We start from the raw sequence: 109,950 nt of genomic DNA, 5'->3' as shown, positions 1-109,950 counted from the left end.
AAGACCTGCCAGTCCCAGGACCAAAAGAATGTACGAGAGCGTAACGCCATCCACTTGCGTGACCACCTCAAGGAACGGCCGTACGTAGGTATACAGGGTGAACTGCCCCATAAAAAAAGCCGATGGCGAGCATGCCGACTAGCACTATTCGTCTGCGCAATTGCCTGAACACATTGAAGACACCGCCAATGCTTGAAGGCCGGGTTTCAACCGGCAAGGAGGGAAGGCTGACCCATTGCCAGACGAATGTAATCAATGCCACCGGAACGAGACAGAAAAAAGCCCCGCGCCAGCCCACAACGGTTCCCAGATAAGCGCCCAAGGGCGCGGCTACCACCAGTGCCAGCGCATTACCGCCATTAAAGATCGCCAGAGCCCGGGGGACTTGATACTTGGGCACCAATCGCATGGCAATCGCAGCGGACATGGACCAGAAACCACCCACGACCACCCCGATGAGAGCGCGTCCGACCATGTAGGTAAAGTAGTTCGGTGCCATGGCAATGATGGCGCCTGAGAGGCCCATCAGTGCCGTCAGGCCGAGTAACAACGACTTGCGATTCAGACGCCCGGCCAGCACAGAAATGAACAGACTGGTAAAAACGGCAAAGGCCCCTGATACGGCGATTCCCTGCCCGGCCATACCCTCAGTAATCTGCAAGGTTCCGGCTATGGGAGTCAGCAAACTGACAGGCATAAATTCCGAAGCGATCAGCGAGAAAACACACAAGGTCATGGCAAAGACACCGCTCCAGTAAGCGGGTTGCGTCATCGCTTCTTGCGTCTCGTACACCAAGTCAACGGGCTCGTCATTAACGGTAGAATTCATGGATCGTTCGTGGATACCAAAAAATGTGATTCAAGCGCTATTGCTGATTGCAAAGCACAAGAGAAAGCTGGCCGGGCCTATCTAGCGGATAGGTCCGGCGATGGTTCCCTGGAGGGAAATGAGTGCTAACTTCGTAAGTAAGCCTGCTTAAGCGAGGTTCTTATCAAAGAAAGACGTCAGCTTGTCGAACGGTATCTTGTCCATCTGGTCATACAGATCAACGTGATCCGCATTCGGCACGATGACCAATTCCTTGGGGTCCGGAGCCTGCTTGTAGACATCTTCGGAGTAATAGAGGGAGTGAGCATCTTCACCGGCCACCAGAAGTATCGGACGCGGCGCAATCATCTCGATGTTGGCGTACATCGGGAAGCTGAAGAACGACATTGGGGTCGTCGCTGTCCATGCTGTAGTCGAATTAATCCCCCTGGGATGGAAGCCTCTTGGCGTACGATAGTAATCAAAGAAGGCGGCCAGTACCGGATTCGGATCCTCGGGAAGCGTCTCAGGCAGAACGCGTTGTCCGGTTACGATATTACCGTTCTCGTCGAAGGGCACCTCGTGATAACCCACAGCATAGTCGCCGCTTTCGGCATCTTCCCAGCGTTGCTCGCTAAGGTAATCAATCACTTTCTGGCGCTGCTCCATGGTGTAACCGTCTTTGTAACCACGACTCATACTACGGGACATGTCATACATGGACGTTGTGGCCACGGCCTTAATGCGCGAGTCACTGGTCGCAGCCGTGAGCGCCATTCCACTGAATCCGCAAATTCCGATGACACCAATGCGGTTACGGTCAACGTTCGACTGTAGACCGAGAAAGTCCACGGCGGCGCTGAAGTCTTCGGTGTTGATGTCCGGAGAAGCAACATTGCGGGGCTCACCGCCGCTTTCGCCGGTGTAGGAAGGATCGAACGCTAATGTGACGAAACCACGCTCAGCCATCGTTTGCGCATAAAGGCCGGATGATTGTTCCTTAACAGCCCCAAATGGACCACTGACGGCGAGCGCAGCTTGTTTCCCGTTGATATTCTTAGGGACGTATAGGTCAGCCGCCAGGGTAATTCCATAGCGATTTCTGAAGCTGACCTTCCTATGGTCGACCCGATCACTCTTAGGGAAAGTCTTGTCCCACTTATTGGAGAGTGTCAGGCTCCCATTGTCCGACCCAGCCGCAAACGCTGGGCCTGATGACACTGACATGGCTGTGATTGCTGCCATGCAAGCGCCAGAGCCCTTGAGAAAATTTCGACGCGTCGTACTGGACTTGGATTGCTGTTGCCCAGCTTCAACGCTTAATTGGGATGGTACGCTCATTGTAATCACTCCTTTGTATAGGAATAGTCAGGCCAACGCCGATGGCTGAGGAATGATTCTATGTTGACACGGCCGCCAAAACTTGATTAGTGGGCACAATGTACATGCACTTGTGAGCCAGATTCAGCAATGAGCAATATGAAAATCGACGACCTGCAAGCCTTTATCGCCGTGGCACGAGACCAAAGCTTTACCAAGGCGGCTGCCAAAATCGGTATTACCCCCTCGGCCCTGAGTCACAAAATGAAGGCGTTGGAGGAACAGTTGGGACTGCGGCTGCTGGCCCGTACGACACGGAACGTCAGTCCAACAGAAGCAGGAGAGAGATTGATTCGTTCGCTGACCCCACTCTTCGAGCGGATTACAGAAGAGGTAGAGGCACTCGGAGAACTGCGTGACAAACCCGCTGGCACCATCCGCATCTCCTGTACGGACGATCAAATCGAACTGTGTCTTCGACCAAGATTGGCGAAGTTTCTGAGAGACTTTCCCGACGTCACGGTTGAGTTATATGTCGACTATGGGTTTACCAATGTCGTGAAAGATCGATTTGACGCAGGCATTCGATTGGGTGAAGCCATCAGCCAGGACATGATAGCCATACCGATTGGTCCAGACATGCGATTGGTCGTGGTGGGCTCACCGGATTACTTTGAACGACATTCCGAACCGAAAACGCCCTATGAACTGACGAATCACCCTTGTATCGACATCCGCCACAGGCCTGACGGGGGCATTTACGCTTGGGAATTCGAAAAAGATGGCAAGGAGTTTACTGTAAAAGGGAGGGGCCAGTTGGTATTCAACAGTATCGTGCATGTACTCAACGCAGCCGTAGATGGGATAGGTTTGGCTTACGTCCCGGAAGAATTGGCCGAGCCCTATTTTACCGATGGCCGATTGAAAAAAGTTCTGGAGGACTGGTGCCCGTATTTCCCCGGATTTCACCTGTACTATGCTAATCGTCGGCAGGCTTCACCCGCATTCTCTAAGTTCGTAGAGGCGTTTAGATACACAAAATAACGCCCTATTTTTGCACTGCAGTCCGGTGAGTGGCCGGCCACCATAGTGGCACAAGATCAGTTCGGTTTTGAAAGTCCAATCAAGAGTCGCAGAATCACGAGTCCCTTCTTGATTATTTGCCTGATTGAAAGCGACCAATCCCAACCCGGAATAGAGACTAAGATTCAGCTGATGCAGTAGCTGCGTGAATGTTCGCTTTTGTTTAGCGACGGGAGGAGCCTGATCGAAACCCGAGGGTGAGCATCGACCGGGGCTGGCAGCGTCTGCGGCATCCAAAGGGACCAAGGACACAAGTTACGCACCTAGATCTCAATACTCTCAGCTATCTCCAGAGCATCCTCGACCTCAACACCAAGGTACCGCACGGTGCTCGACATATTCGTGTGTCCCAACAGCAACTGGACGGCTCGAAGATTCTTGGTCTTCTTGTAGATCAATGTCGCTTTGCTGCGTCTCATTGAATGGGGAGTTATTGTCAAATCTGGTGTATGACCATCAGGCAGCGTTCCTGTCAGATTGATCTTCCACCTGTATTCCATCCTGAAACTGCACGTTGTCCACGACCAGCTTCAGTTGGTCGAACCCCTTGATCCGCTTCCAGCGCTTTTGGGCGGACTGTAGCAGTTTGAACACCATCGATAACGTGGTGTCGCGGTTGCCGCAAGAGCGGCTTCGCTTGGTTCTCAGTCGCACTGTGGCGAAAGTGGATTCAATCGGATTGGTCGTCCGTAAGTGAATCCAGTGAATCGCCGGAAAATCGTAGAAGGCCAGCAGCTCGTCACGATCCTTCTCCAGGTTTTCCATGGCCTTTGGGTACTTGTCCCGGAACCGCCTCAAGGTGCTATCGAACGCCTTGTGAGCGCTGTCTCGCGTCTCGGCCAGATAGATCTCGTGCAGTGCCGATTTCACCTTTGGCTGCACGGACTTGGGCAGTTTGTCCAGCACGTTAGCCGTCTTGTGGACCCAGCACCGCTGGTGCCGGGTGTCCGGAAACACCTTGCTCAGGGCCTTCCAGAAGCCCAGTGCGCCGTCGCCAACAGCTAGCTTGGGCGAAGGCTCCAGGCCTCTTTCCCGTATGTCCGTGAGCAGCTCTCGCCAGCTGGCTTCGGACTCCCGGTGGCCATCCTCGACCGCAACCAGCTCCTTGTGGCCGTGCTCGGTCACGCCGATGATCACCAGCAGGCAGAGCCGGTCATCCAGGCGGACGTTGCTGTACACGCCGTCCGCCCACCAGTAGACGTAACGCTTCTGGCTCAGGTCTCGTCGCTGCCAGTCCTTGTGCTCATCAAGCCACTTCGCCTTGAGCCGAGACACTGTGTTGGCCGACAGGCCATTGGCTTGTTCACCAACCAGCGCACTCAGGGCCTCCTGGAAATCACCAGAGGAAACACCTCGCAGGTAGAGCCAGGGAATCAGTTCCTCCAGGCTCCGGGCGCGCTTCAGGTACGGTGGCAGCAGGTGGCTGTTGAAGCGAATGCCAGAGCCACTGCGATCCCGGACCTTGGGAACCTGCACTTCCACGTCACCGACGCCTGTCTGGACGGTGCGCTTGGGAAGGTGCCCATTACGCACCACTGCCTTGCGACCATCAGGTGCCTTAATGTCCTCATATTGCCTCAACAGACTCTCCAGCTCTGTCTCGACAGCCTGTGCAATCAGGTCCCGGGCACCCTGCCGGATCAACTCGTGCAACGGATCGTTGCTGGCTACCTCTGGTTGTGAAAGAGCATGCAGGTTAGACTTGGGCATGGCGTATCATTCCTCTGTTGGTTGTGATCTTGGCGGTGATCAACCAACAGGATACGCCACCCCTTCAGCCTGCTTCCATACACCAGAAATCACCATAACTCTTGAATGGGTTGCGTAGACTGAAGGGTCAAGTCCAATGCTGGTAATCCACTTTTTGACAAGACGGGCGTATTGGTGAGTAGTGATATGGTCGAACTTTCGCATCCGGCTCGGCCACAAATAATCCATACCCGAGAGTCCGCGCAACTCGATCCATGCTTCGACCGACTCGCGCGTCTTTTTGGTTATCTCAAACTGAACAGGCTGACTGGTCTTCTGCTGGATGACTTGCGCCCGGTCCAGAACCTCACCGTTTCTGGAAATATCTCGAACCAAAAGCTTTACCAGATCGCAGGATCGGAGTTTGCAGTCAATTGCCATGTTGAACATCGCCAGCTCGCGGATGTTCTTCGCTATCTCTAACCGAATACGGATAGCCCATATTTGTTCGAGTTTGAGCGGTAGCTTCTGGCCGACGAGCTTCCCTTTGTTCCAGGGAGCTTTGCTGGTAGGAAATGTCATGACGTGGCCCTCTTTGGAGGGTAAGGGCCTTTAAGTATGGTTCAGGAGATTGTTCTCTGCTGGCCAACCTGGTCGCAAAGCGAACATTTGCATTGGGCGATTACGAGGAGCGTTGCGGCTATTTTGAAGCAGCGAACCGGAGGAAGGTGTATGGAGCATTGCAATGGTGAGCTTTCCGTTCACCATTGCCAACACAAAAGGCTTTGTCCCGTTTATCACCCTCACTTGGACTCGAATACCGATTGGCCCGCGATGTGAATGCCGCCGAAACTCAGAACAAGCGTTCTCCGTTATCCACCTTCGCATCGGGCCTTACCAGAGTAACTGCGCCATTCGCTGTCTGTACGCCAGTTATCAGGCACTCCGACAGAAAAGGGCCGATCTGTTTAGGCGGGAAATTGGTGACTGCAAGAACCTGTTTGCCGATGAGTTCCTCCTTGCTATAGAGGTCCATAACCTGCGCACTCGACTTACGAACACCGACCTCCACCCCGAAATCGACTCGTAATTTATATGCAGGCTTGCGCGCCTCGGGAAAATCGGTCACTTCAATGATAGTCCCGATCCGCAGTTCAACCTTCTCGAAATCGTCCCAAGTAATCATCTCACTGCTCCTTTGACGTAGTTAGTCTGTTAACATTTCTGGCTCCGCGACCGCCCGGCTTTTCGCTCGCCCAGCGATCAAAGAGCCAATGACGATCAGAAGGCTGGCACTCAACACGGCAAATGTTGCCTCGCCATATCCAGCAAAGATCAACAGGATCACTGAAATCAGCGGCGCACTGTATGCCAGAGTTCCCAGTAATTGGATGTTCCCGTGTTTTACGCCATAGTCCCAGGTGAAGAATGCGATGCCGACCGGTCCAAGCCCAAGCCCGACCACGCCAACCCATTGAATAACGTCCTCCGGCCATACCGTTTCCTCCCACAAAAGGTGGCAAATCAATGCAAGAATGGCCGTAACACCGCAGAACCAGCCCACGGCATCGGTCGGCACCGAGCGAACCAGTCTGCTAAGCACGGAGTAAGAGGACCAGATCAGCGCGCAAGACAGAGCCACTAAGTAACCCGGTAGGTTCTCCCAAGCAAACCCGTCTGCATTTCGGCTGATCAGCAGCCAGCAACCGGCCAGTGCGACCAGGGCCCCAACAATATACTGGGTTCGTAACCTTTCCCCCGGCAGAAATGCCGACAACAGGACGATGAGCAGTGGCCAAAGGTAGGCCAGAAGGCTGACTTCAACGGCCGGTGCCAATGTCATAGCCTTGAAATAGGCAAAGTGATACCCGAACAAGCCGACGATGCCGATGCACCACGCCAGCGGTGATTGCCTTAAGTACTGCACGCCGACATGCCCGGCCAGCACCCAACGGCCACACATCAACAGGAAAGCAATGCCGAAGGTCATAGCCATGAGTTGGAACTCCGGAATCTCGCCACCGGAAAGCTTGGTCAGTAGCGCCAGAGTGCCCCATAACAAAACAGAAATGGACCCGATCCAGGTAGCGGCGTTAACCGATGCCATGCAACCCTCCTCGAAAAATTAATGAATGATTCCGGGGAGGGTATCCGGGGTAGCGAGAAGGAGCTTTCGAATCCTGGCGGAACTATTTCGAAATACGGCGGAAGTGGCTGGGTGACTTGCCGAAATGGCCTCTGAACCGGTCGCTGAAGGCGGATAGCGACGAGTAACCGACGGCATCGGCAACACGCTGAACAGTCAGTCCCGACTGCTCTAAAAGCCGCCATGCCTCTTTCATTCGCAATTCTGTGAGGTATTGATGCGGGGTCATGCCTACCTGACGCCGGAACAGATCGTTCAACTGACGAACGCTCAGGTGCGCCACCGCAGCAGCGTCCGTCAAAGACAGCGGTTGGCTGAAGCGGTCATCGAGATACTGTTTCGCGATTTGAACTCTGCGGTCCAGCTTCAACCGGCTGCCATGGCGCTCCTGAAGTAACTGAATCAGCAAAAGTAGCATTTGATGCTGGGTAAAATCAGACCCTGTGCCATTTTGAAGCTGCGCGTGGAGGAATTGGACGTAATGGAGCAGCGCGGGGTCGAGGTCAACGAAACAGGGTAGCTTGTCCAGAGCGGGAGCCAACCCTTCAGGGACGTCTGCGACCAGAAACCGGTTGTCTTCGGTTGCAGCATACCCGTGCCCGCTTCCCGACGGGATGATTGCAGCCCGATGCTGACCAACCTCCCCTTCAGTAGCGTCTACGGATAACGACAAGGCTCCGGCCAAGGGTAGAACCAGTTGATGATGGTCGTGGGAGTGGCTTTTCCCTTCCTCATCATAGCTTCGTATGTGCAACCCAATCTCTGAATGCTTCATGGCACCAGTATAATCGGAAACAACTGAGAATCGTCAGAGAATCAAGCTGCAACGGTTCCTGTTTCAATTGCATCGCTGATTAGAGTTTTCCGTGTGTCAGAGTTTCGTTTGCCTATCTCATCGAGTCAGGCTTCCAGAAAATCTCGGACGCAAATGTTCGCTTTTGTTTAGGTGTCGCGTGGGATGCGGGACGGTCGCAAAGCGAACATTCAGGTTTGGGGATGACGTTTTCGTCTAGCGACGCCCTGGCAAGGGTGTCCAGCTGAGGGCGCAGGCCGGGAATGGCACTTAAGCGATTGGTTAGCGTAGTTCATGGCCGACGCAACCTACTTGCAAAATATGAATCGTTGCCGTGCAAGGTGACGCCCGTTTCACTTGGAGCTTCGGGAAATCGCTGTGGAGGAAGATCAGTTAAACGCAGCGGAATATCCACACGACTATTTCCCGCACCTATACAGTAATCATTGAGCCGATAAAGAGAAGTTCTAAAATCAGGCGATGGGTTCCATAGAACCATAAAACCCAAGGGAAAGAACTTTAATACGGAGCTTATTAAAGGCGGGGTACCGAAGCGCACCAAAAAACCGAAATTTCTGATCGAGACCTGATCCCAGAATGGATAAATCCAGTAGTAAACGTGTAGATTATCCGGAATTTCCTGATCTGGATTCAGAACTAATTCCGCCATAGCATCCCCCATATCTCCCCTGGGAATGCGCTCCACTCCAAGAGCGAGGATATGGCCAAAAACAGCACGAATGATTTTTCCGGGTGCAACCGGAAATCTAGTGATATCAGGGCGAGCCACCAAACTATGCAAATAATTTCCTACATTGTTGGCAAAATCCTTTAATTCGAGATCATAGAGACTACCTAGATAATCCCCATTACAGGTAGCACAAATACTTCTAAACTTAACTCCCTGTTGAAAATCTCTACCTCTTCGGTCCTTTTCTGCCTGCGCATTAAGCACCTCGCCGATCCCATAGAGGGTCATTCTGGGAAACTTGATGGTGTGTAGTGGTCAACTAATCCCGGACAGTATTTTAAGGTTTTCCTCAGCGGCAACGGGCGAAATGCCGTCGTTGAATGCGTGAGGTCGTTGCCGGTTGTAGTAGTCCATCAGATAGCCACCCACATCTTTTTTGGCCTCAGGCAGATTTCGGTAACCCAGGGCCGGTATCCATTCGGATTTTAGGCTCCGGAACAGCCTCTCCATCGGTGCGTTATCCCAACAGTTGCCTCGACGGCTCATGCTTTGAGTCATCCGATAGCGCCAGAGCCTCTGGCGGAACTTACGGCTGGCGTACTGGCTCCCCTGGTCCGAGTGGAACATGACCTTCTCTGGCTGACCACGCTGTTCCCAGGCGTGATCCAGAGCTTTTACAACCAGATCCGCATCCGGACTGGACGACATAGCCCAACCAACAACGCGGCGGGCGAACAGATCCAGCACGACAGCCAGATAGCTCCACCGCTGGCCGCTCCATACATAGGTAATGTCACCACACCACGCCTGATTGGGCTGGTCTACCGTAAACTCACGAGCCAGATGGTTCGGGATATCCGGTCGCTCAACGGTGGCCTGCTTGTAGGCGTGAGGGCCAGGTTGCTTGCAAATCAGCCCTAGCTCGCTCATCAGTCGTCGAACCTTGAAGCGACCAATGACAACGCCGTCGTCATTGAGCATACCCTTGATTGTTCTGCTGCCGGCAGAGCTGCGGCTTTTGGTAAACAGGCGATTAACCTGAGCCTTCAGGGCCAGACGCTCAACATCCACGTGCTTCCGCCGTTGGCGATACTCGTAATAGCTGGAACGGCTGATATCGAACGCATTGCAGACCATTTCAACAGGCATTTGCTCACTTAACTGGTCTATCAGCGCGTACGATTCAGGTCGTCCGACATCAAGAGAGCGGTAGCCTTTTTTAGTATGGTCTTCTCCATCTCAAGGCGTTTGCAGCGGGCTTCCAGCTCCTGAATCCGTCGCTGCTCCGGGGTCAAAGCTTTCCCCTTTGGGGTAATGCCTTCTCGCTCATCCGTCAGCTGTTGAACCCAGCGTCGCAAAGCACTTTCACCCACGCCCAAGGACGTACAGGCCTGGGCAATGGTGTAACCTTGATCCAGCACCAGGCTGGCTGCTTCCTGTTTGAACTCAGGAGTAAAGGAACGTCGTTTTCTGGTCATCAGACACCTCGCTTATGGTGGCGATCTTACCACCTACGTTGGTGTCCGGGATCATTGAACCACTACAGGTGGCCGTGCGGGGTTGTTCCGAATTCTTTCTCGAATGGGAGGCCGAGGTGCGTAAACCGCTGAAGGTTGCCACCCATTCCACGTGAAGCCTGCCACCCGGACCGGAGCAAGGCTGCCACCCATCGGAGCGTAGCGACGCGGGGTTTCTCTTGTTACTCCGAAGTCTCAGTGCCCGTCAACTTTGTCTGCTGTTTTCGCATGGATTCGCCCCGTAGATTGATCTTGTAGGCGTTGTGAACAAGCCGGTCCAGGATGGCATCTGCCAGAGTGGCGTCGCCGATTACACCATGCCATTCTTCGATGGGTAGTTGGCTGGTGGCAATGGTGGAGCGCCGGCCATGTCGGTCTTCCAGCACCTCCAGCAAGTCTCTTCGGTTCTCCGCGCTCAGCTTCATCAGCCCCCAGTCATCCAGGATCAGGACGTCTACTTTGGCGAGGTTGGTCAGGAGCTTGGCGTACTGACCATCCCCCTTGGCGATGGTCAGTTCCCGCAACAGTCGGGTCAGGCGCACGTACTGGGCGGTGTAGCCTTCGCGGCAGGCCTTGTGTGCCAGGGCGCAGGCCAGCCAGGTTTTGCCAACGCCGGTGGGACCGGTTATGAGTACGTTCAGATGCTCCTTCACCCATTGGCAGCTGGCCAATGACTGGATCAGTCCTTTATCCAGGCCCCGTGAGTTCCGGTAATCAATGTCTTCGAGGATGGCCGTGTGTCTCAGCTTAGCCCGGCGCAGCCGGCTGCTCATGCGCCGGTTGTCCCGCTCGGTCATTTCCCGGTCGACCAGCAGTCCAAGGCGCTCCTCGAAACTCAGGTCGGTAATGTCGGGGGTGGCCGATTGATCCGCCAGGGCGGCGGCCATGCCGGTCAGTTTGAGGGCGTGGAGCTTGTCCAGTGTGGGATGTTTCAACATGTCAGGTTCCTTCAGTGGTAGTAGGCGGGGCCGCGGATGTTGTCGTGTGTGTCGGGCAAGGCCAGCTCCTGTTGCTCTTCCAGTGGCTGCTGATCCAGGCGGTGTTTGAGGATGGATTCGATGCTCTTGTAGCGGCAACTGCCCAGCATCAGGGCGCGTTGGCAGGCACGCTCTAATCGTGCCTCGCCGTAGCTCTGGCCCAGCCGGAGAATGCCCAGACATGACCGGTAGGCCTGTTGCGGGTGCTTTCTCGCCCCCAGCGCGGTGCGGATGAGCTTTTCGGTTGCCGGCCCGATCTTGGCTGCCCACGCAATCAACCGTTCCGGTGACCACTCGCCGGCCTGGCGATGGGACTCCGGCATGTGCGCAGCGATGGTGCTGTGCCGACCCTTCTGATCTGAGCGCCGATGGCTGGCGATTCGGTTACCCCGGTAAAAACACTCGATGGTGTTGTGGGTGATCCGGACCTCCACCTCTTTCTTGATCAGGGTGTAAGGCACCGAGTAGTAATGCCCGTCGATGGCCACGTGGTAGTCGATGTGCACTCGGGCTTTCTTCCACTCGGCGTAGACATATGGCTCTGCCGGCAACGGCTGTAGAACCGGCTTGTCCAGCTGATGGAAGTGATCGAGCCGACAGCCGGGCAACTTGCGGAAGGGACGGTTGTTAAGCTTCTCCAACAGCTCGCGGATGGTGGCGTTGAGCTGTCCCAGGGAGAAGTGCTGACGGTGTCTCAGGGCCGCCAGGATCCAGCGCTCGACGATCAGCACACCGCCTTCCACCTTGGCCTTATCGCGGGGCTTGCGAACCCGTGTGGGGACAACGGCTATGCCATAATGACTGGCCATGTCCTGATAGGTCGGGTTCAGGTCTGGCTCGTAACGGTGGGCTCTGCTGACGCCGGAGCGGAGGTTGTCCGGAACCACCAGTTCCGGCACGCCACCCAGGAACTCGAAGGTCCGGATATGGGAGCCAATCCAGTCTGGTAGCGACTGGCTCCAGGTGGCCTCGGCATAGGTGTAGTTGGACGCACCCATCACCGCCACAAAGACCTGTGCCTCGTGGATCTCTCCGGTGGTACGGTCAATAACAGGCACGGTCTGCCCCGCATAGTCTACGAACAGCTTCTCCCCGGCCCGGTGATCCTGGCGCATCACCAGATCCAGCTTGCCCCGCCAGGTACGGTAGTGCTCGCAGAACCAGCTGTATTGGTAGCCATCGGGATTACCTTCCCGGTACTCCTGCCAGAGCAGGAACAGGGTGACGTTCTTGCCCCGGAGTTCATCGTGGATCCGCTGCCAGTCCGGTATGCCCCGGGCCTGTGCTGGCAGATCCGGTGGTGGCGGGAACAAACGCTGCTCCAGCTGTGCTTCACTCAGACCCTCTGGCAACGGCCAGCCAAGATCCGCTTCGACGGCACGCCGGAGATACTCGCTTACAGTAGGGCGGCTTATGCCGCAGGCTGCGGCAATCTGGCGGTTGCTCAGCCCTCGCTCCCACTTGAGGGTAAGCGTCCGGCCATCACACCTTGTCAGGTATAGCCGGCATCCAGTTGTGGGGTAATAGTTCGTCGATGGCGTTGTTCTTCTGCGTCGGCAGCCGGGTCAGCACATCCTTCAGGTAGGCATAGGGATCATGCCCGTTCAGCGTGGCTGACTGGATCAGAGTCATCACCGCAGCAGCACGCTGACCGCTCCGTAGTGAGCCCGCGAACAGCCAGTTGCTGCGCCCCAGCGCCCAGGGTCGGATCTGGTTTTCCACCCAGTTGTTGTCGATGGGCACAGCACCATCGTCCAGGTAGCGCCTCAGCGCTTCCCACCGTTTGAGGCTGTAATCCAGGGCTTTGGCCGTGCCGGACCCATCCGGCACTTTCTGGCGATGCGCCAGCATCCACTGATGCAGTGCATCGGCAATCGGTCGAGCCTTGGTTTCCCGGATCTCCTGTCGTTTATCCGGCGGCAGGTCTTTGGTGTCCCGTTCGATCTCGTAGAGTCCGCCGATGTATTCCAGAGCCTTGGCAGCCAGCTCGCTCTTGTTGGCTTCGTGCAGGTCGTAGAACTTGCGCCGGGCGTGAGCCATGCAGCCGATCTCGGTAATGCCATTGCCGAACCCGGCCTTGTAGCCAGCGTAATCGTCACAGACTAGCTTGCCCTGCCAGTCACCCAGGAAGGTGCGGGCGTGTTCGCCCGCCCGGCTGGGCGCGAAGTCATAAACGGTGGCTTTCAGGTCCGAGAACGGTGTGGTGCAGTAGGCCCAGACATAGGCCTTGTGGGTTTTCTTCTTGCCCGGGGCCAGCATGCTGACGGGGGTTTCATCGGCGTGCAGAACGCCGTGTTCCAGTAAGGCGCTTCTCAGCGCATCTGCCAGGGGTTGCAACTGCACACCGCAGGCACCCACCCATTCGGCGAGGGTGGAGCGCGGGATTTCGAGGCCGGCGCGACCGAAGATGCGTTCCTGGCGGTACAGCGGCAAGTGGTCGGCGTACTTGGCTACCAGCACCTGAGCCAGCAGGCCGACGGTAGGGATGCCCTTGTCGATCACCTGCGGTGGCACCGGTGCCTGGATCAAGGTCTCGCATTTGTCGCAGGCCCACTTGCCCCTGATGTGGCGCTCCACTGTGAACTCGCCCGGGACGTAGTCGAGCTTCTCACTGACGTCTTCGCCGATGCGCTTGAGCTGACATCCGCAACGGCAATGGGTGTTTTCGGGCTCATGATGGATCAGGGTGCGGGGCAGTTCCGGTGGCAGTGGGGTGCGCTTGGGTTGCTGCTTGGGCCGAGCGGCTTTCTGCTCCTCGGTCATCGCCTGGTCCAGCTCGGCTTCGATGGCGGCCAGGTCGCTGTCGATCAGTTCATCCAGCAGTTTCCCCTGAACCGCATCGAGTTGTTCACTGCGACGGGCGTACTTGTGACGCTTGAGGATGGCGACTTCGTGGGTCAGCTTCTCGATGATGGCGTTGCTGCGCACCAACTCTCGCTCCTTCCGGCCCAGGACTTGATCCTTGGCGTCCAGAGAGTCCATCAGTTCCGTCGCCAGGGCACGGAGCTGATCGGCAGAGAGTTGGTTGATGTCGGGGCGCTGAGTCATGCCGCCTAGTATGCCAAGTCCCTGTGCGGCAAGCGATTCGCGGTTCTGGCTATAGCGGCATCACGGCACTTGTGGTTACAGGATGGAGATGACGCCATCGGCCCCAAGGCGTTGCCAGGGCAGGCCCTGAACCAGGGCGGACAACTGTTCCTCGGTCAGGCGCAGTTGGTCACCGCGCCAGGTTTCGCCCCAGTGGAACTTGCCCCGGTTCAGCCGGCGGGCACACAGCCAGATACCCAGACCATCGTGGATCAGCACCTTCATCCGGTTGCCCCGTTTGTTGGCGAACAGGTAGGCGCAGTGGGGCCTGGCAGAACCGAAGACCTGAACCACCCGGGCCAGGGCCTTGTCGGGCCCCGCCCGCATATCCAGCGGTTCGGTGGCCAGCCAGATCTCGTCGATGCGTATCATCCCAACAGGTCCCGCAACAGGGCAGCACACTGGTGAGCCTGCTCCGCAGGCCACTCCACCACGACCGCGCCACCGGCGCGGGGAATCTCGATGCGGATGGTGCTACGCTTATCTGAGACCGATGGGTTGCCCGGTGCAGAGGTTGCCGCTGGCAGATTGACTGGCACAAATCCAGGTATTGTCGCTGGCGCTTTCGGCGCTCGTCGCGCCTCACTAATCCAGCGCCGGACCATGTTGGCGTTGAGACCGTTATCCAGCGAGATCCGGGAAACAGAGGCATCGGGTTCCAGGCATTTGGCGACAATCTCGGCTTTGAATTCGCGGGAAAAACGGCGACGGCGTTGGCAGGGCTTGGTTACGCTTAATTCGTTCATGCTAAGTGTCCACTAGAAAATAAGTGGACACTATCCTGACGGCGGTAGCGCCAGGCTCAAGATGGGATCACCGGACGGTTACACTTGAGGCGAAGGACTTCTTTGATTTTACGCATGGATAACCTCTTCGCTGGCATCGGGCCCTCTCCGGATGAAAAGGGTCAGAGTACCGTTAGTTATCTCGCGCCGAACGTTTTGATGGGGGGAATCAGGCAGCCTGCCGGGGTGGCAGCTTTGCCGTGGAATCAGTGGCAGCTTTCGCGTGGAATGGGTGGCAGGCTTCGTCTGGAATCAGTGGCAACCTTGGTCTGGAATACGCACGAGGCGCTCTATCGCCTTTTTTAGCGATTGGTTATAGCCTTTTATGGAGTGAGGTGCGCCAGTGCGGGTAGTAAACGCAAACGGATGTTTTCCGCCGTCCGAGTGTCGTTGGTGGATTAAATATAACCGCCACAAATCGTTAAACGTTTCTCCGGCCCATGCAGGAAACCAGTAAACCAAACAATAATGTAGCGGGGCCCCGACAGTTTCAAGCAAGCCTTTCCATCCCGCATGCAACGCCCGTGATGTCGGATATTCATTTCTCGGTTTCATGCCATAGCGCTTTTGTAATCTTTCGCGCCTAGTTGGCTGCCTCGCATCCGACCTGCCCTTAGCGGGGTGATAAACTCTAACGAGAGCAGTTCCATCCTCCCACGGAATAATGTCTTCCGTCCAAACGTGAAAACACTCGCTTACTCGAAGCCCCCCATAGTGCATTAGCAGCGTTATGAGCACATTTTTTAGGTCGAGCCGTTCGTAAATCTTATCGCTTTCCTCATAACCGTACCGGACAAACCCGTTCCACAGTAAATCGTTCATCCGGTCCTCTGGGAAAGTCTTCTTGGGTTCGGCCTTCATAGACTGTGAGGTTTCTCGGGGCATAACAGCGCGGTAGTTAGAGGAGTTTGGCTCATCTGCCCAAAGGTGAGATAAAAAAGCGCGTCGCTTTTTCTGGTAGTGGGCTGCCAAGGCCATCCACTGCTCATATCCAGTCGGCTTTACCGTTGGGTTTAGCTGGAGGCTCTTGTCTTCATTTTGTTTAGCTAACCAGTCGGTGTACTGCGTAATTAGACTGATAAGAAATGGTGCATCGCTTTCTGAGCGAGGTTTCCAGCGTAGCCAGCTGGGGTCTGATCCATCCTCTCCGATTGTCCCTGTATACAGACAATTCGAAAATTCTCTAAAAAGGTCGAAGTGATTATCGAAACAATGCTCATTTTGCTTTGTGTAGTCGAGCAAAAGCCGGACGGCGAAAGTGCTTCTTTCGATCCAGCTCTGAGACTTTCGGCGACGCACAACCAAATAATCGAGGTAACTCTTCAACAGACCTTCGGGCGTAATGATGACCGGAAGAGTTACACCAACCCCCGTGTTATCGACCTTGATATTCGCCTGTAAACAAATACTATGCAGCACGCTTTCTCTCGTATTTTTAGTATGCTTTTTATACCTCTATAATTTACAGGATAGTCAAAAAAAACACCAATGGGGATTTACGTGGTCTTTTTTAGTGTTTTTAGTATGTATTTTTTATTCCACTAATCGCAGAAGGTGCACTTGTTCCAGGAACAGCCATTCGTTACCGGCAGGATGAGGGAGTTCGCCTCGCTGGGTGGGCGGAACACAGGTTCGACGTAGTGAATAGGGAGTTCGTGCATGGTCAGAAAGCTCACGGAGAGTGTATCAGAACGGTCACACAGATTAGCGAATATGGGGCACACAGTGAATCGTCCCGCACAATGACCGGTTGGTAATCTGCGGCTGTTGAAATCCGGTACTGACTACCCAATAAAGCCTGTGCAGTCACTTATTGCGGGGTTTCTGCGGCCAGCCTGGCCTGGCAGGAACGAAAGTTTTATAGGTCTGGCCTATTGCTCATTTAAAGTTAATCAATTTGAGGAATTAGGCAGGACCAACTACATTGGGCGTCCCAACCAACTTGAAGGAGATTGAATCAATGACAACTCTGGTAAATACCGAGATCAAACCGTTCAACGCAACCGCATTCAAACAGGGCGAGTTCGTTGAAATTTCCGATGCCGACGTGAAAGGCAAGTGGGCCATCTTCTTCTTCTACCCGGCTGACTTCACCTTCGTTTGCCCGACCGAGCTGGGTGATGTGGCGGACAAGTACGAAGAGCTGCAGAAGCTGGGCGTAGAAGTGTTCTCCGTGTCCACCGACACCCACTTCACCCACAAGGCGTGGCACGACAGCTCCGAGACCATCGGCAAGATCCAGTACTACATGGTTGGCGACCAGACTGGCACCATCACCAACAACTTCGGTGTGATGCGTGAAGGCCAGGGCCTGGCAGACCGTGCTACCTTCCTGGTAGATCCGGATGGCGTTATCCAGGCAATGGAAATCACCGCCGAAGGCATCGGCCGTGACGCCGACGACCTGATGCGCAAGGTCAAGGCTGCCCAGTACGTTCGCAAGCATCCTGGCGAAGTCTGCCCGGCCAAGTGGAAGGAAGGTGACGAGACCCTGTCTCCGTCCCTGGACCTGGTAGGCAAGATCTAAGCTCCCTGCTGAAGGGAAGCTGACCTGAGCCAGGGCCTGCAGTGCAGGTACTGGTTCCCTGAAAACCCCGGCTTGTCCGGGGTTTTTTGCGTTTGGTGGTCCCGGTGGTCCGAAAACCTTCCGTTCATTCGCCAGTCCATTGGTGATCCCGGCGTTGAGCCTTGTCATGAGCAGCCTGGCTGAAATCGGCTAAGGTAGGTGCTGTATGCGTACCAGATTTGATGGTTGGTTTCCTACATCGGGCGGACAGGGACAAGGCTATGGGTATAGCGGCTATTCCAGTGGACCAGCGGGTGATCGATATCGACTCGCGGCGCTTTGCATCCATCGAAAAAGCGCTGGTGGAGCTCATCACGAACAGTGACGACAGTTACAACCGGCTTGAGCGCAAGGGTGTTGCTGTCGCCGCAACCATTCGTGTCGAATACGAGCGACACCAGCATGGTGCCAGGTTGGTAGTGGCGGACCAGGCTGAAGGCATGTCGTGGCAGCAGGCCCTGGCAAGCCTGACCTATGGTGGGGCACACAGTCCCCTCGCCCGGGGTGAGGGCACGGGCAGGGGCTATTTCGGGCGCGGCCTCAAGCAGGCCATTTACGGTCTCGGGTACGGCTGGCTGGAGACTATCCGGGATGGGCGCTATACCCGTGTAGACCTGTTCAGGGGTGAGAACGGAGAGTATCTCTACGACGACGGTTCTGGTGACCGGGAGGCAAGGGACACCGACTATGCGCGACTGGGCACGGATGCCAATGGAACCCGCGTAGCCATTATTATCGACAACCCGTTGGTACAGATCATCCAGTTTCGTTCGGTACTCCATTCCGTGTCCCATAATATCTATCTGCGGGAAATCCTTGGCCGGCGCACGATTGAGCTGGTACACCGTCAGGCGGGCAGGGAGGCAGAGCGAATCGCACCGGTTCATTACCTGGAGCCCGAAGCGAGGGTACTGACAGGGCCCCAGCAGCCTTTCAGCTTCGTTTACGAGCAGCAGTCCTGGCCGTTCACGTTGACCTTGAAACGGGCGCTGACCGCAGAGCTGACCTTGCGGGGAGACGAGCGTACCAACGGCTTACTGGTGCTTTCCGGCAATGCGGTGCTGGATTGCCAGATGTTCGAGTTCGAGAACCAGGTGGGGACCGAGTACCTGTTTGGCGAGGTAAACTGCCCCGGGCTCTCGGAAAAGCTGGGTCAGGGGCTGGCCGTGATCAGTGATGAACGTGAGGGCCTGAACCTGAAAGAGCCCTTTGTGGCAGCCTTCGCACGGGCAGTCAGTAAACTGATCAGGCCGGCTGTCGCACAAGAGCGTGAGAACCTGCGCTACCTCGAACATGCGACGGCGTCGGGCAGGACCGACCATATGATCGAGCACCTGCTAGGGCGAATGAACCGTGCGGCCATCGAGGACCTGCACATTGCCCTTCCGGCGCCCGTTGAAACGGCCTCGGTGCCGGAATCCGGGGAAGCCTCCCTGCGATTTACCACGCCATTCTATTACCGGGAGGCCGGTCGCCCTTTCCATATCACTTTGCTGGTGGACCCGGCCCGCTTTGAGCCAGATGATGTCCTGCATATCAGTTACCAGTTTCCAGATTCAGTGGAGCTGGATACCGCGATTACGGAAGTGCCGGTAACTGACCTTGCGGACAAGGGCCGGATCCAGTGGACGGTTTCCGGTGATACCACTGGTGACCGCGGCGAGATTACTGTTCGTTCCCGCCACTACCTCGCCTGGTGCGAGGTTGTCATTGCCGATCACGGGGCCCATCACCATCATCAGCGCCCCTCAACGCGCCGGGCTCATCACCGCCACAATGGACCGCCGCGGGACCACGGCGAGATGATGTTCACCGGTTATGAGTTCCGCAATCTGCATAACGAACTTGAGCGGGCCGTGTACAGCCACGATGAGCGCAAGATCCTGATCAATACCGCTGCGCCGACTGTCCAGCTTTATGTGGATGGCCGGGGCCGGTTCCGGGATTCGGCACGGTTGTTACTTGCGGAACTGTTTATGGACGTGATCTCGGATGAACTGGCCAGGTACCAGCTGGTACGGGATGGCGGCGAGGAAACGGTGGCGGCTTTCCACGCGGCCAAGATGGCCATCATTCGTCGTTATGGCAGCGACATTCATCGATCATTTTCCAGTTACTGACAGGGCCGGATGGGATACCTCGCGTATATAGCGCAGTTCTATCAAATGGTTTAGACCAATTAATTTGAGCTTGGTGATGAGGGTCCGTATCGTAACCCTAACTTCAATTAACCACTTTTTCTGATTCAGCCACCCGGCTTAAGACATCAAGGGGAATGCATACATGTTGGATGCCAATATCAAGCAACAGCTTCAGGCCTATATGGAAAAGCTTCAGCAGCCGATCGAGCTGGTGGCAGCCTACGACGACAGCAAGAAATCCCAGGAACTCAGGGAGCTGCTGGACGAGATCGAGCCGCTGTCCGACAAGATCGGCCTGCGTACGGAAACTGACGAGAACGTACGTCGTCCTTCCTTCACAATTAACCGCGTAGGTACTGACATCGGGGTGCGTTTTGCCGGCATTCCCATGGGCCACGAGTTCACCTCGCTGGTACTGGCCCTGTTGCAGGTGGGCGGTCACCCGTCCAAGGCCTCCCAGGAAGTGATTGAGCAGATCGGGTCACTGGATGGCGAGTACGAGTTCGAGACCTTCTTCTCCCTGTCCTGCCAGAACTGCCCGGACGTGGTTCAGGCCTTGAACCTGATGAGTATCATCAACCCAAAGATCCGCCACACCGCGATCGACGGCGCCCTTTTCCAGGACGAGGTCGAGAAAAAGGAAATCATGGCGGTACCGGCCGTGTTCATGAACGGCGAGCCCTGGGGCCAGGGCCGTATGACCCTGGAAGAGATCGTGGCGAAGCTGGATGAGAACGCCGGTGCGAAAGAAGCCGAGAAGCTCAGCCAGAAAGCCCCCTATGAAGTGCTGGTGATCGGCGGTGGCCCGGCGGGCGCCTCCGCAGCCATTTATGCCGCCCGTAAGGGAATCCGCACCGGTATTGCTGCCGAGCGCTTTGGTGGCCAGGTATCCGATACCATGGGTATCGAAAACCTGATCTCTGTGCCCTATACCGAAGGCCCCAAGCTGGTGGCGGCCATGGGGCAGCACGTCAAGGAATACGACGTGGACATCATGAATATGCAGCGCGCCGAGAAACTGATTCCGGCAGCCCGGACCGGTGGTTACCACGAGATCCAGCTGGCCAACGGCGCCTCACTGAAGGCTCGCAGCCTGGTGCTGTCCACGGGTGCCCGCTGGCGCCAGCTGGGTGTACCTGGTGAGGAAGAGTATCGCAACAAGGGCGTAGCCTACTGCCCGCACTGCGACGGCCCCCTGTTCAAGGGTAAGCGCGTTGCGGTTATCGGTGGCGGTAACTCCGGTGTCGAGGCAGCGATCGACCTGGCCGGTATCGTGGGCCACGTGACCCTGCTGGAATTCGCCGACGAAATGCGGGCGGATGAGGTGCTGCAGAAGAAACTGCGCAGCCTGAAGAACGTGGAGATCCTGACATCTGCCCAGACCACCGAGATCACCGGTGAAGGCGGTAAGGTGAACGGCCTGACCTATCGCGACCGTAACAGTGGTGACAACCACCACGTGGCGCTGGAAGGTGTGTTCGTCCAGATCGGCCTGGTGCCGAACACCGAGTGGCTGAAGGGTGACATCGAGCTGAGCCAGCATGGTGAAATCATGGTGAATGAGCGTGGCGAAACCTCCATTCCGGGTGTTTTCGCGGCTGGTGATGCGACGACGGTACCCTACAAGCAGATCGTGATTTCCATGGGAGAGGGCTCCAAGGCTGCACTGAGCGCCTTTGACTTCCTGATCCGTCACGAAGTGCCGGAAGAGGCGGAGGCCGAAGTAGCCTGATCCGCCAGGCCATAACGAAAAAGGCCCCGCAGCCGTCTGGTTGCGGGGCCTTTTTGCGTCTGGTGGGCAAATCAGCGTGAGCCGATATTACCGTCCCGGTCGGAGATGACGATTTCCACCCGTCGGTTTTCCTGGCGTCCGGCGGCAGTGGTATTGGTGGCCTTGGGGTATTCCTCTCCAAAGCCCTGTGTTTCAACCCGGTCCGGGTCTATGCCATCGGAGAGCAGTTTGTTTTCAACCGCCTGCGCACGGCTCAGGGACAGCTCCTGGTTATAGGCTGCTTCCCCCGTACTGTCGGTATAGCCTTCGACCCGTACCCGGTAGTTGGGATACTCCTGCATAAAGTCCGAGAGCTTGCGAACGGTGCGCTCACCAGCGGGCTTGAGTTCGGCCTCGTCAATGTCGAACAGTACGTCCCCCAGGGTCATCACCATGCCACGGTCGGTCTGTTCCGCCTGCAGCCGATCCATCTGTTCCCGCAGCATGCGGGCCTGGAGTTCTGCTTCCTGGGCGCGGCGCTCACCAATGCGAATGCGCAGGTCATCCCGCTGGCGCTCCGCTTCGCTCAGCTCCTCCTGAAGGCCGGCGCGCAGTGCTTTCTCCCGGGCCAGGTCCAGGTGTCGGTTGGCCAGGTAGAGCTGGTGCCCAAGGGCTTCTTCATCGCCGCCTTCCGCGTGGAGGGTTTCAGCCTGGCCCAGTGCCGTTTCCGCATCCCGCAGGTGTGACAGGCCGTTGCGTGCAATCTCGGAATTCTCCACGGCTTCTTCATAGGCCGCCTGTGTTTCACTCAGGGCGGGGTTTTCCGGTGGGGTACTGGCGCAGGCCGAAAGCAGTGCAGCGGCGGTGATCACCGGAACCGTGCCAAAGTAGTGCCGTTTCATATTGCCTCCTTGGGGGTCAGTTCTGGTTTTCCAGGTTTCGGCGCAGGGAATCGATGCTGGCCCTGACATCGCCCAGTTCGTCACGTACCTTCTGGGTCTCGGCCCTGGCCTCGGCCAGGCGGGCGTCCACCTCGGCCTGCTCCAGCAGTCGACGTGCCTCGCCATACTGCTCCTCGGTAATGAGGGATTCGGCCGTAGCGACTTTCTCACGGGCAGCTGCAACCATGCTGGGCTCTGTATCCTCGCCACCGGCATTGGCGGCAGATTGCAGGGCTGATTGCGCCGATGCCAGCTGGTCATCCGGCTTCGGGCCCGGATTGGTGGCACAGCCGGTGAGGAAGGCACCGGTTACCAGTATTGGCAGAACACGGGAAAACATGCGCGAGTCTCCTTGTGGCGGGTTTTCTCGTTCAGGTGGCATACCATAAGGTATGGCAGTTTCAGAAAGCGTAGCAGTAAACGACTTGCACCCTGTTGTTAGCCGCATGACAGTTGTGCAATAAACCATTGGTTTGTGGGGATCCATGCCTGACCTTGATAGCCTTACCCTCGCCAGTTTGGCCGGCCAGTTCTTCGGGCTGGTGGCGCTTGCCATCTGCCTGGTGGCCTTCGCGAGCAAGAACGATGACCGGCTGCTGGTGCTGCTGATTTCCGCCAACGTAGCGTTTGCGTTGCAGTTTGCGTTCTTTGGCAGCTGGACGGCGGCGGCCCTGACGGTGCTGGTGATCGCAAGGATCGTACTGGCACGCCGCTATGTGGGCAGGCAGTGGGTGATGTGGGTGGTACTGGTGGCGAACCTGGTGGCAGCGGCGCTGACCTGGCGGGACTGGGTGGATGTACTGCCGCTGACGGCGGCGACCCTGGGCACCATCGCCATGTTCCTGCTGCGGGGTATTCCCATGCGCATCATGCTGGGGCTGGCGGCCCTGGCCTGGATGCTGAACAACCTGGCGATCGGCTCCATTGGCGGAACCCTCGCCGAGGGCATGATCTTCGTTACCAACGTGATCACCATCATCCGGATGGCCCGGGCAAGGAAACGCTACCCGGGCGCATCGGTAGACAGCGCCGGCCCTAGTGACCAAGCACCTCGATAATCTTGCCGGAAAACGCTTCCAGGTCGTCCGGGTTACGGCTGGTGATCAGGGGCGCGTCGTAGCAGACCTTTTCGTCTACCCAGTGACCGCCGGCGTTCACGATATCGGTTTTGACGCTGGGGAAAGACGTCAGTGTGCGGCCCCGAACAACGTTGGCCTCTACCAGCAACCATGGCGCGTGGCAGATGGCGGCCACCGGCTTGCCGGCTTCCACGAAGCTGCGGGCAAACGCCACGGCGGCCCGATCTTGCCGCAACTCATCCGGATTTGCCACGCCGCCGGGTAACACCAGGGCGTCATAGTCATTGAAATCCACGTCTCCAACCAGCTTGTCCACCTTGAAGGTGTCGCCCTTGTCCAGGTGGTGGAAGCCGTCGATGCTGCCTTCTTTAATGGACACCAGTTCGGTTTCGGCACCAGCTTTTTCCAGGGCCTCCCTTGGATCCGTCAGTTCGACCTGCTCTACGCCATCGGTGGCGAGGAACGCGACCTTCTTCCCTTTCAGTGATGCACTCATGGTGAAGCCTCCCGGGTTTGTGGTTGATAAAAAGCATAGATCACTACCCCTCAGTTCTGAGGCCGGCAGAGCAGGAAAAAACCACATGCCGGGTTACGCGTTATTAATGGCAGGGGCATTGTCGGATGTAAGAAAGGTTGCAGAAGCGGGTTACGAGGGCCACATTGAACAGAAAGCCATGTCGATACCGGAACCAGGAGGCTCTCTATGTTGCTGGCGGAAAAATCCACCGGACACCTTGTCGAAATCAGTGATATCAAGGCCCTGTACGACCCGAACGAACAGGAGGTCACCGGCAGTGTCCACTACGGCGAAGAGGCCCAGGACCCTGAACCCATCGCCAAGTCAAAGCTGGCCTTCCCTTCCGGCGAGCCATTACCGGTTTGCTGGACGGACCCGGATTACCGGCAGAAGTGACAGGTGTCCCTTTTCAGGGACTGTGCCGGTTTGGGATGCTACTGTAGGCTTCTTCAGGGAAAAGCGCCTGGCTGAAATCGGGGCGCTCGCGCGATCAAAAGGAAGTAATAAACATGACCTATACTTCAGGGCGGTCCGGACAGTGGGCGTTCCTTCAACTGAGCCTGGTGGTGGCCCTGGTGTCACTCCTGACCGGTTGCGGTATCAACAATATTCCCACCTACGACGAGCAGGTGAAGGCAGCCTGGTCCCAGGTTGAAAACCAGTATCAGCGCCGGGCGGACCTGGTGCCGAACCTGGTGGAAACTGTGAAGGGTTTCGCTGCCCAGGAACAGGAGACCCTGACGGAGGTCGTCGAGGCCCGCTCCCGGGCGACGTCCATCCACGTGGACGAAAGTATTCTCAACGACCCTCAGAAGTTGCAGCAGTTCGAGCAGGCCCAGGGCCAGCTGACCAGCGCCCTGAGCCGTTTGATGGCGGTTTCAGAGCGCTATCCCGAACTGAGATCCAACCAGAATTTCCTTGCATTGCAATCCCAGCTTGAAGGCACCGAGAATCGGATCGCCGTTGCCCGGCGGGACTTTATCCAGGCGGTCGAACGCTACAACACGGAGCTCCGCACCTTCCCCGGTCGTATCTGGCACAGCCTCCTGTACGGCGATATGGAATTGCGGGAAAACTTCGAGGCTACCACCGAGAACGCAGATCAGGCGCCGCAGGTTGAGTTCTGATGGTTGTGCTTCGCGCCCTGATCCTGCTGATCACCCTGTGCCTGCTGCAAAGTCCGGCCTGGGGCCAGGCGACCCCGGAGTTTCCCGAGCTCACAGGCCGCGTGGTGGATGGCGCCGGAATGCTTTCACAGGATGAGGCGTCGGCACTCACCGAAATGCTGGCGGCCCATGAAGAAGCCACCACCAACCAGGTGGTCGTTGTCACCCTGCCTGATCTTCAGGGTTACCCGATTGAGGAATTCGGTTATCAGCTCGGGCGCCACTGGGGCATTGGTCAGAAAGGCGAAGATAACGGCGCACTGTTGATTGTCGCCGAGGAAGAACGGGCAATCCGTATCGAGGTGGGTTACGGGCTCGAGGGGCGGCTTACCGACGCCACGTCCTCCGCCATTATCAACCAGGTCATCACACCAGCCTTCCGCCAGGGCGAATTTGCCCGGGGCATAACCGACGGTACCGAAGCCATGATCCAGGCACTGGGCGGCGAGTCGGTGGCTGTGCCCGGGGGAGAGGCAGCACCCGGGGACAAACCCAACCTGCTTGCAGTGATCTTCTTTTTCATCATTATCGTGTCGTTTATTTCGCTGGTCGGGGGCGGCGGCCGTGGCGGTCGCGGCAGGGGTGCCCTGGCGGCGGGTGCCTTGCTGGGTGCCGGTATGGGCGGCCGTGGTGGTGGCTTTGGAGGCGGCGGCTTCAGTGGTGGGGGCGGCGGTTTCGGCGGCGGTGGCGCGTCCGGAGGATGGTAGCCGGATAAATGGACAATTTACCTGAGAGCAAGATCACTCCATGACGCTATTAACCTCGACTGAACAGGATCGGGTGGCTGCGGCCATCAATGCCGTTGAACGGGAAACGGATGCCGAGCTGGTTACCGTGCTGGCCCGCCAGGCAGACAGTTACGCCTATATTCCCCTGCTCTGGGCCGCCATCCTGGCTTTACTGCTGCCCGGTCTGGTTAACTATTTTACCGAGTGGTTTGACGCCGATTTACTGCTGTTGGTCCAGTGGGGCGTTTTCCTTGTACTCGGTGCCTTGTTCGGCATACCCAGGATCAATACCAGGCTGATTCCCCGCCATGTTCGATACTGGCGGGCCGGGAACCTTGCCCGACGGCAATTCCTGGAACAGAACCTGCACCATACGAAAGGCAGCACCGGTATGCTGATCTTCGTATCGGAAGCGGAGCGTTATGTCGAGATCCTGGTTGACCAGGGTATTTCCGCGCGGGTCGACAACGCGGTCTGGGAAGATATCGTCCAGGTCTTCACCCGCCAGGTGCGCCAGGGCGACACCTGTCAGGGTTTCCTCGATTGCATCCAGGCCTGCGGCGAGCATCTCAGGGAGCAGGTTCCGGCTACCCACGAGCGGAATGAACTTCCCAACCACCTGGTCATCCTGCCCTGAACATGGATCAGGGTATTTCCACCTCGCCTGCCATATAGAACGCAGCCTTCCCGGCAATGCCAACCCGGTCACCCCGGTGTTCGCAGCGTAACTCACCGCCGCGGGCGGAGAGCTGGCGGGCGAGCAGCGGATTCCTGTCCAGCCGCTCTGACCAGTAGGGTGTGAGGGCACTGTGAATGGAGCCGGTCACCGGGTCTTCATCGATGCCGATGCCCGGGGCGAAGTAGCGGCTGACAAAGTCGCAGTCATCACCCGGGGCGGTGATGATAACGCCCTGGTTGCCCAGCGCCCGCAACAGGCCCAGGTCCGGGCTGGCCTGGAGGACCGCTTCCGCGCTATCCAGAACCACCAGGTAGTTGGTGTCATGGGGCACTTCGAACACCAGGTCCCGGGTTTCCGGCAGGGCCTTGCGTAACAGCTCGGGTATCGCCACTGGTTCGATGGAGAGTGCGGGGAAGTCCAGCTCCAGTGATCCGTCCGATCGTCTGGTTACGCCCAGCTCGCCGCGAAGGGAACGGAACCGGATCCGGTCACCTTCCCAGCCCAGTCGGTTGAAGAGTACCCAGGCGCTGGCCAGGGTGGCGTGGCCGCATAGCGGCACCTCGGCACCCGGGGCAAACCAGCGAATATGGAAGTCGGCGGCTGAGTCCTCGCCTTCCGGTACAAGGAAGGCCGTCTCCGACAGGTTGTTCTCGGCCGCCAGCGCCTGCAGAACCCCATCCGGCAACCAGTTCTCCAGGGGCATGACCGCCGCCGGGTTGCCCCGGAAGACGTCACTGGCAAAGGCATCGACCTGGTAGATGGGTAGCGTTCGCATGGTGCAGGCTCCTGTCGGTGTGAGTGAGATACTGCGCAGCCCGGCCCGTGACGAACCGGCTGAGCTCGGCCTTGCTGTAGAAATGCAACTCCGGCAGCGGCTCCCCGGTGGTCAGAACCCAGTGGTGGAGGCGCCGTCGTTCCACCCGGTAACCCATGTTGCGCAAGGCAGTTTCCGGCTCGGAGGACGCGATTTCAGCATCACCTCCTACCCGCAGAAGGTCTTGGCGAGAGGCTGTCCCGTGCAGTTTGCAGGCGTTTCTCGTGAGTGTCATGGGGGCGCTCCTTTTCCGGTGGCTGAGGTTTCCAGTGTCTCCCTCCGGTGCGATCCATAACAGATTCAGCTATCCTGCTTTTGAACCGGTACAGCGTGTTAGGACGCCGGAACTGTACCGGTCGTTCTGGCACTCAACTGTGCTGTGTCGTTGGCCATGACCTGTGGAAGGATGGACGGTATGGAAACTCTCTATCACCATGTGGCGGACCAGGTGGAATCCCTGATTCGCGACGGCGTGTTCCGGGACGGCGAGCGCCTGCCAGGGGTGCGTGTGCTCAGCCGGCAGCTGGGGGTCAGTGTGGCCACTGTCCTGCAGGCTCACCAGACGCTGGAAGGGCGGGGTTTGCTGGAGCCCCGTGAGCGCAGTGGCTACTTCGTGCGGCGTCCTCCGGTCGATGCACCCGAGCCGGCCATGTCCGCCCAGGATGTCCGCCCCGTGCCGGTGACCCTGCGGGACATGGCCATGGACCTCTGCTCTGACGAAGAGAAGCGGATGGTCCCGCTGGCAACGGCGGTGCCCCATCCCGATTACCTGCCGATCCGACAGATTCAGCAAGCGTCAATCTGGGCCGCCCGTCGCGGCCTGGAATCCCTGGACTATGCCTTTCCAGGCAAGAGCGCCTTTCGCCGACAGATTGCCCAACGCATGGCCGCGCTGGGCGTTGCCGTTTCGCCGGATGAGATCCTGGCCACCAATGGGGCGCAGGAAGCCATCATCATGGCCCTGCGGGCGGTGACGAGTCCCGGCGACATTGTCGCCGTGGAATCGCCCTCGTTCCCCGGTATCCTGCAGGCGCTTGAGGTGGTGGGCCTGAAGGTGATCGAGATTCCGGCCCATCCCGCAGAAGGTCTCAGCCTGGAGGGATTGCAGCTGGCCATGGATCAGTGGCCCATCCGCGCCTGCGTGGCCGTCACCAATCACAGTAACCCCATGGGCATGCGGTTGTCGGACGAGCACAAGCAACGGCTGGTGTCGTTGCTGGAGGATGCAGGCGTCCCGCTGATCGAGGATGATATCTACGGCGATCTCGCCCACTCGGGTGAGCGTCCACGGCCGGCGAAGAGTTTTGACCGGTCCGGCAATGTGATCTATTGCAGTTCCTTCTCCAAGACGATCTCCCCGGGATTGCGACTGGGGTGGATCGCGCCGGGGCGCCACTTCCCGGCGGTACGCCAGCAGAAGTACTTCACGAACCTGGCCACGGCCACCCTGCCGCAGATTGCCGTCGCCCATTTCCTGGAGCAGGGCGGTTATGACCGCTACCTTCGTGGTGCCCGGCGCACCTACAGGGAGTCGGTGGAAAGACTGCGGTCCGCGGTCGCCCGGTACTTCCCTGCAGGTACGGCGGTCAGCCGACCAAGCGGCGGCTTCGTGCTGTGGGTGCAGTTGCCGGCAAATTGCTCCGGTACCCAGGTCTATCGGCTGGCCAGGGAGCGGGGTATCAACGTGGCGCCCGGCATCATGTTTTCCACCACAGGTAAGTACGAAAACTGCCTTCGCCTCAACGCGGCCAACCCCTGGACACCCCGGATCGAAGAGGCTGTCCGCACCCTGGGCGAGCTGGCGGCTGCCGTTGCTTCAGACTGACAGGCCAGGCATTACCGATTCCTAATCTGGTCATCTTCATCCCTCCCTGCGTCTAGACTAAAGGCAGCTTGATAGGCCATGCCGCATGGGTGGCAAGAGGGAGGTTGTCCGATCTTGAAGGGATTTCTGGTGTTGCACATTTCGGCGCTACTGGTCTGGGTCGGGTGCCTTGTCTATCTGCCGGCGCTGGTGGCCAGCCACATGGGTAGCAGCCATTCCCTGGAAGAGCGCCCGCACCCCTATGATTCCCTCTCCCGCCTGTTATTTACCCGGCTGGCCACACCGGCAGCGTTGGTGGCGATCTTTGCAGGGACCGTGGTGTTCACTATTGATCTCAATTTTGAACCCTGGCTGATCGCGAAGCTGACGGTGGTGTGTTTGCTGGTGGTTCTGCACACCCTGACCGGTGTGCTGATCGTGCGGGCGGAAACCAGGCCCGATGCGCCGGTAACCCTGTGGAGCGGGCTGTTGATGGCGGGCATTGCTGCGGTGGTGTTGGTCATACTCTGGCTGGTGCTCGCGAAGCCGCCAGTGGAGCAATGGCTATGAGCCGGTCAGTCCACCAGCCTGTCTTCCTCGATGTTCCGGATTTTCTCGTTGCGTCGGGCCCGGTTGATGCTTTTTTCCGCTGCCACCCCGACGGCATGGTCATACACCAACTGGCCGCCGAGAAAACTGGTGATGCTGATCATCACCCCGCTGAGCAGGCTCACGTAGAGCCCCCAGGGAATGATCAGCGCTTCCACGTCCCCCAGTCGAAGCAGCCAGTTCAGGGTCGCAAGCGACAGCAGCATCACCGCCATGATGCCGTGACACCAGGCGATCACCAGGCGGCGTATTTCTCTCACCAGAACCAGGTCCAGGACGCCTATCAGCCCGGAAAACCATCCCCCCAACATGCCAATCGCGGCGAGCCAGGTGCCGGCCCGGGCCCAGAAACTGTCACCAGTCAGGGCGTAGCCGATATCCGTTCCGATCAGTCCCAACAGGGCGGCAACGGGGAAGTGGATCAGCATGGGGTGGATGGGGTGGCCGAACAGCGCCATGCGGCTGCGAATCGGGGCGACATCCATGGGGCTGCAGACTCCTTCCGTGACAGGAACAGACTTTATCCAACGTTAGCAAAGCTGGTGGCGATTACCACTACACTTCTGCTGGGCGGCTGCGGCGGGTCACTCTCAGCGTTGGACCCGGCTGGCGAGAGTGCCCGGTCTGCTGCCTGGTTGTGGTGGGCAATGCTGGGCTTGCTGGGCACCATCATGCTGTTGGTATTTGCCGTATGGTTCATTGCCGTGCGCCGTGCCCCGGCGAAGACGGAATCCGGAGCCAGGCGAGCCGCCAGGTGGTGGATTATCGGTGGCGGGCTGGTATTGCCCATGACCACCATCGTACTGATCCTGGGCTTCGGTATTCCCCTGGGTCAGCGCATGCTGCCGCTGCCGGTGAGTGATGGTGAGCCCCTGAGAATCAACGTGACGGCCCGCCAATGGCAGTGGCAGGTGAACTATCCGGATAGCGGAATCCGTCTGACGGACGAGGTTCACATACCTGCAAACACCCCGGTGGACCTCCACCTGACCAGCGACGATGTAGTCCATTCCTTCTGGGTGCCCAGGCTTGGGGGCAAGCTGGACATGATCCCCGGGCACACCAATGTCTTGCGACTGCAGGCAGACCAACCCGGCACCTACCGGGGGCAATGCGCCGAGTTTTGCGGGACCGGGCACGCGCATATGAAGTTCCGGGTGCAAGTACATGACCAGACGGCATTCCAGCGCTGGCAACAGGAGGTCAGGGAATGAGCCAGGCGCCTTCAGCGGAACAGCAGGCACGCAACGACCGGTTTGAGCGGGTGTGGGGCAACCTGCCCGGCTGGGGCACGTTGTCCGCCGTCAACCACACCACCGTTGGTCTTCGCTTCCTGATCACCGGACTGATCTTTTTCCTGGTGGGCGGCCTGCTGGCCATGTTGATCCGGACCCAGCTGGCGCTGCCCGAACAGGAGATTATCGGTGCCGACCTGTACAACCAGCTGTTCACCATGCACGGCACGGTGATGATGTTCCTGTTCGCCATTCCGGTACTGGAAGGGGCAGCCATGTACCTGATCCCCAAGATGATCGGCGCCCGGGACCTGGTGTTTCCGCGGCTGAGTGCGCTGGGTTACTTCTGTTACCTTTTCGGCGGTCTGATCATTCTCTCCAGTCTGTTCCTGCAGATTGCGCCGGATTCGGGGTGGTTTATGTATACCCCGCTGAGCAGCCGCGAGTTTTCCCCGGGCATGGGCTCTGACTTCTGGCTGTTGGGGATTACCTTCGTGGAGATCTCCGCGATTTCCGCCGGGGTTGAGCTGGCAGTATCGATTCTCCGGTCCCGGGCGCCAGGCATGAGCCTGCAGCGAATGCCGCTATTTTCCTGGTATATCCTGCCATGGCCCTGATGATCATTTTCGGCTTCCCGCCGCTGATTCTTGGCAGTGTGTTGCTGGAGCTGGAACGGGCCGCCGGCTGGGTGTTCTTCGCGGTAGAGGGCGGCGGCGATCCCTTGTTGTGGCAGCATCTGTTCTGGCTGTTCGGTCACCCGGAGGTGTACATCATCTTCCTGCCGGCGGCGGGAATCGTGTCCACCCTTATCCCGGTGTTCGCGGGCCGGCCCATCATTGGGTACCGCTGGGTGGTCCTGGCCATCATCATGATGGGATTCGTCAGTTTCGGGTTGTGGGTACACCACATGTTCACCGTGGGTATCCCGCAGATGGCGCAGGCGTTTTTCTCTGTGGCCAGCATGCTGGTCGCGATTCCCACCGCAATCCAGATCTTCGTATGGCTGGCGACCCTGTGGGCCGGCAAGGTGCGGTTTCATCTGCCCATGTTGTGGATCATGGGGTTTCTGATTGTATTCGTATGCGGCGGCCTCACCGGCGTCATGCTAGCCCTGGTGCCCTTCAACTGGCAGGTCCACGACACCCACTTCGTGGTGGCGCACATGCACTATGTACTGGTGGGGGGCATGCTGTTCCCCCTGGTGGCCGGGCTGTATTACTGGCTGCCCCACGTATCCGGTCGCATGCCGTCTGACAGCATGGGGCGGTGGGGGTTCTGGCTGTTCTTTATCGGCTTCAACATGACCTTCCTGCTGATGCACCTGACCGGTTTGCTCGGGATGCCAAGACGGGTCTACACCTACGAGGCAGGTCTGGGGTGGGACTGGCTCAACCTGTTGTCGTCGGTGGGCGGGTTTGTCATGGCCATCGGAGTCGCGACGGTGATCCTGGATATCGTTCTGCACTTCCGCTTCGGCCGCAAGGCCAGCCCGAATCCCTGGCAGGCGGACACCCTCGAGTGGGCCATCCCGATGCCGGTTAACGCCTATAACTTTGCCAGCATCCCCGAGATCCGCTCCCGCCATCCGCTTTGGGATCAGCCGGAACTGATGCGGAGCATTCCCGCTGGCGAGCACGGGCTAAGCCAGATCGAGGACGGACGACGGGATACCATCGGCAGTGACGCCGTTACCGGCGAGGCGCGGGAGGTCATGCACCTGCCGACGAACTCCTGGGAACCGTTGATTACGGCTGCAGTGCTGGCCGGGTTGTGCCTGTCGTTGCTATTGAAGACCTATCTTCTGGCTATTCTGTTCGCGGTACTGGCACTTGTGGCCTGCCTGAGATGGAGCTGGGTGAACGGCCTGCACCCGCGAATAGCCCCCCGAGACCGGACTGGTGACCTGCCCCTGCACTCCCGGACCACCGATGGCCCCGGGCGCTGGGGAATGATCGTAACCCTGATGGCCGACGGAACCCTGTTCGCTTCGTTACTGTTCGGATGGCTCTATTTGTGGCCGGTGGCACCAGACTGGCAGATGCCGGAGCAGTCCCCCCTGAGTGTCTGGGGGCTGCTTGGCAGTGGGCTGGTGCTCGCGGGTGCACTGGGGCTGTGGTGGAGACAGGTGCAGGGTGCTGTATCCGTGGGTGGCTTGTTGCTGGTTACCGTGGTGGGGCTGGCGCACTGCGTGGCGCTGGTTCTGACGGCCATTGAAGCCGGGCTCGGGCCCGGGGACTCGGCCCATGACTCGATCCTGGCGGTCGTTCTGGCCTATCTGATCTTCCATAGCGGTCTCACAACGCTGCTGACCGGGCTACAGGCATTGCGGGTGAGACAGGGTTACACCAGTCAGGCCCTGCCCTACGAGTTGCGGGTGCTGCATCCGCTATGGGGTTACACAGTGGTGGTTTACTGGATCAGCATCGTGGTGTTCCTGGCACTGCCGGCGGCCTTTGGAGGTGGCGCATGATCCGGTCGCGGTTCTGGCGACATCCGGCCAGCCTGCTGCTGGGGCCGGTGGTATGGTCACTCTGGTTTGTGATGCTCTATGCGATGTTGTCGCTGTCCTGCCTCCAGGGCTGGCTGGTGAACGGCGGTGACCATCCGGCCGCCATCAATCTGCTGCTGGCCGTTGCAGGGTTGCTGGTGACTCTGTTATTGCTCATCTCGGCATGGTCTGCCTGGCGAACGCCTTCAGAGACCGGGTTTATGCCCCGGACATCCGCCATGGTGTCGGCCTGTTCTGCGGTGGCATCGTTGCTCCTGGTGGTACCGGGGCTGATAATGGCCCCGTGCCTGTGAGGTTCTGACCCCGGGCGTACCATTCACCATCAGCCGGAGTATCCATACCCATGAAAGTCGCCGTATTCTGTGGTTCCAGCCATGGCAACGACCCGAAGTTCGCCCAATGTGCCCGGGAGTTTGGTGAGTACCTGGCCAGCCAGGGTGTGGATCTGGTGTTTGGCGGCGGCAACGTCGGGCTGATGGGTGAGGTGGCAGATGCCGTGCTGGCTGGTGGTCGCCAGGTGTTTGGCGTAATACCGGAGTCCCTGAGGGACCGGGAACTGGCTCACCAGGGTCTGACCGAACTGAAGGTCGTCGGGGGCATGCATGAGCGCAAGGCACTGATGGCGGACCGGGCCGACGCCTTTGTGGCCCTCCCCGGCGGCCCGGGCACCATGGATGAGCTTTTCGAGGCCTGGACCTGGGCGCAGCTGGGTTACCATGACAAGCCGTGTGCCCTGTACAACGTCTTCGGATACTACGACCATCTGCTGGCCTTTATCGAGAACATGGCAGGCAGCGGGTTTCTCAGATCGGAACATCAACGCATGCTGGTGGTTGAGGATAACCCGGCAGCCATGCTGCGGGCGTTGCAGAACTATCAACCGCCGGTTCGCAAATGGAGCTGAACTGTCCCTGCCAGGGTTAGCATCCGGAGGTCGCACTGGCGGTTCGCCCTGTGTCCGGCTAAGCTGGTTGCGTTAAGCAACCATATAGCCATAACAATCCAGGAGCCGCCATGAACGACATCATCCTGCACCATTACCCCGCCTCCCCGTTTGCCGAGAAAGCCCGAATCATGTTGGGCTTCAAGGGCCTGGCGTGGCATTCGGTGGATATACCCCCGGTTATGCCCAAACCGGACCTGACGGCCCTTACCGGAGGCTACCGTAGAACTCCGGTGATGCAGATTGGTGCCGACATCTATTGCGATACCGCCATGATGGCTCGCCAGCTGGACCGCATCCAGCCCATGCCAGCCCTCTATCCGGAAGGCAAGGAGGCAATTGCCGCCAGCTCTGCCCACTTTGCCGACCAGGTGATGTTCCAGCACGGCGTTGCCCTGAATTTCCAGCCCCATGCCGTCGCCGAGCGCTTCAAGGGGATGCCGGAATCGGTGATGAATGCCTTCCTGGCGGACCGTAAGAAACTGTTTGAAGGCGGCAACGCCTCCCGCCTGCATCCTTCCCAGGCCTTGGCCCAGTGGCCGACCCTGCTGGGTCGCCTGGAACAGCAACTGAAGGACAGCGGCACCTTCCTGCTGGGTGAAGAGCCGTGCATTGCCGACTTTGCCTGGTATCACCCGCTATGGTTTGTGGCCAGCAACAAGGCTTCCGCACCCGCGCTGGAACCCTATCCGCAAGTGCGTGGCTGGCTGGATGCGGTGGCTGCCTGTGGTCATGGCGAGCGCTCAGAGCTGGCGTCTGAAGAAGCCATTCGCATAGCCCGCGAGGCAGATCCGGCACCTCTGCGAGAAGCCAGCTTTGTCGATCCCAATGGCCTTGCCCTGGGACAGTCCGTTACCGTTGCTGCCGTGGATTACGGCGTGGATCCCGTCGCTGGCACACTGGTCTACCAGGACGCGGAAGAAGTCGTGATCAGCCGTGAGGACGACCGTGCCGGGCATGTGCACGTGCATTTTCCCCGTTATGGTTTCCGGGTGGAAGCGCAGAAATAGGCGGGATCCATACGCGGTTGAGCCAGCCATAAAAAAGCCCCGGCGTCCTGGGGGAGCCGGGGCAAGCCGAACATTCAGTAGGCAGTTCGGCAACCACTTCCAACCTTACCGATCAGGGCAGCAGCACACCGTCGATCACGTGTACCACGCCGTTGCTGGCTTCAATGTCAGTGGCAGTAACCGTGGCTTTGTTGCCCTGGGCGTCTTCCAGGGTCACAGCGCCAGATTCGGTGCGGGCAATGACGTCACCGTTCATGGTTTCGATGGTGTACATGGTCTCACCGGTCTCGATCAGGCCCAGCAGCTTCTGGGAAGAGACCTTACCTTCCACGACGTGGTTGGTGAGAATGCCCTGCAGCTGCTCCAGGTTCTCTGGCTTCAGCAGTGACTCGACGGTGCCTTCGGGCAGTGCGGCAAAGGCGTCGTCGGTGGGTGCAAAGACGGTAAAGGGACCCTTGCCGGCAAGGGTTTCAGCCAAGCCAGCTTCAACCACGGCGGTTTCCAGTGTGGTGTGGTTTTCAGAGTTCACCACGATGTCGGTGATGGTCGGCTTGTCTTTCATGTCGCCATGATGGTCAGCCTGGGCTGACGCCATCAGTCCAAAAGAGGCAACCAATGCAATCGCGAACTTGGGCAGATTCATATCTGACTCCTCCTGGGGCAACCGGTTATCGGAGCCCATGTGTGGTGTGTTCAGTAGTGTTTGCATCGATGCTGTGGTGGTTTACGGCGGGCTGGCTGGACTGGATTGTTGCGATTGCGAATATTTAATGAATCCCCGGTTTGCGGGCGCAAACCGGGAACTGGCAAAAACCCGGTTTACAGACGTTCGCTGTTCGTCAGGGTAATCTGTTCATTAAGGGTCCAGAAATCGTACAACACCCCGATAAAGAACAACCCGCCGGTAAACAGATAGATAATCCCGGTAATCCACTTGCCCATGTACATCCGGTGGATGCCGAACACACCGAGGAAGGTCAGCAGGATCCAGCTGATGTTGTAGCTGACCGGTCCCTGCTGGTAACGCAGGTCGGCCTCCCGATCCATGCCGGGTATCAGGACCAGGTCAATGATCCAGCCGATAAACAGCAGCCCCAGGGTAAAAAACCAGATGGTGCCGGTGACGGGTTTGCCATAGTAGAAACGGTGGGCACCCAGGAATCCGAAGATCCAGAGCAGGTAGCCCATAACCACGCTGTGGGTGTTGTTGTTCCGCTGAATTTCCATCGGGTCTCCTTGATCCGTTAAGGGTTGGCCTTCAGCACCCATCATAAAGCATTTTCCAGAATCTGCCGCTGACGCTATGCTTTTGTCATTCCATGAATTTTTGCAGGGAGGCCGTGTTGCTCATCCGTCGATGCCTGAAGGTATTGCTCTGGGGCCTGTTGCTGCTGGTTGTGCTCTTGGCAGGCACCTGGTGGCTGGCCAGAATGCAGTTGGAGGCCCTGGGCGTAGAGCAGCTCGAGGTGTCCGGTGTGGAGATGGGCTGGAACCGCCTGGCCTTTGATGCGGTCAGCTTGACCTGGACCGGGAAGGGAAGTTCGGTGGTTCTCGAGACCCTCGGGCCGGCCATCACCATGGACTGGGCTGACTGGCAGCTGGACCGGCTGGTGGCCCGCTCTGCCCGAATCCAGCAGTTGACAGCGGCAGGCCCGGAAGCATCAAACCCTGCCCCGGGTGCTGAAGCATTGCGGCTGACGCTGCCGGACTCTGTACCGTTCTGGCTACCCCGCCATTTGTCGGTGAATAACCTTGAGGCGAACTTCCCCTGTCAGGGCGGTCAGTGCCGGTTCAGTGGCGCGCTTCTTTTTGACCGGAACGACGACTCCGCCACGGCCCAGGTGGATGCCACCCTGGCGCGGGGTGACCAGACCCTGACGATAGCGGGAGACGTTCAGCTGGGCACGGGTACCGACACCGTGCCTGGCGGTGACCTGGCTATCGGTGGCCTTTTTCCCTGGCTGTCGCCGCTGGTTAGCGCACAGTGGCACCCGCTGCTTCCTCACTCGGCGACACTGCGGTTCACCCCGTTGGCAGGCTCTGCGGCGGAGGGAGACTGGCCTGTGGCGGTAACACTGACCACTGAAGGCGGGGCTGTACCGGGGTTCGAGGGCGACCTGGTGCTGCACACCGGGGACAACTGGCGCCTGGATGTTTCAGGGGGCCGGCTCACTGCGGCACTGGAGCAGTGGCAACAGGCAGGCTGGGTGCTGGATGATGTGCGGCTCGATATGCCCCTCAGTGGGCAGCTGTCGCCTGACAGTAGCCGTGTCACGCTCGGGCCCGGGGCTGTCGTTCAGGTGCGACACCTGGACCCGTTATCCGCCGCCGAGCTGATGTGGCTGGATAAGCTGGCCCTGTCAGGAGCAGGGCTGGTATTGGTGCATCGCAATGGTGATCTGCAGGTGGAAGGCCTGGTTCAGCTCAGCATCGGTGAGGTTCGGCACAACGCCCTTGTTACCCAGGGCTGGCAGCTGGCGGCAGACCTGATGTGGGCCGGCGCGCTGACCGTTGACGGCACGCTGGTCAATGATGTCGGGGCAAGACTGCCACTGCGGGTTCGATACCATCCCGCCCAGGGCGTGCAGGGCACTGGCACCATGACACTGGATGCAGGCAACCAGGCCAACCAACTGGCTGAAACGTTGAGGGCCTGGCCCGGGTCACTGATCATTGAGGAAGGCGAGGCGCGACTTGTCGGTGAGCTGACCTGGCACCCCGAAAGTCCACTCACGGCGGATGCCACCCTGACGTTCGCCGGGGCCTCGGGCCTGTATGAGGAGATGGGCTGGCAGACACTTTCGGGGCAGGTTCAGGCGAGCCTGGCGAATGATCGGTTAACCATCGGCACATCGGATCTTGGGCTCGCTGAGCTGAACCCGGGCATGCCCATAGGCCCTGTCAGGCTGGCTGGTACCTATGGGGCTGCCCTTGCGCAGCCCATGGCTGGCGAGCTGGTGCTGGAGAGTGCCCAGGCCGGGTTTGCAGGCGGTACCCTGAGTGTTGCACCGCACACTTGGCAGCTGGACAGAGTGCCGATCAGGGTGCCTGTCACGGTGCAGGGACTGCAGTTATCCCGTTTGATGAACCTTTATCCCACTGAGGGCCTTGCCGGCGAGGGCACCCTGAAAGGTGAGCTGCCATTAATGATCAGCGACCGGGGTGTACGCATTGAGGGCGGACACCTGTCGGCACTGCCCCCCGGGGCCGGCTACAGTTGCCAGCGGACAAGCTGCAGGCCATGGCGGCCACCAACGAAGCCATGGCCCTGGTCACCCGTGCCATGGAAGACTTTCACTATGAACTGCTTGAAAGCGGGATCAGCTACTCCGAAGACGGCACCCTGGTACTGGACCTGCAACTTCGTGGTAGCAGCCCCGGGGTGGACAGCGACCGCCCGGTGGTGCTCAATATCAATCTTGAGGAAGATATACCGGCATTGCTGACCAGCCTGCAGCTGAGCGGCCGGGTTAATGAGGCGGTCACCGAAAGGGTCCGCGAACGTTTGCAGCAGGACGGTGTCGATACCCAATAGTCAGGTCTTCGCCACGGGGCGAGGCCGGAACAGGCAAGGAGAGACCATGAAGGCAAGTACCCGAGCGGGAGCGGCAGTGGCCGCAATGTTGCTGGGCAGTCTGTTGGCCGCCTGCACCCCTACCGTGCAGATGGCGGCGCCCAAGGAGCCGATTACAGTCAACCTGAACGTTAAGATCCAGCATGAGATCTACGTAAAAGTAGACCGGGAAGTGGATGAACTCTTTACCGACCAGGGCCTGTTCTGAGCCCGGTCAGCATGGTTTCAAGGAGCTGCATGATGACACTGTTCAAATACGCTACGGCCATACTGATGGCCATGATGCTGGCACTGCCGGCGGCTGCCCTGTCCCTTGATGAAGCCAAGGGCCGCCTCGAAAGCGCCAAGAGCTCGGGGCAGGTGGGTGAGATGCCGACAGGATACCTCGGTGTGGTGTCCGGAGGTGGTGAGGCCGAAGCCATCGTTGAGGCGATTAACGAAGCCCGGCGCGCCGAATATGCCCGAATTGCTGAAAAGCATGACATTCCGGTCAGCCAGGTAGAGGCCGTGGCTGGTAAGAAAGCCCTGGAGAAGACGCCTTCAGGTCAGTATATCCAGGTGAACGGTCGCTGGGTGCGCAAATAGCAGGCTGTTTGTCGGGCGCGGCGTGTGGACGCAAGACCACCCGGCGCCCCTCTGGTAATTATTCCTGTAGGCAGCTATCTTCACAGATGCAAGAGTCCTCGGATAACTTTCCGTGGGCTTGCTGAACAGGAGCATCATAATGAAAACAATAACCGACCAGCTGGCCAACTATGCCAGCTATCACCGCGACAGACGCAACATCATCACCCACTTCATCGGTATTCCGATGATCGTGGTGGCCATCGCCATCCTGCTGGCCCGCCCCGCCTTCGAAGTCGCCGGCGTTACCATGTCGCCAATCTGGTTTATCGCCCTGGCAAGCGTGCTTTATTACCTGGTTCTTGATCTTCGCTTTGGCGTTGTCATGGGTGTGCTCATGGCCCTGGCCGTCTGGGTTGGTATGCAGGTGGCTGCCCTGTCCACGACTGCCTGGCTGGCGTGGGGTATCGGGCTGTTTGTGGTGGGCTGGGTCGCGCAGTTTATCGGTCACTACTATGAGGGTCGCAAACCGGCTTTCGTGGACGATATCGTAGGACTGCTGATCGGGCCACTGTTCGTGGTGGCGGAGGCGGCCTTCGGGTTCGGACTCTGCAAATCCCTGCAACAGGAGATCGACCGCCGCGCAGGCCCGGTCCATAACGGCCACGGAGGAACGGCCGCCAGCCACTGAGCGTCTGGTCCTGACCCGCTCCCGGAAGCACATAGTCTCTCCGGGACGGGAAACTCCAACGGTTGTACCGATATTCCACCGGCCGCCCGGTTTTCACCGTGCAGGCTGTTCTGAACCCTTTTACTGGAAGCGAAGATGTCTCCGACGCCGGAACGCCCGAATCTGCTGATCATGGTGACCTGCGGGCTGCTCACCAGCCTGGTGGTTATTGCCTTTGCCCGTATGGCCTACGGGGTCATCCTGCCGCCCATGCGGGCAGATCTCGGTCTCAGTTACCAGCAGGCGGGGGTACTCGGCACTATTACCGCCCTCGGTTATCTGCTGTTTGTACTGGCCGGGGGTGTGGCCGCCGCCCGTTTCGGAGCAAAGCCCACGATCGTGTTTGGCCTGGTCTCGGTGGCGCTGGGATTTGCCGGGCTGACCGTGGCGTCCCATTACTGGCTATTGCTGGGGCTGATGGCATTGCTGGGGTTCGGTACCGCTTTCAGCTTTGCGCCGATGGTGTCACTGCTGGCCACCTGGTACCCGGAAAAACGGGGACTGGTGATCGGTCTGATGACCAGCGGCGTCGGTATGGGGATGTTGCTGGTGGGAGCGCTGGCTCCCCTGATGACCAACCTGTTCGGTGACAATGGCTGGCGCGTCAGCTGGGGAATCTTCGGTTGCGTGGCGGTTATTGTGGCGGTGCTGATTACCGTCTTCGCCAAGGACCCGCCGCGATTGGCCGCCAGCTCTGGAGAAACACCACCCTCGGATGACAAATGGCTGATCTACCGGAATCACCGGGTGATCACCGTGGCCACGGTATACGGCATTATTGGCGTCACCTACATCGTGCAGGCCATTTTCATGATCAGCTTCATGGTGGAAGAAGGCCATGCCGAGGCGACCGCTGGTGCCTTCATGGCCATGATGGGGCTGATGTCCATTGCTGCGGGTCCCCTGTGGGGCTGGCTGTCGGACCACTGGGGACGTGGCAACGCGCTGACCGCCTCGCTGGCCCTGGTGACCCTGGCTATGGGCCTGCCGCTGATTGATCAGTCACTGGTGACCTTCTTCCTGCACTTCCTGGTGATGGGGCTGTCGGTCAACGGCATGTTTGCCCTGATCCAGGCCAGCGCCACCGACCAGGTGGCGCCCAGGTACATTCCCATTGCCTTCAGCTTTGTCACGGTATTCTTCGCTTCCGGGCAGCTGGTGGGGCCGGCGGTGGCTGGCTGGCTGATCGAGTTCAGCGGGGGCTTCCGGGTGGCGTTTGGCTTTACCTTCGTGGTGTTGCTGGCAGGGGTCTACCTGACCCTGCGAATCCGGCGCTTCCCCGCCGAAGTTGCGGTAGGAGCACCGACCACAGGAGACTGAGCCTACAGCTCCTCCTGTTCAGGCGCTTTGTGGCTCGCTGGTCCAGGGTGCCCGGCAGGCAACCCGGTTGCGGCCAGCCTCCTTGGCTTCGTAAAGGGCCAGGTCCGCCTGGCGAATCAGGTCGTCGGGCGGTATCTCACGATAGCTACAGGCCACGCCCGCCGACAGGGTGACGGAAAGGAGGTTGTCGCCTACCGCCACCGGGGTCTTCTCGAACATGCGCCGGTAATCCTCGGCGCGGGCCTCTGCGGCTTCCAGCCCTGTGCCCGGTAGCACCACCAGGAATTCCTCCCCGCCAAAACGACAAACGATATCACTGGCCCGGGACAGCGCTGACAGTACGCTGGCCAGCTGGTTGATCACCAGGTCCCCTGCACTATGACCGTAGCGATCGTTCACCGATTTGAAGTGATCCAGGTCGATCAGCACCAGGCTCAGGGGGTCGCCCTGCCTCAGGCAGCGGGTCATTTCCCGGTGCAGGCTGTCCTCCAGGTAGCGACGGTTGTACAGACCTGTCAGCGGATCACGGTTGGCCTGTTCCTGTAACTGTTCCTGCAGCTGCCGGTTTTCCTCGATTTGCTGTTTGAGCTCCTGCTCGGTCTGGCGCTGTCGTTCACGGGCACCGTGAAGGGAGTGGTTACGGCTGAACGACACATGGCCCACCATCAACAGGTACATGGAGATGGAGGTTATAGCCAGGAGCGTGGTCAGCCAGTGAGTGTCAGGCTGCCACCAGAAACCGGCAAACAGCCCGCCGGCCACGATGCCCCCGGCGAGGCCGGTCAGGGCCTGGACCATGCCGGGCAGTCCCCGGAATACCGTCAGGTTCATGGTAATGCTGATGGCCAGAATGAAGGTGATCCATACCGGAAAGCCCAGGCCAGCGATCCACAGGCCGAAAATGATTGAGTCGATCACCAGGTTGTTGAATTCCGAATGCATGGAATCGGCTGATCGCCGGGCCCGGAGATAGGCCAGTTGGGGCCATACCAGAAAGCTGACCGCCAGGGTCGGATAGAGCCAGGGAGAGAGACCTTGCAGCCAGACATGGCTGGCGAGGGTCAGGAAAGCCGCCACAAAGGACAGGCTGCGGTTGCGCCGGTTCATGTTAACAACCCAGTGGGGCTGGGGGCTGGGAGTATGACGGGTGACGGACATGAGCAATACGGCCTGCTTCCACTACAATCCGGATATGAAATACCGCATTCCCGCGGTTCAAGTGTCCCAGTATAGGACACGTCTGCTGAATTTGTGCGCAATTTTTCAGGATAATCTGTGGGTAAACTACGTGATTTCTGTTTCCCCGGAGAAGGAGCTCAAAGGTGGATCTGGAGCAGCTTTATCAGCAACATTCGCGGCAGGTTCTGGCAACACTTATACGCCTGACCGGCGAGTTTGAACTGGCCGAGGAATGCCTTCAGGAGGCTTTCGCCGCGGCCCTTGCCCAGTGGCCTTCCGAAGGCACGCCCGGAAACCCGGTTGCCTGGCTGGTTCGTACCGGACATCACAAGGCCATTGATCACATCCGACGGCAACAGACCGCCCGGCGCCACAGTGAACTACTGACCCCAGAGGTAGAGGGGCCGTCCGACCAGGGGACCGCGATCTATCAGGATGACCTCCTGCGCCTGATCTTCACCTGCTGCCACCCGGCCCTGGGGCGCGAGGCCCAGCTGGCACTGACCCTGAGGGAAGTGTGTGGACTGACCACCGAACAGGTCGCCCGTGCGTTGCTGCAGAAACCCGCCACCCTCGCCCAGCGCATTGTCAGGGCCAAGCGCAAGGTCCGCGAAGCGAGGATACCCTACGAAGTGCCGGACCAGCGGGAATTGCCGACCCGTTTGCCACCGGTGTTGCAGGTGATCTATCTGATGTTCAACGAAGGTTACAGTGCTACTGAAGGTGCGAGGGTGGTGGATGTCAGCCTGGCAGCGGAAGCGATCCGGCTGGGAGCCATGATGTCCCGGCTGCTGCCACGGCCGGAGGTGTACGGGCTCCTGGCCCTGCTGTTGCTGCATGATGCCCGGTGGGCGGCGCGGGAAGACGGCGAGGGCAACCTGGTGACACTCGAGGAGCAGGATCGTTCGCTCTGGGACCAGGGTCAGATCGAACAGGGGCGCCACTGGCTGATGCAGGCGCTGGCTCACCCGGATCCGGGTCCCTATACGCTCCAGGCCGCCATCGCCGCGTCCCATGCCGATGCGAAGGACCCTGCCTCCACCGATTGGGCTGAAATTGCCGCACTGTACGGCTTGCTTTACCAGAAGTGGCCAACACCGGTGGTGGCCCTCAACCGGGCGGTGGCCATCGCCATGCGGGATGGCCCGGCGCACGGGCTGGCGTTGCTGGACCAGCTTGCTGCCGACAAGGTCCTGCAGAGCTATCACCTGTTCCACGCCGCCCGCGCCGACCTTTACCGACGTTGTGGTGACCGGGACCGGGCCCGACTGGCTTATCAGCAAGCCCTGACCCTGGTCCGGCAGGAGCCGGAGCGCCGTTTCCTGCAGCGACGCCTGGAGGAACTGTCGTCCTCCTGAAAAAATTCATCTGCCGTGTCGAAATCCGGTGTTGTGATTCGACTGGATGATAACCCGGGACTGTAACAGCGCCCGGTCTGTTTTCAGACGAACGACAACCACGGAGGACAGGCGATGAAGATACTCTATGGTCAAAGACAATGGCGTGCCACTGGGAGATGCCTATGAAATACGTGGCCCTGGTGTACTACCAGGAAAGCACTTTCAACGATATGACCGAGCAGGCCTGGCATGACCTGAACCAGGAGTGCCTGGGCTGCGTGGAGAAATTGACGGAGGGCGGCCACTACCTGGCCGGGCAGGCACTGCAGCCGGTGGAGTCCGCGACAACGTTGCGGGTCCGTGATGGTGAGGTCCAGCTCTCTGATGGTCCCTTCGCCGAGACCAGGGAGCAGCTGGCGGGTTTCTACCTGCTGGACGCCAGGGACCTTAACGAGGCCTTGCAACTGGCCAGCCATATCCCGCCGGCACGCCTGGGCAGTATCGAGGTCAGGCCCGTGCGGGAGCTGCCACCGAAGGATGAGGAGAACAGGTAATGAGCTATATCGATGGTTTTGTTGCGGCTGTACCCACAGCCAATCGTGAAAAATACGTTCGCCACGCCAGCGATGCAGGGGTGGTCTTCCGGGAGTATGGCGCCACCGAGTTTGTGGAGTGCTGGGGAGATGACGTACCCGACGGTGAAGTGACGTCCTTTCCCATGGCTGTGAAATGCAAGCCGGAGGAGACCGTGGTGTTCTCGTGGATCGTCTGGCCCGACAAGGCCACCCGGGACCGGGGCATGCAACAGGTGATGGAAGATCCGCGTCTTCAACCGGACACCAACCCGATGCCGTTTGATGGTAAGCGATTGATTTACGGCGGGTTTGAAGTGGTGGTGCAGCAATAGGCATCGCCCCGTTGTGTCCCATTGGTAATTCTACGACCCTTTAAATCCTGCCTTCCCGGTGCAATATTAAAAGTTATATCTTGCCCGGGCAGGTGGGAGGTGCTGGGGAACATGTCCTGTTCCAGAGCCCTATGACACAGACCCTGCGCGGCGTATGCACCTGGAAGTGAACAGCAACCAGGGCACCTATTGCATCGAAAAACAGGGAGGCGCCATGAATAAATCACTATCTGCTGCCATCACGGCCATGCTGCTGATCACCTCTTCAGCCTGGGCCGCCTCTCCAGAGAGCCAGGCGATTCGTCCGACCGGCGACAATATGCCAGACGCGTCGCCCACGGAGCAGGCGGACGAGGCAGGGAACCGCAATGCTGAGGGCCGTCGCGGAGGCCAGCAGGGCGACCGGATGCGGGAAGAGCATCGCCGGGACGGCGAGCAGATGCGCCAGGAGTACCGCGAGGAGCGCAAGGAAATGCAAAACGAGCATCAAGGGGAGCAGAATGGCGCTCAACGGCGCCAGGATGACGAGAACCAGTAGCGCCGTGGAAACAGCGCCCCGGAATGAATCGGGGTTTCCGGCCCCGGTAGACTCCGGGGCCGGGCCTTCATTTCCTACTTGATAGCCACCGGGTTAACCGGGGAGCCAGTACCCTGTTCCACTTTCAGGGCGCCGCCACCAGCATGAAGCTGTACTGACCGTCCTCGGCACTGTCCGCCGCCAGGTCATCCAGCCACCAGATTTCTGACAGCACCACACCCATATCCCGCATCAATGCGCCGTGCAGCGGGATAATGTAGGTCTGCCCGTCGATTTCCTGGACCACTTTCTCAACCGCGATATTGTCGGTAGCAATCATCGGGGTTTCCATCTCGTCCAGCCAGCTCAGCAGTTCATTGCTGTGGCACAGGCCGGGCTCGTTCATGGCGTTCCATTCCTCGTCCGGCTCCTCTTCCCAGAAGCGGGCGATGGAACCAGTGCGGATCACCAGGATGTCCCGCTTGTTGATGGTGGTGCCTTGGGCTTCTGCCGTGGCCTCCAGGTCTTCAAGGTTGATGCAGGTGTCTGTGGGCAGGCGATGGAGGTCATCGCTGCCCATATGGCGGCCGACATCCAGCAGGACCGCTCGACCGACGATGCCTTTTTCGCCGATCTCACCGACATCCGCGTGGGTGTGACCGTGAACGGAGGTTTCCTCACCCTTGCCGCCGTAGATCTGGTTGCCATACCAGGCATGGGCCAGGCCATCCACGTGGGTGGTGCCCTGCAGGTACATGAAGGCGACGTCGTCCGAGTACTTCATACCGCCCGGGGCCGGTTCAGCCTTGCCTGCCATGTAGACGCCGGCGTCCGTGGCCATGAAATGCTGGGTGGGCACGCGGCCGGGAAACACCGGGCCGGAGCCTGAGGTCATGGGGATCTGCAGGGTAAAGGTTTTACCGCTCTTGATGGTTCCGGCGCCGTTTTTTACCTGTTCCTCACCCAGGTAGTTGAGGGCGCCTACCTGGTCGTCCTCTCCCCATTTGCCCCAGTTGTTGGGTGCGTCGTTTTGCAGGGTATCCATGGGCGTCTGCTGTGCAATTGCCACAGTGGACAGTCCGGCAATCAGGGTTCCTGTGCACAGGGCCAGGAGGGATGGTTTGAAGGGCATGGTTGTTCTCCTTGTTGCGTTGCTTGTTGTTGTGATTAACCACCGGCGGTAACAACCGCCGGTGGGTGGTGCAAGGGAGAAAGTGGTAGCCGTAGTGTAGTTGTTATGTGTGGATTGTCAGTCGAACAGAATCACCTGTCGCACGGCCTTACCGGCAGCCAGTTTCTCGAATCCTTCGTTGATCTGGTCCAGGGTCAGGGTGTCGCTCAGCAGTTTGTCCACCGGCAGCTTGCCCTGGCGGAACAGGCTGACGTAGCGGGCCACATCCCTTACCGGCACGCAGCTGCCCACGTAACTGCCCTTGAGCGTGCGTTCTTCTGCCACTAGGCTGACCTGTTGCAAAGCGACCTTCTTTTCCGGGTGGGCCAGGCCGCCGGTCACCGTGGTGCCGCCGCGGCGGGTGATCTGGTAGGCAAACTCCAGGGCTTTCTCGGAGCCGGCCATTTCGATGGCACAGTTGACGCCGCCGTTGGTGAGCTGTTTGATCGCGTCCACCACGCCTTCTTCACCGGAGTTGAAGGTGTGGGTCGCACCCAGTTCCTTCGCCAGGGCCAGCTTGCTGTCATCCAGGTCGATGGCGATCACTTCACTGGCACCGGCCACCAGGGCTCCCAGCACGCTGTTGAGGCCTACGCCACCGAGGCCGACGACGGCCACGGTCTGGCCTGCCTTGATATCAGCGGAGTTGATGGACGCACCGACCCCGGTCAGCACGGCGCAACCGAACAACGCTGCATGGTGCAGGGGCAGCTCCGGGTCGACTTTCACCAGGGAATCCCGGGACACCACCGCATGGTCCGCAAACGCGGAAACCCCCAGGTGATGGTTGATGGCAGTGCCATCAGCCCGATGCAGTCGGTGCTCGCCGCTCACCAGGGTGCCGGCGTTATTGGTCTTCGCGGCCGGCTCGCACAGGGCCGGGCGACCCTCTGCGCAGGGCTCACAATGACCACAGCTGGGCACGAATACTGCGACCACATGGTCACCGGGTTTGAGGTCCCGGACGCCGTTACCCACTTCCTTGACGATACCGGCGGCTTCGTGGCCCAGGGCCATGGGTACCGGGCGCGGGCGGTTGCCGTCGATAACGGACAGGTCCGAATGGCACAGGCCAGCGGCCTTGATCTGTATCAGCACCTCGTTATCGCCGGGTGGGTCCAGCTCCAGCTCCTCGATAACCAACGGCTTTGTTTCAGTGTAAGGGCGTTCGGCGCCAATGGCTTGTAGTACCGCAGCACGAATTTTCATGGTTGTTCTCCTTATTCGGATCCATCAGTAATCGGTCAGTCCCGATGATTCTGACGTATCCCTGCGACCTTGTGAAACCGCGCCCCGCTCGATCCGCCAGGTGGCGTCCACCAGGTCGGCGGAATGGCTGTCATCGGACTCGGCAATAAGCACGGTCAGACCCTCGCCCCGAAGGTCGGCAATCACCGCAGACAGGCGCTTGGCCAACACCGGTGCCACCCTTCGAAGGGCTCGTCCAGCAGGATCATTTCCCGGCCCGGAATCAGGGCGCGGCCCAGAGCAACGAGCTTCTGCTGGCCCCCTGAAAGCTGCAGGGCCTTGCGCTCGCCAAAGTCGGCGATTTCCGGCATCAGCGAGTAGACCCATTTCAGGCGCTCTTCACCATCCCGGATCTTGTTGGCCCAGGCCGGCATCAGCATGTTCTCGGTGACCGTCAGCTCCGGGATCAGGCGCCGGTCTTCAGGCATGTAACTGATGCGCATGTTGGCCCGGCGGTGGGAGGGCAGCCGGGTGATGTCCTCACCCTTGAAAGTGATCGAACCCTTGTCGGGCGGCAACAGACCCATAATGGCCCGGATCAGGGTGGTCTTGCCGGCACCGTTGTGGCCGATCAGTCCCGCCATCTTGCCAGTGGGAATGGTCAGGTTGATGTCCCGGAGTATCTTGATGCCCTCAATGGAGACGTCGAGATTGGATATTTCAAGGCTCATATCAGGCGTCTCCCCCGGATGCGGTTGGTTTGTGTTGCTTGCCGGTGACCAGTTCCTGCACCTTTTCATCGGCGAGGACCTCGTCAACCGGACCATCCTTGATCACCACGCCACTGGCAAAGGCCAGCACCCTGGTGACATAGCGCTGCACAATTTCCATATCGTGTTCCACGAACAGCACGGTCAGGCCGCGGGCACGGACCGCTTCCATGACCGTGTCCATCAGGGTGTATTTTTCCTCCATGCTGACGCCACTGGTGGGCTCGTCCAGCAGCAGCATTCGGGGCTTGCCCAGCATGGCGATGGCAATGTCGAGAAGCTTGCGGGCACCCTGGGGCATGGCGGTTACCATTTCGTCCCGGTACTCGGTGATGTGCATCTGTTCGAGGATTTCCTCCGCTGCCTTCAGGCGCTCGGGGGTATGCACCGGGCGCAGCATCTGGAACTGCTTGTGTTCCGCTGCGGCCAGGGCAATGGACAGGTTGTCGATCACCGGCAGTTCCAGGAACAGCTGTGGTATCTGGAACGAGCGGGTTAGCCCCTTGCGCATGAGCTTGCGGGGGCCAAGGCCCTTGATGGGCTTGCCGTCAAAGGAGATCGACCCCTTCGAGGGCGGCAGGTACCCGGTCACCATATTGATAAACGTGGTCTTGCCGGCCCCGTTGGAGCCGATGACACCGACGATTTCCCCTTCGGTAATGGTAACGTTGATATCTTCAGCGGCGGTCACCGCACCGAAATAGCGGGACAGCCCCTCGGTTTTCAGAATCTCGGTCATGAGGCGGCCCCTTTCTTGCGGGTGAACAGGCTCCAGATGCCCTTGGGCAGGAACAGGATGATCAGCAGCAGTACAATGCCGAGGATCATCTGCCAGGCATTGGGCGCCAGCTCAATGGCGTAGGTGCGCACCAGCGTGAAGATCAGCGCGGCAATGAACGGTGCTGCCACATGGCCGGTGCCGCCGAGGATGGCGATGAACACGAATTCACCGGAAATGGTCCAATAGGCCATGGTGGGGTCCACGTGGCCGGCCGCCAGTGCCGTCATGGAGCCGCCCACGGAGCCGATGGCCGCCGCAATCACGTAGTTGATGTACAGGATCTGCTGGCGTGAGATTCCCATGTATTCCACGCGCACCTCGTTTTCCCGTATCGCCTCACAGGCCAGGCCAATGCTGGACTTGAAGTAGCGGTTCAGGAACAGGGCAACCACCAGCGCCACGGCAATGGCGAGCATCAGCGCCATGTTGGCACCATCGCTGGTTTCCGAGTCGAACCAGAGCAAGGTCCAGTCCACCACCCCGAAGCCGTCGGTGCTTCCCAGGCCATGGCTTTTCACCAGGATGCCGTACAGGATCATGGAAAACGCCAGCGACAGCATGGCGAAGAAAATCTCCCGGTACCGGGTCACCAGTAACCCGAGAATCATGGCAACAGCCACCGTGGCCACGACACCGAGGCCGATCAGCACCAGGGCGTCGGTAATGCCCAGGAAGCGTCCGCCCAGGCCTACCGCATAGCCACCAAGGCAGTAGAACAGGCCCTGGCCGAAGGAAACCAGCCCGGCCCGCATCAGCATGACCACGCCCATGACCACCAGGCCGGTGGAGATGGCAAGGGTCAGGGTGAAAACCAGCCAGTTGGGGCTGAACTGGGCAGCAATGGCAACGGCGATGGCAACGCCGATCAATGACAGTTCGGTTCTGTCTGCTTTCATCATATTTTCCTCGCTACCGCCTGACCAAAGAGCCCATGGGGCCGGAATACCAGTACTGCGGCCATGACGGCGTAGATGATGAACAGTTCCAGCTCGGGCATGGTATGGATCGAGGTGGCCCTGGCCAGGCCGACGATGATGGCGCCGATCGCGGCACCGGTAATGCTGCCGAGCCCGCCTGTAACAACTACCGCGAAGGCCAGCACGATGACTTCAATGCCGATGCCGGGCACCACGGAAATGATCGGTGCGGTGATGCCACCGGCGATGGCACCCAGGGTTGCGCCGATCATGAAGGTAATGGTGAACATACGCCCCACGTTCACACCCATGGCCTTCGATACTTCCCGGTCATGGATGATGGAGCGCAGGATCTTGCCGATACGGGTGCGCTCGAGCCAGAACCAGAGGCCGGCACCGATCACGATGGACACCACCAGTACCATCAGGTCATAGCGGGACACGGTCAGCACGTCGATATTGATCCGCCCCATGGCGGCGTAGGGCTGGTAGGCAAAGTAGGGCGTGGTGCCCCAGACCAGCTTCATGACGTCTTCAAGAATCAGCAGTACGGCAAAGGTGATGATCAGCATCAGGATTTCATCACGGCCATACATAATCCGCAGCAGGCCCCGTTCGATGGCGAGGCCGGTAACCGCACCGATGGCGACGGCACACACCGCGATAATGGCAAAGGCCATCCACAGCTGGTCGCCCCCGTCGGCGTAGTACCAGCCAAGGGCCGAGGCGGCGGCGTAGGCGCCCAGGGCATAGAGGCTGCCGTGGGCCATGTTGAGTATTCGCATAACGCCGTAGATGACGGTCAGCCCGGCTGCCACCAGGAACAGCCAGGAGGCGTAGATAAACCCGTCAATCAGTATCGCCCAGACGGTTAACATCAAGGGTTACTCCTGTGTGTGAATACACCGGTGGCGCGAACGCCACCGGTGGTCGGTTGAATAAATGGATCAGTCGCAGCTGGAGCCGGGGAAGCCCTCTTTGATCCATTCCTGGGCGTTATAGCCGTCCGGCGCTGACACACAGTCGCCCGGGTAGGATTTCACGTTACGCAGTTCGGCCTGGCCGTCCTCGAAGTGATACTCACCGTAGAGCATGGGCTGAACCGCCTGGTGACCGCCGGCCAGTCCCATATTGACGGTACCGCTGACGGATTCGAACTTCGCACCCTTGAGGGCCGCCGCCAGTTCTTCAGAGCTGGGCACGCCGTCGGCGCCGGAATTATCCGCCGCGTATTTCAGCGCCAGGATGGCCTGAGCCGCCTTGGAGGCGGGGTAGCTGGGCGGAGTGCCATGCTTTTCCTCGTAGGCCTTGCTGAACCACTCGCTCAGGTCGTTCTCGGGCATGAAGCCACCGAAGGGACCACGGCCGCCAAGAATGGTGCCGTTGGGTGCCTGGCCGTCAAACCGGTGCAGGCCGGATTCACCAGTGGTGAGCAGGGCGGTTGCCTGGGCCAGCAGGCCGCGGGCATTGGCCTGGGCCACGAAGGACTCCATGTCACCCCCCCACATGGAGGAATGCACGATTTCCGGTCTGCGGGTCTGCAGGGCTGAAATCTCGGTGCCGTAGCTGCCCTGGAAGATCTGCGGGGTCTGGTTGTTGACGATCTCCGCCTCTGGCATCAGCTGTTCCATGGCCAGGGTGAAATCCTGCCAGGAGTCCTGGCCCCAGGCGTAGTTCTGCTGGATGCCGGCGATGCGCTTGGCGTCTGGACGGGTTTCGGCCAGGTAGCGGGCTGCGCCGACGTTATCCGCAACAGCGTCCAGGCCAGTACGGAATACGTACTTGGGGTCTTCCAGTTCTTCGAACATGCGGGAGGTGCCGCAGTCGAAGGCAATGGTGAATGTCTGCATCTCTTCCGCTACCGGGCCGACAGCGAGGCAGTCGCCGGAGGAGATATAGCCGATCACGGCGTTAACATTCTGCCGCTGAACCAGGTTGCGGTACTCCTCTACCTGCTTGGTGGGGCCGCCGGCTTCGTCCACTTCAACCATTTCAAGTTGCAGGCCGTTGACGCCCACCGAGTCGTAGGGGGCAGGCAGGGTGCCTTCGTTGATGGCTTCCACCACCAGCTTGGCGCCCTGGGAGGCCGGAACGCCGAAGGGGCCGGATGCACCACCGGACAGGAAGGTGACGAAGCCTACCTTGAAACTGTCCTGGGCGTGGGCGGTTGTAGCCAGCCCCATAACGCCGGCGGATGCCAGCGCCACGGAAGTGGCCGTGCTGAGCAGGGTTTTCTGCCAGATAGTTCGTTGTTGGGTTGTTTTCATTGCGTGCTCCTTGGTTGTTTTTGTGCGCTTACGGATGCTGCATGGGTTTCGGGTTGTCGGCGGCTAGCCGCCGGTTTCTCCACGTCGCTTTTGAATCAAAGCGGGCGAGGGTTTGAGGGATTCGGCGTCATACACCCGCCAGTTGCCAAGCAGTACCCGGGCCGGAGGAAAGCGGTCATCGGAGACCGGGGTTCCGATGGCCTGGGCCTGGGCAATCTGGTGGGTCTGTGGATCAATATAGGAGGTAAATCCGTCCGGGTCTTTTGGCAGGGGGACTTCCAGGCCCTCCAGAGCCGTAATCACTGCCCGGGTATCGCTGACATCGCCGGCCAGGCGAATCGCCCGGGCAATGGCCATCATGCCCGCCCAGGCACCCTGGGCCGAGTAGCTGGGGTAGCGGCCGGACAGCTCGTGGAAGTCCTGCACAAATTGACGGTTACGGTCGGTGTCCGGCCAGTTGACGTGGTGCCGGGCAGACAAGATCAGCCCCGGGGGCGGCTCACTGCCAAGGGCTACCAGGGTCTCGTAGTCACCACCGGTATCAAAGTTGGCCACCCGCATCTGCTCGAACAGGCGAGTGGTGCGGGCCTGCTCGATAAAGGCGGTAAAATCACCACCCCACAGGCCGACGACCAGAATGTCCGGCGGGTTTTCCAGTAACGACTGGATATAGAGGGAGTAGTCTGGTTCGTACAGCCGTGGCCAGTAGGTGCCGGTCTGTTCAAAGCGGACACCTTCCAGCGCCAGGGCCTGTTGCAGGTCACGCCAGGCGACACGGCCATATTCATAGTCCGGGCCCAGGAACGCCAGTTTCCGCCAGCCTGTCTCTTTCTGCAGTTCTTTCAGGTAGCGGGCACCGGCAGCATGGGAGATCCAGGTGTCGCTGGACACGCGGAAGTAGTAATCATGGCCTTCCTCCAGGGTCGCCCGGGACGAGGCGTGGTCGGTACCGATCAGAATGACCTGCTTCTGGCGGGCGAGTCGGCTGACGGCCATCCCCACGCCCGAACTGACAATGCCGCAGAGAATATCGGCGTCGTCGTTTTGCAGGAAATCCTCGGCCATGCGCACGGCAAACGATGCCTTGGAGCGGGAGTCATCCACGATGACGCGAAGGTCAGGGCTTTGCGGATCCCGGGCCAGCTCCTGCAGCGCCATGCGAATGGCCACAATACTGTCGCGGCCATAGCTGGCGGACCTTCCGGTCATGGGGTACATGCAGGCGATGGTGGCATCCGCCTGGTCTTTCGGGGCGCCGAGTTCTACCCGACCCACAGGGGTGTCTGCAGGCAGCGCCATGGCGACCGGCGAAACCAGCAGCCATAACAGGGCAATCACGGCTGAGGTCCAGCCATGGCGACCCTGGCTGGTGCAGCCAGGAAATGCTGTGGTGTCGTTATGACGATGGCGGGTGAGGGGTCCCGACACATCTGCCTCCTGATCCGGTCAGCCCGGTATCGGATGATCGTTTGTTGTTGTCTGATTTGAGAAACCTGTAGCAAAAGAGGGGCCAACGCGGTGGTCAGCCCCGTTGCGGGCTGTAGAGAAGCTCGTTAGGGAAGGGGTGAGCGGAATCCGCTCGTGATAATCGATTCTCATGAGCGAATTCCGCTCAACGCGGGGAGGGTCAAATAAGCCCGAGTCGCTGCAGGCGACGCTTGAAGGCGTGCCTGGACATCCCCAGCTGTTCTGCCGCCTTGCTCTTGTGACCACCGGTCTGTTCAAGCGCCTGGCGGATCATCTGGCGTTCGGTCTGTTCAAGCTTTTGTTCAAGTGAGGTGGTCGTGGCCTGGTCAGAGGCAGAGCCTGGCCCCGGGTGGAACTCATGAGGCAGCTGGTCCGGGCGGATGCGCTGGCCCGGGTGCAGGATGGTGAGCCGCTCGACCAGGTTACGAAGCTCCCGCACGTTACCCGGCCACTTATAGGCCTGCAGCCGCTCCAGGGTCTCCGGGGGAATGGTCACCGGGCGGCAGCCTTCCTCGCGGGCCTGGGCCTCGATGAACCTGTCCAGCAGTTCCTGCAGGTCTTCACCCCGCTCCCGCAGCGGCGGAATGGTCAGCTCGATAACATTGAGCCGGAAGTAGAGGTCTTCCCGGAAGCGTCCGGCACGCACTTCCTCCTCCAGGGACCGGTTGGTGGCTGCGACCACCCGTACATCTGCAGTATGACTGGCCGTGGCGCCCACAGGCCGGTAATCCCCGTTTTCCAGGAAGTGCAGGAACTTGGCCTGCAGGGACAGGGGCAGCTCACCGATTTCGTCCAGGAACAGGGTACCGCCGTGGGCCAGGCTCACCAGGCCGGAGCGCTTCTGGTGGGCGCCGGTGTAAGCGCCCTTTTCGGCGCCGAACAGCTCCGCCTCGATCAGCTGCTCGGGCAGCGCGGCGCAGTTGATTTCGACAAAGGCACCGTCCGCGCGCGGGCTTTGTTCATGGATGGCCCGGGCCACCACGGCCTTGCCGGTGCCGGATTCGCCAAGCAGCAGAACCCGCCCGGTGCTGCTGGCCGCTACCCGCTGTAGCGTTTGCCAAAGTGCCTGCATGGCCTGGCTGGAGCCCACCAGACCGGAGGCGTTGGCGCTTCGTTGACGGTGGTAGTCCAGTTCCTCCTGCATGCGGGCACGGTCGGTCACCGTATCAATGATGTGCAACAGTTCGTCGAGGGCAAAGGGCTTGGTCAGGTAGTCGGTCGCTCCGGCCTTTACCGCCTGGACGGCAGCGCGAGTGTCGCCATGGGCGGAAATCATGATCACTGGCAGGCCGGGATACAGCCGGGTGACCTCCGCCAGAACCTCCATGCCGTGCATGCCCGGCAGCCGCAAGTCCAGTAACACCAGGTCAGCCGGTTCGTCCGCCAGCAGTGTCAGGGCGTCTTCGCCAGTGTGGGCGCTGCGAGTATGGAAGCCGGCCTCGCTGAGGGCGAAGGCCATGGAGCGGACGAAGCTCTTTTCGTCGTCAACGATCAGGATCTGTGAGCGCATCATGGTGCTTTGCTGTTGATTGTTCTTTTGTGTGAGACGGGGAAGCGAGTTCCAGCTTATCACTGTTTGCCGCCGGCAGGGTGACGGACACGGTGGTGCCCTCACCCGGGACGCTGTGGATCTGAAGGTCGCCACCGTTCAGTTCGATCAGCTGGCGGGTAATGCTCAGGCCCAGGCCGGTGCCCTGCTGTCGTGTTGTGAAGAAAGGCTCGGTTACCCGTTGCAGGGTCTCTGCGTTCATGCCACAGCCCGTGTCGGTGATGTCGACGCTGATTCGGTTACCGTTGCGGAAGGCGCGCAGGTGCACGGTGCCACCCGGTTCACAGGCTTCAATAGCGTTGGCCAGCAGGTTGACCAGGCACTGAATGACCTGGTCCGGACTGGCATAGACCGCCAGGCGGGAGTCGCCGGTGGCGGACACGGTCACCTGTCGCTGGTCTGCCAGGCCAGACGTCAGGACTGTGGCATGGCGGAACACTCGCCGTATACCCACGGCCTGGGGTTCCCCGGCGACAGGACGTCCGTAATCAAGAAGATCACCGACTACCCGGTTCAGGCGATCGATCTCTTCCTCCACGGCCACCAGGAGATCCCGTCGCTGGTCATCGGGCTCGCCTTTCTCCAGCGCCTGAACCGTTAGCTTGATGGTGGCGAGGGGATTGCGTACCTCATGGGCGACGCCGGTGGCAAATTCGCCCAGCACCGCCATCTTCTCGGCCTGCACGGTGCGACCGATCATATCCTGCAGCCGGTCGGCCATGGCGTTGAATGAATGGGCCAGTACGTCGATCTCATCCTTGTCATTCTTCGGTGTCTGTAGCCGGAAATGCAAGTCACCGCTGGCGAGGGTTTCGGCGCCGTCCACAAGCCGGGTTACCCGTCGCCGGAGGCTGCGGGCCAGGGCCCAGAACAGGGCCACCGTTCCCAGGGCCATGACCCCGGCCAGGGCGTAGAGCCCCCACTGGGCGCTACGCAGGGGGCTGAGGATTTCTCCAGCTGCAACCTGATAGTCAATACGCCAGCCCGGGAGTACCTCCGGGCCGGGTTGCAGGTTTTCCGGTGGCGACTGTACCGGGTTTCCGGTTGGCTCGAGCAGGTCACCGGCCGGGGTCCGCAGATAGGGGCGCAGCACACCTGCCAGGTTTTCTGTGCGCATCAGCTCGGTGAGGGAGGCCAGCCGGACATGGAGCCCGATAGCACCCGCCACTTCCTGGCGACTGGGGTCCCGTAGTGGCTGGCGGATCAGTATCCAGCCAGGACCGGAGTTGTCGGCACGCTGGGGACCGATGACCTCGCTGTTACCCAGGGTGATCAGCGGTAAGCCTCGAATCGTCCAGTTGTCCCGGTCCCAGTAGGGCGGCCCGGAAGCAGCCTGTCCCGGCACGACTTCGGTCAGCTCATCCCGGTTATTGAAGAACAGTATGCCGTAGAGATCCGGTGAGTCCGCCTCCACCCTCACCAGTTCCCGTACGCCATCCGGCACCGCATCGCTGAAGGCCAGGTAAAGGGGCATGGAGGGATGGGTGGACAGAGTTTCCAGTTGATAGATCCGGTTCTCGATAAAGTTGGTCAGCCGATTGGCGGTACCGGCCACCTGGGCTTCCAGTCGCTCACCCGCCAGCCGTTCCGTCACCGAATCCGCCACGGCGGCGTAGAGGCTGCTGAGGATGGCCACGGAGCCGACGATCAGGGTCAGCGAAAGTAGCGAGTAACGTCCAACCAGGCTGAACTTGGGTTTCATGGCCAGTCTCGTCGTTATTTTTATCGGAATGCGATAATATTTTTATACATTTTGAGAAAATAAGGGATTGATCACCATGTCTACCACAGGAGTTTCATCGGGCAGTTCCCGCACAACAGCCAGAGGAAGCACCACGCTGACGAAGGCCTGTGTCTTGCTCAGGGCGGTGGCGACCATTTTCCCCACAGGCGGCAGCCTCTCCCATATTGCCCGTGAGGTCGGCATGAACACCGCCACCGCCCACCGTCTGCTGACAGCGCTGGCGACTGAGGGCCTGCTTACGTTTGATCCCTACGCCAAAACCTATCACATCGGATTCGACTTGCTGCGTATGGCAGAGTCAGCCCAGGAGGTTGCACCGGATCTCAGGCTGTGGCATGCCCTGCAGCCTGTCCTGGGCCGAATCGCAACCAGAACTGAAGATTACACCTACCTGAGTATCCGGGCGAACCGGGATGCAGTGTGCATTGATGTAGCCGAAGGCACTTATCCGGTCACGGCGAATACGCTGGTGGCCGGGGCCCGGCGGCCGCTGGGCATCGGAGCGGCCGCAGTTGCCCTGCTCGCAGCCCTGCCTGAGAGAGAAGCGAGGCGGGTGATGGAGCTGAACGCTCCCCGTTATCCCCGCTATTCCGGTATCACCCGTGAAGAAGTTGAACAGTGGCTGGACCAGGCCCGGGAGCACGGTTATTCGGTCAATGAAGGGCGTATCGTACCCGAGGTATCAGCGGTCGGGGTGGCCTTTCCTGTCCCTGACTCTGCTGAGTATGCCGCCATCAGTGTTGCATCTGTTACCTCCCGGATGAGCGAAAAACGCAGGTCTGAGGTGATATCGATCATACGGGAAGAGGTGGACACCTGGCTTCGCCATCAGGAATAAGCCAAATTTCTCACTATACGATAAAAAATTACAGTATATTGATAAAAATTTGACGATGGTGCTGCCAGGGACTAATTTGTTCACGGGTCTGAAATGTGAACTATGTTTGAAAACGAACCAAACAAGAAAAGCCAACGGAGATCCCTATGCCTTTTGCCAGCTCTTACCTGACGAAAACACTGGCCGCAGCCGCCCTGGGGGCGTCTGTTCTGTTTGCCGGATCCGCAGCCGCACAGGAGCTGCCAGATACCATGACCTGGTCGTCCTACGATGTCGGGTCCGCGGGCTACGCTGAAGCGTCAGCCATTGCCGATGCCTTTGGAAAGCAATACGGTACCCGTGTCCGGATCCAGCCGTCCGGTTCCGCCATCGGGCGACTGCAGCCGTTGCTCAGTGGTCGCGCTGACTATGCCTTCCTGGCCACTGAAACCTTCTTCGCGGCAGAAGGCATCCACGATTTCTCGACTCGTCGTTGGGGGCCGCAGGACCTGCGCGCTGTCGCCGGCCGACCATCATCCTTCGGTATTTTTACGGCAGCTGACGCCAACATAATGAAACTGGAGGACCTGAAAGGGGCAAGGTTTGCGTATGTAGCGGGTAACCCGTCCATCAACGTCAAGTGTGACGCCTTCCTGGCATTCGTCGGCCTGACCCGTGACGACGTTGAAGCCATCATGTTCCCCACCTATGCCAATACCATGAGTTCGCTGGCCCGTGGCGAAGCCGATGCTTCCTGTACCACCACGACGCCGAGCCATGTCTATGAGTTGGCTGAATCCCCCCGTGGCATCCGCTGGCTTGATGTTCCCAAGGACGACGAAGAGGGCTGGAAGCGCCTTCGTGAAGTGGCACCGTTCTTCCAGCCCTACACTGAAACCATCGGTGCAGGCATCAGTGAGGAGAACCCGGTTGATATCTTTGCATACCGCTATCCGGTACTGACCGTACGTGCCGACATGGATGAAGATGCCGTGTACAACTACATCAAGGCCCTGGATGAGACCTACGGCATGTACAAGGATGCCACCGCGGCCATGCATCGCTGGGATCTGGAAGAAGCCGGTACCCCCGCAATCGATGTTCCCTTCCATGAGGGTGCCATCCGCTACCTGAAGGAGGCGGGTATCTGGACGGAGGAACACCAGGCCTGGAACGATCAGCGCACCAAGCGCCTTAATGCGTTGCTGGACGCCTGGCCGGAAGCGCTGGCCGAGGCTGAAGGCAAGAGCGACGAAGAGTTCGCTGAAATCTGGGAAGCGCACCGGACCCGTGCCTTGGAGTCCGTAAAGTAACCCGGCTGTCCCCCCGTAAGTGCAGCCACCCGACCGGGTGGCTGCTTGTTCTTTCCGGAGAAACCACGTCATGAGTGCTTCCACTTCCGCTGACCAGGCGGCGCCTGCGGTTGAACCCAAGGCCGCCGCCTCAGGGGGGCCGGTTACTGGGCTGTGATCCTGCTCGGTACCCTTGGCCTGCTGATGGCCATCAACCAGACCTTCAACCTGAAGTTGTTGGGTTTCCAGCCACTTGGCAATGCCTACCTTTATTACCTGATCGGTATCTTTTTGGCGGCGGCTTACATTGCGTTTCCTGCCTGGAAGGGAGCAGCGGCGAAGGTTTCTTGGTACGACTGGCCTCTGGCTGTAATGGCTTTAGTCTGTGCCGGGTATCTCGGCTACCACGGCCTGACCATGATCAACTATGGCTGGGAGTTTGAGGCGCCCACGGAAGCGACAGTCCTGTCCGGTATCCTTCTGGTACTGATCCTCGAAGGTGTGAGGCGTTGCGGTGGCTGGCCGCTGCTCTTCGTGGCCCTGTTCTTTGGAACCTATCCCCTGTATGCGGATTCCATGCCCGGATTCCTGTGGGGCAACCAGTACACCCTGCCGGAGATCATCCGCGCTCATGTCATCGGCGTGGAGAGTGTGATCGGTATCCCGATGCAGGTCGTGGCCCAGCTTGTGATCGGCTTTGTAGTGTTTGGCGCGGCGCTGACGGCCACCGGTGGTGGAGAGTTCTTCATGCAGTTCGCTACCTCACTGATGGGCAAGAGTCGGGGTGGTCCGGCAAAGGTTTCGGTGCTCTCAAGCGGGATCATGGGCAGCCTTTCAGGCAGTGTTATCTCCAACATCCTGACCACGGGTCCGATCACCATTCCGACCATGAAGAAAACCGGCTATCCGGCGCATTATGCCGGTGCGGTGGAAGCCTGTGCTTCAACCGGCGGTACGCTGATGCCGCCCGTTATGGGCGCTGTTGCCTTTATCATGGCCTCCTTCCTCGGCGTGCCCTATGCCGAGATCATGATTGCCGCGTTCCTGCCGGCACTCCTGTTTTATCTCGCCCTGATCTTCCAGGTGGACATCTACGCAGCCCGGCGGGGCCTGAAAGGACTGCCGGAATCCGAGATTCCCAACCTGTGGGAGACCCTCAAGGACGGCTGGCCCTATCTGCTGGCCCTTTTCATGCTGATCTATATGCTGCTGGTGATGCGCCTCGAGGCCTATGCCCCCTACTATGCGACCGTTGTCCTGCTGGGCATCTCGATGTTCAAGCGTAACCACCGGCTGAACCTAAGGAAGGTCTGAATAACTGCTGATATTTGCCGATCTTGGGTTTAACCGGCAAAAAATCGAAGATTCAGACACTATTTTCCCGTTAGTTGTGTGTTTCTTGCCCGTTTCCCGCCATTTTGGCGAAAAACAGGCGCACTGGCCCTACGCCAGCATGTATTTTTCACCAATCAGCAGGTTGCTGAACGCGGCCAGCAAATGCAGCCGGTTGTTGTTCTTGGCTAGACCGCGATAGCGGACCTTGCTATAACCGAAGACCTGTTTAATGTACCGGAAGGGATGCTCCACTTTGGCACGAACACTGGCTTTGATTTTCTCGGCTTTCAGCTTGTCAGCATCCAGCTTCTTCCGGGTGCCAGGCCGTTTGGCAATGAACCAGGAGACGTTTTCACGGTGCTTATGCTCATCCCGCTTCTGAATGCCAAGGTACCCGGCATCGCCGAAGACCCGTTGCTCTTCACCGTGCAGCAGCTTGTCGGTGGGCACGATGTCGTGCACGTTGGCTGCGGTGGTATCGATGCTATGAATCAGGCCCAGCGTGTCGTCGACGCCAATGTGCATCTTCATGCCAAAATGCCATTCGTTGCCCTTCCTGGTCTGGTGCATTTCAGGATCGCGCTTGCCGGTGCTGTTCTTGGTGGAGCTGGGCGCAGAAATAATGGTGGCATCGACGATGCTGCCTTCACGCAGCATCAGGCCGTTTTTCTCCAGGTGTTTGTTCACCTCTTTAAACAGTGCCTTGCCAAGACCGTGTTGCTCCAGGAAATGCCGGAAGTTGAGAATAGTGGTCTCGTCCGGCAAGCGGTCCAGCTTCAAACCGGCGAAGTGCCGCATGGACTCAATCTCGTACAGAGCATCTTCCATCGCCGGGTCGCTCAGGTTATAGAACAACTGCATGCAGTGAACTCGAAGCATGGCAGGCAGCGGATACGGAGGCCGACCGTTCTGACCCTTGGGGTAATAACGGGCTACCTTCTTCTCCAACTGCTTCCACGGAATCAGCTTGTCCATCCGTTCCAGAAAGATCTCGCGACGCGTCTTGCGCTTCTTGGTCTGGTACTCAGCTTCGGAGAAAGTGATCTGATCCATGGTGGCAACGAATCCTATGCGGTTGGCGATGGCCATATTATCGCTGATTTTGAGACTTATTCAGAGTCTCCCTAAAACGGGCGCTGGCGTTCATGCAGGACCTGACCACCAGTGTGGCCAACCTGGTGGCTATCCTGGCAGGTATCGGCCTGGTGGTGGGTGGTCTTTCCTATACCGGCGTAGCCGGGGCCTTCTCCCGGGAGCTGTTGCTCTATGCCGACGGCAGTATTCCGTTGATGTTGATCGCCGGAGCGGTAACCAGCTTCGTGCTGGGTATGGGCATGACGGTAAGCGCCTGTTACATCTTCCTGTCGATCCTGCTGGCGCCGGCGCTGGTTAATGCGGGCCTCAATCCGCTGGCCAGTCACCTGTTCATTCTTTACTGGGGCATGCTGTCCTATATCACGCCACCGGTCTCACTGGCCGCCATCACAGCGGCGGGTGTGGCTGATGCCAAGGCCGGACGAACCGGCCTTTACGCCATGCGACTCGGCGGCATCCTGTTTATCCTGCCGTTCCTGTTCGTGATCAATCCTTCGCTGATACTGCAGGGGGACATCACCAGGATACTGACCTCAGCCTTCACGGCGATCACCGCTATATGGCTGTTGTCCTCGGCGATGGAAGGGTACCTGTACCGTATCGGTGTGCTTGCATGGCCGGCTCGGATACTGGTGCTGGCCGCTGGGGGGGCACTGATCTACCCGGAACTGATGACCGACCTTATCGGCTTTGGGTTGGTAGCCGTGATCTATCTGAGCAGCCGTTTTCTCAATTACCCGGCTGTAACTGTTGGCAGCAGCCGTTAAACCCGTTTCAACGCAGTTGGTGAATACATCGTGATCAATAAAATCGGTAACTCCATGGCGGAGGCAGTCTCCGTCGTCAAGGATGGCGATGTCGTCATGATCGGCGGTTTCGGCAGTTCCGGTATCCCGCTGGAGCTGATCGAGGCACTGCGCCGTCATGCCCCAAAGGATCTGACCATCATTTCCAACAACGCTGGCGTCGCGGAAGAGGGCATTGCCTCCCTGCTGCGAGACGGCCTGGTGCGCAAGATGGTGTGTTCCTTCCCCCGCTCGAAAGGGTCGGTATGGCTACAGAAGCGTTACAAGGAAGGCTCCATCGACTTTGAGTTGGTCCCCCAGGGCACTCTCGGCGAGCGCATCCGCGCGGCGGGGGCCGGCTTGGCAGCCTTCTATACGCCGACCGCCTACGGCACCCTGCTGGCTGAAGGAAAAGAAACCCGTGAGTTCAACGGTAAGGGCTATGTACTTGAGACAGCATTGCACGCTGACGTTGCGTTGATCCGTGGCGAGAAAGGCGATGCCTGGGGCAACCTGACCTACAACACCGCCGGTCGCAACTTCAATCCGTCCATGGCCATGGCCGCGAAAACCACCATCGCCGAGGTAAAGCAAATCGTCGAGGTTGGTGATCTGGACCCGGAGGCCGTCGTTACACCGGGTATCTTTGTGGACACCGTTGTCCTGCAGGAGGGGCTGCTCGATGCAATCGCTTAGTAAAGAAGATATGGCCCGCCGGGTAGCCCGCGACATCCCCGATGGCGCCTATGTAAACCTGGGGATTGGCATGCCGACGCAGGTAGCAAACTATGTATCTGATGACCGGCATGTGATATACCATAGCGAGAACGGCATACTCGGTGTGGGGCCCGCGCCGGCCCCCGGCGAGGAAAACCCGGACTTGATCAATGCCGGCAAGCAGTTCGTTACCTTGCTGCCCGGAGGCTGTTATTTCGATAATGCGGATTCCTTCGCCATGATGCGGGGCGGTCACCTGGATATTGCCGTTCTGGGTGCATTCCAGGTGTCAGCCACCGGTGACCTGGCCAGCTGGGCGACCAATGATCTCAGTGAACCACCCGCCGTGGGCGGCGCCATGGACCTTGCCGTTGGTGCCCGTAAGCTGTACGTGTTGATGAAGCACTGTACCCGCGATGGCGAGCCCAAGATTCTGGGTGAGTGCGACTATCCGCTCACCGGCAAGGGCGTGGTTGACCGGATTTACACCGACCTGGCCGTGCTTGATGTCACCGACGAAGGCCTGAGGGTGGTAGAGCTGGTGGGCGACAACACCCTGGAACAGATTCAGGCCGTGACGGGCGCGAGACTTCTGCCGCAGGCGTCCTGACCCGTACCGCTGCTGTAACCATGGGTTGAGGCTGGCACAGGTTAGCTGTGCCACGCCCGGCCCTGAACGAGTCCTCCATGACACAGACAACTCCCGTCGGCCCGCTGATGCAGTTGCGCTCAGCGCTGGCCTACCTGGCATTGCTATGTGGTGTGTTATCGCTGGTTCCCGGCATGGCTGTGCTGGGTGCATCAGCTATTGTACTGGCAATCCTGCTGGGCTGGGGTGACCTGCGACTGGTCGCCCGGGTCATCTTCGGGTTGTTGGTGGGCATGTCCGTCCTGGCTCTGATTGATGAGCCGGGCGCCCTGATGGACGGGGCCGTCAATATGACAAGGCTGACTGCGCTAATCCTGACGGTGATGCTGCTGTCTACGCTTCTGGGTCGTTCCAGCGACCTTGAGCGGATTTCCGCGAGCCTGTTCGCAGGCCGGCCAACGGTCCGGTACCTGAGTGTCACCTTTGGTACCACCGTGCTGTCGGTACCGCTGAACTTTGGCTCGGTCGGGGTGGTGTCGTCCATGATCGCCGGGCAGGTCCGGCGTCACGGGGATTCCGCCATGGCCCGCAATGCCGCCCGGGGGACCCTGAGAGGGTTTGGCGCCTCACCAACCTGCTCTCCACTGTCCATATCCGTGGTCATGACGGTGACCTTTCTGCCCGGACTGCACAGCTGGCAGCTCATTTCCGTCAGCCTGCCCCTCGCCACCCTGTACCTGCTCAGTGGCCTGTTGTTCACAGAACGGGAAGCCAATGGTCCGGCCGGAGATGACCAGGTCGAGACCGGCCTGCAAAAGTACCTGCCCTGGTTACGTTTCATGGCGATCATTGGGGCCATCTGCCTTGGGGCGTTTGTGCTCAGCGGACCTTTCGACCTCAGCTATTCCAAGGCGGTAACGCTCAGTTGCCTGGGCGCCGTCGGGGTACTGTTCATTCATACCATGACAGGATCTTCCCGCAGTGAGGGAAATCCGCTGCCATCTATGGCGCCGGTCAGCAATGAGCTGGTGATTGTAGGCGGCTCTGCGTTTCTGGGTGCCCTGATCAGCAGCTTTGCACTGAAATGGCTGGGTGCCGGGTTCAGTCTGCCTGACTGGGGTTATCCCGTTGTGGCTGCGCTCGTTCCCTGGGTTTTCTTCCTTGGCGGAATGGTTGGGCTCAATCCGATTGTTATCGGTACACTGACCGGTGGTGTGTTGGGGCCGATCTGGCTGCCGGAAGCCGTGTTGGGGCTGGGTATCGGAATGGTATCTGGCTGGGGGATCACCACCGGTGGAACGCCCTATTCAGCTAATTCGTTGCTGATGGAGCGGGTCACGGGGTACTCCGCCAAGGTGGCGGCCTACCGCTGGAACCTGGCTCACTCCATTGTAAGTCTGCTGGTGGGTGGCCTGCTGGCCGCTGCACTGACCGCCTGGCTGGCGGGTTAGGCCTGCCAGCCAGCTTTTCGATGGGCGCCCATTAAGGCCTCGGCCCCCCCATCATGGTATCCAGGTCCTTCGGATTTGGTACTCCGGGCTTCATGGCGATCTTGCCTTCTGCATTCCTGTAAAAGGTGCTTGGGGTGGCCTGCAAACCGAGGCTGCTCATCAGTTCACCATTGGCCATTACGTCGTTGTAGGTCTGGCTGACCACTGACCTGTCTACTTCTATACCACCCTCCTCGTAGTTTTCGTGGTGCTGCCTCAGGGCGCTTTCCGGATCGTCCGTGGCAAGGATGGTTGCCGCCTTGGGCGCACTGTCCTCCTTCAGAATGCCGACCAGGATGTGGCGCAACTGTACCTTGCCGGCCTCGATCCATGGATTGGCCATCTCCCGGAACCGGTAGCAGTAGGGGCAGTTCGGATCGGTAAAGGTGTAAAGCACAACCTCCGCATCATCGGAGCCGTCGGCAACCCAGTCGCTGTCTTCCAGTTTGCTCCAGGCCTCGGCGAAGCGGGGCTCCATCAACAGTTTTTCCACCTGCTGCTGGGAGATGTTGGTGCCATCTTCCGCAAGCAGAGTGCCGATGATCACGTGTTTGCCGTCGGCGGTGAGGAATGCCGACATGGGGCGGCCCCGCATCTCGCCAACATAGCCTTTCATGCCGCCCGGGGCATCGAACTCTCCGACGATCTCAGCTCCCCTGTCTTCCAGTTGCTGAACGGCCCTGGGGTAGCCTTCTGCGAAAGCACCGGCGGTAGCCAGGGTTAAAAGGGCGCCAGCCACGACCGGGATTTGCCTGGACGAGATGTTTGCAGGTAAGCGAATGGGCATATCTATATAACTCCTTTTTGATCAGTGGCTCCTGACCGGGAAGGAGGCATTGAGTTCCGTGGGAATATAGGTGGATTTGCGGTGGCTATCCCACAGGCAACCTGTTACTGTGCCCGCATCCTGCCTCTAAGGATCCGCAGTTTTTGGCGTAAAGCCTGCTAGCGAATACTTCATACGACCCGCCAGAGGACGTCCTCCCGTTACCGGTGAGCGACTGTAGTCGTCTTATTCCCATGCTCCGTCATGGCATCTGCCCGCGTTGATTACCGGTTAACTCCGGCGTTCGTGGAGGCAGAACAATCAAGAGTTTATCCAATATGAGTTTTTCTTCCCTCGGTCTTTCCGAGCAACTGGTCCGTGCAACCACCGACCAGGGTTATGAAACCCCGTCTCCCATCCAGCTCCAGGCGATTCCGGCCGTACTGTCCGGCAAGGATGTGATGGCAGCCGCCCAGACCGGCACCGGCAAGACCGCCGGCTTTACCCTGCCGCTGCTGCAGCGACTCAGTGAAAATCCCCGCGAGGGCAAGGGCCCGCGTGCCCTGATCCTGACGCCAACCCGTGAACTGGCGGCCCAGGTGCACGACAGCGTGAACCTCTACAGCAAGTACGTGCCCACCAAGGCTGCCGTGGTATTCGGTGGCGTCAAGATCAACCCGCAGATGATGAAGCTGCGCAAGGGTCTGGACGTGCTGGTAGCGACTCCCGGCCGGCTGATGGACCTGTACCAGCAGAACGCCGTGCGCTTCAACGAAGTGGAAATCCTGGTGCTGGACGAAGCTGACCGCATGCTGGACATGGGCTTCATCCGCGATATCCGCAAGATCCTGGCGCTGCTGCCGGCCAAGCGTCAGAACCTGCTGTTCTCGGCGACTTTCTCCAATGAGATCCGCACCTTGGCCCAGGGCCTGCTGAACAATCCGGTACAGGTGGAAGTGGCCGCCCGCAATACCACGGCCGAGAATGTCAAGCAGTCCGTCTATCCGGTGGACCAAAGCCAGAAAAGCGCGCTGCTGAGCAAGCTGGTACGGGACAATGACTGGGACCAGGTGCTGGTGTTCACCCGTACCAAGCACGGCGCCAACCGCCTGACCAAGAAGCTGGAAAGCGACGGCATTACCGCTGCAGCAATCCACGGCAACAAGTCCCAGGGCGCCCGTACCCGCGCGCTGGCGGAGTTCAAGCAGGGGGATATTCGCGTGCTGGTGGCCACCGACATCGCGGCCCGCGGCCTGGATATCAAACAGCTGCCCCAGGTGGTTAACTTCGAGTTGCCTAACGTACCGGAAGACTATGTTCACCGCATCGGTCGTACTGGCCGTGCCGGTGAAAGTGGCCATGCCCTGTCGCTGGTGAGCGCAGATGAAGGCAAGTTGCTGGCAGGTATCGAAAAGTTGATCAAGAAGCAGCTGCCCCGCCAGGAAGTGGAAGGTTTCGAGCCGCAGAACAATCTGCCGCTCAAACCCAAGGCCAAGGCGGACCCGAGCCGTGCGCGTACCCGCAGTGGCGGCGGTGGCAATGGTCGCAGTGGCTCAGGCCGGCCTGGTGGCCAGCGCCAGGCTGCCTCCGGCGCGGGCGGTCGCGGCCGGGGCCAGGGTCAGGGACGTTCAGGCCAGCGCCAGTCTGCCTGATGTGATCTGAACCACAGCCAATGCAATAAAGCCGTTTCCGGGTAACCGGGAGCGGCTTTTCATTATCGGCAGACGAAAAAAAGCGGGGTACCGGAACCCCGGACCCCGCAAAGGGAGAACGCGACCGGCACCACCAGTCCAGGGTACCGGGCACGGTCGTCTCACACTGCAAGTTAAAAGCTGTAGGTGAAGCCCACCATGTAGACCATGGGATCGATTTCGACGTCGACCTTGCTCGTGGATGAGAGGTTACCGCCGTTATAGGCTTTGATCGTGGCTTCAGTGTCGATGTCGGCATACCAGATGGCAGCGTTGAGGCCAAAACGGTCGTCCAGTTTGATGTCCACGCCCAGTTCTGCAGCAACGCCTACGCTGTCGTCCAGTTCGATGGAGGTGGAGTCAGCGCCCAGATAATTGGTCAGCGTCTCAGTGGTCTTTTCTTCGAAGAAGTTGGTGTAGTTGACGCCTACCCCGGCATACGGCTGAACCCGGTGACTGCTGTGAAGTGGGTAGTACTGCAAAGTCAGGGTTGGCGGCAGATGCTTTGTCTCGGCAAGCTTCCCAGCACCGCCCAGAACACTCCCGTCACCACTGATGTTGTGTTGGAAGGGTGTAGCTGCCAGCAATCCGATTGCGAAATGATCCGTCAGCATGTAGCTACCGGAAAGTCCCAGTTGAACATCGGAGTCTACAGAGACTTTGTGCCCCGGGAGCGAGGTGCCGTCCAGCGCAAGATTGTTGCTGGAATCCTGGGGATCAACGGCTACAGCGCCGGCCCTGAGGATAATATCACCAGCCTGATAAGCCTGTGCGGAGCCTGCTGCGAGTAAGCCGGCTGCGAGGATGCCCAGAGTGAGTTTACGGGACATAGAAATGACTCCTTGACCAAAAGTTATTGACGGGCCAAGGCTACACCGGTGGCGGTTAGGAGAATTGATCTAACGCAAGTGATACCGGGGGCTGCAGGGAATGCGATCGGAACATTGATCCAGCTCAAAAGGTCCGGATTCGACTGAACAGGCAGGAGGGGAGTCGGGTCAGGCCTGCTTCGTGTCGTCCTGCGGATCTTCCTGAACGAAAACGTCCCGCACGGACAGGGGATTGCCTTCGGCATCCTGTACTTCCAGCTGGCGAACGGGCTGGCCGGTGCGCCGGTCACGGAGGTCCAGCGGGGGCTTTTCGGGGCAGGGGTTATACTTGTCACCCCACTGGCGCAGGGCGATGACTACCGGGAACAGGTCCCGGCCCTTATCAGTGAGGCGGTACTCAAAGCGGGGACCATGCTCGCCCACATCTACCTTGCGCAGTACGTCGTTGTCGACCAGTCGGCACAGGCGATCCACAAGGATGTTGCGGGCAATGCCCAGCTCCTGCTGGAAGTCCACAAAACGACGGGTTCCGTACATGGCCTGCAGCACAATCAGCAGTGACCACCAGTCACCCACCTCATTGAGCGCACGCGCAACCGAACAACTTGAATCGTCAAAACGTTTTCTCGCCATGGTTAAATTGTACCCAACAGGGTTGCAAACTGAAACCGGATTTAATAAGGTTGCTTAATGAAACCAGATTCCGGGGCCTGGCCCCCGTTCCCTTTCAGACAGGAGATACCCCACCCATGTCCATGAATCTCGGACCGCTGTTCGAACCGTTCGAAGTGAAATCCCTGAAACTGGCCAACCGTGTCGCCATGGCCCCCATGACCCGGAATTTCTCCCCGGGCAATGTGCCCAACGATGATGTGGTGGCCTATTACAAGCGTCGTGCCGAAGGCGGCGTTGGCCTGATCATCACCGAAGGTACCACCGTCAATCACCCGGCGGCCAACGGCTACGAGAACGTGCCTTTCTTTCACGGTGAAAAGGCCCTGGCAGGCTGGAAAAAGGTGGTAGACGCGGTCCATGAGGCCGGTGGCAAGATCTTCCCCCAGCTCTGGCATGTGGGCGCAGTGCGCAAGGAAGGCATGGAGCCGGATCCTTCAGTACCGGGCTATGCGCCTTCCGGCATGAATCGTCCGGGCAAGGTGGTCTGCAAGGTCATGACCAGGGACGACATCCAGGACGTGGTCAGGGCATTTGCCGATGCCGCCGCTGACGCCAAGGCTATCGGTTTTGACGGCGTGGAAGTGCACGGGGCTCACGGCTACCTGATCGACCAGTTCTTCTGGGAAGGCACCAACCAGCGGGACGACGAATACGGCGGCAGCATGGCCAACCGCCAGCGTTTTGCCATTGAGATCATCAAGGCCATCCGTGAAAAGGTCGGTCCGGACTTCCCCATTATGCTGCGTTTCTCCCAGTGGAAGATGCAGGACTATGACGCGAAGCTCTGCCAGACCCCGGAAGAGCTGGAAGCTTTCCTCAAGCCCCTGGCCGATGCCGGGGTGGATATCTTCCACGCCTCCACGCGCCGCTTCTGGGAGCCGGAGTTTGAAGGCTCCAAACTGAACCTGGCCGGCTGGGTGAAGAAGCTGACCGGACTGCCCACCATGTCTGTCGGCAGCGTTGGCCTTACCGAAGACTTTATCGCCGGCACCTTTGCCAGCAAGAAGGAAGCCGTGGAGGACGCCGGTATCGACGAGCTGATCGAGCGCATGAACAACGACGAATTCGATCTGATTGCCGTCGGCCGCGCCCTGCTGCAGGACCCGGAATGGCTGGTCAAGGTGAAGGAAGGACGGGCCGATGACGTCGAGCCGTTCCGCAAGGCCTCCCTGGGCGAACTTTACTGAGAACCGTGTAAACAGGGTGGCGCCCGTCCCATGCGGACGGGCGCCCCTGTGTTTCAGTCGGCAGGGTTCAGTCGGTGGATTTCCAGGCGCCAAAGGAGCCCAGGAAAACATCCACCTTGCTGAACCCGGCCCGCTCCAGTACCGAGGCGGCAATCGTCGCCCGGGCACCGCTGGCGCACATCACCGTGTAGTGCCGGTTTTTGTCGAGCTCGTCTGTCTTGTCCGCCAGTTCTCCGGCATAGATATGAACCGACCCTTCGATAGCCTCCTCTTCGTATTCCGTCTTGCTGCGTACATCCAGTAACTGCCAGTTCTCCGGCGGGTTCTGGAAGCGTTCCCGGATATCGTCCACGTGCATCACCGGCAGGGAGTGGAACGGTAGCCCGCGGGCTGACCATTCCGGCATGTCGGTCGTCAGGAAACCGGCAAGGTTGTCCAGGCCGATGCGTACCAGGTGCTGTGCCGCTTCGTGAGCCTGTTCAGGGTCTGATACCACCAGCACCACCGGCTGGCCAGGCTCGATGTACCAGCCGGCAAACGCCGGGATCATCGGTGCGGGGATGGCCAGGCTGCCAGGCAGGTGCGCCCCCAGAAAGGCACTGACGGTACGCGCGTCCACGATGGCGGGCCCTCCGGGTAGCGCACGGAATTCTGCCGGTGACAGTGGTCGTGGTGTTATTACCCTGGGGGCCGGTTCCGCCCCCGTCAGGTTGAGCTTTTCCATCAGCCGGAAGTAGGGCGGCTGATAGTGGTGCTCGGCGAGCTTGGCATCAATGAATTTGTTGCGGGACGATATTCTGAGCATGTCGTTGTATTTGCGCTCATAGCCCAGGGAAGAAAACTCCCGGTCGGCCATGTTGTCACCGCATACCGAGCCCGCACCATGGGCGGGATAGACCAGGGCCTGGTCTCCGAGTTTCAGAATTTTCTGCAGGCTGTCGTAGAGCATGCCGGCCACTTCCCCGGCCCGGTCCGGGTAGAAATCCGTACGCCCCACATCACCGATAAACAGCGCATCCCCGGTGAACACGCCTACCGCATCCTCACCGAAATCCGTGTCATATATGACGAAGGACAGGCTGTCGTCCGTGTGTCCCGGTGTTTCCAGTACCCGCACCCGGAGATTACCGAATTCGAAGGTGTCGCCCTCCCGGGCCGTGTCGGCGTAGGCAACATCACCGGCAGCGTTCGGGCCGTGGAGCACCCGTGCACCGGTGAGGTTTGCCAGTATCGGCGCGCCGGAGATCAGGTCTTCATTGCGGTGGGTCTCGAAAATGTGGGTGATACGACAACCTGCCCTGGCCGCTTCCTCGACGTAGACCTCGCAGTCCCGGCGCGGGTCGACGACAAATGCCTCGCCATCATTGCCCACAAGCCAGGACAGGTGGGACAGGCCTTCGGACTTGATCTTCTGGATGAACATGGGACCTCCTGCTGAAGTGGTAATACCTGATATCAGGGGTAGCACAGATCAGCAGGAGTGTGACGGGCTATAGGATTACGGTTTGGTCAGTGGTGGCCTTGGTGAGGGTTCTGGCCAGAGCCCATGGCCCAGTGGTGGGCCTGGTGGTGGCTTCCATACGCCATCAGCCCGATATAGCCAAGGCCGTTAATCATGGCGGTGTCGTCAGGATCTTCGCTGGTGGTGGTAATACGGAACTGGTCCCCCTGACGACCGACGATCATTTCCCAGCCGGTTTCCCGGCGAAGCTGTTCAGGATGGGCAGAAAGCACCCTCTCCAGGGCTTCACCGGCACGGCTGGTCAGGGGGGCGACTACCAGTGTCACACCGTTAGGCATTCGCCGCTGGTCCATCACCTCGACATTTTCAGCAATGTCTTTCATATCCAGCAGATGCTGGCGCAAACCTTCCAGGTCGACCTTGCTCCAGTCAGTGTCCGGGTTCTGGGTCAGGTGGTGGATCACTTCCTGAATGGTGGCGAAGACCGAATTGCCGGCCTCGGTCAGCTTGGTCTGCTCCGTGGCGCCGGGGTGTTGCCCCTGGTGGGTGTTATGGTGCGGGTGTTCCTGGCCGAATGCGGGCAGGGCCAGGGTGCACAAAAGCAGGCTCAGTGTGGTTTTTCTCATTGTTCGCTCACTCTGCAGTTTGTCTGGTTCGGTTGTGACGCCAGGTCCTGACAGTAGTGCTATACGTCACTTCCCGCAAACCGGGCCAGTTTCGACCCGCGTTCTGCAGTATTCCAGGGGAATGCAGCGATGAGGTTCGTCAACCGATGTAAAAGCCGTGTAAACCCCTGGTTTCGCCCTATTATGCCGACATTGCATTACCGATAATCCATCCTGGTTTAAAGGACCACGAGTGAGGATGGAACATGGCAGCGCCGGTAACGGGCGGTTGGTACAAGCGGTTTGGCGGGTTTCTGCTGTTGGTATTGGTCATTGGCTCTCTGGTTGCCGCCTGGTGGTATGTCGACCGGCCGGCCGCCCAGCCCTCATTACTGACCGTTCCGGTGGAGCGGGGCGACCTGGAAGACCTGGTGACGGCCACCGGTGTTCTGCAGCCCCGGGACTATGTGGACGTGGGAGCCCAGGTTTCCGGCCAGCTCGACATTATCCATGTGCGCACCGGCGACCAGGTTCGCAAGGGCGACCTGCTGGCCGAAATTGACCCGACAGTCTACGTGGCCCGGGTTGATGCCACCCGCGCTCAGCTGCGCAATCAGCAGGCCCAGCTGATGGAACGGGAAGCCCAGCTCACCCTGGCGCAGATTCAGCACCGCCGCCAGCAGAACCTGTTGAAAGAGGAAGCCACCAGTCGCGAAGCCGCCCAGGTGGCGGAAGCCGCGCTACGTTCCGCCCACGCCCAGATTGAAGCCATCAGCGCCCAGATCCAGCAGACCGAATCCACCCTGCGGGCGGAAGAGGCCAACCTGGAATACGCCAAGATCTACGCCCCCATGGACGGTACCGTGGTCTCCATCGAGGCCCGCCAGGGCCAGACCCTCAACACCAACCAGCAGACGCCGGTTCTGATGCGCATCGCCGATCTGTCGACCATGACGGTGGAGGCCCAGGTGTCCGAAGCGGATATCGGCAAGTTGCGACCGGGCATGCCGGTATACTTCACCACCCTGGGCAGCCAGCAGCGCCGCTGGGAAAGCACCCTGGACCGGCTGGAACCCACACCCACCGTGGAAAACAACGTGGTGCTCTACAACGCCGTATTCGAGGTACCTAATGCCGAAGGCCGTCTGATGACCCAGATGACGGCCCAGGTGTTCTTCATCAACAACGCCGCCAGGGACGCGCTGCTGGTACCGGTAACCGCGCTGCAGCAACGGGGACCACAGGCCACCGTCCAGGTGGTGGGTGAAGACGGTGAACCCCGTGAGCGCCAGGTAACCGTGGGCGTAACCAACCGGGTGCAGGCGGAAATCCTTGATGGCCTTGAGGAGGGTGAGCGGATTGTCAGCAGTCCGCGAACCGCGGGCGGGCAGGGCGATGACAGCCGTGCACGGCGCATGGTCGGCATGAGGTTCTGACCGTGACCACAGCACTGATCGAATTGCGGAACATCACCCGCACCTATTACAACGGTGAAGTGGCGGTACCGGTGCTGCGGGGCATCAACCTGACCATCCACCGGGGGGAGTTTGTGGCCATTATGGGTGCCTCGGGGTCCGGCAAATCCACCCTGATGAACATCCTCGGTTGCCTGGACCGGCCCACCAGTGGTGAGTATCGGTTTGATGGCGAGGACGTCTCCGCCCTGGATAGTGACGGCCTGGCCCGCCTGCGTCGGGAAGCTTTCGGGTTCGTGTTCCAGAGTTATAACCTGCTGCCGGGCATTTCGGCCTGCGAGAACGTGGAAATGCCCGCCAGCTACGCCAGCCTGAAACGAGGGCAACGGCAGGACCGCGCCAGGGAGCTGCTGGCACGGCTGGGGCTGGATGAGCGTAGGGAGCATCGCCCGGGCCAGCTCTCAGGCGGTCAGCAGCAACGGGTTTCCATTGCCCGTGCCCTGATGAACGGTGGTGAAATCATCCTGGCAGACGAGCCCACCGGGGCCCTCGACAGCCAGAGTGGCCGGGAAGTCATGGCCCTGTTGCAGGAACTCTCCAATGAAGGCTACACCATCATCCTGATCACCCACGACAGCAACGTGGCGGACCACGCCCACCGGCGCATCGAAATCGCCGACGGCCAGATCATCAGCGACCCCGGCCCCGATACCTCACACCAGCGAAAGCCGCTGCAACGGGAACCCTTGCGGCACTCGCCCTCATTATTCCGGGAGTTTTATCAGGGTGCACGTACCGCGCTGCGGTCCATGACCGGCAACCTGTTCCGCACAGCGCTGACCCTCCTGGGGATCGTGATCGGCGTAGCCTCGGTAATCACCATGCTCGCCATCGGCGACGGCGCACGGGAGCAGGTGGTAGAGCGCATCAGCGCCATGGGAAGCAACCTGCTGCTGGTTCGCCCGGGTGCGCCGGGGCAACGGCGCGGCGGCTGGAACATCACCACCCTGGTGCCGGAGGATGTGGATGCCATCAACACCTTGCCCAATATAACTGCGGCGATTCCGGAACTGACCGGCAGCCAGACCCTGCGCTATGACAACGCCGACCACCAGGCGGAGGTGAACGCCACCTTCTGGCAGTTCCCTGTCGCCCGCCAGTGGCCGGTGCAGCGGGGCAGTTTTTTCAACCAGGCCGACGAGGGTGAATACGCGCTGGTGGCTGTGCTGGGCCAGACCACGGCAGAGGCACTGTTTGGCCAGCAGGACCCGTTGGGCCACTACATTCTGATGAATAACGTGCTGTTCCAGGTGGTTGGTGTAATGAGCGAGCGGGGCGCATCGCCCATGGGCCAGGACCAGGACGACGTGGTGTTTGTGCCCTACACCACCGGGAGCATGCGCCTCTTCGGGCAGCGCCACCTGCGCAACGTGACCATCGCCGTGGACGATACGACCCTGATGGACGAGGTGCAGGCCCAGGTACATCAGCTGCTACTCCAGCGCCACGGCGTGGAGGACTTCCAGATCCGCAACATGGCCTCGCTGATCGACACCGTTTCCGAAACCCAGGACACCTTCACCTGGCTGCTGGGGTCGGTGGCGGCCATATCACTGCTGGTAGGCGGTATCGGGGTGATGAACATCATGCTGGTGAGCGTCACCGAACGTACCCGGGAAATCGGGGTTCGCATGGCCACCGGAACCCGCACCCGCCATATCCTGCAGCAGTTCCTGCTCGAAGCCCTGGCGGTATCGGCCCTTGGCGGGCTGATCGGCGTCGCGTTGGGGCTGGGGGCCGCGGCCACGATCAATGAATTGGGAACACCGGTCAGTTACTCACTGATGCCGGTGGTGCTGGCCTTCAGCTGCGCCTTCGGTACCGGGCTGCTGTTCGGCTATCTGCCAGCCCGCAAGGCATCGCGGCTGGATCCGGTCACGGCACTGGCGACGGAATAGGGGAACCGGATGTTGAACATTTTTTTCAGAACGGCTGCGGTTACGGGGGTCATCGTCGCCCTCGCAGGCTGTGCCACCACCTCACCGATTGAGCGCCCGGAGTTGCGGGCAGATGAGCGATGGAATGTACCGCTGACGGCAGGTGCCAAGGCACCGGATGAGCAGTGGTGGCAGGCGTTCGGTTCAGAGCAACTCGATCAACTGATTGGGCAGGCCTTTGCCGGTAGCCCGAACCTGGCAGTGACGGCTGAGCGGGTGTTCCAGGCAGAACAGCAGGTGCGGGTGGCCGGCAGCAGCCTGTTCCCGTCCCTGAACCTCAGTGGCAGCACCGGCGAGCGGACCACGGATGATGGCGGCTCCGAAAACCGAAGTGAGTCTACCTCCGCCAGCCTCAATGTGAGTTACGAGCTGGACCTCTGGGGCCGGCTGGCGGCCGCACGGGATGAAGCGGAAGCCGGTTACAGGGCCACGGTGTTTGAATACGACAGCGCCCGCCTGTCCCTGGCCAGCAGCGTCGCCACCACCTGGTTCCGCCTGATGGCGCTGGACGAGCAGTTGCGGGTCGCCCGGGAGAACCTGGCCATCGCCGAACGCACTGAAGACATTGTCGACGCCCGCTATCGCAACGGTGCCGCCAGCCGCGCCGAGTTGGTGCGCCAGCAGACCGAAGTGCTCAACCAGCGGGCAGGCCTTGAACCCATTACGCTGGAATACCGGCAGACCCGGTCAGCGCTGGCTGGCTGGTTGGCGTGTCACCGCTGGGATTCGAGGCCGATACCGGGACGCACTCGTTGATGGACCTGACCCTCCCGGCGGTTGATGCGGGAATACCCTCAGACCTGCTGACCCGGCGCCCGGACCTGGCCATTGCGGAGGCGCAGCTGCAGGCAGCGGACGCCAACCTGGCCCAGGCCAGGGCGGCCTGGTTACCGTCGGTATCCCTTGGTCTGAATGCCGGGGCCAGCACCGCGAACCTGGCAAGCCTGGCCAATCCGGTGGAAACCCTGGGCTGGAGCATCACCCTGGCCCAAAACCTGTTCGACGGGGGCACGCGGGACGCCCAGACCGCCATCAGCGAATCCCGCCGCCGCGCCCTGGCGGAGGATTACCGTGGCGCGATACTCGCTGCCTTGCAGGAAACGGACGATGCACTGGACCGGCTACAGACCAGTCAACGCAGGGAGGCCCTGCAACGGACAGTGAGTGAGCGGGCAGAGCGGACCCTGGAGCTGACCGATTTGCGTTATCGTGCCGGCAGTGATGAACTGCTGACCCTGCTGGACGCCCAGCGCACGCTGTTCCAGACCCGGGACCAGCTGGTTCAGCTGAGACTGGCCCGGCTGCAGGCGACCGTAGATCTCTACAAGGCGATCGGTGGAGGCTGGCAACAGAAAGATGAATAAGGGTTCATTTCCCCACTGAGGCCGAACCGGTATCGTGATATATCAAGCAGCAACGGAAGGAACAACCAGTGGCCAATGCGTTGGCTACACCCAGCCCATGACTGACCCTGCGAATCTCCGAGAAGTGCTCGACCGCATCAGTGAAACCGCCACCGGCCGGCCACGGGTAACCCTTGGTGCCATCATTGATACTGTGGGACGCCGTTCCTATGGGCCGGTGCTGATGATTATCGGCATCTTGCTTTTCTCACCATTAAGCGGCATTCCCGGGGTGCCAACCCTCAGCGGCTTGCTGATCCTGTTTATCTCGGTGCAGATGCTGGTGCTCAGCGGTGGTTTCTGGTTGCCAGAGTTGCTGATGAACCGCTCGCTGCCTACGGAAAAGCTTCTCCGGGGCATTCGGTTTATCGAGCCGGCGGCGGAATATGTCGATGCCCGGCTCCATCCCCGCCTGGTGCTGGTGGTGAGGCGCCCAGGCAGTTACCTGCTTGGTGGCGTGTGTGTGCTGATTGCCTGCGCCATGCCGCTGATGGAAATCATCCCCTTCTCGGCCACCGCTGCTGGTTTTGCCATTGCGGTGTTTGGCCTTGCCATGGTGTCACTGGATGGGTTGCTGGCGGTATTGGGGCTGATCTACACGGTGACCATTGCCGGGTTGATTGCTGTTAACATGCTTTGATTGTTCCTTGCCTGTGTGATGGTCCGGCCGGGTTGGTTGGCCCGGCATAACATCGCTACCGACGAGTTGTTCAGTCATGGCCAATACGCGCACTGCCCTGTGGGTGATCGTTGTTGCCCAGTTTTTTGGAACCTCGCTGTGGTTCACGCCCAACGCTGTTTTGCCCGGCCTGGCAGACACCTGGGGCGTAACCACGGAAGACCTGGGTCGCCTGACCGGCTCAGTGCAGCTGGGCTTTATCATTGGCACCCTTGCCTTCGCCCTGTCCGGCCTGGCGGACCGCTGGCGGGCAAGCCGCATTTTCCTGGTCAGTGCGGTCACCGGAGCCCTGGTCAACGGCTTGTTCGTGTTGTCCCCATCCCTGGAAATCGGTCTGGCGTTGCGGTTTGTCACCGGGCTTTGTCTTGCAGGCATCTATCCCGTGGGCATGAAGCTGGTGGCCAGCTGGGCACCTGAGAAAAAGGGCCTGGTCCTGGGCTGGCTGGTGGGCATGCTGACCCTCGGAACGGCCTTCCCCCACTTGATGCGGGCCATCAGCCCCGGCTGGGGCTGGCAACCGGTGGTGCTGGCGTCCTCGGTGCTGGCCATTGCTGCCGGCCTGATGATCGCCCGTCTTGGTGATGGCCCTGGCCTGCCAGCGACAGGGCGATTCGACTGGGGCGGTGTGATTCGTTCCTTCCGTGAACCCCGCTTTCGCGCGGCCGCCCTGGGTTACTTCGGCCACATGTGGGAGCTTTATGCGGTCTGGGCCCTTGCACCTTTGTTGGTGGCTGCAAGCCTGGGCCCGCTGGGGAGTGATCGGACCCTGGTTTCGGTGACCGCCTTTGCCTTTATTGCGGCTGGCACCGTGGGCTGCGTCCTCGGTGGCATGCTCAGCCGCCGGATCGGCAGTGCCCGGGTGGCGTTCGGGGCCCTGTGGGTGTCCGGTCTGATGTGTCTTTTGTGGCCCTGGTTTGAGGCAGTGCCAACCTGGCTGGCGGTGATCCTGCTGCTGGTCTGGGGTATGGCCGTCATCGCCGATTCTCCGCAGTTTTCCGCCCTCGCAGCGGAAGCCGCACCCGGCCACGCGGTGGGCAGCTCCCTGGCCATCATGAACAGTATTGGCTTTTTGCTAACAGTGTTCGCCATCGAACTGACGTCGAACTACTGGCAGTCCCTGGGTACCGGTGTCACCTGGTTGCTGGTTCTCGGGCCGGTACTGGGGTTATTGGCATTGCTGCCCCTGTGTCGTGACCGTTGATGTGTTGCCAATCCACGGTCGAGGGGGCAGGATGAGAGCTCTTTCCAATCCCTGTGAGGAAACAGCCCACATGCCCTACGTAAACATCAAGATTACCGACGAGAACGTGTCTGCAGATGACAAGAAAGCCCTGATCGAAGGCGCCACCAAACTGCTGCAGGATGTGCTGGGCAAGAACCCGGCCACCACCGTAGTGGTTATCGATGAAGTGAACACGGATAACTGGGGCATCGGTGGCGAGCCGGTTACTGAGCGACGCAAGCGCGGGCAATAAGGACAGCCCGCCCCGGTGTTCCTGCTGGAGCCGTCTGAGTGGAGTCTCGCCCAGGCACTGATGGTTTTCGGTGCCTGCGCACTGGTTATCGCCATCGCCGGCACCCGGATTACCCGGGTGGTGGACCAGCTGGCGGATCGTACCGGCGTCGGCGAGGCCGCTGCCGGCGCCGTACTGCTTGGCGCGGCCACGTCCCTCGGTGGCTCTGTACTCTCGGTTACTGCAGCCTGGAACGGCCACGCCGAGCTGGCGGTCAGCAACGCCCTCGGTGGCATTGCCGTGCAGACCTTCTTCCTGGCGGTGGCCGACATGGTTTACCGCCGGGCCAACCTGGAACACGCCGCCGCTTCTGCTCCCAACATGATGCAGAACGGACTGCTGATCTGCCTGCTGTCCGTGATCATGCTGGCACCGATGCTGCCGGATATCACCGTGTTCGGCATACACCCGGTCACACCGGCGCTGTTCGGCTTCTACCTGTATGGCCTGAAACTGGTGCAGGGTGCTACTGAATCCCCCATGTGGCGCCCGGCCATTACCCTGGATACCCGGGAAGACACGCCGGATGACACTACCCAAATGCCTTCCATGGTGCGCCTGTGGACCGAGTTCCTGGGGCTGATGGCCGTGCTGGGGGTGGCTGGCTGGGCGCTGGAACCATCCGCCACCACCATCGCCCGGGAAACCGGTCTGGGCCAGACCGTGATTGGCGTCATGCTGACGGCAATCAGCACTTCCATTCCCGAGTTGGTTACCTCGGTAGCGGCGGTGCGCCGCGGCGCCCTGACCCTGGCGGTAGGCGGCATTATTGGTGGTAATGCCTTTGATACCCTGTTCACCGCGGCGTCTGACCTGGCCTACCGCGACGGATCGATCTACCACGCCATGAGTAACGACGCCCGCTTCTGGGTAGCGTTGACCATCCTCATGTCCGGCATCCTGATGATGGGCCTGATACGCCGGGAGCGGGTGGGCATTGGCCGCATCGGCGCCGAGAGTGTGGCGATTATGGTGCTATACCTCGGTGGCGTATTGCTGTTGTTGAGTTAATGGTGCCGGGCTTGCTGGCATTGCCATTGCGTAACCTTCGTGGAGCTATCCGGCGACTTGCAGAACCAGCCGCCCAGCCCCATCGTAGGTTAGTGACTTTCCCCACACTTCCACGGCCCCTTCGGCAGCCCCTGCCAGGGCAACAGCCGGGCCACGCGACAGGAGGACATTATGCCCTTTGATGCACTACCACCCATCGGTATGGGAACCTTTCGTCTGAAAGGTGATGACGCCCGGGAGGCGGTCCGCAGTGCCCTGTCACTGGGCTACCGCCATATCGATACCGCCCAGATCTATCGTAACGAAGCAGAGGTGGGCGACGGTATTACTTCCAGCGGGATTCCCCGTCGGGAAATTTTCGTCACCACCAAGATCTGGTTCGACAACTACCACCGCAGCGACCTGATCAACAGCCTGCAGACGAGCCTGCAGCAGCTGAAAACCGATCATGTGGACCTGACTCTGATCCACTGGCCGTCACCGGGTGACGAAGTGCCCATGGAGGAGTACCTGGGGGCATTGAGAGAGGCTCAGAAAGAAGGCCTCACCGACCACATCGGTATCTCCAATTTCACCTGCGCACAGATGGACCAGGCGAAGGCCATACTGGGTGACACTCCGATCTTTACCAACCAGGTGGAAGTGCACCCCTTCCTGGCCAACCGTAAGGTGGTGGAGCATGCCCAGCAGCTCAACATCCCGGTAACCGGCTATATGCCGCTGGCGGTGGGCAAGGTGATGGAAGATGAGACCCTTCAGAAAATTGCGGCTGCCCACCACGTGACCCCGGCACAGATTGCCATTGCCTGGTGCGTATCCCGGGGCGTGGTACCGATTCCATCGTCCACCCGGCCCAAGCACCAGACGGAAAACCTGGATGCCCTGAAAATCCGGCTGAGTGAAGAGGAAATCCGCGCCATCGACGAGCTGGACCGGGGTGAACGCATCGCCAATCCGGACTTTGCCCCAGTCTGGGACTGAGCCCCTCCGGCGTCACTGGCCCATGTGCGCCTGCTCATGGGCCAGCAGCCATTTCTTGCGTTCGAGACCGCCGGCGTAGCCGGTCAGCGAACCGTTGGCGCCGATGACCCGGTGACAGGGCACAATGATCCCGATGGGATTGCGGCCGTTGGCCAGCCCCACCGCCCGGGAAGCCTTTGCGTTGCCAACCCGCCGGGCCAGCTCACCATAGGTTTCTGTGTGTCCGAAGGGAATCTCCCGCAAGGCCTGCCACACCTGCTGCTGAAACGGCGTGCCGGCACCGGCCAGGGGCAGGTCGAACTGCTGTAATTGCCCCTCGAAATAGGCCACCAGCTGCGACCTGGCGTTATCCAGGCGCTGGTCATCCCGCACCCAGTGCTGGCCGATCACCGGTCGGGTAGCCTGTTCCTCCATATGAAGCCCGGTAATGGCGTTGCCATTACTGGTGATCAGCAGGGTTCCGACAGGCGAATCCAGTTCTGTGTAGAACACCGTATTCATGGCCTTCCTCCGCAACAATCAGCTTATCACCCAGGCCGGGCTCGCAATCACGGCCACCAGCCGGACTTTGATGGTTCAAGCTTAACGCTGCAGAATAGCCTTTGTCTGGTCATTTTTCGCCCTGTCTGGTGGATGGTCCCGCCAGCAGGTGGCACGGATCGACTTATTGACCGCATTCCGGAGCAATTGCATGGCACTCGATACCTCGGCCCTGAACCGCCAACGGCATAACCTGGATCACCTGGACGATGTCTGGTTGTTCGGCTATGGCTCGCTGATCTACAAGGTGGACTTTCCCTACCTGGAGCAGCGCGTTGCCACCATCGAAGGCTGGGCCCGGCGGTTCTGGCAAGGCTCCCACGACCACCGGGGTACCCCGGAGTCCCCGGGCCGCGTCGCTACGCTGGTGGAGGCTCCGGGAGTCGAATGCATGGGTGTGGCTTACCGGGTATCCCCCCGAACCTTCGAACATCTTGACCACCGTGAAAAGAACGGCTACCTGAGGTTTTTTACGCCTTTGTGGTTCAGCGAGGAGGAATCAGTGGACGGCCTGGTCTACGTCGCCGGTGCGGACAACGCTGCCTTCCTGGGGCCGGCGCCGGTGGATGAAATGGCCGAGCAGATTGCCCGTTCCCATGGCCCGAGCGGGCCGAATGCGGACTACCTGCTGAAACTGGCCGGTGCGCTGTCCGAGATGGGCGCCACGATGAACACGTCTTTGAGCTGGCAAGGCTGGTTGAGGATATCCTTATGGCCAGGCCGTGACCCAGCCTCCCCGCCGCGGTGACGCCCCGAAGCCTGGATTGCCAACCGGGTCATTGGACCCGCACCTGACGCAGTATATACTTTCGTCGGTAAAGCTCTTCGTAATCATGGACGACACAGGGAGGAACCCCAGGATGGGCAAGCCCGCCGCAACGCTCAGTTGTTATCACACCTGTCCCGATAAAACCGGAAAGAAAGACCATATAGGCGGCCCCATTGTGGCCGGCTCCTCCAACGTGGTGATAGGTGGCATGCCTGCTGCCCGTGTGGGCGACAAGGTCGTCTGCCGCGGCCCCGCGGACACCATTGCCAAGGGCTCAGCATCCGTATTCATCAACGGCCAGGCGGTCGCTCGTGTTGGCGATAAAACCGTCCATGGCGGCACTATCGTTGTCGGCAACCCGACGGTAATCGTTGGCTGATCAAACAGGGGAGGGGGCTGATCGGTCAGTGTGGTACGGTCGTAGCTGTAAGCATGATGCTAACAGGGACAGCAACTAATGATTCCGCACTGGCTTCGCCGAATTCTTGCCCTCACCGGCTTACTACTCGCGTCCGCCGCCGCCCAGGGGGCCGGCAACCCGGATAACCCCCTGGAAATCGATGGCTTCGTTGAGGAGGCCCGGAGCCTGGAGAGACTCCACGGCGTGCTGGTTGCCGTGGACGGTGAACCGGTGTTGGCCGAGGTGGTGCGCGGCCCGGCGCTGGATAAAGCGGTCAATATCAAGTCCCTGTCCAAGACGGTGATGGCAGCACTGGTGGGGGTAGCGGTCAGGGAAGGTGTTTTCGAGGGACCGGAGCAGCCGATTACCGAGGTGATCTCTGTACCGCCAGCTGCCGATCAGCGGGTACGGAAGATCACTATCGGCCATCTGCTCTCCATGCAGGCAGGACTGCAGCGGACTTCTGGTCCGCATTACGGTCCTTGGGTGAATAGCGACAACTGGGTCAACCACGCGCTGACGCAACCCTTTGTAGATGAACCCGGTGGCGACATGCTGTACTCCACGGGTAGCTACCATATTCTTTCCGCCGCGCTGACAGAAACCACAGGGAAAAGCACGCTGGTCCTGGCCCGGTCGTGGCTGGGCGAACCGCTGGATATCACCATTCCCTCCTGGCCAACCGACCCCCAGGGCATCTACTTCGGAGGCAATGACATGCGCCTGTCACCCCTGGCGCTGCTTGCCATCGGCGAGCTGTATCGAAATGACGGTCGTCACGGCGGCGTACAGATACTGCCTGAAGGCTGGGTGAACACCTCCTGGCAACCAAGAGGTGAATCCCGCTATACCGATGACCGGTACGGCTATGGCTGGTTTGTGACCGAACTGCACGGATATGAGGTCTACTACGGCCGGGGCTACGGCGGCCAGATGCTCTATGTGGTGCCGGACCTGGCGGTGACCGCCGTGATCACATCGGACCCGTCGCCCCCATCCTCCCCGTCGTTTACCCAGAAACTGGATGCCCTGATGGAGCGGTACATCCTGCCTGCCGTTGAGCAACGGTCGGGAAGCGCTCGCTCACGGTGAAGGTTGGGCCCTCCCACAAACATTGTGCCCGCGGTATAATTACTGTAAATTCATACAGCAATTAACCCACCATCACTGCGAGGCACTCCCATGGCGGTACAAGCAGTCTACTTCTCCGATAAGGATGGGCTGGACATGGCACTGAAGCACCCTGACACCCTGCTGTTCTCCAACAAGGCCGACGCCGATGCCCGTGACAAGGTGTTGGAACTGTCCGAGGAGATCCGGGAGTTCCTCACTCGCAAGGTGGAAGGCCTGGATGAAGAGACCGCGGATCGCTGCGCGCTGGCCATTGCCGAGAACAAGGACCTGTTCCAGAAAGCCCTGAAGAAGCCGCAACTCCTCAATGCAGACGAAGCCGCAGACGCCTGAACCTCTTAACGCTCGATGCTGCAGGACGCAATCTTTGACAGATGGCTGTAGGGCAGGCCGGTTTCCCGATGCCAGTCATTAAAGGCACTCTGGGCCTGCAGCAGCGCCTTTTTGCTGCCCGGTGAGGCATCCAGCAGGCCTTCCAGGCGCAGCACGGCGAGCACATCCTGTGACAGGATAAACCCGTCCCAGCCCACCATCCTCAGAAAGTACTGGGCGGTGTTGCCGCCAAGGCGGGCGCCGTGGCGTTTCAGCCATAGCAGCAGCCCGGCCTGGTCGTCGGATGGCCACTGGGCGAGCATGTTCCCGAAACTGCCATATTCGCTGGCGGCCTCAACCACCATGCGGGCGTTCTCGGGTACGGTGCGAATTTTCTGCAGGTTGCGCACGATGCGGTCATCGCCGGCCAGGTTTTCCAGCACCTCCGGGGGAACCTGCTGCCAGTAAAGTGGCACGAAGCCGTCAAAGGCTGCCTCGAAGCCCGGCCACTTGTTGTCGATCACCCGCCACACAAAACCGGCCCGGAACACACACCGGGTAAGTTCGGCCAGGTAGCGATCATCGCCCAGGCTGGTCAGTTCGACCGGCGTAGCGACTCGCGGAAGCAGGGCGCTCAGACTATCCGGGCCACCCTTGCGTGAAATGGCCCGGTCATGGATGGCGGCAAAACTCATGGTGTCTCCCCGGTCAGTGCTCGCTGAACACTAACCGGAAAGTGCTGAGCGGTAAACCAGCCTGGCCCTGCTTCTTTCTGGGGTTCTCAAGTGATTGTCTGTGTTATTTTGACTTTAGGTGTATATAGTGACTACGTATCAACAGCTTTAGCCTGCACTGGCGACACCGCAATGACTTCTGCCATTAAAGATACAACGGTGCTTGAGGCCGCTCTGGGAACGGTATCAGACGGAGTGCTCATTACCGGGCCCTATCCCTCGTTAACGATTGTCTACGCCAATGCAGCCTTTTACGCCATTACCGGTTATTCGGCTTCCGAGGTGTTAGGCAAGACACCGGCGCTGCTGGAAGGTAAGGACACGCCTGCCGACTGGCAGGGCATGTTCCGGTCGGGTAACACCACACCCACCGAGGTTTTGAATTATCGCAAGGGTGGCGCGCCGCTTCACGTGGAGTGGTCGATCCGTTCCCCGGCGTCGGCCGAATCCCCCGCTTATCGTATTGCCGTCCTGCGTGACCTCACCCAGCCTCGTGCGCTGGAACATCGGCAGGCGCAGCTTGAGCTCCTCGCCAGTATGCAGCGCAAGGTGGGCACAGCAGGCCTTGACCTGAGGGTACTACGCCAGAAAGTGGTCGATGTAGCCATGGATGCAACCGCTGCCGAAGCGGCAGCGGTCGAGGAAGTGGAAGGGGACATGCTGGTGTACACCGCCGTTGCAGGCCGGGCACGGTCGGTGGCAGGTTTTCGGTTACCAGTGGACGCCAGTCTGTCAGGAACCTGCTACAAGGCACAGATCCCGATTTTCTGTGCGGATGTACACCAGGATAGCCGTGTCGACCAGGACAAGGCCGAACAGGCCGGTTTCCGTTCGGGCATGCTGGTGCCCCTGCTCCATGCCGATCATTGTTTTGGCGCCCTGAAGGTATACTCCAGTGAGCCCGGCGCCTTTCAGCGTGACCAGCTGAAACTGCTGGAAATGGCCAGCCATGTGCTGGCAGCCTCATTGTATGATGCGCGCCAGTTCAAGAGTGAGCAGGACCGCCGCACCCTGCTGGTCGATGCACTGCCGATATTGATTTCGTTTGTGGACAACCAGTATCGCTATGGCGAAATCAACGCTGCCTACAGCCGGTGGTTCGATGTTCATCCGGACCAGATACTTGGCAGGAAGGTTGAAGACGTTTTGGGCGAAACCGCCTTCAACAAAATACGACACTATGTGGACACAGCCCTGGCCGGGGAGCGAGTGCGCTTTGAGATGACGGTCCCCTATTCAAGGGGCGGGCCCCGACCGGTTGAAGCCGAGTACATCCCGGTTTATGACGCCAACGACACCGTAATGGGGTTTTATGCCCTGGTCCGGGACCTTACCGAACGCAGGACGGCGGAGCGGGACCACTTGACCCACATCTATAATCGCCGGGGGTTCGACCGCTTGTTCAAGGGCGCCATTGCCACCGCTGCCCGTTACCGGCGCCCCCTTTCCCTGCTGTTCCTGGATATTGACCATTTCAAACCGGTGAATGACCAGTGCGGGCATACCGTTGGCGATGAGCTGCTGCGTCAGGTGGCGAACCTGCTGAGACAGCTTGCCCGGGAGAGCGATATTGTCTGCCGCTGGGGTGGTGAGGAGTTTGCTGTGCTTACACCGGAAACGGCGCTTGGTGAGGCCCAAGAACTTGCCGAACGCCTGAGAGTTGCCATAGCCAGCGATGTGGCGTCTCCCCTGGGGCCGATCACCGTCAGTATTGGTGTCGCGGAGCTCAAGCTGCAGGAACCCGAAAACTCACTGATCCAGAGAGCAGATCAGGCCCTTTACTGGGCCAAGGAGAAAGGCCGCAACAGGGTGGAAACGGTCGATTAATGCCTCCCAGGTGCCATGCCAGGGCACGGGATAGCCTTTCGCAACACACCGGCCCTGGTGAACTGCTGTGTGCTATCTTCGATACAACCCCACCGATAGCGGAGGCACTATGGACCGATTTATGGAACTGGCAATGGCTGAAGCCGAGGCAGGCATGGCGGAGGGCGGCATTCCCATTGGTTCTGTACTGGTGTGCGATGGCAAGGTGCTGGGTTCAGGTCGTAACCAGCGGGTACAGCTGGGCAGTGCTATCCGCCACGGGGAAATGGACGCCCTGGAGAACGCCGGTCGTCACCCGGCCGCTGTCTACGCCCGCTCAACCCTGTATACCACCCTGTCCCCCTGCGCCATGTGCTCCGGCGCCATCCTGCTTTATGGCATCCCCCATGTGGTCATTGGCGAAAACAAAAGCTTCCGGGGTGAAGAAGACCTGCTGATAAGCCGTGGTGTGGAGCTGGAGGTCCTGGATGACCCGGACTGCATCGCACTGATGGAGCAATTTATCCGGGAGAACCCCGAGTTATGGAACGAGGATATCGGAGTGTGAAAGGCGGGTGATTGGAAAATTCTGCGACCATCCGGATGTCTCTGCGTCTTACCTGTAGCGATACAGCAAACCAATGACGAGACGGAGATATCTGATGAAACGCTTTCATGTGCACCTGTCAGTCCAGGACTTGGACTCCAATATCCGGTTCTATACCACCCTGTTTGGTCAGGCGCCCAGTCGCCGGGAAGATGACTACGCCAAATGGATGTTGGATGACCCACGCATCAACTTCGCTATTTCAACCCGCGGAGCCTCATCCGGGCTGGATCATTTTGGGTTTCAAATGGATGATGGTGATGAGTTGGCCCGGTTGCGCGAGCGTGCTCGTAATGCGGATGCCGCCATCCTGGACGAAGGCACAACCCAGTGCTGTTACGCAAACAGTGAAAAGCACTGGCTCATGGACCCTCAGGGCGTGCCCTGGGAGCACTTCGTAACCATGGGCGAAATACGCCACTTCGGCAGTCCACCTGTGCTGGCGGAAACCGTGGATAAACCGACAGGAACATCAGGCAGTGGAGCGGAGAAAACCTGTTGTGGATAGTCAGACCCTGGGGACAAACGGTGCCACGGATCGGGCGGTAGTCGCTCGATCCGCAACGGGCGTGGAAGATGCCTACCTTACCTTTCGTAGTGGGTTGCTGGGCTTTCTGCGTACCAATGTTCATGACCCGTCACTGGCAGAAGACCTGCTGCACGAGGTATTCGAAAAAGCAACCCGGGCGCTCGAGGAAGGTGAACAGCCTGCCAATATTTCGGCCTGGCTGTATCGTGTTGCTCGTAACACCTTGATTGACCACTACCGTCGTCAACGCCCCGTCGAAGTGATACCCAACGATCTTGAGGCGGGGGAGCCTTTCTCACTGCCCCCTGAACAAACCCTTGCACTTTGCCTCAGGCCGTTTATCGACCAGTTGCCCGGAAAATACAGTGAGGCCCTCCTGGCCACCGCCATTGAAGGCCGCAGTGTGGCGGCCTGGGCCCGCGAAACCGGGTTGTCGCCGTCGGCAGCCAAAAGCCGGGTCAGCCGGGGCAGGGCCTTGCTCCGGGAAAAAGTGCTCGAATGTTGTCACGTAGAAGCAGCGCGGAGCGGGGAGGTCCTCGAGTACTACCGGCGACAATAGTCGGTACGCATTGGATCCCGCAATAAACGACATCATGTCTTGGAGGTCGTCAGCCATAACTTCCGGCCTCCTGTTGAAAACCCGGTCCGTTCAACTTTCAGGGCTTCCGTCTTCAGTCACCCATCCCAGCAGGCACTGGTAAACCGGTTGGCTATCGAGCAGGTCGAAATGGTTCAGGCCATTAAAAACTGCCTGTCGGGATTCCGGGATAGGCAGGCAGCGCGCAGGGTCACGGTGCTGGCCAAGTGCGCTCCTGAGCGGGACCAGGCCATCCCCGGGGATCAACGTGCTGGCAGCGGCCGGGGAAGACCGAATGGTTGCCGCAACAGCGTAGTAGCGGGTGCCGGGGGGAGGGATTTCTGGTGCTTTTCTGCTCCCGGGCTCCGGGCCGGTAACCTGGCCAATAGTACCCTCACGGAGATCACGGATGCCGGCACTCCGAATATTACCAAGTCGGCCAATCGGCGCGCTGTAAGGGCTGACCCCCAGAAGGAATTCCAGCCCATTCCCCAGCTGTTCCAGTGGTGCGCCCTGATGAGGGGTGCCGAGGAAAACCACTTTCCGGAGTCGGGTTGGCCAGTGGTAGCCGGCGTGCTGCGCCTGCAGGCACGCGCTGCGGGTGACAAGTCCGCCCATGCTGTGCCCGACGATCACCAGCTTCTCAACGGGTACCGGCCATTCGCTGATCAGCGCTTCCAGCATCAGGGCGAAATCCCGACCGTTCTCCAGCACCGCAAGCCCGCTGTTGTAGCGCAGATACAAGGGTGTAAAGCCAAGATCGTGGGCCAGCGCCTTGCCATGATCATGGCCGTTACGGAACCACTGCCGGTCGTTCATACACAGGCCGTGAACCATGACCAGCAGGCGGTTCGACGGGTGCGGAATGGTCGCAAGCAGTGCCTGGTGCTCCAGCATTAAGCGCCTTCCGCCGTATCGCAGTTCCATGGGAATCGCCAAAGGATTGGCAGAGGCCACCAGGTAGTCCCCGAGTACGCCGTTGATGGCGGCTAAAAGGGCCTCCCTCCGTGCGGTCGATTCCTGGTTGGCGAGCATGGGGGCGAACCGGCTGAGGGTGAACTCAAGGCCCTGGCCGGTCAGGGCGGAGACCCGACGGATGTTGCGGTAGACAAGGCCGGTGATCCCCCTGGTCGGGCCGGGCCGCCCGGGGCCAATAATCGGCGCGAGCCCGGAAATATTGCGGTGCATCACCTCGACAATGTCTGTTACCCCGTCGAAGGCGTCAATGATCAGCCGGCTGGTACCGATCAGGTCGGCTGAACGGGGCGGGTGAGACAGCTTATTGCCCGGCTCGCGCGGGGAACTACCGGTGGTATCAGAGCTGCGTTCGGTGCTCATGTCGGTCTTTCCTGTGCGCATGGGCTGGCCAGTCATGGCCAGCGAGGCGGGAGTGCGAACCCAATATAGCACGGTCCCCGAAAGTGTCAGTCAGACCGGGCTGCCAGCAACTCCCGGAGCCCGGCTGGCAACACAGACCGGGCTTTCCGGGAAATCGGCTCCTCATTCTTCTGCCACAAAACTCCGAGGTAGATGATCAGCAGGCCGATGGCCGTGAGTGCCATCGGGAAAAACCAGCTATCCTCGAAAACCTCCCACGCCAGGTGGCCAAGGTAAAAACACACACCCAGCGCGCCGAAGACTACGAAGACCCGCCGGACAATCACCACGCCGATAGTGATCATCAGAAGGTTGATGGAGAAATAGAGAAAACGGGACAACTCGCTGCTCGAATCCTGCGCCGTCATCCCGCCCCAGAAAGTCAGAACACCAAAGATATACAGCCAGAAGGCGTAATCCGCTGTTGACCGGGATCGGAAATCCACCCAGAAGGCGGTCAGCGTCATCAACAGGCCAAAGTACATGGAGAACAGCGCACGGAACTGGAAGTCGTAATACCCGGTCATCAGCATGGCGGCAACATCCATCGACAGGTACCAGAGGGTAACCGCGATGGGCATGATCATAAAGGAATAGCGATAGATCCAGGCCAGCACAACCCCGACAGCCAGTGTGCCCATCTCCATATAGAGCCAGTGCCAGCGAATGTAGCGGTGATAGTCCCGGTAAACACTGTCATCCGGCCATACGCCCAGGGCTAACTGCAACCCGTAGATGGCCAGCGGCGTCAGTGCTACCACAAAGGTCGCACAGATGCCGGCAGGGATGGCCAGGTCCATGGACCGGAAGCGCCCGGTCAGTAGCAGTCCCACGCCGGCATACAGCAGCGAGATAAAGAAAATGCCCCAACCACCAAAGGCCTCCCAGCCCAGATTCATGAACAGCGTCATGGCACCGATGGCAATCAGACCACCAAGGTAGTAAAGCACGTTGGTGAGGTTGAACGCTGGGCCCACGCCGGGCTGTTGCCCCAGGAAGTCATACAGCCGGTCTGCCTGCTGCGAGGTAAGGATCTGCTCACTGACCGCGTCGTTGAGGTGTTTCCTGGTTATTTTCATGGTGGTGGGTGCTCCTTGTCCTTGGCGGTCAGTGGCCGGAAAACCTCGAATGTAGCTCAATCAGACAGTAATATTCGAGGTAACATCCTCAAAAAGGACTTATACACTCAAGGACCGGGAACCCATGAACGTTTTCCTGCTGTTGCTTTGCCTTCTTGCTACCCCTGTCGCCGCCTTAGCAGGCACCTACCGCTGGGTCGATGAAAACGGCCAGACGCATTTTGGCGACCGGCCACCGGCGGGCGCCGTTTCCGATGAAGTCAAAGTGACCCCGGCGCCGGTAGACGAGGACGCCGCTGCTCGTGCACGTAAAGCAAGGGTGAACGAATTCCTGGAACAGAGTGAGAAACAGCGGGCCGAGCGTAACGAGGCGAAGGCCCGCCAGGAAGCTGCGGCCGAAGAGCGGCAAGCCCGCTGCGAGCAATTGCGCGGCCGCCTGAAGTATCTGAAAAGCGTGTCGAAGATTTACCGGATCAACAACGACGGCGAACGGGTGTACGTGGACGACGAGGAGAACGAGCGTCTTCGTCGTGAGTTCACGGCGAGGGTTCAAAGCGAGTGCGGTGCCTGATCTGCGGCAGAACGGGAGCGCAGGCGCGTCTGAATACAGCCACCGATTAGCTGCGGTGCTTCAACCTGGCAGACCCTCGAACTTTGGCACGTCCTCTAATCCCTCATCCCAAACGGCTTTGCTGGATGTGAATATATGCGCAGTTGGCAGCATAGGAATTTCAGTGTCCAAACACCCTGCGGGAACGACAAGCAAACCTGCGATCTGAGTGCTCGGCAATGCTGAACCACACAACCTGCAAAAGCTCTTGTTATGGCGAGTGCCTGGCAGCGTAAAGCACGTCACCGCATCTGCACCCGACTGCCAGACCAATGTAGCGGAATGCGAGAACAGGTTTGCGGCATGAGCCGAACCTGTATCTTTTTGGCAGTGTTGACAATGGCACAGGTAGAAGCTTTCGAAATCACCTGTTACCTCAAAGCTTACGGTGCCACACAGACAAGAGCCGAAATGAGCAGTCATCAGAACCCCTTCCATGGCCTGAGAGGGAAGTGCAGAACGAACATGAATGGCTGGTTAATGCCATACTCACGCTTCACCTTTGCGACCCGCACCCTGCCATAGATCCCTCTAAACATTTAACGAATGAGATTAGCGGCAAACGGCTGCAACTGGTTATGCGGGTTTATCGGAAGGACCGACCCAGAACAATGGATTATGTGCGACTTCCCAAAGATAGCCGTCAGGGTCTGAAAAGTAGCCTGCATAGCCACCCCACTCCGTCTTTCGCGCGGACTTCGTGACAACAGCGCCCGCGGAAGCAGCCTGAGACATGACCTGGTCAACTTCACCTTCTGAACTTACATTGTGCGCCAGACTGAACCCAGCAAAGCCACCGGAAACTGCACCTACCTGCGCATCTTCCGCTAGTGCGTCACGACCGTACAAACCCAGCCATGTGCCGTTCAAAGTAAAAAAGGCTACCTCCGGCGGAGAGTCCATTCGGGGAAAGCCAAGGCCCCTTTCATAGAACTCAATCGACCGCTGTATATCACCCACGCCCAGAGTGATCATACTAATCCGTGGCTTTATGATTCCTCCTTGCATAACGCCAGGCTCACGCGCCGGTTTGGAGCCGCGAAGCGGCGGAAAATCAGTCGCTGTGCAGCCGATTGTTAAAGCCTTCCCAGCCAGTACTGCGGACGCCGGCGGTCATGGGCAACAGCCAGAACCTGAAAACCATCATGGCTCTCTCGGTAAACGATAGACAAGGGAAACCTGTGAAGGGGCGCTCTACGAATATCTGGCGGCAACTCAGCTTGCCAGGCTTTTGGTGACTCGCCAATTAAATTGGCCAGGGCCTCAAATTCCTCTATAAAGGCACCACCCAATCCCGGAACTTTTGATTCATAATAACCAACTGATTCCAGGAACTCGGCTTCCGCTGCCGGGTGAAAAGAATAGTTCATTTAATCAGTGCTCTAGCCTTCCTCATGACATCCTCACCAGACACAGCCTGAACTGTGCCATTGTCGAGCTCTTCACCCCTGCGCCGCGCCTCAAGCAACCAATCGGACCTGAGCTCTTCTTCTGACGGAGACTCCAGACTCAACACCAGTCGCTGGATCAACTGGGCTCGCTCCTCTTTAGGGAGGTGGAGCGCCTCGTCTTCAATTTTCTGGAGATTCATGGACAAAACCTCTCGTTCACATATCACTCAATTTTGACACGGATGGCTACCAGGTGCCACGACTCGGCTTTTCAGCTTTAACGCCGAAGCGCACCGGTGACTTTGACGTAGCGAAGCGGAGACAAAGGCATCCGAGTGCCGCGCCTGGTTAGCTGTTCCCAAGCATGTACGCCCGAAGCTGTCGCTCCTCTCGCATGACATAGAGAATGAGAACTCTCTTATCATCCTCACGATAAAAAATGCGACACGGTGGAACCACTATCTCCCTGTATACTGAATTAGGGAGCTCTGGTGGAATCCGTCCGGATTGGGGAAAATCTTCCAAGCGCTCGGTCTTATCGAAAACTTCTTGGACCAGGTGACTTGCGGCTGCAGGATTATCCAGAGCAATGTACTCAGCGATCGCATCCAGTTCTTGAAGGGCGGGCTCCGTCCAGATTACTTCAGCCATTTACTCATTTTTTCCATGGCCTCACTTTGACTGTACGTTCTTCCCTCAAGTACAGCCCGCTCTCCTCGTGAGAGCCCCTCAAGCAGCTCAAGTCGGCGCTGCATAAACTCGTAATCTTGCACATCGACAAGGTATGCGGATGGCTGACCGTGCTCCGTGATCAGTATCGGCTCTTTAGTCAGGTGCAGATCTGCCAGAATCTTTGTGGCTTGGCGCTTGAGGTTCGTAACCAGCTCAACTTTCATGGGCTCACCCTGAATCAGACTAAAAGTGCCACTATAGTATCACTTTTCAGGTGGGGCAATCACAGCTAACGCGAAACTTTGCGGCAATTTTGGAGCCGCGCTGCGGTGGAAAAATTGTCCGGCAACAGAGGCTGGTTATGCATTATTCGTAGTGGCTCCAGAGCCTGAGAACTTTCACCACCCGCTCGTCTTCCAGTACCTGATAAACCAGACGATGTTGAATATTAATGCGGCGTGAATAGGCCCCCGAAAGATCACCAATGAGCTTCTCAAACGGAGGCGGCTTACGGTATGGATCTTCCGCTATCAGCGCTAAAAGTTCCTGAGCTTTTGGTTTAAGGCCGCTGGAAGCCAACTTCTTTGCATCTTTCTGGGCTTGCTTGGTGTAAACCAACTTCCATGTCACCAGTCCAGCTCCTCATCGCATTCATCCACGGGGGTATCCATCCCCTCACGAATAGACTCCCGCATACCTGGTACGGAGAGCAGGTAAAGTGTTTCCTGAATTGCAGACCAGTCTTCCTCGGAAACCAGAACAGCTTTGTTCCGCTTACCCATGATGACGATTGGTTGGTGGGACTCGGCAGTCTCATCGATCAACCGATAAAGGTTACTGCGCGCCTCAGTTGCTGTGATTCCGGTCATGACGCACCTCTTGCGTGTTTAACTTTTAATTAAGTGTACGCTTTTGGGTACGTACGTCAAGACGAACGTATTGCATAACGCCCGCCATCACCGGTGACAAAACCGCAGCGAAGCAGAGGGTTTGGCATCCGGTGCATGGCCTGGTTACACCTCACTTTGGTCAGTGAAGCTGATTGAAAACTTCCGGGTGTTGCTCAGCAATGCGCAGAAGCGCAACCGCAGGCCCCTGCGGTTCACGCCGACCCTGCTCCCAATCCTGAAGGGTTCGCACACTCACGCCCATAAGACCGGCAAACGCAGATTGCGACATGTTCAACTTCAGCCTGATCACTTTAGGCGGTGAGGGCTCTGATAGCTCATGGGTTCGTAGAGCCAATTTACCCTTCTTGAACTGCTTGATTTCATTGATGCCATCAAGAATCTCTGCCCCAAGGTTCCTGTCACCCATTTTTGATTGCCTCCGCTATCTGCTTGAGCGTATGGCCAGGAATGCTGACGCGCTCTGATTTACTGTACAGCGTGAGCATCCATATCTCGTGGTCAGACTTCTTCCAGTAGTAAATGGCTCTGATACCACCGCTCTTTCCCGAACCCGCTGGTGCCCATCGAACTTTACGAACGCCACCAGAGCCTTTGATTAGATCCCCGGCATCCGGCTTCTGCAAGAGGTAGGTTCGAAGCCCACGATATTCCTCGTCCGTGAGGTAGTTCGGCAATAGCTTGGTGAACGTTGAGGTTTCGATGAATAGCATTGCCAAAATATACGGCGTTGCCGTACTATCGTCAAGGCAAGATCAATAAGGTGTAACGCCCTGGCTTTGCGGCGTGCCGGAGCGCCAGCGCAGGCGCGTCTGACAACAGCCATTGGTTAAATGCTTGCATGCGCATGGTCATGCGCATAAGATAAAATGGTGTCTTTTAGACCTTCTCGGAGGCCCTCATGGCCGAACTCTATAATTCAGCCGCCCCCAAAAAAGCAGCGAACCTCTCAATCAACAGCGATCTGCTGCGTAAAACCCGGGAACTGAACATTAATTTGTCTGCCACCCTGGAACGAGCTCTGAAAGAAGAGCTTTCGAAACGCGAAGCCGCTCAATGGGTTGAAGAAAATCGCGCTGCGATAAAAAGCTATAACGATTTCGTCGAACAACATGGATGCTTCGGCGACGAATTCAGGGAGTTCTGATGGCACAGTTCGATGTGTACCCCAACCCGAGCAAAATCAGCAAGGCTCACTACCCTTACCTTGTGGATATTCAAAGCAGCCTTCTGAGCGATTTGGCAACTCGCATTGTTATCCCTCTGGGCAAACGTTCTGCCTTCGGTGACGAAGTCATGCAAGGGCTCACTCCCGAAATCAGCTTTGCCGATCAGGAGCTGTTGCTGTTAACTCCGCAAATTTCCTCCGTGCCTGAAAAACACCTCAAGAGCCCTATTGGCTCACTCTCACATTTCAGAGACCAGATTGTTGGAGCTCTCGACCTGGCTATCACCGGCATTTAACGCGCAGCTTTGCGGCGTGCCGGAGCGCGAGCGTAGGTGCGTCCGACAACAGCGACTGGTTAGCTGTGCACCAAGGCTTGAACATCCTGACTATTGAGAATTTCATAAGCCATCTGTCGCACAGCGCATTCTAAGATATTCGTAAACTTGAATTCCTTGCCATCTTTCTTCCCTGTGAGATTGATGTTGCCATCCTTGATCCTTTTAAACTTTTCTGGATAACTGTCGACGTTGCATATTCCGGCCCATCGTGACCACCCATTCCGTTTGAACGTGACCGCCTGTTCCGGATGATCGTGACCGCTCATTCCGTTTTATCGTGACCGATTTCGGGTAGTTTTCCGGAATCGCCGGTCACGATGCCGGAATCATCGGTCACGTTCCTCCGGAATCCCTTCCAACACGCTGGAATTCTTCAACTTTATCCGGCATACCCCTTCCTTTTTCATCACGAGGAAGGGCGGATGCCGGCAGCGAGGATTTCCATGCGACAGATCATCGAGGTCTTGCGCCTCAAGTACGAAGCGGGCCTGAGCCATGAGCGTATTGCCCGTGCCTGCGGGCTCTCCAAGGGCGTGGTCGGCAAGTACGTCAGCCTGGCCACCGCGCAGGGCATCACCTGGCCGTTGCCGGAAGGCACGGATGAAGCACGGTTAGAGGCCCAGCTGTTCCCGGCTAAGACGACGCCCGAACGCTTTGCCGAGCCCGACTACTTCCAGATCCATCAGGAACTCAAGACCAAGGGCGTGACCCTGCAACTGCTCTGGGCTGAGTACGTAGAGCGCCACGGCGACAAGGCTCGTCGGTACAGCCAATTCTGCCATCACTACCGGCTCTGGCGCGGCCGGCAGCGACGCAGCATGCGTCAGGTCCACCGGGCCGGTGAAAAGATCTTTATCGATTACTGCGGCCCCACCGTGCCGGTGGTGGACCGCAGCACTGGCGAGATGCGCAAGGCCCAGGTCTTTGTGGCCGTGCTGGGTGCGTCCAGCTATACCTTCGCCGAGGCCACCTGGAGCCAGAGCCTGCCGGACTGGATCGCCTCCCATCAGCGGATGCTAGCGTTCTACGGTGGGGTGCCGGAACTGCTGGTTCCGGACAATCTCAAGGCAGCGGTCACCAAGGCAGACCGATACACGCCCCGGATCAACGAGACCTACGCGGAACTGGCGGCCCATTACCAGACGGCGGTGTTGCCGGCACGTCCCTACAAGCCCAAGGACAAAGCAAAGGCTGAAGCCGCTGTGCTGCTAGTTGAACGCTGGATCCTAGCGCGGTTGCGGCACCGAACGTTCTTCTCACTGGCCGAACTGAACTCGGCGATTGCAGACCTGCTACCGGCACTGAACCAGCGCCCGTTCCAGGGACGCTCCGAGAGCCGCCAGAGTCTGTTCGAAGCACTGGATCGACCCGCGTTGAAGCCACTGCCGGCAACGCCCTACGTCTATGCCGAGTGGCGCAAGGCACGGCCAGGCATCGACTACCACATCGAGATCGACAAACGGCTGTACAGCGTGCCTCACGCCCTGGTGGGGGTAAAGTTGGATGTTCGGGTGACCGATACCTCCGTTGAGGTCATGCACAAAGGCCAGCGCGTGGCGCTACACCCCCGCCACGGCAAGAGCCGGTTCGTCACCCTGACCGAGCACATGCCCAAATCCCACCAGGCCCATCAGAACTGGTCACCGGGCCGGTTCCTGAACTGGGCCACGGACATCGGTCCGGCAACACTCGACGTGGTACAGCGACAGCTAAAGGATCGCCCTCATCCGGAGCATGGTTACCGGGCCTGCCTGGGTCTGCTGAACCTCAGTCGCCGCTACAGCCGTGACCGACTGGAACAGGCTTGTAGCCGAGCACTGGCCATCAACTCGGCCAGCTACCAGAGCATCAGCTCAATCCTGAAGCAGGGGCTGGATCAACTGCCTCTGCCACTGGCCGAGGAAGAGCCGGAGCTGGCCGATCTGCCCTTACACACCAACGTTCGCGGCCCTCGCTACTACCACTGATCCCGGAGACACTGATGTTGACTCACAACACCCTCGATACCCTGCGACAGCTCAAACTGACCGGCATGTGCGATGCCCTGGAACAACAGCGGGCACAGCCTGACACCCACGACCTGGCGTTCGAGGAGCGCCTGGCCCTGCTGGTAGATCGCGAAGTGCTGCACCGCGAAAACCGGCGACTGGAGCGGCTGCTCAAGGCCGCCCGTCTGCGTGTGCCGGCCTGCATTGAAGACATCGACTACCATCACCCGAGAGGGCTGGAGCGCTCTCGCATGGCCGGACTGGCCAGCTGTGACTGGATCCACCAATCCCTGAACCTGTGCATTACCGGACCCACCGGGTGCGGTAAGACCTGGCTGGCGTGCGCCCTGGGCAACCAGGCCTGCCGGCAGGGGCTCTCGGTTCGCTACCTGCGGGTACCGCGCCTGTTCGAACAACTGCGCATCGCCCATGGCGATGGCAGCTATGCCCGGCTGATGAACCAGTTGCTGAAAACCGACCTTCTGATCCTGGACGACTGGGGCATGCAGAAGGTAACCGCGCAACAGCGACAGGATCTGATGGAAGTGATTGAGGACCGCCACGGCAGGGGCTCAACTCTCATTGCCAGCCAGTTACCAACGGAGCATTGGCACGATTACATCGGCTCCGCCACGCTCGCCGACGCCATCCTGGACCGGCTCCTGCACGGCGCTCACCGGCTCAATCTGAAGGGGGAATCACTGCGAAAAGCGAAAACACAAAAGACGGAATCGGTTGACCCATCGTGACCGCTCAGAGTACAAAATCGACTCCAGCGTGATGGCCGTGTGCAAATCGGTCACGATCCCCGGAATGACCGGTCACGTTCGCCGGAATACGCAGACGTGCGCTCCGCCATCTTTGTTGGCGCAAAACAGCACAAAATCTCGACGCGTATATTTATCCATTTGAGGCATTCGAAAGATAACCTCATTCCACCACTGGTGTGCAGGCATCGGACGTGACCGGGCAACTCGATCATACTGTGGGACAACCCTCATTCCCTGTGAGTCGGTCTCAAAACCTGTCAGCGTGCACGATCCGTAGGTTTTTTCGGTCTTAAAATCAAAAGTTGACGTTGAAAGTATTTGTATCTTTCCACGAACTCTAAGTAGCCCTAAGAGACTTCTGGAACGACGGCTCTCGTGCAACAAAATTCGTATTGTAGTGGCGATCCGAGGTGCCTCATCTTGGTACCCTGCATCAAATGCCTCTGCAGAACGAACCAAGTACTGGATCTGTTTTTCTAACTGGCTTTCCAGCTCATCCTGATCCATTGGAACTCCTGCTAACGAGGCTGTAGAAAAACTCGATTTCGAGCCGTCCCCAACGCCTGCTTCCTAAAATTTTTGTAGCGGCCATCAGCTAGCTGATTATCGAGATACCAATGTTCAGCCGTCAGTTTCGGCCCTTTGACGGTCTCAGCACCGGTATTACTGACATTCAGCGGCCACACTCCTAGCCTTCCACACTCAGCATTACGCCGCTAACCGCCCGTAATTCGTCAGCTTTTCAATATTGTGCACCAGGCAGTATAGCTGCCACTGGCCCTGCACCTTTTTCCGGCTCCGCAGACTGAAGCGATTCAGGCGCTTGTTCGTACCGATGTTGCCGAACACCGGTTCCACCACCGACATCCGGTGGCTGTAAATCTCTTTACCCTGCGGGCTGTCTACCCGATGCTTCATCCAATCGGTGTAGTTGGGCAGGCGCTTATTCTCGATGGTGAACGAGACCTGCCTTCCGGACCCTTTGCGATGATTGGCGGACGCCGGGTTCTGCATGCACTGATGCTTCTTCGAGCAGTGTCGACATTGCAACAAACGGCCTTCGAAATGCACCCGCATTTTGCCGTTCTCGGCTTCGCGTGTGGCTTGGTAGCTGATGGCATTGCCTGCCGGGCAGATGCACGTCAGGTTCACCGGATCGAACTGGAATTCACTGGCTGGGATGATTTTCTTCCAGCCAGTGTCCGGCAAGTTCTGATGACGCTTGCCGTACTTGTCTTTCTGGTTCTGGAACTTCGGGTCGCGACTGCGGAATTTGTTGTCCGGCACGTAGCCGTTGATCTGCCGTTCGTGCAGGTACCTCATGTTGGCTTCGTTGGCGAAGCCGGTATCAGCGGTAACGATGGTACCTTGCTGATAAATGTTGTCGGCGATACCCAGTTTCTTGAAGCGGGCTTCTACGCTCTCCAGTACCGGTTGTAAGGTGTGGTGTTCCTGGCCTTCGCCAAAGGCCTGGGCATCGATAATGATCTGGTGTTTCCTGTCCACCGTGGCCACGCCGTTATAGCCCTGGATCGTGCCCTTGCTGGTGGTCATCTTGGCGCTTTCGTTATCGGTGATGTTGCTCTTCACTTCCTTGCTCCGTTTCCCCCGGCCCATCCTTGGGCGGTTCGTCTTTAGGAAGCGGTCGACTTTCTTCGCGGCCTCATCCAGGGACAGGATGGTTTTCGCTCGTCGGATATCCCGGTCCAGTTCGGCCTCGGTTTCCGCCTCGTCCCGCTCGTAATGGGCCTTGAGATGATGACGAACCAGGCGTCGCAGCTTGGTGCGTTTCTCTTCCAGTTCCTTAAAGGTGCCGGACCATTCTTTGGCCGCATTCGACGACATCTTGCAGCCGTCGATGGCGAAGAGCTCGTTGCCCAGCAGGCCTTGGTCGTGGCAGACCAACAATACCTGCTCGAACAGCTCTTCGATCTCATCCGAGTGACTGCTAACGAACTTGGCCAACGTAGTGAAGTGCGGAACGGTGTCGCAGGACAGGGCCTTGAAGATGATGTTGGTCTCGCAGCACCACTGCATCTCGCGGCTGGAGGTGATCCCCTTGGAGTAGGCGAACAGGATGATCTTGAGCAGGATGGCCGGATCGTAGGCCAGCCGGCCGGTGTCTTCGTTGCGGTACTTGGGGTGGAACACCGACAGATCCAGCTTGTGCTCAATCAGGTAGTGCACCGCATGTTCAAAGGTGCCGGGCTGGAGCTGTTCCTGGTAGTTGATCACGACCATGGCGTCCTGGTCGTAGTTGTAATGCTTGAAGCGGGGCATATGACCACTCCTTGTCCGTTTGCCTGATCCTATCAAAACCGAGGGGGATATCGGGGTTTTTCTACAGCCTCAACGCTTGCAGCATGCGCGCCCATGGAATGGAGCCGAAGGCGCAATGTAATGGGCGTCGCCGTGCCTGCACTGGTTATGCAAATCCGGCACCATATTCATCAGTTTCTTCTCTCTGCCAATATTGAGAGAGCGACTAGGTTCGCTTTACCAGGTAGGTCCCTTACTGCCCTCATAGTCCCACTCAGCCTCGAAATCGGTGCATAAGACTTATCCGCTCTCACCAAGATTTGGGCCCATGGCTCTGAATCTTGAAGTCGCAACATGGTTTGTGACAGCTGCACCCACCAATACGCTTCACTGAGATCACTTTCAGACGAACGGATTTGGGAAAAGATGTACTCAGACTCCGAAACAAAGGTCTCAATCCTGCGCTGAATATAGATAGGATTGCTATTCAGATCTCCCAGCGCTTTTGCCATAGCGTTGGTATCAAGATTCCCAATTTTTTGAACTTCAGATTTTACCCAATCACTCTCAGAAGGGGTTGGAGCTTTAACGGACTGCTCCAGTTGACCAACCATGCCTTCAAATAGTTCTAGGCCATACGTCCGCGCTTCTCGGCTTTTGTAGCTAAATTCACCCCCGAGCAGGCCGAGAAGCACTTGCTGCCTATCCAGCTCTTGTCCTGCTGAGACCGCTGGGAAGCCAAGTGTAAGTATCAGGATAGTGATTAATATTTTATGCACTTGCTTCTCCTTAATGCATAACGAGGCTGTAGAAAAACTCGATTTCGAGCCGTCCCCAACGCCTGCTTCCTAAAATTTTTGTAGCGGCCATCAGCTAGCTGATTATCGAGATACCAATGTTCAGCCGTCAGTTTCGGCCCTTTGACGGTCTCAGCACCGGTATTACTGACATTCAGCGGCCACACTCCTAGCCTTCCACACTCAGCATTACGCCGCTAACCGCCCGTAATTCGTCAGCTTTTCAATATTGTGCACCAGGCAGTATAGCTGCCACTGGCCCTGCACCTTTTTCCGGCTCCGCAGACTGAAGCGATTCAGGCGCTTGTTCGTACCGATGTTGCCGAACACCGGTTCCACCACCGACATCCGGTGGCTGTAAATCTCTTTACCCTGCGGGCTGTCTACCCGATGCTTCATCCAATCGGTGTAGTTGGGCAGGCGCTTATTCTCGATGGTGAACGAGACCTGCCTTCCGGACCCTTTGCGATGATTGGCGGACGCCGGGTTCTGCATGCACTGATGCTTCTTCGAGCAGTGTCGACATTGCAACAAACGGCCTTCGAAATGCACCCGCATTTTGCCGTTCTCGGCTTCGCGTGTGGCTTGGTAGCTGATGGCATTGCCTGCCGGGCAGATGCACGTCAGGTTCACCGGATCGAACTGGAATTCACTGGCTGGGATGATTTTCTTCCAGCCAGTGTCCGGCAAGTTCTGATGACGCTTGCCGTACTTGTCTTTCTGGTTCTGGAACTTCGGGTCGCGACTGCGGAATTTGTTGTCCGGCACGTAGCCGTTGATCTGCCGTTCGTGCAGGTACCTCATGTTGGCTTCGTTGGCGAAGCCGGTATCAGCGGTAACGATGGTACCTTGCTGATAAATGTTGTCGGCGATACCCAGTTTCTTGAAGCGGGCTTCTACGCTCTCCAGTACCGGTTGTAAGGTGTGGTGTTCCTGGCCTTCGCCAAAGGCCTGGGCATCGATAATGATCTGGTGTTTCCTGTCCACCGTGGCCACGCCGTTATAGCCCTGGATCGTGCCCTTGCTGGTGGTCATCTTGGCGCTTTCGTTATCGGTGATGTTGCTCTTCACTTCCTTGCTCCGTTTCCCCCGGCCCATCCTTGGGCGGTTCGTCTTTAGGAAGCGGTCGACTTTCTTCGCGGCCTCATCCAGGGACAGGATGGTTTTCGCTCGTCGGATATCCCGGTCCAGTTCGGCCTCGGTTTCCGCCTCGTCCCGCTCGTAATGGGCCTTGAGATGATGACGAACCAGGCGTCGCAGCTTGGTGCGTTTCTCTTCCAGTTCCTTAAAGGTGCCGGACCATTCTTTGGCCGCATTCGACGACATCTTGCAGCCGTCGATGGCGAAGAGCTCGTTGCCCAGCAGGCCTTGGTCGTGGCAGACCAACAATACCTGCTCGAACAGCTCTTCGATCTCATCCGAGTGACTGCTAACGAACTTGGCCAACGTAGTGAAGTGCGGAACGGTGTCGCAGGACAGGGCCTTGAAGATGATGTTGGTCTCGCAGCACCACTGCATCTCGCGGCTGGAGGTGATCCCCTTGGAGTAGGCGAACAGGATGATCTTGAGCAGGATGGCCGGATCGTAGGCCAGCCGGCCGGTGTCTTCGTTGCGGTACTTGGGGTGGAACACCGACAGATCCAGCTTGTGCTCAATCAGGTAGTGCACCGCATGTTCAAAGGTGCCGGGCTGGAGCTGTTCCTGGTAGTTGATCACGACCATGGCGTCCTGGTCGTAGTTGTAATGCTTGAAGCGGGGCATATGACCACTCCTTGTCCGTTTGCCTGATCCTATCAAAACCGAGGGGGATATCGGGGTTTTTCTACAGCCTCAACGCCTGCGATAACCGGCGCCGGAGCGCCAGCGGAGGGAACCAAAAGCGCTACGCTTTTGGCGTCCGGTTGACTGCCTGGTTATGAGTTCCCACTCAATAGGTCATTTACCCTTTTCTTGGCCCAACCTTCAGCCAGCTCCCTTGCCACTTTAATAACGGTCCCAAAGCTCGCTTCTTTGAAATCCCGCTGGATCGTATTCCAGATCTCAGACTGCTTCATGAGGTCGATAAATTCATGACCCTGCCAGGTCAATTTTTTGATGAATACATTTGCAGGAACCTGAGTAGTATTTGAAAGATCATCCAACATTTTGCCTTCTGCAAGACCCGCCTCAATGACCAGAGCTTGATGGTACCGTATCTCGTCAGAATCATAGCCTTCGATTTTATCGGGATCCTCACCAGCTTCCACTGCTAAAAGGACCTGCCTGATCAATCCCATATCTCGCTTCATGACGTACCTACTCCCACTCATAACAGATTATTCTACGGCAAAAGTGACGGTATATCTGAACCAGCCTTTCCCAAGGTATAGGGCAAAGTTCTTGTAAGAACAATGCCTTGCCAGAGCCAAAGCTTCCCTCAACCTGCATATCCATACCAAAAAAAGCGACCAAACGTCGCTATACTTCGAATATATCGACAAAACCGGTGAATATCCGCTGGATATCCGAGAAAAACGTCAAAACCCGCCCACACACGAGACGCCAATCACGTGTTCTGATCGGGATTGGGCTACTGTCCAAAGCAAAAAACCCGGATAACCAAACGGCATCCGGGCAAGGGACTGTCACTGTGAACAGTGCAACCGAGGGGTTTTAATCAGCACACGGTGGTGCCGCCATCAATGGCGATGTTCTGGCCGGTGATGTGGCGGCCGGCTTCGGTGGCCAGCAGGGCGATCAGGCCCTTCATGTCTTCTTCGCCGCCGAAGCGGTTCAGGGGGATGCGCTCCAGCATCTTCTCGCCCATGGCGTCCAGCAGGCCGTTGGCCATCTTGGAGGGGAAGAAGCCGGGGCAGATGCTGTTCACGTTGATGTTGTACTTGCCCCATTCGGCGGCCAGTGCCCGGGTGAAGTTGACGTTGGCGCCCTTGGACGTGTTGTAGGCGATGGTGTTCATGCCTTCCGGGTTGCCGGACAGGCCGGCGATGGAGGCTGTGGTGATCACCTTGCCGGACTTGTTGGGGATCATGCAGCGCTTGCCCACTTCACGGGTGAGGAAGAAGGTGGCGTCCACGTTCAGGTTCATCACCTTGTCCCAGGCTTCGTCCGGGTAGTCTTCCGCTGCGGCACCCCAGGTGGCACCGGCGTTGTTGACCAGGATGTCGATGGTGCCGAAGCGTTCGATGACCTGGTCTACGAAAGCGGGTACTGCCTCACGCTTGGACATGTCGGCAGCGATGGTCATGACCTCGATGCCCTGGCCTTCCAGGTGCTTCTGGGCGTCGTCCAGTTCGTGCTGTTTGCGGGCACTGATGACCAGCTTGGCACCCAGCTCACCCAGGGCTTCGGCCATCTGCAGGCCCAGGCCGCGGGAGCCGCCGGTAATAACGGCGACTTTGCCGGTCAGGTCGAGAAGTTGTTTCAGGCTCATTGGGGGCTCCTATAATTGTTGTGATCTGCCCGGCCGCCTCGTTGTTTAACGAACGGGGCCGGGCTTTGGCAGGTGGGATTAAGCGATTTTTTCCAGCAATGCGTCGCTGACCTTGCCCAGATGATAGTCGGCATCACCGAACAGCAGGTTGATCAGGGTCAGGCGCTTGAAGATGTGGGCGGCCCACATCTCGTCGGTCACGCCCATGCCGCCGTGCAACTGTACGCCCGCCTGGCCCACTTCACGGGCACCCTGGCCGATCAGCAGCTTGGCCTGTGAAATCGCCTCGCGGCGGGCCGCACGGTCGTCGGAGTCGGCGCTGTCTGCCGCCAGGATGGCCATGGACCGGCCCTGCTGGGCATGGATGAACATGTCCGCCATGCGGTGTTGCAGCACCTGGAACTTGGAGATGGGCACGCCAAACTGCTTGCGGGTCTGGGTGTACTCCAGGGTGGCTTCGGTCATGGCATCCATGGCGCCCACGGCTTCGGCACACAGGGCGGCAATGCCCTGATCGATGGCCTTTTCCAGCGCCGGGAAGCCCTGGTTGGCTTCGCCGATAATGGCGTCGGCGCCCACTTTCACGTCCTTCAGAGTCACTTCGGCGGTGCGGAAACCGTCGTGGGTGGCGAAGTCGGTGACGGTGACGCCACTGGCATCGGCATCCACCAGGAACAGGGTAATGCCGTCTTCACTGCGGGCATCGCCGCTGGTGCGGGCGGATACGATCAGCTGGTTGGCCTGGCCGCCGTGGATGACGGCGGTCTTGGTGCCGTTGAGTACGTAGTCGCTGCCGTCAGCCTTGGCCACGGTGTTGATGTGTGCCAGGTTGTAGCGGGCACCGTGCTCGTAGGTGGCCAGTGCCATCAGCTTCTCGCCGCTGGCGATGGCCGGCAGGATGGCCTGCTTCTGGGCGTCGGATCCGGCGTCACGGACCAGCCCACCGGCCAGTACCACGGTAGCCAGGTAGGGCTCGGTCACCAGGGCGCGGCCGAAGGACTCCATTACCAGCATGGTGTCTATGCCGTTGCCGCCCAGGCCGTCGTAGTCCTCGGGGAAGGTGAAGGCCAGCAGGCCCATTTCCGCCAGGGCATTCCAGGTACCGGCGTCGGTACCCTTGCCGGATTCGATGATCTCGCGGCGTTTCTCAAAAGTGTACTCGTTGGCCAGGAAGCGGCGCAGCGAGTCCTGCAGCATTTGCTGTTCTTCTGTCAGTTCGAAGTTCATGGTCCGCTCCTTACAGCCCCAGCACCAGTTTGGAAATGATGTTGCGCTGGATCTCGTTGGATCCGCCGAAGATGGACAGCTTGCGCATGTTGAAGTAGTCACCTGCCGCCGGTACGGCGTTCATGCCGCCAACCATGGGGCCGTCGTAGTCGGGCTCCAGGGCATCCGGGATGTGGGCGAGGGCGCCCTGGCCGGTCGCTTCCATGGCCAGTTCGAACAGGCGCTGGCCGATCTCGGTGCCGCGAATCTTGAGGATGGAGGCCTCGGGCCCCGGGCCGGACGAGTTGGTCAGTACCCGCAGCACGGTCAGCTCCAGCGCACGCAGTTCGGCGTCCAGCTGGGCCAGGCGGTCGCGGAAGCGGGGGTTCTCGATGATGGCGTGGCCGTCATCCTGTTCTTCCCGGGCGATTTCCTTCAGGCGGCGCATCATGGCTTTCCACTGGCCCACGTTGGCCAGGCCGGTACGCTCGTGGCCCAGCAGGTACTTGGCGTAGGTCCAGCCCTTGTCCTCTTCGCCCACCAGGTTTTCCACCGGCACCTTGACGTTCTCGAAGAACACATCGTTAATTTCGTGCTCACCATCCAGCATGATGATGGGCTTTACGTCGATGCCCGGGGTCTTCATGTCGATCAGCAGGAAGGAGATGCCCTCCTGGGCCTTCACGTCCTTGTTGGTGCGAACCAGGCAGAAGATCCAGTCGCCGTGCTGACCCAGGGTGGTCCAGGTTTTCTGGCCGTTGACGATGTAGTAGTCACCGTCCCGCTCGGCGGTGGTGCGCAGGGAGGCCAGGTCGGAACCGGAGCCCGGCTCGGAATAACCCTGGGACCACCAGACGTCGCCGCTGACGATACCGGGCAGGTGCTTGTCTTTCTGCTCCTGGTTGCCGAACTTCATGATCACCGGGGCCACCATGCGCAGACCGAAGTCCAGCTGGCGGGGTGCGCCAGCGAGGGCACACTCTTCCTCGAAGATCAGTTGTTCCACTTCGCTCCAGCCGGTGCCGCCGAATTCCTTCGGCCAGGTGCTGGCGCCCCAGCCCTGCTTGTACAGAATCTGTTGCCAGCGGACGATCATGTCCTTGGTGAAGCGCAGGCGCTTCTGAACCCGCTCGCGGATGTCATCCGGCAGGTTGTCCTGCAGGAACTGGCGGACTTCCTGGCGGAAGGCCTCCTGTTCAGGGGTGTAGTTCAGATCCATGGTTGTCTCTCTTTATCGTCAGTTGCAACGGGGCCCCTGAATGGTTGTCAGGGGCCCCGGTTAGTCATGCAATAGCCTTATTCGTATGAAATGCCCGATCAGGCCACTTCAAACAGACCTGCGGCACCCATACCGGTACCCACGCACATGGTAACCACCACGTATTTCACGCCGCGGCGCTTGCCTTCTATGAGGGCGTGGCCCACCAGGCGGGAGCCAGTGGTGCCGTAGGGGTGGCCCACCGCAATGGCGCCGCCGTTGACGTTCAGGCGGTCCATGGGAATGCCCAGTTCACGCTGACAGTACAGTACCTGGACGGCGAAGGCCTCGTTCAGTTCCCACAGGCCGATGTCGTCCACGGTCAGGCCCGCACGCTTGAGCAGCTTGGGTACCGCGTAGACCGGGCCAATGCCCATTTCGTCCGGCTCACAGCCTGCTACGGCGAAGCCACGGAAGATGCCCAGCGGCTGCAGGCCACGCTGCTCGGCCAGCTTGCCATCCATCAGCACACAGGCAGAGGCGCCGTCGGAGAACTGGCTGGCGTTGCCCGCAGTGACTACGCCACCTTCCATCGCGGAGCGGATCTTGCTTACGCCTTCCAGGTTGGTGCCGGGGCGGATGCCTTCGTCCTGGGACACGGTCACTTCCTTGCTCATCAGCTGGCCGGTGGCCTTGTCGGCAACGCCGGCGGTAGTGGTGATGGGCACGATCTCGTCGTCGAACTTGCCTTCCTCACGGGCCGTGGCGGCCAGGGTCTGGCTGCGTACGCCGTATTCGTCCATGTCCTCTTTCTTGACCTTGTAGCGCTGGGCCACGGTCTCGGCGGTCTGTAGCATGGACCAGTACAGCTCCGGCTTGTTCTGCATCAGCCAGGGCTCGGCAACGTAGTTCTGGTTAACGGTGGCCTGTACGGTGGAGATGGACTCCACGCCACCGGCAACCATCACTGGGACCTTGTCCACGGCAATGTGGTGGGCGGCCATGGCGATGGCCTGCAGGCCAGAGGAGCAGAACCGGTTGATGGTGGCGCCGGCCACGGACACCGGCAGGCCTGCACGGATCGCGCCCATGCGGGCGACGTCGTTACCAGTAGAACCTTCCGGCAGGGCACAGCCCATCAGTACGTCTTCAATCTCGGCGGGATCCACCTTTGAACGCTCAACGGCGTGCTGGATAGCGTGACCGGCCAGGGTGGCGCCGTGGGTCATGTTCAGGCCGCCGCGCCAGGACTTGGCCAGGGGCGTGCGGGCGGTGGATACGATGACAACATCATTCATAATCTTTCTCCTGTGTGCCGGGGCCCGCGCGGGCCCCGGCGATCAATTCGTTGGTGGCCTTACTGATCGAAACCCTTGCCTTCCTGCGCGCATTTCACGAGCAGCGGTGCCGGCTCCCAGAAGCCCTGCTGGGTGTTGGGGTTCTCGGCGAAGGGCTCCATGTCGCGGACTACGTTGGCCAGGCCAACCTGTTCGGCGTAGTGCATGGGGCCACCACGGAATACCGGGAAGCCGTAGCCGGTCAGGTACACCATGTCGATATCGGAGGCACGCTGGGCAATGCCTTCCTCCAGGATGCGGGCACCCTCGTTCACCAGGGCGTAGACACAACGCTGGACAATTTCCTGGTTGCTGATCTTACGCGGGGTGATACCCATCTCGGCACGA

General features: G+C 59.2%; 120 protein-coding genes and 5 pseudogenes (2 of these 125 only partly in view). 57 read left to right on the top strand and 68 right to left on the bottom strand.

Annotated elements, in window-relative coordinates:
* Both LJ360_RS19335 and LJ360_RS19330 read right to left on the bottom strand, forming a co-directional pair.
* Positions 1-772: pseudogene (locus LJ360_RS19335) on the bottom strand (MFS transporter); it reaches 423 nt to the left of the window's first position.
* Positions 773-976: 204 nt separating this feature from the next.
* Positions 977-2,149, bottom strand: a complete 1,173-nt coding sequence (locus tag LJ360_RS19330; RefSeq protein ID WP_413774382.1) for an alpha/beta hydrolase — start codon at positions 2,147-2,149, stop codon at positions 977-979.
* A 129-nt stretch (positions 2,150-2,278) separates the two neighbouring features.
* On the opposite strand from LJ360_RS19330, the gene LJ360_RS19325 reads away from it, so the two are divergent.
* Entirely contained in the window at positions 2,279-3,172 is an 894-nt protein-coding gene (locus LJ360_RS19325; protein WP_264994806.1) for a LysR family transcriptional regulator, read from the top strand.
* A gap of 302 nt (positions 3,173-3,474) precedes the next feature.
* Here LJ360_RS19325 and LJ360_RS19320 read toward each other — a convergent pair.
* The 15 genes and pseudogenes from LJ360_RS19320 to LJ360_RS19250 form a co-directional block, all read right to left on the bottom strand.
* A pseudogene (locus tag LJ360_RS19320) lies at positions 3,475-3,636 on the bottom strand (tyrosine-type recombinase/integrase); the annotation flags it as partial.
* A 31-nt stretch (positions 3,637-3,667) separates the two neighbouring features.
* Positions 3,668-4,921 carry an IS256 family transposase gene (locus LJ360_RS19315; RefSeq protein WP_264994805.1) on the bottom strand — a complete coding sequence of 418 codons (1,254 nt, stop codon included), beginning with the start codon at positions 4,919-4,921 and terminating at the stop codon, positions 3,668-3,670.
* A 39-nt stretch (positions 4,922-4,960) separates the two neighbouring features.
* The gene (locus tag LJ360_RS19310) at positions 4,961-5,482 is read right to left on the bottom strand and encodes an integrase (RefSeq protein WP_264994804.1); all 522 of its coding nucleotides are present in this window, start codon (positions 5,480-5,482) and stop codon (positions 4,961-4,963) included.
* Positions 5,483-5,753: 271 nt separating this feature from the next.
* The gene (locus tag LJ360_RS19305) at positions 5,754-6,086 is read right to left on the bottom strand and encodes a tRNA-binding protein (protein ID WP_264994803.1); all 333 of its coding nucleotides are present in this window, start codon (positions 6,084-6,086) and stop codon (positions 5,754-5,756) included.
* Positions 6,087-6,107: 21 nt separating this feature from the next.
* The gene (locus LJ360_RS19300) at positions 6,108-7,007 is read right to left on the bottom strand and encodes a DMT family transporter (protein WP_264994802.1); all 900 of its coding nucleotides are present in this window, start codon (positions 7,005-7,007) and stop codon (positions 6,108-6,110) included.
* An 82-nt stretch (positions 7,008-7,089) separates the two neighbouring features.
* Positions 7,090-7,821 (bottom strand): AraC family transcriptional regulator, encoded by a 732-nt coding sequence (locus LJ360_RS19295; RefSeq protein WP_264994801.1) that lies wholly within the window; start codon positions 7,819-7,821, stop codon positions 7,090-7,092.
* Positions 7,822-8,131: 310 nt separating this feature from the next.
* Complete coding sequence (locus tag LJ360_RS19290) at positions 8,132-8,818, bottom strand: hypothetical protein (RefSeq protein ID WP_264994800.1); 687 nt, start codon at positions 8,816-8,818, stop codon at positions 8,132-8,134.
* Between the two features lie 27 nt (positions 8,819-8,845).
* Positions 8,846-10,008 (bottom strand): IS3 family transposase gene (locus LJ360_RS19285; RefSeq protein ID WP_264994284.1). Its coding sequence is split into 2 segments (ribosomal slippage): positions 8,846-9,753 and positions 9,753-10,008, totalling 1,164 coding nucleotides; the frame shifts between segments, so codons are not numbered across the junction.
* Positions 10,009-10,229: 221 nt separating this feature from the next.
* Positions 10,230-10,985, bottom strand: coding sequence for an IS21-like element ISSpu5 family helper ATPase IstB (gene istB, locus LJ360_RS19280; protein WP_264994799.1), 756 nt, complete (start codon positions 10,983-10,985; stop codon positions 10,230-10,232).
* Between the two features lie 11 nt (positions 10,986-10,996).
* Positions 10,997-12,520, bottom strand: coding sequence for an IS21 family transposase (gene istA, locus LJ360_RS19275; protein WP_264996069.1), 1,524 nt, complete (start codon positions 12,518-12,520; stop codon positions 10,997-10,999).
* Entirely contained in the window at positions 12,507-14,072 is a 1,566-nt protein-coding gene (gene tnpC / locus LJ360_RS19270) for an IS66 family transposase (protein WP_264993908.1), read from the bottom strand. Before tnpC ends, istA (LJ360_RS19275) begins: the two co-directional genes overlap by 14 nt.
* Positions 14,073-14,147: 75 nt before the next feature.
* Positions 14,148-14,483, bottom strand: coding sequence for an IS66 family insertion sequence element accessory protein TnpB (gene tnpB, locus LJ360_RS19265; protein ID WP_264993909.1), 336 nt, complete (start codon positions 14,481-14,483; stop codon positions 14,148-14,150).
* Entirely contained in the window at positions 14,480-14,857 is a 378-nt protein-coding gene (tnpA, locus tag LJ360_RS19260) for an IS66-like element accessory protein TnpA (protein ID WP_264994798.1), read from the bottom strand. Before tnpA ends, tnpB begins: the two co-directional genes overlap by 4 nt.
* Positions 14,858-15,148: 291 nt before the next feature.
* Entirely contained in the window at positions 15,149-16,315 is a 1,167-nt protein-coding gene (gene gmtY / locus LJ360_RS19255) for a gamma-mobile-trio recombinase GmtY (protein ID WP_264994797.1), read from the bottom strand.
* A 125-nt stretch (positions 16,316-16,440) separates the two neighbouring features.
* A pseudogene (locus tag LJ360_RS19250) lies at positions 16,441-16,557 on the bottom strand (radical SAM protein); the annotation flags it as partial.
* 299 nt (positions 16,558-16,856) lie between these two features.
* Between LJ360_RS19250 and ahpC the strand changes: the two are divergent.
* The 3 genes from ahpC to ahpF all read left to right on the top strand — a co-directional run bounded on the left by ahpC (position 16,857) and on the right by ahpF (position 21,335).
* Entirely contained in the window at positions 16,857-17,423 is a 567-nt protein-coding gene (ahpC, locus tag LJ360_RS19245) for an alkyl hydroperoxide reductase subunit C (protein ID WP_177186098.1), read from the top strand.
* A 260-nt stretch (positions 17,424-17,683) separates the two neighbouring features.
* A complete protein-coding gene (locus tag LJ360_RS19240) occupies positions 17,684-19,582 on the top strand; it encodes an ATP-binding protein (RefSeq protein WP_264994796.1) in 1,899 nt (632 codons plus the stop codon).
* A 163-nt stretch (positions 19,583-19,745) separates the two neighbouring features.
* The gene (gene ahpF / locus LJ360_RS19235) at positions 19,746-21,335 is read left to right on the top strand and encodes an alkyl hydroperoxide reductase subunit F (RefSeq protein WP_264994795.1); all 1,590 of its coding nucleotides are present in this window, start codon (positions 19,746-19,748) and stop codon (positions 21,333-21,335) included.
* A gap of 71 nt (positions 21,336-21,406) precedes the next feature.
* On the opposite strand, the gene LJ360_RS19230 is transcribed toward ahpF, so the two are convergent.
* Positions 21,407-22,216, bottom strand: a complete 810-nt coding sequence (locus LJ360_RS19230; RefSeq protein WP_091854764.1) for an OmpA family protein — start codon at positions 22,214-22,216, stop codon at positions 21,407-21,409.
* A 16-nt stretch (positions 22,217-22,232) separates the two neighbouring features.
* The gene (locus tag LJ360_RS19225) at positions 22,233-22,595 is read right to left on the bottom strand and encodes a DUF4398 domain-containing protein (RefSeq protein ID WP_264994794.1); all 363 of its coding nucleotides are present in this window, start codon (positions 22,593-22,595) and stop codon (positions 22,233-22,235) included.
* A gap of 145 nt (positions 22,596-22,740) precedes the next feature.
* Here LJ360_RS19225 and LJ360_RS19220 point away from each other — a divergent pair, with 145 nt between their 5' ends.
* On the top strand, positions 22,741-23,313 hold the full coding sequence (locus LJ360_RS19220; protein ID WP_264994793.1) for a YgjV family protein: 573 nt from the start codon (positions 22,741-22,743) through the stop codon (positions 23,311-23,313).
* On the opposite strand, the gene LJ360_RS19215 is transcribed toward LJ360_RS19220, so the two are convergent.
* Positions 23,291-23,830: a type 1 glutamine amidotransferase domain-containing protein gene (locus LJ360_RS19215; protein ID WP_264994792.1), complete on the bottom strand. Its 540-nt coding sequence runs from the start codon at positions 23,828-23,830 to the stop codon at positions 23,291-23,293. The two genes, LJ360_RS19220 and LJ360_RS19215, sit on opposite strands and share 23 nt — an antisense overlap.
* Positions 23,831-24,037: 207 nt before the next feature.
* On the opposite strand from LJ360_RS19215, the gene LJ360_RS19210 reads away from it, so the two are divergent.
* The 4 genes from LJ360_RS19210 to LJ360_RS19195 all read left to right on the top strand — a co-directional run bounded on the left by LJ360_RS19210 (position 24,038) and on the right by LJ360_RS19195 (position 26,382).
* Positions 24,038-24,247, top strand: a complete 210-nt coding sequence (locus LJ360_RS19210) for an acetyltransferase (RefSeq protein WP_091854758.1) — start codon at positions 24,038-24,040, stop codon at positions 24,245-24,247.
* 113 nt (positions 24,248-24,360) lie between these two features.
* The gene (locus tag LJ360_RS19205) at positions 24,361-24,978 is read left to right on the top strand and encodes a LemA family protein (RefSeq protein ID WP_264994791.1); all 618 of its coding nucleotides are present in this window, start codon (positions 24,361-24,363) and stop codon (positions 24,976-24,978) included.
* A complete protein-coding gene (locus LJ360_RS19200) occupies positions 24,978-25,724 on the top strand; it encodes a TPM domain-containing protein (protein ID WP_264994790.1) in 747 nt (248 codons plus the stop codon). The genes LJ360_RS19205 and LJ360_RS19200 overlap by 1 nt, the downstream gene beginning before the upstream one ends.
* Positions 25,725-25,764: 40 nt before the next feature.
* Entirely contained in the window at positions 25,765-26,382 is a 618-nt protein-coding gene (locus tag LJ360_RS19195; RefSeq protein ID WP_264994789.1) for a TPM domain-containing protein, read from the top strand.
* A gap of 7 nt (positions 26,383-26,389) precedes the next feature.
* Here LJ360_RS19195 and LJ360_RS19190 read toward each other — a convergent pair whose 3' ends face one another.
* Both LJ360_RS19190 and LJ360_RS19185 read right to left on the bottom strand, forming a co-directional pair.
* The gene (locus LJ360_RS19190) at positions 26,390-27,199 is read right to left on the bottom strand and encodes a PhzF family phenazine biosynthesis protein (RefSeq protein ID WP_264994788.1); all 810 of its coding nucleotides are present in this window, start codon (positions 27,197-27,199) and stop codon (positions 26,390-26,392) included.
* Positions 27,156-27,473 carry a hypothetical protein gene (locus LJ360_RS19185; RefSeq protein WP_264994787.1) on the bottom strand — a complete coding sequence of 106 codons (318 nt, stop codon included), beginning with the start codon at positions 27,471-27,473 and terminating at the stop codon, positions 27,156-27,158. The genes LJ360_RS19190 and LJ360_RS19185 overlap by 44 nt, the downstream gene beginning before the upstream one ends.
* Before the next feature lie 180 nt (positions 27,474-27,653).
* On the opposite strand from LJ360_RS19185, the gene LJ360_RS19180 reads away from it, so the two are divergent.
* Both LJ360_RS19180 and LJ360_RS19175 read left to right on the top strand, forming a co-directional pair.
* The gene (locus LJ360_RS19180; protein ID WP_264994786.1) at positions 27,654-29,063 is read left to right on the top strand and encodes a PLP-dependent aminotransferase family protein; all 1,410 of its coding nucleotides are present in this window, start codon (positions 27,654-27,656) and stop codon (positions 29,061-29,063) included.
* Positions 29,064-29,192: 129 nt separating this feature from the next.
* Entirely contained in the window at positions 29,193-29,612 is a 420-nt protein-coding gene (locus LJ360_RS19175) for a CopD family protein (protein ID WP_264994785.1), read from the top strand.
* 5 nt (positions 29,613-29,617) lie between these two features.
* Here LJ360_RS19175 and LJ360_RS19170 read toward each other — a convergent pair whose 3' ends face one another.
* Positions 29,618-30,136, bottom strand: coding sequence for a DUF2231 domain-containing protein (locus tag LJ360_RS19170; RefSeq protein ID WP_264994784.1), 519 nt, complete (start codon positions 30,134-30,136; stop codon positions 29,618-29,620).
* 57 nt (positions 30,137-30,193) lie between these two features.
* On the opposite strand from LJ360_RS19170, the gene coxB reads away from it, so the two are divergent.
* The 5 genes and pseudogenes from coxB to LJ360_RS19145 all read left to right on the top strand — a co-directional run bounded on the left by coxB (position 30,194) and on the right by LJ360_RS19145 (position 35,348).
* Complete coding sequence (gene coxB / locus LJ360_RS19165) at positions 30,194-30,865, top strand: cytochrome c oxidase subunit II (RefSeq protein WP_264994783.1); 672 nt, start codon at positions 30,194-30,196, stop codon at positions 30,863-30,865.
* Positions 30,862-33,356 (top strand): annotated as a pseudogene (gene ctaD, locus LJ360_RS19160) (cytochrome c oxidase subunit I). Before coxB ends, ctaD begins: the two are co-directional and overlap by 4 nt.
* The gene (locus tag LJ360_RS19155; RefSeq protein ID WP_264994782.1) at positions 33,353-33,688 is read left to right on the top strand and encodes a hypothetical protein; all 336 of its coding nucleotides are present in this window, start codon (positions 33,353-33,355) and stop codon (positions 33,686-33,688) included. Before ctaD ends, LJ360_RS19155 begins: the two are co-directional and overlap by 4 nt.
* 50 nt (positions 33,689-33,738) lie before the next feature.
* Positions 33,739-34,299: a TIGR00730 family Rossman fold protein gene (locus LJ360_RS19150; RefSeq protein WP_091854737.1), complete on the top strand. Its 561-nt coding sequence runs from the start codon at positions 33,739-33,741 to the stop codon at positions 34,297-34,299.
* Positions 34,300-34,409: 110 nt separating this feature from the next.
* On the top strand, positions 34,410-35,348 hold the full coding sequence (locus LJ360_RS19145) for a glutathione S-transferase family protein (RefSeq protein ID WP_264994781.1): 939 nt from the start codon (positions 34,410-34,412) through the stop codon (positions 35,346-35,348).
* A 112-nt stretch (positions 35,349-35,460) separates the two neighbouring features.
* On the opposite strand, the gene LJ360_RS19140 is transcribed toward LJ360_RS19145, so the two are convergent.
* The gene (locus tag LJ360_RS19140) at positions 35,461-35,991 is read right to left on the bottom strand and encodes a fasciclin domain-containing protein (RefSeq protein WP_091853861.1); all 531 of its coding nucleotides are present in this window, start codon (positions 35,989-35,991) and stop codon (positions 35,461-35,463) included.
* Between the two features lie 176 nt (positions 35,992-36,167).
* Positions 36,168-36,575 (bottom strand): NINE protein, encoded by a 408-nt coding sequence (locus LJ360_RS19135; protein ID WP_264994780.1) that lies wholly within the window; start codon positions 36,573-36,575, stop codon positions 36,168-36,170.
* Positions 36,576-36,667: 92 nt separating this feature from the next.
* On the opposite strand from LJ360_RS19135, the pseudogene LJ360_RS19130 reads away from it, so the two are divergent.
* From LJ360_RS19130 to LJ360_RS19110, 6 genes and pseudogenes are all read left to right on the top strand, one after another.
* A pseudogene (locus LJ360_RS19130) lies at positions 36,668-38,497 on the top strand (YdbH domain-containing protein); the annotation flags it as partial.
* 92 nt (positions 38,498-38,589) lie between these two features.
* The gene (locus LJ360_RS20075; protein ID WP_413774381.1) at positions 38,590-38,883 is read left to right on the top strand and encodes a YdbH domain-containing protein; all 294 of its coding nucleotides are present in this window, start codon (positions 38,590-38,592) and stop codon (positions 38,881-38,883) included.
* A 46-nt stretch (positions 38,884-38,929) separates the two neighbouring features.
* Positions 38,930-39,130, top strand: coding sequence for a YnbE family lipoprotein (locus tag LJ360_RS19125; protein WP_091853867.1), 201 nt, complete (start codon positions 38,930-38,932; stop codon positions 39,128-39,130).
* A gap of 32 nt (positions 39,131-39,162) precedes the next feature.
* Positions 39,163-39,507 (top strand): YdbL family protein, encoded by a 345-nt coding sequence (locus LJ360_RS19120; RefSeq protein ID WP_091853869.1) that lies wholly within the window; start codon positions 39,163-39,165, stop codon positions 39,505-39,507.
* A gap of 139 nt (positions 39,508-39,646) precedes the next feature.
* Complete coding sequence (locus LJ360_RS19115) at positions 39,647-40,177, top strand: DUF962 domain-containing protein (RefSeq protein ID WP_264994778.1); 531 nt, start codon at positions 39,647-39,649, stop codon at positions 40,175-40,177.
* A gap of 135 nt (positions 40,178-40,312) precedes the next feature.
* Positions 40,313-41,536 (top strand): MFS transporter, encoded by a 1,224-nt coding sequence (locus tag LJ360_RS19110; RefSeq protein WP_264994777.1) that lies wholly within the window; start codon positions 40,313-40,315, stop codon positions 41,534-41,536.
* A gap of 18 nt (positions 41,537-41,554) precedes the next feature.
* On the opposite strand, the gene LJ360_RS19105 is transcribed toward LJ360_RS19110, so the two are convergent.
* Positions 41,555-42,643: a sensor domain-containing diguanylate cyclase gene (locus LJ360_RS19105; RefSeq protein WP_264994776.1), complete on the bottom strand. Its 1,089-nt coding sequence runs from the start codon at positions 42,641-42,643 to the stop codon at positions 41,555-41,557.
* Positions 42,644-42,864: 221 nt separating this feature from the next.
* On the opposite strand from LJ360_RS19105, the gene LJ360_RS19100 reads away from it, so the two are divergent.
* From LJ360_RS19100 to LJ360_RS19085, 4 genes are all read left to right on the top strand, one after another.
* Positions 42,865-44,073 carry an RNA polymerase sigma factor gene (locus LJ360_RS19100; protein WP_091853974.1) on the top strand — a complete coding sequence of 403 codons (1,209 nt, stop codon included), beginning with the start codon at positions 42,865-42,867 and terminating at the stop codon, positions 44,071-44,073.
* A 164-nt stretch (positions 44,074-44,237) separates the two neighbouring features.
* Positions 44,238-44,609, top strand: a complete 372-nt coding sequence (locus LJ360_RS19095) for a YciI family protein (protein WP_264994775.1) — start codon at positions 44,238-44,240, stop codon at positions 44,607-44,609.
* Positions 44,609-44,962 (top strand): DUF1428 domain-containing protein, encoded by a 354-nt coding sequence (locus LJ360_RS19090; protein WP_264994774.1) that lies wholly within the window; start codon positions 44,609-44,611, stop codon positions 44,960-44,962. Before LJ360_RS19095 ends, LJ360_RS19090 begins: the two co-directional genes overlap by 1 nt.
* A 214-nt stretch (positions 44,963-45,176) precedes the next feature.
* Positions 45,177-45,500: a hypothetical protein gene (locus LJ360_RS19085; RefSeq protein ID WP_143066621.1), complete on the top strand. Its 324-nt coding sequence runs from the start codon at positions 45,177-45,179 to the stop codon at positions 45,498-45,500.
* A gap of 124 nt (positions 45,501-45,624) precedes the next feature.
* On the opposite strand, the gene LJ360_RS19080 is transcribed toward LJ360_RS19085, so the two are convergent.
* The 11 genes from LJ360_RS19080 to LJ360_RS19030 form a co-directional block, all read right to left on the bottom strand.
* A complete protein-coding gene (locus LJ360_RS19080; RefSeq protein ID WP_264994773.1) occupies positions 45,625-46,611 on the bottom strand; it encodes a cyclase family protein in 987 nt (328 codons plus the stop codon).
* 117 nt (positions 46,612-46,728) lie between these two features.
* Positions 46,729-47,859: a zinc-dependent alcohol dehydrogenase family protein gene (locus tag LJ360_RS19075; protein ID WP_091853883.1), complete on the bottom strand. Its 1,131-nt coding sequence runs from the start codon at positions 47,857-47,859 to the stop codon at positions 46,729-46,731.
* Positions 47,860-47,883: 24 nt separating this feature from the next.
* Positions 47,884-48,066, bottom strand: coding sequence for a hypothetical protein (locus LJ360_RS19070; RefSeq protein ID WP_264994772.1), 183 nt, complete (start codon positions 48,064-48,066; stop codon positions 47,884-47,886).
* Positions 48,042-48,569 (bottom strand): ATP-binding cassette domain-containing protein, encoded by a 528-nt coding sequence (locus LJ360_RS19065; protein WP_264994771.1) that lies wholly within the window; start codon positions 48,567-48,569, stop codon positions 48,042-48,044. Before LJ360_RS19065 ends, LJ360_RS19070 begins: the two co-directional genes overlap by 25 nt.
* A gap of 1 nt (position 48,570) precedes the next feature.
* Complete coding sequence (locus LJ360_RS19060; RefSeq protein WP_264994770.1) at positions 48,571-49,347, bottom strand: ABC transporter ATP-binding protein; 777 nt, start codon at positions 49,345-49,347, stop codon at positions 48,571-48,573.
* Positions 49,344-50,285 (bottom strand): branched-chain amino acid ABC transporter permease, encoded by a 942-nt coding sequence (locus tag LJ360_RS19055; protein ID WP_264994769.1) that lies wholly within the window; start codon positions 50,283-50,285, stop codon positions 49,344-49,346. Before LJ360_RS19055 ends, LJ360_RS19060 begins: the two co-directional genes overlap by 4 nt.
* A complete protein-coding gene (locus tag LJ360_RS19050) occupies positions 50,285-51,184 on the bottom strand; it encodes a branched-chain amino acid ABC transporter permease (RefSeq protein WP_264996068.1) in 900 nt (299 codons plus the stop codon). The genes LJ360_RS19055 and LJ360_RS19050 overlap by 1 nt, the downstream gene beginning before the upstream one ends.
* Before the next feature lie 69 nt (positions 51,185-51,253).
* Entirely contained in the window at positions 51,254-52,573 is a 1,320-nt protein-coding gene (locus LJ360_RS19045; protein ID WP_264994768.1) for an ABC transporter substrate-binding protein, read from the bottom strand.
* Positions 52,574-52,636: 63 nt separating this feature from the next.
* On the bottom strand, positions 52,637-54,001 hold the full coding sequence (locus LJ360_RS19040; protein ID WP_264994767.1) for an ABC transporter substrate-binding protein: 1,365 nt from the start codon (positions 53,999-54,001) through the stop codon (positions 52,637-52,639).
* A 199-nt stretch (positions 54,002-54,200) separates the two neighbouring features.
* A complete protein-coding gene (locus tag LJ360_RS19035; RefSeq protein ID WP_264994766.1) occupies positions 54,201-55,553 on the bottom strand; it encodes a sigma-54-dependent transcriptional regulator in 1,353 nt (450 codons plus the stop codon).
* Positions 55,525-57,291 carry a sensor histidine kinase gene (locus LJ360_RS19030; protein ID WP_264994765.1) on the bottom strand — a complete coding sequence of 589 codons (1,767 nt, stop codon included), beginning with the start codon at positions 57,289-57,291 and terminating at the stop codon, positions 55,525-55,527. The genes LJ360_RS19035 and LJ360_RS19030 overlap by 29 nt, the downstream gene beginning before the upstream one ends.
* A gap of 76 nt (positions 57,292-57,367) precedes the next feature.
* On the opposite strand from LJ360_RS19030, the gene LJ360_RS19025 reads away from it, so the two are divergent.
* The 3 genes from LJ360_RS19025 to LJ360_RS19015 all read left to right on the top strand — a co-directional run bounded on the left by LJ360_RS19025 (position 57,368) and on the right by LJ360_RS19015 (position 60,756).
* Entirely contained in the window at positions 57,368-58,171 is an 804-nt protein-coding gene (locus tag LJ360_RS19025) for an IclR family transcriptional regulator (protein WP_264994764.1), read from the top strand.
* 146 nt (positions 58,172-58,317) lie between these two features.
* Entirely contained in the window at positions 58,318-59,463 is a 1,146-nt protein-coding gene (locus LJ360_RS19020; RefSeq protein ID WP_264994763.1) for a TAXI family TRAP transporter solute-binding subunit, read from the top strand.
* Between the two features lie 153 nt (positions 59,464-59,616).
* Positions 59,617-60,756 (top strand): TRAP transporter permease, encoded by a 1,140-nt coding sequence (locus LJ360_RS19015; RefSeq protein ID WP_264994762.1) that lies wholly within the window; start codon positions 59,617-59,619, stop codon positions 60,754-60,756.
* A 129-nt stretch (positions 60,757-60,885) separates the two neighbouring features.
* Here the strand turns inward: LJ360_RS19015 and LJ360_RS19010 are convergent, their stop codons facing one another.
* Complete coding sequence (locus LJ360_RS19010; protein ID WP_041657592.1) at positions 60,886-61,830, bottom strand: IS5 family transposase; 945 nt, start codon at positions 61,828-61,830, stop codon at positions 60,886-60,888.
* Positions 61,831-61,922: 92 nt separating this feature from the next.
* On the opposite strand from LJ360_RS19010, the gene LJ360_RS19005 reads away from it, so the two are divergent.
* From LJ360_RS19005 to LJ360_RS18990, 4 genes are all read left to right on the top strand, one after another.
* Positions 61,923-62,639, top strand: coding sequence for a TRAP transporter large permease subunit (locus LJ360_RS19005; RefSeq protein ID WP_264994761.1), 717 nt, complete (start codon positions 61,923-61,925; stop codon positions 62,637-62,639).
* 30 nt (positions 62,640-62,669) lie between these two features.
* Positions 62,670-63,353, top strand: coding sequence for a 3-oxoacid CoA-transferase subunit A (locus LJ360_RS19000; protein ID WP_248236417.1), 684 nt, complete (start codon positions 62,670-62,672; stop codon positions 63,351-63,353).
* On the top strand, positions 63,340-63,984 hold the full coding sequence (locus LJ360_RS18995; protein ID WP_264994760.1) for a CoA-transferase subunit beta: 645 nt from the start codon (positions 63,340-63,342) through the stop codon (positions 63,982-63,984). Before LJ360_RS19000 ends, LJ360_RS18995 begins: the two co-directional genes overlap by 14 nt.
* A 77-nt stretch (positions 63,985-64,061) precedes the next feature.
* Complete coding sequence (locus LJ360_RS18990; RefSeq protein WP_264994759.1) at positions 64,062-65,414, top strand: hypothetical protein; 1,353 nt, start codon at positions 64,062-64,064, stop codon at positions 65,412-65,414.
* Positions 65,415-65,445: 31 nt separating this feature from the next.
* Here LJ360_RS18990 and dsbG read toward each other — a convergent pair whose 3' ends face one another.
* Positions 65,446-66,240, bottom strand: a complete 795-nt coding sequence (gene dsbG / locus LJ360_RS18985) for a thiol:disulfide interchange protein DsbG (protein WP_264994758.1) — start codon at positions 66,238-66,240, stop codon at positions 65,446-65,448.
* Between the two features lie 317 nt (positions 66,241-66,557).
* On the opposite strand from dsbG, the gene LJ360_RS18980 reads away from it, so the two are divergent.
* Positions 66,558-67,871 carry a DEAD/DEAH box helicase gene (locus LJ360_RS18980; RefSeq protein WP_264994757.1) on the top strand — a complete coding sequence of 438 codons (1,314 nt, stop codon included), beginning with the start codon at positions 66,558-66,560 and terminating at the stop codon, positions 67,869-67,871.
* A gap of 173 nt (positions 67,872-68,044) precedes the next feature.
* Here the strand turns inward: LJ360_RS18980 and LJ360_RS18975 are convergent, their stop codons facing one another.
* Both LJ360_RS18975 and LJ360_RS18970 read right to left on the bottom strand, forming a co-directional pair.
* Entirely contained in the window at positions 68,045-68,740 is a 696-nt protein-coding gene (locus LJ360_RS18975; RefSeq protein ID WP_091853907.1) for an OmpW/AlkL family protein, read from the bottom strand.
* Between the two features lie 168 nt (positions 68,741-68,908).
* On the bottom strand, positions 68,909-69,373 hold the full coding sequence (locus LJ360_RS18970; RefSeq protein WP_091853909.1) for a winged helix-turn-helix transcriptional regulator: 465 nt from the start codon (positions 69,371-69,373) through the stop codon (positions 68,909-68,911).
* Between the two features lie 116 nt (positions 69,374-69,489).
* On the opposite strand from LJ360_RS18970, the gene LJ360_RS18965 reads away from it, so the two are divergent.
* Complete coding sequence (locus LJ360_RS18965; protein ID WP_264994756.1) at positions 69,490-70,602, top strand: NADH:flavin oxidoreductase; 1,113 nt, start codon at positions 69,490-69,492, stop codon at positions 70,600-70,602.
* Between the two features lie 67 nt (positions 70,603-70,669).
* Here LJ360_RS18965 and LJ360_RS18960 read toward each other — a convergent pair whose 3' ends face one another.
* The gene (locus LJ360_RS18960) at positions 70,670-72,025 is read right to left on the bottom strand and encodes an MBL fold metallo-hydrolase (protein ID WP_091853912.1); all 1,356 of its coding nucleotides are present in this window, start codon (positions 72,023-72,025) and stop codon (positions 70,670-70,672) included.
* An 86-nt stretch (positions 72,026-72,111) separates the two neighbouring features.
* On the bottom strand, positions 72,112-72,690 hold the full coding sequence (locus tag LJ360_RS18955; protein ID WP_264994755.1) for a hypothetical protein: 579 nt from the start codon (positions 72,688-72,690) through the stop codon (positions 72,112-72,114).
* A gap of 245 nt (positions 72,691-72,935) precedes the next feature.
* Between LJ360_RS18955 and LJ360_RS18950 the strand changes: the two genes are divergently transcribed.
* The 9 genes from LJ360_RS18950 (at position 72,936) to dkgB (ending at position 81,669) form a co-directional block, all read left to right on the top strand.
* Positions 72,936-74,105 (top strand): efflux RND transporter periplasmic adaptor subunit, encoded by a 1,170-nt coding sequence (locus LJ360_RS18950; protein ID WP_264994754.1) that lies wholly within the window; start codon positions 72,936-72,938, stop codon positions 74,103-74,105.
* A 2-nt stretch (positions 74,106-74,107) separates the two neighbouring features.
* Positions 74,108-76,042, top strand: a complete 1,935-nt coding sequence (locus LJ360_RS18945) for a MacB family efflux pump subunit (protein WP_264994753.1) — start codon at positions 74,108-74,110, stop codon at positions 76,040-76,042.
* Positions 76,043-76,051: 9 nt separating this feature from the next.
* Positions 76,052-76,837: a TolC family protein gene (locus tag LJ360_RS18940; protein WP_264994752.1), complete on the top strand. Its 786-nt coding sequence runs from the start codon at positions 76,052-76,054 to the stop codon at positions 76,835-76,837.
* On the top strand, positions 76,837-77,445 hold the full coding sequence (locus LJ360_RS18935) for a TolC family protein (protein ID WP_264994751.1): 609 nt from the start codon (positions 76,837-76,839) through the stop codon (positions 77,443-77,445). The genes LJ360_RS18940 and LJ360_RS18935 overlap by 1 nt, the downstream gene beginning before the upstream one ends.
* 97 nt (positions 77,446-77,542) lie before the next feature.
* A complete protein-coding gene (locus tag LJ360_RS18930) occupies positions 77,543-78,124 on the top strand; it encodes an exopolysaccharide biosynthesis protein (protein ID WP_091853920.1) in 582 nt (193 codons plus the stop codon).
* Between the two features lie 76 nt (positions 78,125-78,200).
* Entirely contained in the window at positions 78,201-79,364 is a 1,164-nt protein-coding gene (locus tag LJ360_RS18925; protein WP_264994750.1) for an MFS transporter, read from the top strand.
* Positions 79,365-79,434: 70 nt separating this feature from the next.
* Positions 79,435-79,638, top strand: coding sequence for a 2-hydroxymuconate tautomerase family protein (locus tag LJ360_RS18920; protein ID WP_091853924.1), 204 nt, complete (start codon positions 79,435-79,437; stop codon positions 79,636-79,638).
* Between the two features lie 15 nt (positions 79,639-79,653).
* The gene (locus LJ360_RS18915; RefSeq protein WP_264994749.1) at positions 79,654-80,688 is read left to right on the top strand and encodes a sodium:calcium antiporter; all 1,035 of its coding nucleotides are present in this window, start codon (positions 79,654-79,656) and stop codon (positions 80,686-80,688) included.
* Positions 80,689-80,859: 171 nt separating this feature from the next.
* Positions 80,860-81,669: a 2,5-didehydrogluconate reductase DkgB gene (gene dkgB, locus LJ360_RS18910; protein WP_264994748.1), complete on the top strand. Its 810-nt coding sequence runs from the start codon at positions 80,860-80,862 to the stop codon at positions 81,667-81,669.
* A gap of 12 nt (positions 81,670-81,681) precedes the next feature.
* Here dkgB and LJ360_RS18905 read toward each other — a convergent pair whose 3' ends face one another.
* Entirely contained in the window at positions 81,682-82,170 is a 489-nt protein-coding gene (locus LJ360_RS18905; RefSeq protein WP_264994747.1) for a methylated-DNA--[protein]-cysteine S-methyltransferase, read from the bottom strand.
* Between the two features lie 190 nt (positions 82,171-82,360).
* Here LJ360_RS18905 and LJ360_RS18900 point away from each other — a divergent pair, with 190 nt between their 5' ends.
* The 4 genes from LJ360_RS18900 (at position 82,361) to LJ360_RS18885 (ending at position 84,842) form a co-directional block, all read left to right on the top strand.
* Positions 82,361-82,957, top strand: coding sequence for a gamma-glutamylcyclotransferase (locus tag LJ360_RS18900; protein WP_264994746.1), 597 nt, complete (start codon positions 82,361-82,363; stop codon positions 82,955-82,957).
* Between the two features lie 112 nt (positions 82,958-83,069).
* Positions 83,070-83,357: a PAAR domain-containing protein gene (locus LJ360_RS18895; protein ID WP_264994745.1), complete on the top strand. Its 288-nt coding sequence runs from the start codon at positions 83,070-83,072 to the stop codon at positions 83,355-83,357.
* A gap of 78 nt (positions 83,358-83,435) precedes the next feature.
* Entirely contained in the window at positions 83,436-84,470 is a 1,035-nt protein-coding gene (locus LJ360_RS18890; protein WP_264994744.1) for a serine hydrolase domain-containing protein, read from the top strand.
* Positions 84,471-84,560: 90 nt separating this feature from the next.
* Positions 84,561-84,842 carry a YebG family protein gene (locus LJ360_RS18885; RefSeq protein WP_091853937.1) on the top strand — a complete coding sequence of 94 codons (282 nt, stop codon included), beginning with the start codon at positions 84,561-84,563 and terminating at the stop codon, positions 84,840-84,842.
* A 5-nt stretch (positions 84,843-84,847) separates the two neighbouring features.
* Here the strand turns inward: LJ360_RS18885 and LJ360_RS18880 are convergent, their stop codons facing one another.
* Positions 84,848-85,516 (bottom strand): DNA-3-methyladenine glycosylase I, encoded by a 669-nt coding sequence (locus tag LJ360_RS18880; RefSeq protein ID WP_264994743.1) that lies wholly within the window; start codon positions 85,514-85,516, stop codon positions 84,848-84,850.
* Between the two features lie 171 nt (positions 85,517-85,687).
* Here LJ360_RS18880 and LJ360_RS18875 point away from each other — a divergent pair, with 171 nt between their 5' ends.
* The 4 genes from LJ360_RS18875 to LJ360_RS18860 all read left to right on the top strand — a co-directional run bounded on the left by LJ360_RS18875 (position 85,688) and on the right by LJ360_RS18860 (position 89,056).
* Positions 85,688-87,382 (top strand): diguanylate cyclase, encoded by a 1,695-nt coding sequence (locus LJ360_RS18875; protein ID WP_264994742.1) that lies wholly within the window; start codon positions 85,688-85,690, stop codon positions 87,380-87,382.
* 109 nt (positions 87,383-87,491) lie between these two features.
* Complete coding sequence (locus LJ360_RS18870) at positions 87,492-87,929, top strand: nucleoside deaminase (RefSeq protein ID WP_091853944.1); 438 nt, start codon at positions 87,492-87,494, stop codon at positions 87,927-87,929.
* A 94-nt stretch (positions 87,930-88,023) separates the two neighbouring features.
* Positions 88,024-88,476 (top strand): ArsI/CadI family heavy metal resistance metalloenzyme, encoded by a 453-nt coding sequence (locus LJ360_RS18865; protein ID WP_091853946.1) that lies wholly within the window; start codon positions 88,024-88,026, stop codon positions 88,474-88,476.
* The gene (locus LJ360_RS18860; RefSeq protein ID WP_177186077.1) at positions 88,469-89,056 is read left to right on the top strand and encodes a sigma-70 family RNA polymerase sigma factor; all 588 of its coding nucleotides are present in this window, start codon (positions 88,469-88,471) and stop codon (positions 89,054-89,056) included. The genes LJ360_RS18865 and LJ360_RS18860 overlap by 8 nt, the downstream gene beginning before the upstream one ends.
* A 90-nt stretch (positions 89,057-89,146) precedes the next feature.
* On the opposite strand, the gene LJ360_RS18855 is transcribed toward LJ360_RS18860, so the two are convergent.
* Entirely contained in the window at positions 89,147-90,412 is a 1,266-nt protein-coding gene (locus LJ360_RS18855) for an esterase/lipase family protein (protein WP_091853949.1), read from the bottom strand.
* Positions 90,413-90,498: 86 nt separating this feature from the next.
* A complete protein-coding gene (locus LJ360_RS18850) occupies positions 90,499-91,530 on the bottom strand; it encodes a DUF2157 domain-containing protein (RefSeq protein ID WP_091853951.1) in 1,032 nt (343 codons plus the stop codon).
* Between the two features lie 124 nt (positions 91,531-91,654).
* Between LJ360_RS18850 and LJ360_RS18845 the strand changes: the two genes are divergently transcribed.
* On the top strand, positions 91,655-92,101 hold the full coding sequence (locus tag LJ360_RS18845) for a DUF4124 domain-containing protein (protein WP_177186078.1): 447 nt from the start codon (positions 91,655-91,657) through the stop codon (positions 92,099-92,101).
* A gap of 60 nt (positions 92,102-92,161) precedes the next feature.
* On the opposite strand, the gene LJ360_RS18840 is transcribed toward LJ360_RS18845, so the two are convergent.
* From LJ360_RS18840 to LJ360_RS18795, 10 genes are all read right to left on the bottom strand, one after another.
* Complete coding sequence (locus LJ360_RS18840) at positions 92,162-92,563, bottom strand: GFA family protein (protein ID WP_264994741.1); 402 nt, start codon at positions 92,561-92,563, stop codon at positions 92,162-92,164.
* A 153-nt stretch (positions 92,564-92,716) separates the two neighbouring features.
* Positions 92,717-93,115: a VOC family protein gene (locus tag LJ360_RS18835; protein WP_264994740.1), complete on the bottom strand. Its 399-nt coding sequence runs from the start codon at positions 93,113-93,115 to the stop codon at positions 92,717-92,719.
* Positions 93,116-93,216: 101 nt separating this feature from the next.
* Positions 93,217-93,510: a type II toxin-antitoxin system RelE/ParE family toxin gene (locus LJ360_RS18830; protein WP_091853957.1), complete on the bottom strand. Its 294-nt coding sequence runs from the start codon at positions 93,508-93,510 to the stop codon at positions 93,217-93,219.
* On the bottom strand, positions 93,507-93,731 hold the full coding sequence (locus tag LJ360_RS18825) for an addiction module protein (protein WP_091853959.1): 225 nt from the start codon (positions 93,729-93,731) through the stop codon (positions 93,507-93,509). The genes LJ360_RS18830 and LJ360_RS18825 overlap by 4 nt, the downstream gene beginning before the upstream one ends.
* 148 nt (positions 93,732-93,879) lie before the next feature.
* Complete coding sequence (locus tag LJ360_RS18820) at positions 93,880-94,182, bottom strand: type II toxin-antitoxin system RelE/ParE family toxin (RefSeq protein WP_091853961.1); 303 nt, start codon at positions 94,180-94,182, stop codon at positions 93,880-93,882.
* Positions 94,170-94,427: a type II toxin-antitoxin system Phd/YefM family antitoxin gene (locus LJ360_RS18815; RefSeq protein WP_091853963.1), complete on the bottom strand. Its 258-nt coding sequence runs from the start codon at positions 94,425-94,427 to the stop codon at positions 94,170-94,172. The genes LJ360_RS18820 and LJ360_RS18815 overlap by 13 nt, the downstream gene beginning before the upstream one ends.
* 142 nt (positions 94,428-94,569) lie before the next feature.
* Positions 94,570-94,833 carry a Txe/YoeB family addiction module toxin gene (locus LJ360_RS18810; RefSeq protein WP_091853965.1) on the bottom strand — a complete coding sequence of 88 codons (264 nt, stop codon included), beginning with the start codon at positions 94,831-94,833 and terminating at the stop codon, positions 94,570-94,572.
* Positions 94,830-95,072, bottom strand: coding sequence for a type II toxin-antitoxin system Phd/YefM family antitoxin (locus LJ360_RS18805; protein WP_058092928.1), 243 nt, complete (start codon positions 95,070-95,072; stop codon positions 94,830-94,832). The genes LJ360_RS18810 and LJ360_RS18805 overlap by 4 nt, the downstream gene beginning before the upstream one ends.
* Before the next feature lie 160 nt (positions 95,073-95,232).
* Complete coding sequence (locus LJ360_RS18800; RefSeq protein WP_012137897.1) at positions 95,233-95,520, bottom strand: helix-turn-helix domain-containing protein; 288 nt, start codon at positions 95,518-95,520, stop codon at positions 95,233-95,235.
* Positions 95,513-95,824: a type II toxin-antitoxin system RelE/ParE family toxin gene (locus tag LJ360_RS18795; protein ID WP_091853968.1), complete on the bottom strand. Its 312-nt coding sequence runs from the start codon at positions 95,822-95,824 to the stop codon at positions 95,513-95,515. Before LJ360_RS18795 ends, LJ360_RS18800 begins: the two co-directional genes overlap by 8 nt.
* A 188-nt stretch (positions 95,825-96,012) precedes the next feature.
* Between LJ360_RS18795 and LJ360_RS18790 the strand changes: the two genes are divergently transcribed.
* Positions 96,013-96,258, top strand: a complete 246-nt coding sequence (locus LJ360_RS18790) for a type II toxin-antitoxin system CcdA family antitoxin (RefSeq protein ID WP_091853970.1) — start codon at positions 96,013-96,015, stop codon at positions 96,256-96,258.
* A complete protein-coding gene (locus LJ360_RS18785) occupies positions 96,258-96,575 on the top strand; it encodes a CcdB family protein (protein ID WP_264994739.1) in 318 nt (105 codons plus the stop codon). The genes LJ360_RS18790 and LJ360_RS18785 overlap by 1 nt, the downstream gene beginning before the upstream one ends.
* A 59-nt stretch (positions 96,576-96,634) precedes the next feature.
* On the opposite strand, the gene LJ360_RS18780 is transcribed toward LJ360_RS18785, so the two are convergent.
* The gene (locus LJ360_RS18780) at positions 96,635-96,883 is read right to left on the bottom strand and encodes a hypothetical protein (RefSeq protein WP_264994738.1); all 249 of its coding nucleotides are present in this window, start codon (positions 96,881-96,883) and stop codon (positions 96,635-96,637) included.
* A gap of 156 nt (positions 96,884-97,039) precedes the next feature.
* On the opposite strand from LJ360_RS18780, the gene istA (LJ360_RS18775) reads away from it, so the two are divergent.
* Both istA (LJ360_RS18775) and istB (LJ360_RS18770) read left to right on the top strand, forming a co-directional pair.
* Positions 97,040-98,584, top strand: coding sequence for an IS21 family transposase (gene istA, locus LJ360_RS18775; protein ID WP_264994737.1), 1,545 nt, complete (start codon positions 97,040-97,042; stop codon positions 98,582-98,584).
* 14 nt (positions 98,585-98,598) lie between these two features.
* Positions 98,599-99,354 carry an IS21-like element helper ATPase IstB gene (istB, locus tag LJ360_RS18770; RefSeq protein ID WP_264994736.1) on the top strand — a complete coding sequence of 252 codons (756 nt, stop codon included), beginning with the start codon at positions 98,599-98,601 and terminating at the stop codon, positions 99,352-99,354.
* Positions 99,355-99,426: 72 nt separating this feature from the next.
* Here the strand turns inward: istB (LJ360_RS18770) and LJ360_RS18765 are convergent, their stop codons facing one another.
* The 10 genes from LJ360_RS18765 to LJ360_RS18720 all read right to left on the bottom strand — a co-directional run.
* Positions 99,427-99,882, bottom strand: a complete 456-nt coding sequence (locus tag LJ360_RS18765; RefSeq protein WP_264994735.1) for a hypothetical protein — start codon at positions 99,880-99,882, stop codon at positions 99,427-99,429.
* Between the two features lie 201 nt (positions 99,883-100,083).
* Positions 100,084-101,655: a transposase gene (locus tag LJ360_RS18760; RefSeq protein ID WP_264994490.1), complete on the bottom strand. Its 1,572-nt coding sequence runs from the start codon at positions 101,653-101,655 to the stop codon at positions 100,084-100,086.
* A gap of 170 nt (positions 101,656-101,825) precedes the next feature.
* On the bottom strand, positions 101,826-102,413 hold the full coding sequence (locus LJ360_RS18755; protein ID WP_264994734.1) for a hypothetical protein: 588 nt from the start codon (positions 102,411-102,413) through the stop codon (positions 101,826-101,828).
* A 207-nt stretch (positions 102,414-102,620) separates the two neighbouring features.
* Positions 102,621-104,192, bottom strand: coding sequence for a transposase (locus tag LJ360_RS18750; protein WP_264994490.1), 1,572 nt, complete (start codon positions 104,190-104,192; stop codon positions 102,621-102,623).
* A 152-nt stretch (positions 104,193-104,344) separates the two neighbouring features.
* Positions 104,345-104,719 carry a DUF2513 domain-containing protein gene (locus LJ360_RS18745; RefSeq protein ID WP_264994733.1) on the bottom strand — a complete coding sequence of 125 codons (375 nt, stop codon included), beginning with the start codon at positions 104,717-104,719 and terminating at the stop codon, positions 104,345-104,347.
* A gap of 368 nt (positions 104,720-105,087) precedes the next feature.
* On the bottom strand, positions 105,088-105,861 hold the full coding sequence (locus tag LJ360_RS18740) for an SDR family oxidoreductase (RefSeq protein WP_264994732.1): 774 nt from the start codon (positions 105,859-105,861) through the stop codon (positions 105,088-105,090).
* Positions 105,862-105,939: 78 nt separating this feature from the next.
* Positions 105,940-107,088, bottom strand: a complete 1,149-nt coding sequence (locus LJ360_RS18735; protein WP_264994731.1) for an acyl-CoA dehydrogenase family protein — start codon at positions 107,086-107,088, stop codon at positions 105,940-105,942.
* Positions 107,089-107,098: 10 nt separating this feature from the next.
* Complete coding sequence (locus LJ360_RS18730; protein ID WP_264994730.1) at positions 107,099-108,286, bottom strand: acyl-CoA dehydrogenase family protein; 1,188 nt, start codon at positions 108,284-108,286, stop codon at positions 107,099-107,101.
* A 98-nt stretch (positions 108,287-108,384) separates the two neighbouring features.
* Entirely contained in the window at positions 108,385-109,563 is a 1,179-nt protein-coding gene (locus tag LJ360_RS18725) for an acetyl-CoA C-acyltransferase (protein ID WP_264994729.1), read from the bottom strand.
* 59 nt (positions 109,564-109,622) lie between these two features.
* Positions 109,623-109,950, bottom strand: the end of a protein-coding gene (locus LJ360_RS18720) for a 3-hydroxyacyl-CoA dehydrogenase NAD-binding domain-containing protein (protein WP_264994728.1). The gene runs 1,766 nt beyond the window's last position; the window shows 328 of its 2,094 coding nt (coding positions 1,767-2,094); its start codon lies off the right edge, out of view; the stop codon is at positions 109,623-109,625.

The organism is Marinobacter sp. AN1, assembly GCF_026013985.1.
Classification (GTDB): Bacteria; Pseudomonadota; Gammaproteobacteria; order Pseudomonadales; family Oleiphilaceae; genus Marinobacter; species Marinobacter segnicrescens.
This window is presented reverse-complemented; position numbering and strand designations above follow the sequence as displayed.

Excerpts from the sequence above, each read along its gene's own strand:
- LJ360_RS19330 (WP_413774382.1), bottom strand. The coding sequence starts at position 2,149 with ATGAGCGTACCATCCCAATTAAGCGTTGAAGCTGGGCAACAGCAATCC.
- LJ360_RS19325 (WP_264994806.1), top strand. The coding sequence starts at position 2,279 with ATGAGCAATATGAAAATCGACGACCTGCAAGCCTTTATCGCCGTGGCA.
- LJ360_RS19315 (WP_264994805.1), bottom strand. The coding sequence starts at position 4,921 with ATGCCCAAGTCTAACCTGCATGCTCTTTCACAACCAGAGGTAGCCAGC.
- LJ360_RS19310 (WP_264994804.1), bottom strand. The coding sequence starts at position 5,482 with ATGACATTTCCTACCAGCAAAGCTCCCTGGAACAAAGGGAAGCTCGTC.
- LJ360_RS19305 (WP_264994803.1), bottom strand. The coding sequence starts at position 6,086 with ATGATTACTTGGGACGATTTCGAGAAGGTTGAACTGCGGATCGGGACT.
- LJ360_RS19300 (WP_264994802.1), bottom strand. The coding sequence starts at position 7,007 with ATGGCATCGGTTAACGCCGCTACCTGGATCGGGTCCATTTCTGTTTTG.
- LJ360_RS19295 (WP_264994801.1), bottom strand. The coding sequence starts at position 7,821 with ATGAAGCATTCAGAGATTGGGTTGCACATACGAAGCTATGATGAGGAA.
- LJ360_RS19290 (WP_264994800.1), bottom strand. The coding sequence starts at position 8,818 with ATGACCCTCTATGGGATCGGCGAGGTGCTTAATGCGCAGGCAGAAAAG.
- istB (WP_264994799.1), bottom strand. The coding sequence starts at position 10,985 with ATGTTGAAACATCCCACACTGGACAAGCTCCACGCCCTCAAACTGACC.
- tnpC (WP_264993908.1), bottom strand. The coding sequence starts at position 14,072 with ATGACTCAGCGCCCCGACATCAACCAACTCTCTGCCGATCAGCTCCGT.
- tnpB (WP_264993909.1), bottom strand. The coding sequence starts at position 14,483 with ATGATACGCATCGACGAGATCTGGCTGGCCACCGAACCGCTGGATATG.
- tnpA (WP_264994798.1), bottom strand. The coding sequence starts at position 14,857 with ATGAACGAATTAAGCGTAACCAAGCCCTGCCAACGCCGTCGCCGTTTT.
- ahpC (WP_177186098.1), top strand. The coding sequence starts at position 16,857 with ATGACAACTCTGGTAAATACCGAGATCAAACCGTTCAACGCAACCGCA.
- LJ360_RS19240 (WP_264994796.1), top strand. The coding sequence starts at position 17,684 with ATGGGTATAGCGGCTATTCCAGTGGACCAGCGGGTGATCGATATCGAC.
- ahpF (WP_264994795.1), top strand. The coding sequence starts at position 19,746 with ATGTTGGATGCCAATATCAAGCAACAGCTTCAGGCCTATATGGAAAAG.
- LJ360_RS19230 (WP_091854764.1), bottom strand. The coding sequence starts at position 22,216 with ATGAAACGGCACTACTTTGGCACGGTTCCGGTGATCACCGCCGCTGCA.
- LJ360_RS19225 (WP_264994794.1), bottom strand. The coding sequence starts at position 22,595 with ATGTTTTCCCGTGTTCTGCCAATACTGGTAACCGGTGCCTTCCTCACC.
- LJ360_RS19220 (WP_264994793.1), top strand. The coding sequence starts at position 22,741 with ATGCCTGACCTTGATAGCCTTACCCTCGCCAGTTTGGCCGGCCAGTTC.
- LJ360_RS19215 (WP_264994792.1), bottom strand. The coding sequence starts at position 23,830 with ATGAGTGCATCACTGAAAGGGAAGAAGGTCGCGTTCCTCGCCACCGAT.
- LJ360_RS19210 (WP_091854758.1), top strand. The coding sequence starts at position 24,038 with ATGTTGCTGGCGGAAAAATCCACCGGACACCTTGTCGAAATCAGTGAT.
- LJ360_RS19205 (WP_264994791.1), top strand. The coding sequence starts at position 24,361 with ATGACCTATACTTCAGGGCGGTCCGGACAGTGGGCGTTCCTTCAACTG.
- LJ360_RS19200 (WP_264994790.1), top strand. The coding sequence starts at position 24,978 with ATGGTTGTGCTTCGCGCCCTGATCCTGCTGATCACCCTGTGCCTGCTG.
- LJ360_RS19195 (WP_264994789.1), top strand. The coding sequence starts at position 25,765 with ATGACGCTATTAACCTCGACTGAACAGGATCGGGTGGCTGCGGCCATC.
- LJ360_RS19190 (WP_264994788.1), bottom strand. The coding sequence starts at position 27,199 with ATGCGAACGCTACCCATCTACCAGGTCGATGCCTTTGCCAGTGACGTC.
- LJ360_RS19185 (WP_264994787.1), bottom strand. The coding sequence starts at position 27,473 with ATGACACTCACGAGAAACGCCTGCAAACTGCACGGGACAGCCTCTCGC.
- LJ360_RS19180 (WP_264994786.1), top strand. The coding sequence starts at position 27,654 with ATGGAAACTCTCTATCACCATGTGGCGGACCAGGTGGAATCCCTGATT.
- LJ360_RS19170 (WP_264994784.1), bottom strand. The coding sequence starts at position 30,136 with ATGGATGTCGCCCCGATTCGCAGCCGCATGGCGCTGTTCGGCCACCCC.
- LJ360_RS19155 (WP_264994782.1), top strand. The coding sequence starts at position 33,353 with ATGATCCGGTCGCGGTTCTGGCGACATCCGGCCAGCCTGCTGCTGGGG.
- LJ360_RS19150 (WP_091854737.1), top strand. The coding sequence starts at position 33,739 with ATGAAAGTCGCCGTATTCTGTGGTTCCAGCCATGGCAACGACCCGAAG.
- LJ360_RS19145 (WP_264994781.1), top strand. The coding sequence starts at position 34,410 with ATGAACGACATCATCCTGCACCATTACCCCGCCTCCCCGTTTGCCGAG.
- LJ360_RS19140 (WP_091853861.1), bottom strand. The coding sequence starts at position 35,991 with ATGAATCTGCCCAAGTTCGCGATTGCATTGGTTGCCTCTTTTGGACTG.
- LJ360_RS19135 (WP_264994780.1), bottom strand. The coding sequence starts at position 36,575 with ATGGAAATTCAGCGGAACAACAACACCCACAGCGTGGTTATGGGCTAC.
- LJ360_RS20075 (WP_413774381.1), top strand. The coding sequence starts at position 38,590 with ATGGCGGCCACCAACGAAGCCATGGCCCTGGTCACCCGTGCCATGGAA.
- LJ360_RS19125 (WP_091853867.1), top strand. The coding sequence starts at position 38,930 with ATGAAGGCAAGTACCCGAGCGGGAGCGGCAGTGGCCGCAATGTTGCTG.
- LJ360_RS19120 (WP_091853869.1), top strand. The coding sequence starts at position 39,163 with ATGACACTGTTCAAATACGCTACGGCCATACTGATGGCCATGATGCTG.
- LJ360_RS19115 (WP_264994778.1), top strand. The coding sequence starts at position 39,647 with ATGAAAACAATAACCGACCAGCTGGCCAACTATGCCAGCTATCACCGC.
- LJ360_RS19110 (WP_264994777.1), top strand. The coding sequence starts at position 40,313 with ATGTCTCCGACGCCGGAACGCCCGAATCTGCTGATCATGGTGACCTGC.
- LJ360_RS19105 (WP_264994776.1), bottom strand. The coding sequence starts at position 42,643 with ATGAACCGGCGCAACCGCAGCCTGTCCTTTGTGGCGGCTTTCCTGACC.
- LJ360_RS19095 (WP_264994775.1), top strand. The coding sequence starts at position 44,238 with ATGAAATACGTGGCCCTGGTGTACTACCAGGAAAGCACTTTCAACGAT.
- LJ360_RS19090 (WP_264994774.1), top strand. The coding sequence starts at position 44,609 with ATGAGCTATATCGATGGTTTTGTTGCGGCTGTACCCACAGCCAATCGT.
- LJ360_RS19085 (WP_143066621.1), top strand. The coding sequence starts at position 45,177 with ATGAATAAATCACTATCTGCTGCCATCACGGCCATGCTGCTGATCACC.
- LJ360_RS19080 (WP_264994773.1), bottom strand. The coding sequence starts at position 46,611 with ATGCCCTTCAAACCATCCCTCCTGGCCCTGTGCACAGGAACCCTGATT.
- LJ360_RS19075 (WP_091853883.1), bottom strand. The coding sequence starts at position 47,859 with ATGAAAATTCGTGCTGCGGTACTACAAGCCATTGGCGCCGAACGCCCT.
- LJ360_RS19065 (WP_264994771.1), bottom strand. The coding sequence starts at position 48,569 with ATGAGCCTTGAAATATCCAATCTCGACGTCTCCATTGAGGGCATCAAG.
- LJ360_RS19060 (WP_264994770.1), bottom strand. The coding sequence starts at position 49,347 with ATGACCGAGATTCTGAAAACCGAGGGGCTGTCCCGCTATTTCGGTGCG.
- LJ360_RS19055 (WP_264994769.1), bottom strand. The coding sequence starts at position 50,285 with ATGAAAGCAGACAGAACCGAACTGTCATTGATCGGCGTTGCCATCGCC.
- LJ360_RS19050 (WP_264996068.1), bottom strand. The coding sequence starts at position 51,184 with ATGTTAACCGTCTGGGCGATACTGATTGACGGGTTTATCTACGCCTCC.
- LJ360_RS19045 (WP_264994768.1), bottom strand. The coding sequence starts at position 52,573 with ATGAAAACAACCCAACAACGAACTATCTGGCAGAAAACCCTGCTCAGC.
- LJ360_RS19035 (WP_264994766.1), bottom strand. The coding sequence starts at position 55,553 with ATGATGCGCTCACAGATCCTGATCGTTGACGACGAAAAGAGCTTCGTC.
- LJ360_RS19030 (WP_264994765.1), bottom strand. The coding sequence starts at position 57,291 with ATGAAACCCAAGTTCAGCCTGGTTGGACGTTACTCGCTACTTTCGCTG.
- LJ360_RS19025 (WP_264994764.1), top strand. The coding sequence starts at position 57,368 with ATGTCTACCACAGGAGTTTCATCGGGCAGTTCCCGCACAACAGCCAGA.
- LJ360_RS19020 (WP_264994763.1), top strand. The coding sequence starts at position 58,318 with ATGCCTTTTGCCAGCTCTTACCTGACGAAAACACTGGCCGCAGCCGCC.
- LJ360_RS19010 (WP_041657592.1), bottom strand. The coding sequence starts at position 61,830 with ATGGATCAGATCACTTTCTCCGAAGCTGAGTACCAGACCAAGAAGCGC.
- LJ360_RS19005 (WP_264994761.1), top strand. The coding sequence starts at position 61,923 with ATGCAGGACCTGACCACCAGTGTGGCCAACCTGGTGGCTATCCTGGCA.
- LJ360_RS18995 (WP_264994760.1), top strand. The coding sequence starts at position 63,340 with ATGCAATCGCTTAGTAAAGAAGATATGGCCCGCCGGGTAGCCCGCGAC.
- LJ360_RS18990 (WP_264994759.1), top strand. The coding sequence starts at position 64,062 with ATGACACAGACAACTCCCGTCGGCCCGCTGATGCAGTTGCGCTCAGCG.
- dsbG (WP_264994758.1), bottom strand. The coding sequence starts at position 66,240 with ATGCCCATTCGCTTACCTGCAAACATCTCGTCCAGGCAAATCCCGGTC.
- LJ360_RS18980 (WP_264994757.1), top strand. The coding sequence starts at position 66,558 with ATGAGTTTTTCTTCCCTCGGTCTTTCCGAGCAACTGGTCCGTGCAACC.
- LJ360_RS18975 (WP_091853907.1), bottom strand. The coding sequence starts at position 68,740 with ATGTCCCGTAAACTCACTCTGGGCATCCTCGCAGCCGGCTTACTCGCA.
- LJ360_RS18970 (WP_091853909.1), bottom strand. The coding sequence starts at position 69,373 with ATGGCGAGAAAACGTTTTGACGATTCAAGTTGTTCGGTTGCGCGTGCG.
- LJ360_RS18965 (WP_264994756.1), top strand. The coding sequence starts at position 69,490 with ATGTCCATGAATCTCGGACCGCTGTTCGAACCGTTCGAAGTGAAATCC.
- LJ360_RS18960 (WP_091853912.1), bottom strand. The coding sequence starts at position 72,025 with ATGTTCATCCAGAAGATCAAGTCCGAAGGCCTGTCCCACCTGTCCTGG.
- LJ360_RS18955 (WP_264994755.1), bottom strand. The coding sequence starts at position 72,690 with ATGAGAAAAACCACACTGAGCCTGCTTTTGTGCACCCTGGCCCTGCCC.
- LJ360_RS18950 (WP_264994754.1), top strand. The coding sequence starts at position 72,936 with ATGGCAGCGCCGGTAACGGGCGGTTGGTACAAGCGGTTTGGCGGGTTT.
- LJ360_RS18940 (WP_264994752.1), top strand. The coding sequence starts at position 76,052 with ATGTTGAACATTTTTTTCAGAACGGCTGCGGTTACGGGGGTCATCGTC.
- LJ360_RS18935 (WP_264994751.1), top strand. The coding sequence starts at position 76,837 with ATGGACCTGACCCTCCCGGCGGTTGATGCGGGAATACCCTCAGACCTG.
- LJ360_RS18930 (WP_091853920.1), top strand. The coding sequence starts at position 77,543 with ATGACTGACCCTGCGAATCTCCGAGAAGTGCTCGACCGCATCAGTGAA.
- LJ360_RS18925 (WP_264994750.1), top strand. The coding sequence starts at position 78,201 with ATGGCCAATACGCGCACTGCCCTGTGGGTGATCGTTGTTGCCCAGTTT.
- LJ360_RS18920 (WP_091853924.1), top strand. The coding sequence starts at position 79,435 with ATGCCCTACGTAAACATCAAGATTACCGACGAGAACGTGTCTGCAGAT.
- dkgB (WP_264994748.1), top strand. The coding sequence starts at position 80,860 with ATGCCCTTTGATGCACTACCACCCATCGGTATGGGAACCTTTCGTCTG.
- LJ360_RS18905 (WP_264994747.1), bottom strand. The coding sequence starts at position 82,170 with ATGAATACGGTGTTCTACACAGAACTGGATTCGCCTGTCGGAACCCTG.
- LJ360_RS18900 (WP_264994746.1), top strand. The coding sequence starts at position 82,361 with ATGGCACTCGATACCTCGGCCCTGAACCGCCAACGGCATAACCTGGAT.
- LJ360_RS18895 (WP_264994745.1), top strand. The coding sequence starts at position 83,070 with ATGGGCAAGCCCGCCGCAACGCTCAGTTGTTATCACACCTGTCCCGAT.
- LJ360_RS18890 (WP_264994744.1), top strand. The coding sequence starts at position 83,436 with ATGATTCCGCACTGGCTTCGCCGAATTCTTGCCCTCACCGGCTTACTA.
- LJ360_RS18885 (WP_091853937.1), top strand. The coding sequence starts at position 84,561 with ATGGCGGTACAAGCAGTCTACTTCTCCGATAAGGATGGGCTGGACATG.
- LJ360_RS18880 (WP_264994743.1), bottom strand. The coding sequence starts at position 85,516 with ATGAGTTTTGCCGCCATCCATGACCGGGCCATTTCACGCAAGGGTGGC.
- LJ360_RS18875 (WP_264994742.1), top strand. The coding sequence starts at position 85,688 with ATGACTTCTGCCATTAAAGATACAACGGTGCTTGAGGCCGCTCTGGGA.
- LJ360_RS18870 (WP_091853944.1), top strand. The coding sequence starts at position 87,492 with ATGGACCGATTTATGGAACTGGCAATGGCTGAAGCCGAGGCAGGCATG.
- LJ360_RS18865 (WP_091853946.1), top strand. The coding sequence starts at position 88,024 with ATGAAACGCTTTCATGTGCACCTGTCAGTCCAGGACTTGGACTCCAAT.
- LJ360_RS18855 (WP_091853949.1), bottom strand. The coding sequence starts at position 90,412 with ATGAGCACCGAACGCAGCTCTGATACCACCGGTAGTTCCCCGCGCGAG.
- LJ360_RS18850 (WP_091853951.1), bottom strand. The coding sequence starts at position 91,530 with ATGAAAATAACCAGGAAACACCTCAACGACGCGGTCAGTGAGCAGATC.
- LJ360_RS18845 (WP_177186078.1), top strand. The coding sequence starts at position 91,655 with ATGAACGTTTTCCTGCTGTTGCTTTGCCTTCTTGCTACCCCTGTCGCC.
- LJ360_RS18840 (WP_264994741.1), bottom strand. The coding sequence starts at position 92,563 with ATGACTGCTCATTTCGGCTCTTGTCTGTGTGGCACCGTAAGCTTTGAG.
- LJ360_RS18835 (WP_264994740.1), bottom strand. The coding sequence starts at position 93,115 with ATGATCACTCTGGGCGTGGGTGATATACAGCGGTCGATTGAGTTCTAT.
- LJ360_RS18830 (WP_091853957.1), bottom strand. The coding sequence starts at position 93,510 with ATGAACTATTCTTTTCACCCGGCAGCGGAAGCCGAGTTCCTGGAATCA.
- LJ360_RS18825 (WP_091853959.1), bottom strand. The coding sequence starts at position 93,731 with ATGAATCTCCAGAAAATTGAAGACGAGGCGCTCCACCTCCCTAAAGAG.
- LJ360_RS18820 (WP_091853961.1), bottom strand. The coding sequence starts at position 94,182 with ATGGCTGAAGTAATCTGGACGGAGCCCGCCCTTCAAGAACTGGATGCG.
- LJ360_RS18815 (WP_091853963.1), bottom strand. The coding sequence starts at position 94,427 with ATGAAAGTTGAGCTGGTTACGAACCTCAAGCGCCAAGCCACAAAGATT.
- LJ360_RS18805 (WP_058092928.1), bottom strand. The coding sequence starts at position 95,072 with ATGACCGGAATCACAGCAACTGAGGCGCGCAGTAACCTTTATCGGTTG.
- LJ360_RS18800 (WP_012137897.1), bottom strand. The coding sequence starts at position 95,520 with ATGGGTGACAGGAACCTTGGGGCAGAGATTCTTGATGGCATCAATGAA.
- LJ360_RS18795 (WP_091853968.1), bottom strand. The coding sequence starts at position 95,824 with ATGCTATTCATCGAAACCTCAACGTTCACCAAGCTATTGCCGAACTAC.
- LJ360_RS18790 (WP_091853970.1), top strand. The coding sequence starts at position 96,013 with ATGGCCGAACTCTATAATTCAGCCGCCCCCAAAAAAGCAGCGAACCTC.
- LJ360_RS18785 (WP_264994739.1), top strand. The coding sequence starts at position 96,258 with ATGGCACAGTTCGATGTGTACCCCAACCCGAGCAAAATCAGCAAGGCT.
- LJ360_RS18780 (WP_264994738.1), bottom strand. The coding sequence starts at position 96,883 with ATGAGCGGTCACGATCATCCGGAACAGGCGGTCACGTTCAAACGGAAT.
- istA (WP_264994737.1), top strand. The coding sequence starts at position 97,040 with ATGCCGGCAGCGAGGATTTCCATGCGACAGATCATCGAGGTCTTGCGC.
- istB (WP_264994736.1), top strand. The coding sequence starts at position 98,599 with ATGTTGACTCACAACACCCTCGATACCCTGCGACAGCTCAAACTGACC.
- LJ360_RS18765 (WP_264994735.1), bottom strand. The coding sequence starts at position 99,882 with ATGGATCAGGATGAGCTGGAAAGCCAGTTAGAAAAACAGATCCAGTAC.
- LJ360_RS18760 (WP_264994490.1), bottom strand. The coding sequence starts at position 101,655 with ATGCCCCGCTTCAAGCATTACAACTACGACCAGGACGCCATGGTCGTG.
- LJ360_RS18750 (WP_264994490.1), bottom strand. The coding sequence starts at position 104,192 with ATGCCCCGCTTCAAGCATTACAACTACGACCAGGACGCCATGGTCGTG.
- LJ360_RS18745 (WP_264994733.1), bottom strand. The coding sequence starts at position 104,719 with ATGAAGCGAGATATGGGATTGATCAGGCAGGTCCTTTTAGCAGTGGAA.
- LJ360_RS18740 (WP_264994732.1), bottom strand. The coding sequence starts at position 105,861 with ATGAGCCTGAAACAACTTCTCGACCTGACCGGCAAAGTCGCCGTTATT.
- LJ360_RS18735 (WP_264994731.1), bottom strand. The coding sequence starts at position 107,088 with ATGAACTTCGAACTGACAGAAGAACAGCAAATGCTGCAGGACTCGCTG.
- LJ360_RS18730 (WP_264994730.1), bottom strand. The coding sequence starts at position 108,286 with ATGGATCTGAACTACACCCCTGAACAGGAGGCCTTCCGCCAGGAAGTC.
- LJ360_RS18725 (WP_264994729.1), bottom strand. The coding sequence starts at position 109,563 with ATGAATGATGTTGTCATCGTATCCACCGCCCGCACGCCCCTGGCCAAG.